Source organism: Pontibacter aquaedesilientis (genome assembly GCF_014773225.1).
Lineage (GTDB): Bacteria > Bacteroidota > Bacteroidia > Cytophagales > Hymenobacteraceae > Pontibacter > Pontibacter aquaedesilientis.
This window is the reverse complement of sequence record NZ_JACXAJ010000001.1, coordinates 57,428-172,770: the sequence shown is the minus strand read 5'-3', so window position 1 is coordinate 172,770 and position 115,343 is coordinate 57,428. Positions and strand designations below refer to the sequence as shown.

Genomic DNA, 115,343 nt, shown 5'->3' with positions numbered 1-115,343 from the left:
GGAAGGTCGCAACGTGTATGGTCTGCAGATGGCCCGCGCCAGCTACGAAGGTGCCCGCCAGCACATGCAGAACAAGCGTCCGTTTATCCTTTCTCGTGCCGGTTTTTCGGGTTCGCAGCGTTACTCCGCCATCTGGACCGGAGACAACCGCGCCGAAGACAGTCACATGATTTTAGGTATACGCCTGCTCAACAGCCTGGGCGTATCGGGTGTAGCCTTCTCGGCCATGGACATTGGCGGCTTCACCGGAAACGCGCCGGTGGGTCTGTTTGCCCGCTGGATTCAATTGGGGGCTTTCACGCCTTACTTCCGTAACCACACCGGCGTCAACACCCGCTCTGCGGAGCCCTGGGCCTTTGGCGAGGAGGTAACGGAAATTGCCCGTAACTTCATCAGTCTGCGGTATAAACTGATGCCCTACATCTACTCCAACATGTACGAGGCAACGCAGTCTGGCCAGCCGCTCATGCGCACCCTGGCCATCGATTATACCCACGACGACAAGGTATACAACGGCGAGTTCGAGTCGCAGTACCAATTCGGCAAGGCTTTCCTGATCATGCCTTTTGAGAGCACAAAGAATTATGGCAAGGTATACTTCCCGCAGGGCAAATGGTACGACCTCTGGACCGGTGAAGTAAAGCAGGGCAACCGCGAGGAGATGATTGGGGTGCAGTACAACAAACTGCCGATCTACGTGAAGGAAAGCAGCATCATCCCGATGCAGTCGCTGGTGCAGCACACCGGTGAGATGCCCACCGACACCCTGACCGTGCACGTGTACCGTGGCGATGTGGCCAACAGCTTTGTGTACTACGAGGACGACGGGGAAAGCTACGACTACCAGAAAGGCGGCTTTTACAAGCGCACCATCACCTACGACCCGCGCCGCAAATCCATTACCTTCGGCGATGCGGAAGGAAACTTCAAAACCAAGTTTAAGCACGTGAAAGTGATGCTGCACGGCTATGATGAGAAGGCCCGCTTTAAAGTTAACGGCAAAAAAGCCGATACAAAAGATGACTTCGCGTCCTTCATCGACCCGATTACCCGCTTCGATCCGCAGGGCACGGCCAACCCAAGAATCGGGTATAGCGTGCGCAGCCTGGTGGTGCGAAATGACAACGGTCGCTTTACCATCAACTTTTAGTCTGAATCAGGATTTATAGGATTAAATGAATTTTCAGGATTGAGTTACCTTTTTATGCACCGGACGCACTCACACAAGCTCCTTTGAAGATAAAAAAATGACCATAATGCCTACCCCCACTTCCCTGTCCTTAGGGGAGGGCTGGGTTGGGATAAACACTAACAAACATGAAAAAAAGAAACCTACACCATCTGTTGCTTATACCTGCGCTATACCTGGCCACAGGCTGCAGCACTCCTTCCCAGCTCGAATCGCAGCCAGAAGCCAAAGCCAGCGAATGGCCGCGCAGCGTTAGCTACGAGATCTTCGTGCAATCCTTCTGCGACTCCGACAACGATGGCATCGGCGATATCAAAGGCATGACCTCTAAGCTCGACTACCTCTCCGGACTAGGTATACAGGGGGTTTGGCTGATGCCGATGAGCCCCTCTCCTTCCTACCACAAGTATGACGTGACCGACTATTACGGCATCCACCCGGACTACGGCACCATGGCGGATTTCAAGGAGTTTGTGAACGAGGCCCACAAGCGCAACATCAAAGTCGTGATCGACCTGGTGCTCAACCACTCGGGCAGCGATCATCCTTGGTTTGTAGAGGCAGCCAAAAACGAGAAAAGTCCGTACCGCGACTATTATGTGTGGGCGCACAAAGACGACCCGCAAACCAAGGGCGAGGGCAAAACAACCGGCGACGACTCGCACAATGTCAAGCAATGGCATGAGGTAAAGGGCAGCGACTACAAATACTACGGCTTCTTCTGGGGTGGTATGCCCGACCTCAATTTCGATAACCCCAAGGTGCGCCAGGAAGCCTATAAGATTGGCCGCTACTGGCTGGAGGAAGTAGGTGTGGACGGATTCCGCCTGGATGCTGCCCGCCATATTTTCACAGATGACAGACAAGCCGACAACCACCAGTTCTGGGAAGAGTTCAGAGCCGAAATGCAGAAAGTGAAGCCAGACGTATACCTGGTGGGCGAGGTATGGGCCGAGGCCGATATAGTAGCTCCTTATACCAAAGGCCTGCCTGCCCTCTTCAACTTCGAGATGAGCTGGAAAATGCTGGAAGCCCTCAATAAAGGAACAGGCGACTCACTGGCTATTCACCACGACCGCATCATGGCGTTTTACAAAAACGTGAACCCCGATTTCATTGACGCCACCATTCTGAGCAACCACGACCAGAACCGCATCATGAGCGAAGTGAACGGCGACATGAACAAAGCCAAAATGGGCGCGGCCTTGCTGCTTACACTGCCGGGCTCTCCTTACATCTACTATGGCGAGGAAATTGGCATGAAAGGCAAGAAGCCGGATGAGCAGATCAGGGAGCCTTTCCTATGGGACGTGAAAGCGCAGGATGAATGCCGTACCTCTTGGGTAAAACCACAGTACAGCACCGAACAGACCGTGGCACCCGTAGCTGTGCAGGAAGCGGACAAAAACTCACTGCTGAACCACTACAAAAACTACATCAGGCTGCGCAACAACAGCCCGGCGCTTTCGCTTGGCGAACTGGAACCGGTGAACGTGAACAACCGGGCGATCAGCGCTTTCGTGCGGACGCATGGCGGTGAGTCGGTACTCGTGCTGCACAACCTGTCAGGCACTGCCGTCACTGTACCTATACCTGCCGACCTGAAGGAACACACGCAGGTCATGCATCAGCATAACGAAGCCAAACTGACAAAAGGCACCGCGCAGTTACCGGCTTACAGCTCCCTGATCCTGAAAAAGTAAGCTATACCTGACGGATCAATACCTATGAAGAAAGCAATACTTTGCCCTTCTCTGCTGGCCCTGGCTTTCTTCGGAAGCCTGGGTGCGGCAGGTCTGGCAGGCTGCTCCGGTCCCGAACAGCAAACGGAACAAACCGCAACTACCGCAGAATCGCCTATCTCAATGGAAATCGAAAAACAGCCCTTCGGCACTGCCCCTGACGGACAGGAATTACACCTTTATACCCTGTCCAACGCCAGCGGCATGACGGTGAAGATCACCAACTACGGTGCAATCGTGACATCGATCCAGACGCCCGACCGGGCGGGTAATATGGGCGAAATTGCCCTGGGTTTCGACAGCGTAGACGGCTATGTACCCAACGATCCGCATTTTGGTGGCATTGTGGGCCGTTACGCCAACCGTATTGCCAAAGGCAAGTTCACGCTCGATGGCAGGACCTATACCCTGGCCACCAACAACGCACCCAATCACCTGCACGGCGGCATCACCGGCTTCGACCGCGTGGTCTGGCAAGCGGAGGAAGTGCCGGCTGAGAATGCGATTCGGCTGACCTACCTGAGCAGAGACGGGGAAGAAGGCTACCCTGGCAATCTGAAGGCCGTTGTAACCTATACCCTGACCGACGACAACGGTCTGAAGATTGACTACGAGGCTACCACCGACAAAGCCACGCCGGTCAACCTGACCAACCACAGCTATTTCAACCTAAGCGCTGGCAAGGAAAAGGATATTCTCAATCATGTCGTGATGATTAATGCGGATCGGTTTACGGCCACCGACGAAACGCTTATACCTACCGGTGAGCTGAAATCTGTTGAAGGAACGCCTTATGATTTTACGAGCCCAACCCGTGTGGGTGACCGCATCGAAAATCTGCAGGGCTACGGCTACGACCTGAATTACGTAGTGCGGAACGAAGGCAAAAACCTGATACACGCAGCCACGGTGGCAGACCCAGGCACCGGACGAGTGATGGAGGTATACACCACGCAACCAGGTATACAATTCTATACCGCCTATCACCTTAATGGCACCCTAACCGGACACAGCAACACAACTTATAACCGTTACGCCGGCCTCTGCCTCGAAGCCCAGCACTTCCCAGACTCTCCAAACCAGGAAAGCTTTCCTTCGTCGATCATCCGGCCGGGTGAGAAGTACAGTGAGACGACGGTGTATAAGTTTGGGGTGAAGTAGAGATCGTCTGAATCTCTACATAGGGCCCCTACCCCAAGGATTTTCAGGATTAAAGGATTGGCAGGATTCTCGTACACGATTGTCATCCCCTTACCCTTCCGAATCATGTCCGGAATCTTCGACTTTAATGGGGGACTTTTTGTAGCTGCCAATCATTCTTTGCGATACCAAGCCTTGCCATCCCTGCCCCTCAGAGCTACGCTCGCTACTTTCGAGCTCGCGTGCTCAGTAGTCCAAGGAGGGGACTCTGTAGCTGCAAATTCATATGTATAAACTCTATAGCATACACCACCGGTACAGTACACATTAAAAGACTAACTTGCACGCATGCTATGAAATGAACGGCTTGAGCCAGGTGCACCAAAATGACTACCCACTGTTTGAGCGTTCAGCGAGTTTGGGGAGTCTTGATTTTTTTGCCTACTTTTTTTATCAAGAAAAAAAGTAGGGCCCGGCTGGCCAAGCCAAGCTATACAACATTAAAACTAACTATGACCAAATACAGCTACATACAAACAATCGGCATGGCAGCCTTAATGACTGCAACCGCCTGCAAAACGCAACAGCCTGACACAAGCACAACCGCTACAGCCGCCAGTACAGACAAAGCGATCTGGCAATCCGGTGCCTACGCCGTATACCCTGACCGGGTGGTACAGGGCGATCACGTAGCCAAGGCCCTCTCCCCGACTGAGATCACGTCGAGCTACCAAAGTCCGGCCAATGAGTTTCAGTCGCCGGAGATCATGTTAAAATTCAGCATCAACAGCAAGGACAATGAGATGCCGCCCGGTATGGACCACCAGTTCGTATGCCTGGCCGAAGAAGGCGGTAGCTGCGAGACGCCGGTCATTAAATTCGGACAGCAGCTCAAAGCCACGGCACCCGCACCTGCTAAAGCGTTTCTGCCACCCAACACCCCACTCACCGTCCGTTTGGACATGCGCGAGGTGCTGGCCGCTTTTCAGAAAGACGGATTCTACACCGCCTACAACGGCAGCAAGGTATACAAAGACGATTTTAAGGGTGTTTACATCGCTGGCAACTCCTCTCCACTCAGTTGGGATTTCGATAACCTCGCCAGCCGCGAAGGGATGGAATTGAAAGACCCGGATGGCGATGGCATCTATGAAGTGACGCTCAACATGAATGCCCACCGCGAGGAGAAGTTCACGGCATCGCACTGGAAACTGAGTCTGCCCATTGCCCGCTACCCGCAATACAAGTCTGACTATGTGCTCACCGACGCCCTGTATAATATGACCCTGGAAGAGGTGGTGAAGAACATCGAAGCCGACAGTACCTTCCGGACGGGCAAAGAATGGGCCGGCGTATGGACCCGCGACATCAGCTACAGTCTGATACTCGGCCTGGCCGCCATCGAGCCGGAGATAGCCCGCAAAAGCCTGATGCGCAAGGTGAAGAACAAGCGCATCATCCAGGACACGGGCACAGGCGGGGCGTATCCAGTGTCGACCGACCGTATTGTATGGGCCACGGCCGCCTGGGAAATCTACACGGTAACCGGTGACCAGAACTGGCTGCGTGAATCCTATGAGATTATCCGCAATTCCGTGGAAGATGACCTGCTCAACGCCTTCGATCAGAAGACAAACCTGATGCGCGGCGAGTCTTCTTTTCTGGACTGGCGCGAGCAAACCTACCCCAAGTGGATGCAGCCGGCCGATATCTACGCTTCTCAAAATTTGGGAACGAATGCTGTGCACTACCAGGCGAATATCATCCTAAGCAAAATGGCTGATTTGCTGGAGGATAAGCAAGCCGCCGACAGGTATAGCCAATTGGCAGCGCAACTCAAAAAAGGTATAAATGATAAGCTGTGGCAGGAAGAAAAAGGCTACTATGGGCAGTACCTGTATGGCCGCAATTACCTGTCGCTTTCACCCCGATCCGAGGCGCTGGGCGAGGCGCTCACTGTGCTGTTCGGTATAGCAGATGATGCGAAGGCGCAGAAAATTGTAGCTAGCACGCCCGTGTACGAGTTTGGTATTCCGAGCATTTTCCCGCAGATTCCGAACATCCCGCCTTACCATAACAATGGCATCTGGCCTTTTGTGCAGGCCTACTGGACGCTGGCCGCTGCCAAAACCGGGAACGAGTTGGCCACAGTCGAAAGCCTGAATGCCCTGTACCGCCCTGCCGCTTTGTTCCTAACGAATAAAGAGAACTTTGTGGCCAGCAACGGCGACTATGCCGGCACGCAGGTGAACTCTGACCGTCAGCTCTGGAGTGTGGCCGGCTACCTGGGCATGACCTACAAGTTGTTATTCGGGATGGATTTTCAGGCAGACAAACTGGTATTCCAGCCTTTTGTGCCGGAGAGCTACAAAGGCAACCGGCAACTCACCAATTTCAGGTATAGAAACGCGATCCTCGACATCGAGATGCAGGGTTTTGGCAACAAGATCAGCTCCATCACGCTGGATGGCCAGCCACTGGAAGTTGCTGCTATACCTGCCAGCCTCTCGGGTAACCACAAAGTGATGATCGTATTGGCTAATGAGATAAGTAACAAAGGCAAGCAGAACAAAGTGGCGCACCACGTTTCGCCGGTTGTGCCAACAGTAACTTTTGCCAATGGCAAACTTAGCTGGCAGCCAGTGGAAGGCGCTGTCAATTATACCGTGCTCAAAAACGGGAAGGCCACGCAGCAGACCACCGAGACAGGTATAGCCGTGCAGGCCGGCGACTTTGCAGAGTACCAGGTAATTGCCACCGACGCTGCCGGCTACGGTTCGTTTGCCAGTGAGCCGGTTGCGGTTTATGCCGCCGCGCTGGAACAGGTATACGAAGCTGAGAAAGTTGCTAAGCCAGCCAAGCAACCTTACAAAGGATTCACGGGCAAGGGCTTTGTGGAGCTGAGCAAAAAGGTGAACACCACTGTCAACTTCAAAGTAACTGCGCCGGAAACAGGTATGTATGCCATCGACTTCCGTTACGCCAACGGCAACGGCCCGATCAACACCGACAACAAAGCTGCCATTCGCACCCTCAAAAAAGGAACTGAACTGGCTGGCACCATCGTGCTGCCACAACGCGGTATTGGCGAATGGAGCGACTGGGGCTATACCAACAAGGTATGGGTTCGGTTGGAGAAAGGCATACACCAGCTGTCACTCACTTTCGAGCCTGCCAACGAGAACATGAACGGGGAAATCAACCAGGCCATGATCGACCACCTGCGACTGATCCGGGTGCAGTAAAAGCTATTGCTGACAGATTTAGAGACCGCCTCCCTGAAAAATGGGGGCGGTCTTTTTTGTGGCGGCGAATCTTACTTGCGCAAATGGAGTATAGCCTATACCTTAAAACACGAAAATGACACAACGCGAAGTAACCGACAACGACAACACTACCTGGACCTGCGTGCAGGCTTATGGTAACTTATCAAAGGAAAACGCAGACAAAGCTGCCGAGCTGACCGAAGACTCCAATGGCGAGGTGACCGTGGTTTGTACGCCCAGCGGAGGTGCCCAGACGGTGCGCCTGCAACTGGCCAAAGGCTGGATGGAAGCGGTATCGGATGAAGAACTGGTATCGCAGATAGGGTCATCACAAAGTTGATTTTCTTCGTGGCCTGACTTATAGGAACCACGGCACAATTTGCTATACTTGCAAAAACCCAATGACCAGGTATGCTCTCTCACCGGCACGAGATATTTATGGAAGTGGCGCGGCTGCTCAGTTTTACCAAGGCCAGTCAGACGCTGTTTATCAGCCAGTCGGCCATCAGCAAGCATGTGAAGGCGCTGGAAGAGTTCTACAAAACCGGTCTGTTTGAGCGCCTGGGCAACAGTGTGGTGCTGACACCTGCTGGCAAGCTGCTTTACGAAAAACTGCTGGCCGCCAAGCAGCTGCAGCATGAGCTGTATCAGGGCTTCAAACAATTGAGCGAGAACTTCTCGCCACAAGTCAACATGGTGCTCGGAGCCAGCACCACCATCTCGCTCTACATCCTGCCGCCGGTGCTTTCGGCTTACCTGCTCAAGAACCCCAATGTGCAGCTTGACCTCAAGAACCGCAACAGCGAGAACATCCTGAAGGCCCTGCTCGACCACGAGATTGACCTGGGTATTGTGGAGGGCATCAACAAGGTGAGCAACGTAACCTACACTCCTTTCCTGACCGATGAGGTGATTGCGGTATGCTCCTCCCGAAACCCGCTTAAAAAGCAGCAGTTGGAGTTGAAAGACCTGTACGAAATTCCGTTGGCGTTGCGTGAACGTGGCTCCGGTACGCTGGCCGTGCTGGAAGACGCCTTGGAAAAGAAGAAGATCAAACTAAGTGAACTGCCCATCAAGATCAGGCTGGGCGGAACGGAGGCCCTCAAAAACTTTGTGCGGGTAGATACCTGTCTCTCTTTCCTGCCACGGCAGGCGGTAGTCAAAGAGCTGCAATCCGGAGAGTTGGTGGAAGTTTCGATCAACGGACTGACCATCAAACGAAGCTTCAATTTCATTCAACGAAAGGGGACCGAGAACAATTTTCCCTACAAAAATTTCATCCAGTTCACCAAACGCCATTATTCCAAAAGCGCATAGCCTATTCCAAAAGGCTATTTTGTTTTGTCATATCAGATGGGGTATTTGCCGTAAATATCTGATATGAAAACCACTCTTCACCGCTCACTCAGCCACCTTAGTACCCTTACTTGCTCAAGTTGTGGCATTGCTTACGATGCCTTCGAACAGCAGACTGTTTCGGCCTGCTGCCATATGCCGCTGCTGGCCGGCTATATACCTGATAATTTCAAAAAAGAGTCACTGCAGCAGCGTGAGGGTACTATGTGGCGCTACCTCGAAATGCTGCCCGTGCTGCACGAACAGAACATCGTAAGCCTGGGCGAAGGCTATACCCCTATTCTGAAACTGACCAACCTGGCCAAGAAGTATGAGTTGAGCTCCCTCCAACTCAAAGATGAAGGCCAGAACCCAACCGGCTCCTTCAAGGCCCGCGGCCTGAGCATGGCTATCTCAAAGGCCAAGGAGCATGGTGTGGAGGGTTGCATTATACCTACCGCCGGCAACGCCGGGGTGGCCATGTCTGCCTACTGTGCCAAGGCAGGTATGCGGGCTGTCGTAGTGATGCCGCGCCACACGCCCAAAGCGTTCCGGGACGAGTGCTATTGGTATGGGGCCGAGGTGGTGCTGGTAGACGGCCTCATCAACGACTGCGCCGCCAAAGTAAAGGAACTCAACCGTTCCGGCGAACTGCTGGACGTGTCGACCTTGAAAGAACCGTACCGCCTGGAAGGTAAAAAAACCATGGGCTACGAGATAGCGGAACAGGGTAACTGGCAACTACCGGATGTGATCCTCTACCCGGCCGGAGGCGGCACAGGCCTGATCGGTATCTGGAAGGCGTTTAAGGAAATGCAGCAGCTGGGCTGGCTTGGCAAAGGTATAAAACTGCCCCGCATGGTGGCGGTGCAGGCTGCCAATTGCCAACCCCTGGTGGAGACCTTTTCTGGCAGGCAGGCCAACTGCCAGAACTATGTGGGCAAACCTACCATCGCCAACGGACTGGCTGTTCCGCGTCCGCTCGGCGAGCAGCTTATGCTACAGACTTTGCAAGAGTCCGGCGGTATAGCTACCAGCATCACGGAATCTGACATGCTAGTGGGGCTCAAGGAGTTGGGCGAAAATGAGGGATTATTTGTGGCTCCGGAGGGGGCGGCGGTCTGGATGGCAGCCCGCAAACTTTTGGATACAGGCTACATCATGCAGGACGAAAAAATCCTGTTGCTCAACACAGGCTCCGGCCAAAAGTACATGGAGAATTTGCCCGCTTTGTGATCCGGCTCGTCCATCTAAAATTTGTACCTCTAAACTCAACTTACAAGCCGCCCCTCAGGTATGGGGCGGTTTTTTTTTGCTTTATTTTTCTGTTAAGCACAGCAGTCATTCCGCTAAAAACCTTATCTTCACTTCAGTAAAGGCTCCATGCCGCCGTTGATCTCCATACCATTTCTCAAACCTTATGACAACTATCGCACTGATTGCCCACAACAACAAGAAAACCGAACTGCTGAACTGGGTAAAGGAAAACCAGGAGGCCCTGCGGCACTACAAACTGGTCGGCACCAGCAACACCTCCAAGCTCATCAACGAACTGCTGGACATGAACATCGAGCCCTACGGGCACGGTCCCAGCGGAGGCGACATTTTGCTGGCTGCCCGGCTGCTGCAGGGCCAGATCCAGAAAGTGATTTTCTTTATTGACGTGGAAACCCCACACGGCCACGAGCACGACATCCAAACGCTCATCCGCACCGCAGTGCTCAATAACATCCCGATCGCCCTGAACCGCGCCTCAGCTGATCTGATTGTGCTGCAGAGAAAAGACCAGGTATAAAGCAACAGATTAATCTATAGAGATAGTGCAGATAGTAGGAGTAGGTACTCCTACTATACAGTAGTTAGGTGGTAAATGAATTATGAAGAAAGCTTTAGAAACTACGTTCAGCATCTTTCTATTCTTCTTTGCTATAGTCGGTGTAGTTGCATCCGTTTTTGTTATAAAAGAATTTTATTACGATAGTGAGTACAGCGAACTATACGTTAAAAACTGCGAAAATGTGAAACCAGGGATGACACTTGAAGAAGCCAAAATTGTGATGGGCGGAAAAAACTATAGCGCCAATAAGAGAACCTATAAATACTGGACATCATTTGAAAAAGGGATTCCAAAACAATTCTCTATATACTACCCGACAAGTGGGGCTTCTTTTCATACGGCAATCCATTTTGACCCTAATACTGGAATAGTAACAGAAGTAGAATGTTCTGGTTTTTGAACGGATAAGTGTATAAAGAAAAATTCAACACCTAACCCTGCACATGCTCTATACTCGGCTACGCCTCGTCCGCAGCATGTACTAACCGTTATAGGTAACCTTCAGTATAGACAAATGGGAAGATGATGAACTTATTTATAAAGGCGATATTAGCTCTGTTTACGCTTGGACTAGCTCTCGTAATTGGTGTTTTTATTCTTTTTGGTATTGCCTTTGGCTCTTTTGGCAAAGATTATTCATTAGATGACCTGAAGCAAAACTTTGACTTGAAGAGAAATGAAATTTACCAAGCGAAAACCTACTTTAATTCCATTTTACCACCTGACACCAAAGTTGACATTGAATTTGAAAACGATAATGAGCTATTCTATTTCAACATAGTTAAGGGTAACGCTTATTATACCCTTACAGACCGAAATATTGAATCAAAACAGGTTGACAGCCTACTAAATATACTAGGTTGGACTAAAAACAATTTAGTTGAGTTAAAGAATAAGCTTGACAAAGCAAATTGTATTTCATTTGATAAAAGGGATGACTTCAAAATTGGTTTTCAGCGGAGTGGAATGGGGAAATACTACTTTCGCCTGTTAGATAAACCTATGAATGACTCAGTACGGTTAGCGATTAATCAAGAGTGTGTTTACATTCACAATGACAGTGTAATATTTGAATATGGTGGCGGTGCGATAGGAGAAGGTTGCTTATACAATCGTTAATTAAAATCAGTAATTAAAAGAAAGGCTACCTATAACACAATGTATACAAAACCCTTGCTTCGCTACAGGCTTTGCATACACGCGGCCCGTTATATGGCATGCTAATTAAAAAATGAAAAGAAACTTAAATTTCAAGTTTGATTGCTCCAATGAAGTTGCTTTACAAAAGGTAAAGGATTACTTCTTAAGCCAAGGTTTTAACCTACACAGCAACTACCAAGACCAATTAGTGTTCAAAAGGGGCAGCACACTATTGAATATGGTCACATTCAACCCACTCCAGTGGAAAAGCACCATAACTATTGCAATTGCTGATTCTGGGATAGAATCTGAATTTGATATTAATACCGATTTTCAAGCTGTAACATTGAAAGAAGAGCAGCTTTGGGAGAACTTTATTGATAACTTTAAAAAATCTATCATAGATAACTTAGACTACTCCACTATCAATAAAAAGTCCTTAGGGAGACGAAATACAATAGCTTGAAATATATTAAACCAGCATTAATAGGTGGACTGGCGGCAGGTATACCGGGTGGAATCATAGCATACTTCACAGGTGTGGGAAGTGTGGTTGCCATTGCATCTGCTGGCGGTGCAATGTCTTATGTGATGCATCAAATAGAGCAAGAGAAAAAGAAGAACAACGCCATATAACACTATACATAAATCAAGTTGTGGCTTTGCCTTACTCGCTTTATGTATTAACCGTTAGGCTGTATTTCAAAGAATTAAAAATCCACAAAACTTTTTTAGTATTAAACTTAGTGATTACTTTTGACGTTAGTAACGCTAAAAGTAAGTATGCTTATATCTTTTGGATCCAAGGAAACTGAAAAAATCTGGAATGGAGAAAGGGTTGCAAAGCTGCCTATGGAGATTCAGACGATTGGCAGACGTAAATTAAGAATGCTCCATAACTCTCAGGATATTGCTGACCTTCGGATTCCTCCTTCCAATAGATTAGAGAAGTTGGCTGGGAACCTGAGAGAGTTCTACAGCATCAGGATAAACAGCCAATGGAGAATCATCTTTCAATGGAATAACGGTCAAGCATCAGAAGTAGAAATTATTGATTACCACTAAGAAGAAATATAATGGAGCGACTTCCTAATATTCATCCAGGAGAAATACTGAAAGAAGAGTTTCTTGTTCCTCTAAACATCACAGCCTACAGGCTTTCAAAGGACATTGGTATACCTCAAACCAGAGTGTCTGAAATTTTGAAAGGAAACAGACGCATCACAGCAGACACAGCTTTAAGGCTAAGCTACTACTTTGGCAATTCCCCTAAGTTCTGGCTTGGTTTGCAAGATGATTACGATTTGGAAGAAGAGAAGGCTAACAAGCAGCATGAATTAGAATCCATAAAACGATTTGAGAAAAACGCAGCCTAACCCAGTGCAGTTGTAACCCCTCGCTAAGCTGCGGGCTTCGGCTGCAAGAGCACGTAGGGCACTAAAGCAGAAAAAACATAAAAGCGGAATCTTGATGATAGATAACGATGACGGCAGCGGAGTTCATTGACACCTTAAAAATAATTGGCCAAGATTATCCAAAAGGCATTCCGAAAAGGGAAATTTTCTCACTATCAAAAGAATTTCAGTACATGCCAGTGTCAGAGGTGATTAACCTGCTTAAAACTGAAGATGCTGATCACCGCCTTGGAGCAGTTTCAATATTAGACTGGAAAGCGCGAAATAAGAAAACGACAACTTGTGAGAAAAGTGAAATTTACAGCGCCTACATAGAAAACCATACCTATATCGATGATTGGGGAATGGTAGATAGAGCAGCCCCTTATGTAGTGGGCGGTTATCTGTACGACAAAGACAGAAAGCCACTTTATGAATTAGCAAAATCCACGGCACCAATGGAGCGTAGGACTGCTATTGTAAGCACTTATTATTTCATTAGAAAAAATGAAATTGATGACACATTCAAGATTGCGGAATTGCTGGTAAATGACACCGAACATTTCGTGCAAACCGCTGTAGGAAGTTGGCTACGAGAAGCGGGTAAAAGAGATGAAGACAGATTGAAAGCCTTTTTGAATAAGCATGCTGCCACTATGCCGAAAGTGACGTTAAGGTTTGCCATTGAAAAGTTCGCCCCTCAGTTGCGTAAACACTATCTAAGCATTGCCAAACAGAGTTAATAAGTAAAAACCTCTGCCAACAAGTTCGTGTATAGTGCATACCCTACTTAGTAGGCAACTTCCACCAATCCGCTCCATCAAATTTTAATCCCTAAAAGGCGCCCTGATTGACCTACGGGGAAATAATGAATTCTCCACCCAAGTTTTAAAAGGAACCCTATGAAATACTATAACTTCAGAAGCAGGAGCCTTTTTTCTGGCCCCCATCTATTGGGAGTTTTATTTATAGCTGCGGGTATAGTTGCGATAGCCGGTAACGCCATTTTTGAAGGTGATAGCTCCTTAGAAAAATCTATTTATATCGGGGTAGCAGCTATTTTGCTTGGTATCACCATAGTGTCTTCATACAACGGCACAAAAATAGAGTTCACCGAAAACAGGGTGAGAGATTATATTTCCATTTTGGGCTATCAATTCGGAGAATGGAAGGATTTGCCCAATGTCAAAAGAATAGCTGTTATGCCCGTAAAGCACAGGACTACCCATACGCCCAACGGAATTAGTCCGACATGGTCAGGAACAGTGCATGCATACAAAGTTTTCCTGTACTCGGATAACCCCACACCTGTCTATTCTTTTCTTTTTTCAGATAGAGAAAACGCATTAAAGACAGGCAAAATTTTATCAGAAAAGCTAAGCGCAGTATATGAGTTAAGAGAACCCTAATCCTACTTATTAGAAACGACTTTCCTGATAAGGAAGCAGCACAGAGGTGTCAGCATCTCAACAAAGAACAAGCTTACTGCACCATACCTAAACTCCAGCGGATAAAGCGTTCGCATTGTGCTGGGAGTAAAAGAAGTACCCCGTTTAATGCACATGGCAGGACGAAAATGATTGCCTACTTGCTCTTTCAATGACTATATTTGAGTATCCACCTTCAAGATGTATAACATGAACCCAATTCTAAGAAACATTTTAGCAGTTCTGGCAGGCCTTATCGTAGGCAGCGTCGTGAACATGGGCATTATCATGGTTAGCGAGTCTATCATTCCACCGCCCAACGGAGCGGATGTGACCACCATGGAAGGGCTTACCGCCTCCATGCACCTGTTCGAGCCAAAGCATTTTCTGATGCCTTTCCTGGCGCATGCGCTCGGGACTTTTGCCGGTGCTTTTCTGGCTGCCTTAATAGCTGCAAACCACAAAATGAAGTTTGCGCTGGGCATAGGCTTCTTTTTCCTGGCGGGTGGCATTACCAATGTTTTCCTGCTCCCCTCGCCTGTCTGGTTTGCCATAGTTGATCTGGGGTTGGCGTATATTCCCATGGCCTACATCGCCGGGAAACTGGCCACCGGCAAACAGTCGGCTTACCATACGCAAAACGCCTAGCCTCGCAAGTACCCCTTCCTCAACTGCCCATACTTCATAAAAGATCGAAATTGGTAGACGTATTGACAGAGATCGACATTAGCAGACCGCTCCACCAGGTGGCGGATTACGCTGCCAACCCGGACAACGCACAACCCCACTTTCAATGAAACCGGCAACTAATTTAGATCGCTTCTTAAACGCCCAGGAATCTGACTACCAGGTTGCCTTGTCGGAGATCAAAAACTGCAGAAAACGGAGCCACTGGATGTGGTATATCTTTCCGCAGATTGCCGGGCTTGGCTTTAGCGAAACATCCAAGTTCTACGCCATCCAAGACAAGGCAGAAGCAGCCGCATACCTGCAGCATCTCGTGCTGGGAAAACGACTGGTTGAGATTTCGGAGGCGCTCCTATACCTTAAGGAAAAAACGGCAAACCAGATTTTTGGCAGTCCCGACGATCTGAAGCTGAAATCCAGCATGACACTTTTTGCCGCACTGCCAGCCACGCATCCGGTCTTCCAAAAAGTGCTGGACAAATACTTTGGCGGCACCAAGGATCAAAAGACTTTGCAACTGATTGCCGGTGAATGAGTAGAACGGGTAAGCTATACCTTGCTTCGCACGCTAACGGATACAATCAAACGCTCATGGAAAAATTCTTCTTCGACAACTGGGAAAGCATCTTAAGGACCTTCACGATTACCATTCTGGCATACGTGGCCATGATCTTTCTGCTTCGGTCGTCTGGCAAACGAACGCTCTCCAAAATGAATGCCTTCGATTTTATTGTGACAGTGGCTTTAGGTTCGTCGCTTTCGGCGGTGGCACTTAACAAAAGCATTCCCTTGATCGATGGCGTTTTCGCTTTTTTCCTGCTGATTTTCCTGCAGTATGCCATTACCTGGCTCTCTGTCAGGTATAAGGCCGTCAAACATTTAATTACCAGCAAACCTACTTTGCTCTTGTACAAAGGAGAATTGCTGCACGATGCCCTTAAAAAAGAGCGCATCACAGTAGAGGAACTTTACATGGCCGCGCGTAAGAAAGGTATAACCGACCTGCGACACATCGATGTCATCGTACTCGAAACCACCGGCGACATGACCATTATGCCGGATGTGGAAGATGCGCAGGCAGAAACGCTCCAAAACGTCGGAAAGGTATAACCTATACCTTGGATTGATCGAAGACTTAGCAACAAAAATACCTTATGATTTCCTAACTTGCAGTTTCACTACATGCCTGACCGCTGCCAGCACCGAAACTTAGCTCGTTAGATGAACATCATTCGCAATCTCAAGATCAGGGATAAACTACTCCTGTTACTCTCCCTGCTGCTGTTTCCACTTGTATACTTTGTGACCAACATTGTGCAGCGCGAGCTCGCGGATAATGACAGACTGCAGGAAGAGGTCGTCCAACTCACCGAATCAGAGAAAATAGCCACACTGCTGCATGCTTTCCAACGGGAGCGGGCCCGCATCCTGCTGGCTGCGGCGAGCGACTCAGCGGCTTTGCAGGACGCCAGGGCACAGCGCAACCTCACCGATGTGGCCAGCCGCGACCTGAACAGTTTCCTGACAAGCTCCGGTCGTCCCTTCCCGAATGCCGCCCAACTCGGTGAGCTCAAAAAATACCGCGACGCACTGGATAATGGCCAGCTGGACGCCTTGGAGTTCAGGCAGTATTCAAAGGCGCTGATCTTCACTTTCCTTAACCGCATGGATGCCAACACGACCAGCATCAGTGATGAGGAGGTGACGCGCAGACTCAACAGTTTCCGTAACCTGACGGAGGCGAAATTCCAACTGGGGCGCATCCGCAGCCTGCTCATCAAGGTGATTCAGGACGGCGCTTTCACCTACCAGGACTATGCGCTGCTCATGACGCAGTACAACGATTACAACAATGCGCTTGAGACCTTCTACCGCTATGCCGACGAAGAGTTTGCCCAAGAGGTACAGGCGGTCATCGAGTCGGATGCTTACAAGCAATCCATCGCCACCATGCAGCTACTGGAGCGCGACCCGCAATTAGATCTTCGGACACTCAACGGCGTGGCACTCTATGCGCAATTTACCCAGAACATTGAGTTTTTGCGAAAAGTAGAGGTTGGCCTGATTGCCAGTATCCGGGCGCAAATGCTGGCTGAAAGCAGCGCCAAGCAGCGGAACCTGGCGGTGCTGCTCACCCTGCTGGTAATGGTGCTGGGCATCACAGGTTTCCTCGCCTACTACATCATCAACCTGATTTCGAACGCACTCTCTGCCCTCAAAACCGCCGCCGACCGCATCCGGCTGGGCGCCACGGATGTAAAACTAGCTATCGAGAGCAACGACGAGATTGGCAGCGTGGCGGCCTCTTTCAGGGGTGTGGTCAACAAAACCGTCTCGCTGTCGCAGGTGGCGCAGGCCATTGGCGAGGGCAGGTATGAGCTGGAGGTGGAGGTGCAAAGCGAGGAAGATGTGCTGAGCCACGCCATCCGCGACATGAAGGAAAACCTGAAAACCTTCACCACCGAAAACGCCAACCGCAACTGGGTCTTGACGGGCGTGGCCGAGCTCAGCAACCTGATGGGGGGCGAAACGACTTTGGAAAACGTGGCCGCCCGGGCCCTCTCCTATCTCTGCAACTACACCGACTCTGAGGCAGGTGTGCTATACCTGCACGGCAACAACGGCAAACTGGCGGCTGCTGCCAGCCATGGGGTGCAGTTTAGCCAGGAGCAGCTGCCGGTCTTTGAGATCGGCTCCGGCAAGGTAGGCCAGGCCGTCAGCGAAAACAAAGTCAAAGTTCTTTCCAACGTCTCAGACGAATACCTGCGCATCAGATCCGGCTTGTCAGACATAGGGCCGGCCACGGTGATCATCATCCCACTTTACTTTGGCAACACCATTGTGGGCGCACTGGAACTGGCCTCGCGCCAACCCTATACCGAGGTGCAGCGTCGCCTGCTCGACTCGGCGGCGGAGCGGATCTCGGTGCTCCTCCATACCCTGAAGGCACACCTGCAGACCCAGGAGCTGCTATACGAAACACAGAACCAAGCCGAGGAGCTGGAAACCCAGCAGGAGGAAATGCGCCAGCTCAACGCCGAGCTCAAAGCCTCGGAGGAGGAGCTGCGCGTGAACCAGGAAGAGTTGCAGGAGAAAAACGCCGAGTTGGAAGAAAAGGCCCAGCTACTGGAAGAGCAGTACGAAACGTTGGGTGCCAAAAACAAAGCACTGGAGGATGCCCGCGCAGCCATTGGACTCAAAATACAGCAGGTAGAGACGGTGAGCAAGTACAAAAGCGACTTCCTGGCCAACATGAGCCACGAGTTGCGCACCCCGCTCAACAGTATCCTCATCCTTTCCAGGCTGCTGGCCGACAACAACGAAAACACCCTGTCCACCAAGCAAGTTGACCACGCCCAGATCATCCACAAATCGGGCAACGACCTGCTCCGGCTTATCAATGAGATTCTGGACCTGTCCAAGATCGAGTCGGGTATGGTGAAACTGGAGACCGAGGAATTGAAACTGCAGGACATCTCGATGGAGCCCCTGTTCAAGGACATGGCCCACAAAAAGCAGATCCGTTTCCAGGAACGTCACCTTCCGGGCAGCTTCGACAGCATTAGTACAGACCGCTTCCGGTTGGAGCAGATTCTCAAGAATTTCATCGGCAATGCCATCAAGTTTACCGACGAGGGTGGCGAGGTAGAGTTCTCGGTTTACCCGGTCACGCAGCGGCCTAAGTTTGAATCGGAGCAGCTGCGCGACTCCCCGGACGTGGTGGCATTTGCTGTGCGCGACACAGGTATAGGCATACCGCAGGACAAGCAAACGGTTGTGTTCGAGGCATTCCAGCAGGCCGATACCTCCACGACCCGCCGGTACGGTGGCACGGGCCTGGGCCTGACCATCAGCAAAGAGCTGGCTACCCTGCTGGGTGGCGAACTTTCACTGGAAAGCGAACCAGGCAAAGGCAGCACCTTCACGCTATACCTGCCCCGCATACCGGCTGGGGCTGTATCAGGTGGACAACCGGATTCTGGCTCTTCGCCAGCCACTGTCGACAGGCCGGCACCCGCGCAGGCTATACCTGCCGCAGCCACCCCCGCCCATGAGAAGAGCAAGAGCGTAGGGCAGATGTTTGTGAACATGGAGCGCCAGAACAAGCAGGACATATCAGTGCTGATCGTAGAGGACGACAAAGGCTTCAGCGACATTCTGGCCGATTTTGCCGGTGCCAAAAACTTTCAGGTACACCAGGCCTTTACCGGCCAGGAGGGTCTGAGTCTGGCCCGTCTGACAAAACCGGACGCCATGCTGCTCGACATCCAACTGCCGGACATGACGGGCTGGGACGTGCTCCGGCAGGTGCGCGAGGACAAAGAGCTGCGCCACATGAACGTGCACGTGATGTCGGCCTACGACAAGGAGGTGATCGGCGAACATGCCGAAAACGAAGAGTACCTGCCCAAACCTGTCACGCTCGAGATGCTTAACAAAGCCTTCAGCTCCATTGCCGGCAAATCCGGCTCCACCATCGAGAACATCCTGATCGTGGAGGACAACGAGATCGAAAACAAAGCGGTGGCCGAGCTGCTGCTGTCGCATGGCCTCAAGTCAACCTCTGCCTACTCCGCCGAAGAAGCCGAGCAGGTACTGGCCAAACAGAAAGTGGACTGCATCATCCTCGACCTCAACCTGCCGGGCATGAAAGGCTTTGACTGGATGAAGAAAATCAAGTCGCAGACCGGCCTTTCGGATATTCCGATCATCATTTACTCCGGAAAGGACTTGAGCGAGGAGGAGGAGACGCAACTCAAGCAATTCGCCAACACGATCATCATTAAAAACGAATACTCCTACCTGCGCCTGCTCGACGAGGTACAGCTCTTCCTGCACAAAATAAACCAGAAGCTTCCGCCGGGCAACGAGTTCAAGATGAAGCTGCATGTGCCAGAGGAGGTGCTGCGCGGCAAAAAAGTACTGGTGGTAGACGACGACGTGCGCAACATTTACTCGCTCAGCAGCTTGCTGGAGCTGCACGGCATGCAGGTAGTCGCCGCCTACGACGGCAAGGAGGCCCTGCAGAAACTGGACGCTGAGACAGGTATAGACCTGGTGCTCATGGACGTGATGATGCCGGAAATGGACGGCATAGAAGCGACAAAACGAATTCGCGCTGATTTACGTTTTAAGCAGCTGCCAATTATTTCACTCACCGCAAAGGCCATGAAAGAAGACAGAGAAAAGTGCATAAAAGCCGGTGCCTCAGACTATATACCCAAACCCGTGGATACCGACAAGTTGCTTACCCTGATGCGGGTCTGGTTGTATGAGGCTTAAGGAGGAGGATTTGTTTGAGCTGGAGGCAGAGGCGCTCATCAAAGAAATAAAAGCCCAGTACGGGTACGATTTCAGCGGCTACGCACGGGCATCTGTGTACCGCCGCATCAAACGGTTTCTGGGACAGAAGCATTTGAACAGTATGGGCGAGCTGCGGCAATTCCTTTTCACGGATAGTTTTTTCTTTGAGAATTTTCTGCAGGAGATCACCGTGAATGTAACCGAAATGTTCCGCGACCCGACCTTTTACCTGTCGCTGCGCGAGAACGTGCTGCCGATCCTCTCCACCTACCCTTTCATCAAGATATGGGATGCGGGATGTTCTACCGGTGAGGAGCTTTTCTCGCTGGCCATTCTGCTGGAAGAGGAAGGATTGCTGGACCGCACGAAAATCTATGCCACTGACATCAACCAAAAGGTGCTGCGGCAGGCTAAGGAAGGTATATTTTCGGCCTCCAACATGGCGGCCTATACCTCCGCCTACTATGCGGCCGGCGGCAAGCGGGATTTTTCGGAGTACTACACAAGCAACTACGGCAACGTGAAGTTCAACTCGGCGCTGGTTCGCCAGGTAGTGTTCTATCCGCACAACCTGGCCACCGACACTTCGTTCAACGAATTTCATCTGATCGTTTGCCGCAACGTGCTCATTTACTTTAACCGGGAACTGCAGGAGCGGGTGTTCAGGCTGTTCGACGAAAGCCTGGTGAGCCTGGGCTACCTGGCACTTGGCAAGAAAGAGACGCTGGCCATGTCCGGCATCAGCGGAGATTATAACTTCGTGGACAAGAACAACCGGCTGTACCGTAAAACATCCTGATGGAAGACGTATCGAAACTGATCGTGATAGGCGGTTCGTGGGGAGGTATACAGGCCGCACTCTCGGTGCTGCAGCCTCTGCCTGCCAACTACAGCATACCCATCGTGCTTGTGCTGCATCGGCTGCGCAATCAGGAGGGTGGCCTGCAGGAACTGTTTGAAAGGAAACTGAACTTGAAAGCCTTGGAAATAGAAGAAAAGGAAAAGCCCGAACCAGGGCACGTATACCTGGCCCCGGCCAATTACCACGTCCTGCTCGAAAAGGACCATACCTTCTCGCTCGACGACTCCGAGCTGGAGAACTACTCGCGCCCCTCCATCGATGTGACCTTCACCAGCGCGGCCGATGTTTTTGGGGAAAATACAGTGGGGATTCTACTTAGTGGGGCCAGCAGGGACGGAAGTTCGGGATTAAAGTATATCTTTGAAAAACAAGGCTTGGTCATCGCACAGGACCCTGCCGAGGCAGAAGTCGCTACCATGCCACTGGCTGCCATCAACAGCATACCTGGCTGTAGTATAATGAATGTAGCACAAATACAATCATTCTTACTATCCTTACATGAACACTGACCACGATATCATGTCCCCTGTACTGGAAACCGCCCTGCAGCCTGTCAGAATCCTGTTGGTGGACGATAAGGAAGAGAACCTTGTCAGCCTCGCCAGCCTATTGTCTGAAGAAGGTGATGACGTTTCCTACCTGTTCGCCAACTCAGGCGAGGAGGCCCTGAAGGTAGCCCTCCAGGAAGAACTCGCCCTGATTCTGCTCGATGTGCAAATGCCGGGCATGAACGGCTACGAGGTAGCCCGCTACCTGCGTGACATCTCCAAAACACGGGACATTCCGATCATTTTCGTCACGGCCATCAGCCAGCAGGATGCCCACGTCATCGAGGGATTTGAGGCAGGGGCCGTGGATTTCCTGTTCAAACCGCTTCACCCTTACATCACCAAGGCCAAGGTGATGTCTTTTGTGCGGTACTATCAGCAGAAAAAGGAACTGGAGCGCGCCTACAGACTTGCCTTTGAAGTAAACAGAGAGCTCGAAGAGCGTGTAGCCGAGCGCACCCGTGAACTCACGCGCGTAAACAAAGACCTCGACAACTTTGTGTACACCGCCTCCCACGACCTCAAAGCCCCCATCAACAACATAGAGGGACTGGTAGTGGCGCTAAAGGAAACACTGCAGAGTGAGCAGCCCGACCAGGCAGAGCTTACCGCCATCATGGGCATGATTCAGCATGCGATCGGACGCTTTAAAAACACATTGATCGACCTGACGGAGGTGGCTAAGGTACAGTACGAAGAGGAAGCCCCCAAAGAAAGCGTGCAGTTCGAGGAGATTTTAAAAGACGTAAAACTCAACATCAAGGACCTGATCAACAGGTACGATGCCCGCATTCAGACTGACTTCACAGCGGCACCAAACATCGTCTTTTCCCGCAAAAACTTGCGCAGCATCGTCTACAACCTGGTTTCCAATGCCATCAAGTACAGCTCGCCGGAACGTATGCCCGAAATAGAGATCAGCTCATTCTATTCTGCCGGCTTTACCGTGTTCCGGGTAAGGGACAATGGTTTGGGCCTTCGGGAAGAAGACAAGCAAAAAGTATTCGGCATGTTCAAACGCCTGCACACCCATGTGGAAGGCACTGGTGTGGGTATGGCCATTGTGCAGCGGATTGTGGAGAACTATGACGGTAAGATTGAGCTTGACAGCGAACTGGGAAAAGGCACCGAGTTCAGGGTATACCTGCGGAGTTAGAGAGTTAGAAATTCATGATATGATGGGCACAGCGGAAGTGCCCATTTCTTTTTGGTACAGGCTATACCTGTATTGGCTTTTGAAAACCCGGAATGGGTGCTCCCGTTAAAGAACAGGAATTTATACCTGTGCCGCTTTGGCCAAACAAGGCCGGTACAGGTATACAAACCGATTCCTGTATGGCAAAAGAAGTCACCAACTGGTCAGGTAGTCTGTGCTTTACCCCAAAGCAGCTACTCTACCCCAAAAATGAAAAGGAGATTGCAAAGGCGGTCGCGAAGGCTGCCAAAGAAGGGCGCAATGCCCGCGTGACCGGAGCCCGTCACTCCTCCTCCCCGCTCATCGAAACCCAAGATACGCTTATCTCGCTGGACAAACTGCAGGGCCTCGTCTCGCATAACAAAGAGGCAGGCGAAGCCACTATTTACGCCGGCATGAAGGTACACGACGCCGGCCAGGCCCTCTACAAAGTGGGACTGGCGATGCACAATACCGGCGATGTGGATGTGCAGAACGTGTCGGGCGCCATCGGCACGGGCACGCACGGTACGGGCAAAAAGCTGCAGAACCTTTCCACCATGTTGATCGGGGCACGGCTTATCACGGCTTCCGGCGACATCATAGACAAGCACATTGAGGATGACCCGGAATTCATCAGGGCGCTGCGTACCTCCATGGGCATGCTGGGTATCTTCTCACAGATACGGCTCAAGCTGCAACCTGCCTTTAAGCTGCATCGCCGGGAGTGGTGTACCCATATTGAGCAGTGTATGGAGCATTTGGAAGACCTAAAGGAAAACAACCGCAATTTCGATTTTTACTGGTACCCGCGCAGCGACCTGGCCAAACTCCGCACCATGAACGAGCCGGATCAGGAAATAGGCGATCTACCTTATGCTACGCTCGTGAAGGATGAGGAAGGCTGGAGCCACGAGATTCTGCCCCGGGAACGCAGCCTGAAATTCGATGAGATGGAGTATGCGCTGCCTGCCGAAAATGGTCCGGCCTGCTTTGAGGCGGTGCGCCAGCGTGTGAAGGAAAAACACCGCAAACATGTGGGCTGGCGGGTGCTCTACCGTACCATCGCCCCCGACGATGCCTACCTCAGCCCCTACCACAGCGGCGACTCCGTTACCATCTCGCTGCACCACAATGCCGGGCTGCCTTTCTGGGATTACTTCAAAGACATCGAGCCGATCTTCCTGGAGCACGGTGGTCGGCCGCACTGGGGCAAAAAACACACCCTGACCGCCAAAGAACTGCAGCCGCTATACCCTGATTGGGAAAAATTTCAGAAAGTACGCCACGAGATGGACCCGAATGGTGTGTTCCTAACGCCTTACATGCGTCGCCTGATGGGTATAGAATAAGTTTTTAGCCAAAGAGAAAGCAAGTACCATGAAACCACAAAAGTTAGGCAACAAGCAATGGGTTATACCCGGTGGCCACATCCCATTCGGCAGCAACGGCAAAGAGCCCGAATTCACGAGCCACGACCGACTCAACATCCTCAACACATCCGGCAAGGAGGCCAATATTGAACTCACCATTTACTACAGCGACCGCGACCCCGATGGCCCTTACCCGATCTGTGTGGAGGCCCAACGGGTCAAGGAAGTGCGCTTCAACGACCTGATCGATCCGCTGGCTATACCTCTGGACACGCCTTTTGCCTGCGTTTTGCAGGCCAGTGTGCCGGTTGTGGTGCAGTTTACCCGCCAGGACACCCGACAAATCGCAAATGCCATTACCACTATGATGGCCTTTCCGGTAGTATAATCACCTAGGTATGGATAACCTTTCCGCAGCACTCACCATCCTTTCGGCGATGATTACGCCGGCTATTCTCATCATGGCCAGCGGCTCGCTCATCCTGACCACCTCGCAACGCCTGAGCCGCAGCATGGAGCGGGTTCGCAAACTGGCGGAACAGTACAGCGAACTCATCGAAAAAGGAGAACTTACGGCAGATGACCTGGGCGAGAAAAGCTTTTTGCTGGAATTGTTGCTACGGGCTACCCGCCGCTGCCGCCTGCTGCAACGCGCCATGACCAGTCTATACCTGACGCTGGGTGTGTTTGTCGCCACCAGCATTGCCATCGCCCTGTTCGATGTGCTGAACCTCCCTTTCGCCTGGGCCATTACGCTGCTCAGCCTGCTGGGTGCTGGTCTGCTGTTCTACGCCAGCCTCCTGCTTATTGTAGAGTCCAGGATTGCGCTGCAAGCAGTTGACCGGGAAATGGATTGGGTGATGCGGGTGAATAAGTAAGAGTGGTTGTTTTGGATACTGCTGTAGCAGCGGCTGTTGCAGGTATAGCAAGCTGAACTGCTTTGTAGCTTCGCCTGTGCGGCGGGCACTCACTTTTTTCTCCCGAATCAAGTTCGGGTTCTTCGACTTGATGAAAAAATCGAGGGCCCCTACCCCCAGTAAGCAAAAAAATCAAGACGCTCCAAACTCGCTGAACGCTCTTTGTCGAGGGCCCCTACCCCCAACACAAAATCGTCGGTTGTGCACTGGGCCAAAGCTATACCTTCGTAGCCGGCGTGCGAGTATATCCTGCAATGCTGCCAGTGGTATGTAACAATCACGACAGAGCTTATAACTGTAGAGTGGCAGTAGTCAAAGATTCCCCTCCTTGGACAAGGAGGGGCAGGGGTGGTTGGGCCCGGAATCTTCAAGAAAATTTTAATTAAAAAAATCCCCCTCCTGTTCTTAGGAGGGGGTTAGGGGGAGGTTAAGCCTTTGCAGGTATACGCTTCAACGTATCCAGCAGAAAATCCCAGTATTTCTGTACCGAACTGATCTGCACCTTCTCATCAGGGGAGTGTGCACCGCGAATGTTAGGGCCAAAAGAGATCATCTCCATCTCCGGGTAGTTCGCGCCGATGATGCCGCATTCCAGACCGGCGTGGCAGGCATTGACGTGGGCTTCTCCGTTATATTTTTCTCTGTACAGGTCGCTCATCAATTTCACGATGCCGGCACCCGGTTTTGGCATCCAGCCAGGGTATACGCCACTCAGGCTAACCGAAGCTCCTGCCAGTTCCAGCGCACTTTGAATTGCAGCCGCCAAGTCCATTTTTTCGCTATCCACCGAGCTGCGGGTAAGGCACTGAATCGTCATGCTGCCATCCTGCACCAGCACACGGGCCACGTTATTCGAGGTCTGCACCAAATGCTCAATGTCCGGGCTCATGCGGTAGATTCCGTTCGGACAAGCATACAAGGCTCGTAGCAGAGTAGCCTGAAAATCAAGTGGCAATACCTGAGACGGAGCATCGGTTTGCTCTAACTCCACCGCCAGGTTCGGGTCAGTGGTGGCGTGCTCGTTTTTCAGAATGGCAGTTAGCTCCTGCACAAATTTCTCAAAGTCTGCAGCCTGTCCTGCAGGTATAGCCACTGCGGATACGGACTCTCTTGGAATGGCATTACGCAATCCACCGCCATCGATAGAGCCTATACGCAAACCAAATGGCGCAGCAGCCTGGTGCAGCAAACGGTTCATCAGTTTGTTGGCATTGCCGCGACCTAGGTAGATGTCCATACCGGAATGGCCACCGGTTAATCCTTTGATGCTGATCTTATAACCTGTCATATCACCGGCTATACCTTCCGGCTGGTAAGTGCCACTGGCGTTGATGTCCACGCCGCCGGCACAGCCGATGGTCAGTTCGGTGTCATCCTCTGTGTCCAGGTTCAGCATGATCTCGGCGTCCAGCATACCGCCTTTTAGTCCGAGGGCACCGGTCATACCTGTTTCCTCATCCACCGTGAACAAGGCCTCAATGGCTGGGTGCTCGATGTCGGTAGAGGCCAGCAGCGCCATAATGGTGGCCACGCCGATGCCATTGTCCGCGCCTAGGGTCGTGCCTTTCGCTTTTACCCAGTCACCGTCCACATACATGTCTATACCTTGCGTGTTGAAGTCGAAATTGGTGTCGGCGTTCTTCTGGTGCACCATGTCCACATGGCTCTGGATGAGCACAGTCTTGCGATCTTCCATACCTGGTGTGGCGGGCTTCTTGATGATGATGTTGCCAATCTTATCCTGTAGGGTCTCCAGGCCAAGTTTCTGACCGAAGTCCATCATGAACTGTATAACGCGCTCTTCTTTTTTGGAAGGACGCGGGACAGCGTTCAGGTCAGCAAAATTATTCCAGAGGGCTTTCGGCTCGAGGGCTCTTACTTCAGTGCTCATGTATTTTTTGTCTATGTCTTTAAGGTTGATCTATACCTGTTTCGAAGGTCTAAATTTTATAAGTGCTAAGGTAATAAGATTATGGCAAAGCGCACGAAACAGGCCGTGTAATCCCTCACTTGCTCTATTGCTCCGATTATGAAGTTTTTGATAAAAAAATCCTTAGGGGTTGCGTCTTTGCAAATACCTCCCCGTCTTCCTTTTGAAATGAATCAAAACATAAAAAACCACTCTTCCTATGGAACCGATCTATCAATTCGCAACACCACAGTCAATTGAACAGCTGAAGGCTGAGCAGGAAGGTAAACCTGAAACGAAACACCCAAGCCACTACGACGCCCCACTCCAGCGAGACACACAGGGAACACACCCCTACCCCTGGCGGGCTGGTATGGCGTTCGCCCGGAAATTTGTGCAGGAGTTGATGAAAAGCCGAAAATTCCGGGCCGAGCTTTAAGCCATGAAAGCGAAAATCATACAGGTAAGCGTTACAGGCCAGCTTACTAGAAGGTAAAACGGCCTGCCTCAAGTTTCGCCCAAATTTTCCGGGAGGTTTGTAGAGCGAGAACCAAAAAGCTGTCGTACTATTGCAGCCTGAAAATTTTGATGATGGAATCTTGGTTAGGATATGCACTCATTGCCATGCTCACGGGGGGCGTGGCCATGGTGTTTGCGAAGATGGGAATGAACAACAATGCCAACGAGCACCTGGCTTTGGTTATACGCACTGGCGTTTTGTTCATGATGGTGCTGGGCAACGCCCTCTACGCCGGCGGCCTGAAGTCAGCCAGGATGATCGACAGCAAGACACTTACCTGGTTTGTTCTGGCCGGGGCCTGCACCGCCGTTTACTGGATTCTGTATTTCAAGGCCATCAAAACAGCCGATGTTTCGATCGTGGCCACCATCGACCGGGCAGGTATACTGGTCACTGTGGGGCTGTCTTATTTTCTGCTGAATGAACCGCTCACGCCGCGCCTGTTACTGGGTATGGGAGTGATTCTTTGCGGCACGCTGATTCTGATCTGGAAATAAAAGATGATGGAGATCATACCGATGCTACCGGAACATGCGGCCGATGTACTGCGCATCTATGGCGAAGGGCTTAAAACCGGCATGTCCACTTTCAATACCGAAGTGCCTTCGTGGGAGGACTGGGACCGGAACCACTTGCCTCATACCCGCTTGGTTGCTGTTGAAATGAACGAGGTGCTGGGTTGGGTGGCTTTGCTCCCAGTTTCGGCTCGGGCCTGCTACCGGGGAGTGGCGGAGTTCAGCATTTACATCGCTACCCGTCACCGTGGCCGAGGTATAGCCGACTTGCTCATGCAGGCTTTGGTTCAAGAGAGCGAGGCCAACGGCATCTGGACGCTGCAATCTTCCACCTTTGCCGACAACAAAACCAGCCTGCGCCTGCAGGAGCGGCATGGCTTCCGGCAAATCGGCTACCGCGACCGGGTGGCACAGCTGCACGGCGTCTGGCGCAACACCATCCTACTGGAGCGGCGAAGCGATAAGTTCTGAGCGGAGTAAGCAATAAGGCGACCTCAGCACCTCTCGCCATACCTGCTCCCCCTCCACAGCAATGGCCTTACCCAGGCACGCTTTTAATAAAAATCCAGTGCCGAGCTAAAGGTGTTCCCCGCTTTCACGTAAAAAGGGAAGTTGGCCGTCGCCACATTTCCCTGCCCGTCATACACATACGCGTATAGTCGGTAGGCCCCATCTCTTTGCGGGGCTTTCAAAGCAACTTTAGTGTCCTTTGACATGGCAAGCGCCCCTTCAACGGGGTGGGGCTTCGACTCCTTTATGGTATTGCCATCTTCGCTCACGGTTTCCGGCAGAATTTCCCACTTGACCTGTAGCCTGTCACCTTCCGGGTCTGTCGCATAAACAGCGGCTGTACAGTCTTCTCCTGGTTTAAGGTAAACATGGTCCGAAGGGAAAATATCCTTGATGGTCAGGTAGGCAATGTGGGGGGCTTTGTTGAAGTCAGTTTCGCCGGTCCAGATTTCGCGCATCGCCTGCACCAGTTCGGTTTCCTCGCCGGTCTCGGTCATCAGGCTGAACCAGGTGGGTGTGGTTTCATACTTATAGCCCCACATGAAAACGTAAGCCCCCAGGCAGCGGTCTTTGTCGGCCAGCACGGTGCGCTCATACTTGGCCCTGGCAAACTGCGCCTTTTCGGAACTGGTCTGCTCGATCGGGGCGTACCACCAGGTAGTGTAAGCCTCCCAATAGCCTCTGCCGCCAAATTCTGCAATTACGTAAGGTCCATCCCAATCTGTATCCCTGATCTCGCTGGCCAGGTTGTGCATCGCCCCGAAGGCGTTTATGGAGAGGATATCGATGGCCGGGCAGCGCCGCTTAATGAGGTTCACCACTTTCTGGGGCACGTTCATTACGGTGGTTGTGGTGGGGTGATCCGGGTCCAGCTCATGGATCATCTCGGCAACGCCGTTCACGGCATCCCATACCTTAATATTCGACCCTTCGGCGTACAGTTCGTTGCCCACCACCCACATCAGCAGCGCCGGGTGATCCTTATACTTCATCACTTCCTGCCGCAGTCGATCCTTCTGGGCTGCCACATCTTCCTTGTCGTAGTAGTTGAAACCTTCCCGCTCACGCTCCATCCAGAGGCCCAGCATCACGGTCAGGCCATTTGCCTGCGCCTCATCCAATATGCGCTGCGCATCATCCGTGTGCCATACCCGCACTGAGTTGCCGCCGTATTGTGCCACTTTGTCGAAGTGCTCGTAGCCCGCCGCTCCCTTGATGAAATAGGGTTTGCCGTCCTTGTACAGCGTGTACCGCTCCCCTTCCGCCACGATCTCCACCTTCCTTCCTTTCAGCCCATACCGCTGATTATCAACCCCTCTGGAAGAGCACGAAGCAAATACAGAAAACAGAGCCAGACAGATCGCACTCTTGAATATAACAGCAGGTAAAGAATGGGTGAACATGGAATCAGGTTTTGGAGTAGATATGTAAATATTAGCGGTGCGGAAAGAACTTTTGAGGCTAATACGAGTATAAACGCGAGATGTTATTGCATATAAATGACGATACCCTGCTCATAAGTTCATGCTGTGTTGCGGAGGCTGCTTTTCACCTTTACAAAGAATTCGAATATCCTTACTGATGTATACTTCTACCCGGCATCGAACTGACCATACTTCCACCATTCCCGGCATTACCCCCAAACCCAAGGACGTTCTGACTATCAGGGCCATGATCCTGATGGGCTTGGTAACAATGGGCTTGTTCCTGTACTGGTTTCTGGACAAAGACCATGTGGGCTACCTGCCGCTTTACATACTGCTCACCACAGCGCTGTTCTTCAAACTGCTGCGCACCCTGCATGAGTGGTACCACTACTTCGATGTGAGCGCACCCGTGAAGCCAGGACTGCGCACTGCGTTTAAGGTGGATATTCTCACCACGTTTTGTGCCGGCGAACCCTACGAGATGGTTGTCAACACGCTGGAGGCCATACAGCGCATACGCTACCCGCACACAGCTTATCTGTGCGACGAAGCCGATGACCCTTACCTGCGAGAGCAGTGCAAGCGCCTGGGGGTGATCCACGTGACCCGTACAGTGAAGGTAAACGCCAAGGCCGGTAACATTAACAATGCGCTGCAGCAGGCCACCGGAGACATTTGCCTGATACTCGACCCGGACCATGTACCCGTACCGGAGTTTCTGGATGAGGTGCTGCCATACTTTGAGGATCCGGAGATTGGCTACGTGCAGTGCGTGCAGGCCTACTACAACCAAAAGGAAAGCCTGGTAGCCTATGGCGCTGCCGAGCAGACCTATAGCTTTTACGGCCCGATGATGATGGGCATGAACAGCCACGGCACCGTGCAGGCCATCGGGGCCAACTGTGTTTTCCGACGCAGCGCCCTCGACAGCATTGGCGGCCATGCGCCCGGACTGGCCGAAGACATGCACACGGCCATGCAGTTGCACGCCAAAGGCTGGAAGTCGGTGTATGTGCCCAAGATCCTGAACCGCGGCCTGGTGCCCGGCACGCTGGCGGCTTACTACAAACAGCAGGTAAAGTGGAGCCGCGGTACCTTCGAGTTGCTGTTCACGGTGTACCCGAAGCTCTTCAACAAGTTTACCTGGCGGCAAAAGGTCCATTACCTCACCTTGCCCATGTACTACCTTTTCGGGCTCTTCAACCTATTCGATTTTCTTATACCTTCGCTCTCGCTGGTGCTGGCAGAGTTTCCGTGGTATGTGTCGCTGGGTGAGTTCCTGATCATGTTCACGCCTTTCTTCCTGATCTCGATCGCCATCCGGCAATACGCGCAGCGCTGGCTGCACGAGAAGAATGAGAAAGGCTTCCATATGTTCGGCGGTATACTCCGCACCGGCACCTGGTGGGTTTTTATGCTGGGTCTGATTTATTCTATTTTCCGGGTGAAAGTGCCCTATATCCCTACACCCAAGGACGACAAACCGAAAAATAACTGGCTGCTCAGCCTGCCCAACATCCTGGTGGTTGCCAGTATTCTGGGTGCGATCGCCTACTCGCAGTATATCTACGGCCACGTGTATACCAACCCTTATGTGCAGATGATGGTCATGTTCTCGCTGGTGAACGTCCTGATTCTGGGCAGCGTCGTGGTGATCGGGCAGGAGAAGTTCATTCAGTGGCTACGGTACAATGTTCTGCATGCCCGCATGCTGCAACCTGTATTAAAACCGCTTCGCCTGGCCATCTGGCGCACCCGCCACGGCTTTTACGACACCATTCGTTACGTAGCTATAGGGATTACGGTCCTGTCATTTGCTGTCTCCGCTGGTTTTCTGATGTTCGGTTACAAACCCTACCAGAAAAACTCATCGAAGCAAGACAGGCCGCTCGTGCAGAAACCGCCATCCAAGGTGAATGCCCCGGCGTTCCCTTTCATCAATTAATATTTCCGTCCCAAAAAGGTGGGAGGCCATGTGGCTTGTCTGGCCAAGATAGCTCAACCGATACCACAGCGCTTCGTTTATAATAAGGTATAATGTTATAAACGCAAAATAATTGAGCTATGAACAGATATTCATCAGACCGTGATTACGGACAGCACGAAAGCAGTTTCCATACCCATCGCTCTGAGCGTTACAGACACCCTGAGCGTGACTTCGGCCACCGCTTCGACGACTATGGTTCTCCTGTAAGGGGCGGCTATGGCAACCAAAGCGATCAGGGTACATGGGGCAACCAGGGCAACGAGATGGGAGGATCCCGCCGTTACGAAGACATACATGTAACACCCTATGACCGCTTTGAGCAATCCCATAATTACGGCAACATGGGCAGTTACGGCGGTGCGCAGGGCTTTGGCGATTCAAGAGGCGGCCACCACGATTCGGGGCATCCGTATGACAGTGGCACCGATTCATCCCGCAGGTATAGCGGGGAGCGCTCCAGACCGTCCGGCTACCGGGAAGAAGGGCGTCACTACGGCAGAAACGACCAACGACAGCATGATGCTGGTCGCCGTAGCTATGACGATTCTGACCGCGAAGACTTGTATGGGCATGAAACCTCCCGCCGTTTCCAGGGTAGCCGCGGGCAGGGCAGGTATGACTTTGAGCGGGACGACTACTACAGCTCCAACTACGGCGACGACCAGGGCAATTACATGGGAGGCGGCTACCACCGAACCTCCCGAGGCAAGTATAGCCCCGGTGACTATGGCTCTTCCGGTTTTTTAGATAAAGACCGCCAGGGAAGTCGGGAGGAGCGCAAGACGCACGAATTCAACACCGCTAAAAACAGATGGAACACAGACTGGTAGGGAGTTATAAGCTTATAAAAACAGGAAAGGCGCAGCTTAGAGTTGCGCCTTTCCTGTTTTAGCGGTTTCCTTAGGCTGCAGGCACAGCTTCCGGATTTCCTGCTTGGATCCATAAAAGATATTGCAATCCACCGGCCCTTTGATGCCCTCGATCACGCCTTTGTCGGTATGCTGCCAGAAGGAGAGCAAGGTTCGCTCAGTACGCTGTACTTGGAGTTCCTTCACGTTGTAGTGCGCAATCCAAAGGGTATACTCATCAAAGTAACCTTCCAGGTAATCCTTGTAAAAGCTATACCCTGTGTAGATGATCGGCTTCACGCCATAGGCTCGCTCCACCAGCACTAGCCACTCTTTCAGGTCGCCCCGGAAATGGTTAAGCGGTTGTTTGCCCCGTACCTCCACATCCAGCACAGGGGGCAGGTCGCCCACCTGCAGCGTAACGGTTTCGGTAAAATTCCGGGCCTGAATATCGGGCTTTACAGTGGGCAGATAGAAATGATAGGCCCCACGGATAATGCCTACCTCTTGGGTTTTTTCCCAATTGCGCTCAAAATGACTGTCTTTTAGCTTTTGACCCTCGGTGGCTTTAATGAAGGCGAAGGAAACGTCATTGTCCCGTACTTTCTCCCAGTTGATTTTACGCTGGTATTTCGACACATCAATCCCCAGGATGGTGTTGCCCAGTGGACTGTGCCCTTCCGGCCAGACCGGCTGTTTTTTCTCGGCGAAGAACTCCACGTAAAGCACTAACACACCGATGAATGACATCACACCCAGCCCGATCCAGAATGGCAGCTTCGATTGCTTTTTCTTAGGCTTTTTTCGTTTAGGCGCAGCTCTGAGCACCTTAGAAGCTGTTGCAGCCTTAGGCGTCCGGATGGCCTTCATTGGATGAGGTGTCTTGACTGTACTCATAGCTTCCTGCGGAGATTGGCAAAGATATACCTTTCGGGCAAATGCAAGGTATAGCTGCGCCCAAAAAAGATCGCCTAGCGGAAGGCTATACCGGAGAGGTGCTCCAGTTGCTTTCCGTCCAGCGTGACATAGCCCTTCATGAGGTCAGCGGTGAGGCAGGAATGGATAGGCAGTATGCCCATCAGGTCACCGATCTTATACTTGTCAAACAGCTCTTTGCTGGCTCTGACCGTACCATGTTCCTGCGAAAGCGACACCACCTCTATCCCTTCCAGCGGGGCAGGCCAGCCATTATCCGACAACTCAACCACGCGTCCGAAAATCACGGTTCCATCGGGTTGCGGCAGGCTGTCTTTCGAGAAATGCACGCTGCCGCCATGAACAATGAGCTCGTTGCGCTCCGGGTGTTTAGCGATGACCGGACAAGCCATACACACCGCTATTTGCTCAAAGGCACAGGAGCCAATATGCTGCTGCGTGAGGTCGTAGAAGACGTAATTGCCGGGCCGTATCTCATCTACTCCCGCGATGGTTTCAAGTATGCTGCAGGAAGGCGTGTCGCCGATGGACACCTGCAGTTCCGGGAAACGGGCCTTATACCTGTCGCGCACGAGGTGCAGCAGGAAGACTGTGGTATGGTGGATGGTCCGGATGGCGTCCTTGTCGGTCTGCTTGTAGGTATGGCCGTCGTGGGCCAGCACGCCGGTAAAGTGCAGTTTGTCGCTTTGCCCGATCAAGTCGACGATTAGATCCAATTCCTCGTGGCTATGGGGCAGGATGCCGGTGCGACGGTAACCAGTGTCTATTTTCAGCCAGATGTTCACCGGGTGCCGCAATTGCTGCGCCAAAGCCTCTACCGTTTCGATATTCACAGCGACCAAATGCAGCTTTATCCTGGCAGCCAGATCGTTGACCAGCTCCATTTCGCGGATGTTGACAGGTATAGCCACCATAATATCATTCCAGCCATGATCAGCAAAGTAGCGGGCCATGGTAAGTGACGATACTGTGATAGCTGTTGTGCCCGTTTCCCGGAACCACTCCCCCACCTGCGCCGACTGGTGCGTCTTGAAGTGCGGCCTTAGTCCGTTGTTGTTTCGGTTTGCCTTGTCCGCCATCATCCGGATGTTCCGGCGGCATTTCGTTTCGTCGAGTAAAAGTGTTGGTGTGGTTATATGATCGAGCATGGATTTAATTATTTAGTAAAAGTCCTTCCTTTGTTTTGTCAGGGCTGTCAGGTTCTAACTTGTATTATAAATTCATAGCAATGAATTTATAAATAACGTGAACTACATTATCCCCTTGAGGGGAGCTAGTGGGGTATTGCCATTTAGCAGGTGAACTTCCTACTGGCTTTACACCCCTATAATCCCCTCAAGGGTATAGTTATTCCTAGAAATCAATAGCCCTCCCCTCTGAAGGAGCATCACTGTTCAGATTAATCAAACTGAAATTTCAGAAAAAACAGCAGGACTGACAAATGTCATTTCTTAGCCTGAACCCGCAGTCTACTTATAAAGATGCCGCAGGTATGCCAGACTTTTGTTTTTAATTACCTTTGCAGAAACAGCACTCCCTCAGCCCATGAGCTTTTTCTACATCAAAGCCCTGCACATCATCTTCGTCGTTACCTGGTTTGCCGGATTGTTCTACATCGTGCGCCTGTTCATTTATTATGCAGAGGCAGCCGAGAAACCGGAGCCGGAGCGCAGTATCCTGCAGAATCAGTTCCGGATCATGCAGAAGCGACTTTGGTATGGCATTACCTGGCCCTCGGCGGTGCTCACGCTTATCTTCGGTCTCAGCATGCTATACCTGTACGGCGGTATACCTGGCTGGCTCGTCTGGAAGCTGGCCTTTGTGGTTGGTTTGTATATCTATCATTTTCTCTGCCACGGTATTTTCAAACAGCAGCAGCAGGGCATCATCAAATACAACTCTACCCAACTGCGCATCTGGAACGAGGTCGCCACTGTATTCCTGATCGCCATTGTGTTTCTGGTCGTGCTGAAAAACACCCTGAGCATGGTATGGGGCATTGTGGGGCTGCTCCTTTTTTCGGCTTTGCTCATGCTCGCTATCCGCATCTACAAGCGCCTGCGGGAATCCGGGAATAAGTAAAAGTCACTTGTCATCAGAACCAAGTCTGATTTGGGTTAGGCTTTTAGGTTACCAGATTTCAATTATTTAAAAAGCTGTTCTCATCATAAAACTTGGTGCAGGTATACAGGTTTTGTGACCTACGGCTTGATACCTACGGCCTGTTACTGGAAGAATTCGTGCTTTAATTCAGATTTTGTAACTTTGAACAAACACACGACACATGAAGCAACCTGCACTGAAGCCTAACGAGAGAGAACTGATCAAACTGATACGCTTTTTCAGTAAGCGTGCTGCGCGACTGATGGAGGAAGGAGAACTCAGCGCAGAACACTCGCAACTGACCACTGCCTGCGAAAACCTGGAGACGCAGCTCCTGACGCATGCCGCCAACCGTACCGCCATCATGGACAAGCGGGAGCGCCTGCTCAACATCATCGAAGACAATGCCCAATGCCCGAAATGCGGCAAAGCTGATATGCTGAAGCGCACCGGTGCCACTACCAACCAGCAGGGCTGGAAATGCAACACCTACAAGTGCCGCCGCTGCAACACAGCCTTTACCTGGAACCGCCCGAACAATCCCTGGGACATGGTGGAATTCCTGGAAATGTATATCGGCCAGCTGCAACTGGCTATGCAGGCTGAGCAGAGCCCGGAAGTAGTGGCACATACAGAAGACGCCGTCGCCCAAATGAACGAAAGCCTGAGCCGCCTGCGCCCGGTGCTGGAAACATCGGATGAAGAAGTGGATGCTCTGCAGCAGAAGGAAAAGGAAATGGACAAACTCATCCACCAGTTCAAGACTTACCTGCAGATCGAGAAGATAAAATTGAATGCCTACCCAGAAGAGGAGTCCGAATCAGAGGAGGAAGGAATTCAGTAAAATTTAGAAACAGTAAAGCCGGTGCACCAGGTATAGGTATAAGAACCTGCCTGATGCACCGGCTTTACTGTTTTATTGCGATCACCGCAGCATTAGCGTCTTTTTTTGCCGCCGCCCTTGGGTGCTGCATTCCGGCTGGCTCCCCTGGAACCGGTGTTGCTCTTAGGACCTGACTTCTTTGTACCTGCTCCTTTCGAAGCGCCGCGCTGCCCCCTGCTTCCTTTGGCATCGCTTGCCCCGAAGCTGCTTTTCTTTCCTGGGCCTCCCTCTTTCCGGGCGGGTCGGTTGCCAACCGGCGATTTTTTACGGGCAGGCTTGGTCGCCTGCGATTGGTTGGCGGCCGCTTTTTTCTTCCCCACAGAGCCTTCTTCGGTTTTCACGGAGTCGGCTACCAGGCTGTGCAGCATGGCAATCTCTGTCTCTGTCAGTTCGCGCCACTGGCCCAAAGGAATTTTGGTCAGCGTGATGTTCATGATGCGGATGCGTTGCAGGGTTTGTACCTCATAGCCCAGCGCCTCGCACATGCGCCTAATCTGGCGGTTCATGCCCTGTGTTAGGATAATGCGGAATTTATTTGGTCCCAGCTGCTCGACAAAGCATTTCTTGGTATTCACCCCAAGTATAGACACGCCATTGCTCATTTTCTCCACAAAATCTGGCGTAATGGGCTTGTCAACCGTCACAATGTACTCCTTCTCATGCTTGTTGCCCGCCCGGAGAATCTTGTTGACGATGTCGCCATCGTTGGTCAGAAAAATCAGCCCTTCGGAGTCTTTGTCGAGGCGGCCGATCGGGAAGATGCGCTCCGGGTAGTTCACAAAGCGGATGATGTTGTCTCTCTGAGAGAGGTCCGTGGTGGTTTCGATGCCGGCCGGTTTGTTCAACGCCAGGTATACGGGCTCTACCTGGTCGATGTGCAGCGTCTTGCCGTCTACCTGTATTTTGTCCTTGGCTTTCACCCTGGCTCCGACCTCCGGCAGTTTGCCGTTCACCATCACGCGCCCCTGCTCTATCAGTTTGTCGGCTTCCCGTCGGGAGCAAACGCCTGCGTCGCTGATGAATTTATTTAAGCGAATACCGTCGGATGTGTGCTGTGTCATATGCTAAAATGGCCGGAAATTTATGCCCCGACTATGTGTTTATACTTTGTAAAATAACGAGAAAACTTCAGGATTAGCTAATTCTATCCCTCACAGCCCCTGCACCAGCCAATACCAAAAAGCCAGCGTGATAAACGAAAGCGGGATACCGAAGCCTACCATCATGGAGGCCAGCCGGGGCTTAAGTCCGTAGGATATTGCTACTATGGAAGCCGTAATCATAGGCGCCATACCTGCCTCGAGGATGCTTACCTGCACCACCGGACCGTGCATACCCAGCACCACGGCATAGAGCACAAAAATCAGCAAAGGAGCCAGTATCAGCTGAAAGGCCAGGCCCAAGGCCAAAAATCGCCAATGCTTGCTCCGGCGCTCGATGCGCAACTGCATGCCCACACTCACCAGCGCCAGTGGCGTTACGGTGCTGCCCAGTCGGCTAAACACATCTTTCCAATCATCCGAAAAGTGCAGATTGGCCACGTTCATGGCAAAGGCGATCACGAAAACCAGGAAAGGCGGAAAAGTCAATATCTTGAGGCCGATGGACTTAAAATCCGGTTGGCCTTTGGAAAAATAAGCCGCCAAGGCTATCCCCAGCGTAGAAACCACCACAAAGGTACCAGGCAGGTCCACCAAAATCGCCGTCTGCAAACCCTGCTTGCCATACAGTGCCTCGATGATCGGGAAGCCCACGAAAGAGGTATTGCCCAAACCAGCTGTGAGAATAAGGCAGCCCACCAGTTTTTTGGACCAGCCATAGATTCGCCCCAAGGTATAGAAAAAGGCTGCTGCCGCCCCAAAACAGATCCAGGCCACGCCGACTGGCAGCAACACCGTGCTATCCAACTCCACTTCAGGTATAGCGTAGAGCGCCAGAGCCGGAAGCGAAATATGGATGATGAACTGGTTGAGAACAATCGGCGAGGTACTCGGGAAGGCAGGCACCCGGCGCAGCAGCACCCCCACGATCAGGCAAAGAAACAGCAAGATGATACTACTCATGCAGGGCGCAGAAAATTTGAACTTGCAAAGCTAGGTATACGGCGGATAAGTTAAAGCATAGGATCGTCGGAAAGTTGTTTCTCCGCCCTGAAAATCTCCGCGATCATACACCGGATACTGCCGCCGCCAATCTTTTCGATCATGTGAATCGGCAGGTAGAGCAGGTGCTCATTATGAGCCCTCAGCCGGTTCAATTGCTTCTCATTCAAACTCGCGTACGCCGCTTTCGACATAACCAATATGCGCTCACCTTTCTTATTCTCAATCTGGAGCATGTTACCGGCGAAGTGCTGGTGCGTTTGCGCCTTGCTGATCTCGATGATCTCTTTGCCGCTTCCAGTCAGGCTGGTATAAAGTCTATCCCGATCCTGCTCCTCCACCACGTCCATACCTACCACCGCAAAGGTATCGCCGATGCACATCATCACATTGGTATGGTAGATTAGCTCCCCGGTCGGACCGTAGGCCTCAAACGTAACCGCTTCGTAGCCCAGCTGGCCGCAGAAGTGTAGCAGTGGCTCGATAGCCGTGCGGGGCGAGGTGGCTGCATAGACGATCTTGTTTACCCGGTCAAGCACCAGGCTGCCAGTTCCTTCCAGGTATACGGGCGTCTCCCGGTCTTCATAAAACTCCAGCGCCACATGTTCGCCGCAATGGCAGGTTTCTTTGAGGTGCCGGATGATATCCGCCCGGCGCTCTCCCCTCCTGCTGGCCGGGGCCATTGGGTAGGTCACCAGTTTGCCTTCCGGGTGCGTCGAGAACCAGTTGTTGGGAAAGATGGAGTCGGGTGTGGCCGAGTTCTCGAGGTCCCGGAAAGTAATCACCTCCACACCAAGTTTCCGGAGTTCCTCCACCGCATTGCGAAACTCCAGCAAAGCGATATCCTGCACCTGCCCTTGCGTAAAATCGCTTAGGTGTTGCTGAAACGCATTGGTCTCGGCTGCGTCGGGGTTGAAGCCAAAGTTGGTCGGCTCGATCATGAGGATAGTGGAGGTAGTTTGCTTCATGGCGTTCTGAGCTAGTGGAATATTTTGTTCGAAGTAAATAAAAAAACCGGCTATACCCAATTCAAGGTATAGCCGGTTTTACCATCAACGATTAACGAACAACGAAATTATATCGCCTTGGCTTTGTTCCTGAGCCAGTTTAGTTCCTCCTCGTTCAGATACGGGCCGAGCTTGTCCACCACCAGTTGGTTGTAGTCATTCAGCCATTTGATCTGGCGCTCATCCAGCAGCTCTTTCTTCACCGGAGCGGTGTCAATCAGGGCTAGCGTGAGATGCTCGAAGGTATAGAACTCACCGAAGTCATTGCTTTCATCGGGCACAGTCAGCACGAGGTTTTCGATGCGGATACCGTACTGCTCCGGACGGTACAGACCTGGCTCTACCGAGGTAATCATACCCAGCTCTATGTCAACCGGCGTTGGCGACGGATTGAACACATGCGGCCCCTCATGCACATTCAGGAAAAACCCGACACCATGACCCGTGCCGTGGCCGTAGTTGCGGGCGTGGTCCCAGAGCGGCTTGCGGGTGATGGCGTCGATCTGGTAGCCACGTGTGCCTTTCGGGAAGCGGGCCGTGGCACCGTCGATCATTCCTTTGAGCACCAGGGTATAGTCTGTTTTTTCTTCCTCGGTCAGGTTGCCCAGCGATACCACGCGGGTAATGTCGGTGGTCCCTGTATTATACTGACCGCCGGAGTCAAGCAGGAACAAGCCATCGGCTTTAAGCTCCACATCGCTTTCCGGCGTGGCTTTGTAGTGTGGCAGGGCTCCGTGGGCTTTGTAACCGGCAATGGTGTCGAAGCTCTCGCCTACGAAGCCCTCCTGCTCTGCCCGAAAATCGAGTACCTTATCGGCAACCGAGAGCTCAGTGATTTTCGTTTTGCCCAGATTTTCCTCCAGCCATTTGAAGAAACGCGTTAAAGCTACACCGTCTTTCACCATGGTTTTGCGGGTGTTCTCTACTTCTACCTCGTTTTTGATGGCTTTAAAATAAGTCGTCGGGTTGGTGTCCTGAATCACGCGCACCTCTTTGGGTAATTGTTTATACAGGGCGTAGCAGTTGCGTTTCGGATCGATCAGTATAGAGGCGTGAACCGGCAACTCCGTCAATACCTGTTCGATTACCTCATATTCTTTCAGCTTCACATCGGCCCGGAACAATTCCTGCTTGTCGTAATCGCTGAGTTTATCGGCATCAATAAATAACATGGCCACTTCCTGGCTGATGAGCGCGAAGCTCAGCACCACGGGGTTGCACTTCACATCGGAGCCGCGCAGGTTAAAGAGCCAGGCCAGGTCGTCGAGCGACGAGATCAGGTGATAGTCGGCTCTGTGCTTTTTGAGCGCGGCACGCAGATCGGCCAGCTTCTCAGTGGTGACTTTGCCGGTCGTATCCTCTCCTACCAGAAAAGCGGGTTCTTTGGGTAGATCAGGTCTGTCCTGCCAGATCGGATCGAGGAAGTCGCGGTCGGTGGCCAGCTGTATACCTAGCGGTGAAAATTGTTGCTCCAGCAGTTGGGCCAGCCCCACCGAGATCAGCTTGGCGTCGAAGGCCACCACATCGCCCTGCTGCAATCGGTCCGACAGCCAACCAATGTATTCCGGCGCATGTTGCGTCTGCAGTTTCACCAGTTCGAAGCCGCTACCTGCCAGTTGTTCTTTGGCCTGCACAAAGTAGCGGGCATCGGTCCAGAGGCCGGCAAAGTCCTGCGTAATGACCAGCGTACCCGCCGAGCCGGTAAAGCCCGAGGCAAAGTAAATGCATTTGTAGCGGTCCGGCAGGTATTCGCTGATGTGCGGGTCAGCCGAGGGGATGATGTAGGCGCTCACGCCCTGTTCTTTCATCTGCTGGCGAATAGCTGCTAATCGTTCTGTATAGTTCATGCGGTTTTTTGCTTGTTGAAAGAGGCAAATTAAGGAAAGATGGGGTAAAATGCGTATGTTTTCTCTTATTTAGCTGAGAAGGCGTGTTGTTAAAAAGCGAATAAAATGCGTAGTAGCCATCTTAAAAATAGGATAAGGTGAAGGAAAATACCCACAGACGGCAGAAAGCTCAGGCGCTATAGGAAAAGATGGAAAGTATAGCGCTTTTTTTCCTGGCTCTTCAACTTCAGGAGGACATTAGTCAGGCACGAGTACAAAGCCGAGAGTTACCCGGCCTTCGTTCTGCTGGACTGCATGAAAATCATCATCAGGTATTTTTGAGATAGCTTTTAATATTCATCTTTAACCGGACTGCTAGATTTTTATAAATTCTGTTTAGCATCTTATTTAATCTTCAAAAAAATAGTCAAATTTGTAATCCTAATTTTTTATACTATCCCGTGTTTAATATCTTTTCAGGATCAAGCTCCCGAAATTTGAAGATCAAGATTTTAATAAGTCTTGGCCTGACGCTTGTGCTCGTTCTCCCTATACAACTCTATTCTCTTGAGTTAAGCAAAGATTTGCAGCAAACCCAAGACCTAGTGGCCCACACACACGAAGTCATGCTCCAGCTCGAAGACATTAACACCAAGCTTACCGTTTTGGAAAGCAATACACGGGGCTATGTCATTAGCAGAAACGACTCTTTTATCGCCAACTACGACGAACTGAGGCAAAGCATCAGGGCAGCCATAGCCAGTGTTCGGCAGCTGACTTCCGATAATCCCTTGCAGCAGCAAAGGATTTCTCAGATCATGCCATACATCGAAAAGAAGATAGCATTTACTGAAGCCACCGTATCGCATACTGCATCAGAAGGGATTGAATTGGTGAGCTCGGGAGATGGAAAACGGCTGATGGATACGATACGGGAGCAGCTGATCTCCATTAAAGAAACAGAAACTAGCCTGCTGCAACACCGGATGGCGGCAAGCAAAGAGCTATCTGATTATGTCTTTATGATCAACGTGATCATCACGCTGCTGATCGTACTGGTCATACTGGGTGCGGTGATGTTTATTTTCATGGACATCGACAAACGCGAGAGACTGGAAACGGAGGTACGGGAAAATGAATCCAGGTTAAAGCAGTTTTTTGAGGCGCTTCCGATGGGCATTACCGTCCGCGATGCCGCTGGTGACCTGTTTTTCACGAACAAGCAAGGCCGTGAAACCTTGCACAACATCTTCCCGGAAAGCTCTATACACAACCTCCAGTTACTGGTAAAAGACCAGAAGGTGCTGAAGGCAGGCACCGACGAAATTTATCCATTGGAGGAAATGCCCGTCATTCAAGCACTTTCGGGCCATAGCTCCTCCGTGGATAATATTGAGATTCGCAACCGAGACAAAAGCATTCTTCTTTCTGAAACAGCAAGCCCTGTCTACAATAGCAAACAGGAGATCGTGTATGCTATCGCAGCGTTTGATGATATCACGAACCGCAAGAGAGAAGAATTTGAATTAAAGCAGGCTAAACAGGCAGCAGAAGACTCCTCATTGGCAAAAGAGCGCTTTCTGGCCAATATGAGCCACGAGATCCGAACCCCCATGAATGCCATCCTGGGCTTTACAAACCTCCTTCACCGCTCCCCTCTCATTGCAGAACAGTTGCAGTTCGTAGACGCCATTCGTTCTTCGGGAGAAAATCTGCTTACCATCATCAACGACATTTTGGACGTCTCTAAGATACAAGCTGGTATGATGCAGTTGGAGACGATCCCGTTCGGTTTAAAACCACTTTTTGAGTCGCTGCAGGTGCTGCTTCGGAACAGTGCCCAGGAGAAAGGCTTGAAATTAACGATCGAGTGCCAGGACAATGTACCGTGGCTACTGATCGGAGATCCTGTCAGGCTTACCCAGATCATGTACAACCTGGTACAGAATGCCATCAAATTTACGGCAAAGGGTGAAATTGCTGTGAATGCGCGGGTCCAAAAACAGGAGCAGGACCAGTGTTGGATCGAAATAGCTGTTTCAGATACAGGCATTGGCATATCGCAGGACAAACTCGACAGTATTTTTGAACGCTTTAGCCAAGCCACCACGGCTACTACCCGCGAGTTTGGCGGTACAGGACTTGGCTTATCTATCGTAAAAAGCCTGGTGGAATTGCAGGGTGGGAAAATCAGTATAGCCTCTACCTTAGGGAAAGGCTCTGTGTTTTCTGTTTTGATTCCATATAAAAATGCTTCTGAGGAAGATATAAGCCTTTACAGCGAAAAATCTAACTTGGAGGAAGGCGTTATTCAACGACACCTGCATGTACTGGTGACCGAGGACAATGTGCTGAACCAAAAACTGGCCATTCGGGTTTTGAGCGATATGGGCTTTTCAGTGGAGGTTGCCTCAAACGGCAGCGAAGCAGTTCAATTGCTTCAGGCTGGCCAGCGTTTCGACATTATTCTGATGGACATACAGATGCCGGTGATGGACGGGTATGAAGCAACCAGAGTCATTCGGGAGGAGCTAAAGATCGACATTCCGATTATGGCCATGACTGCACACGCTATGAGTGGTGAGAAGGAAAGGTGTATTGCCTACGGTATGAATGACTATTTATCGAAACCATTCAAGGCCCGCGAACTGCAAAGCAAGATATACCTGCTGCTTGGCACAGATGCTCTTTCACCAGAAGCAGAGTTTAGTACAGCAGCAGCCACACCAACCGTTTACGACCTCTCATACCTCAGCAATATGGCGGGTGGAAACATTGGTTTCATGAAAGAAATGGTTGGCCTGTTTTTAACACATACCCCGTTGGAGTTGAAAAAACTGGAGCAGGCCGTCATGCAGGCACAGCTAACACAAGTCTCGGAAGTAGCACATAAATTGAAATCTTCGGTTGCGATGATGGGCATTGAGCGGATGGTGTACTTGCTAAAGGAACTCGAAAGTCAAGCACATGATGCTGCTAACCCGCACATTATGAAGACACTCCACGAAGAGATTGCCAAAATTGGAGAAACAGCCCTGCATGAGCTGGGAAAATGGGTAAAGACACAGGAGATAACTGTATCATCTTAGCCTTTTAGTCGGACTGTTAAAAAAATATCCAACAATATACACCTTGTTTAGTTATACGCTATAAGCTACAGAACTTACACATTATGATTTTGATAGTAGAGGATGATGAAATGATGCTGAGGGCGCTGGAATTCAGGCTAAAAAAGGATGGCCATGAAGTAACAGTTGCTAGAAACGGCAAAGAAGCAATGGAGTATCTAAAAGTCTCTTCGTTTAAACTGGTTATCACGGACCTGATGCTGCCCTTCGTTATGGGCATGGAGCTTATTTCTTATATCAAGGCCAATCATCCCCAGGTTTCAGTAATCGTACTCTCGGGTGCCGACGATGAGTCGACCGTGATAGAAGCCTTTAAACTGGGGGCCGACGATTTCATCACCAAACCCTTTAGCCCAGGTGAACTATCGCTGCGGGTAAGAAGATTTTTAGTGCGCCAGCCCTACATTGGATGAGACACATGCAGCGACTCAAATGGCTTGCTGCTCTGGTGCTGATATTGACTGCAGGCTCAGTAAGCGCTCAATCCACTATAGACTCAGATTCTCTTCTGCAACAGGCACAGGTGGCAGCGAGGCAAGGCAACTACAGCACCAGTCGCAAATTGGCCCGACAGGTGTTGCGCGTGGCACCTGCCTATACTGATGCGGCTATTCTGATTGGCAATACCTATACCTGGGAGCAAAAGTACGACTCTGCCAACTTTGTACTTCAGCCGCTTTTAAGCGCATCCACACCGACTGCCGACCTATACCTGGCGCTCATCCGGCTAGGTCTCCGCTCCAAAACCAGCCCTGAGCTTATACTGCATTATGCTGATCAGGGCCTGGTGATTGCGCCGCAATCGCAGGAACTGCTGGAGTATAAAATCCAGGCGCTGATTCAACAAAAGAAATACCTGGAAGCGGAAAAGGTGTTGGAGTCACTGCCTCAGCAAAACTCGTTTTACCAGCGCACCAAGACACAGCTACATGACCTGGCCAGTATCAACAGCCTGCATACGGAATACCAATACGCTACTTTCAGTACAGCTATCCCAAGCTGGCACCTGGCCTCTTTGGAGTATACCCGTTTGCTGGCACCCGGAAGCATAGGCGCCCGAGTGAACTACGCCAACCGCTTTGAGCAGCAGGCATTGCAAGGAGAGGTGGATTTTTGGCCGAGACTGGATGAAAAGACATACCTGTACCTCAATGCTGGCTTTTCTGACAGCAAGCTATTCCCAGACTACCGTGCTGGGCTTGAAGCATACCGAAAGCTGCCTCATAACCTGGAAGCATCTTTGGGAGTCCGCGCACTGATTTACTCTCAGGAGACTGTCTGGCTTTATACAGGTCATATCGGCAAGTACTGGGGAAAATACTGGGCAGGTATGAGGCCTTTCATTCAGCCGCAACAGGGTCAAGTACAGGCAACAGGTATACTGCAACTGAGAAGATTCCTGAAAGATGAGAACCAGCATTTGACCCTGACGCTATCTAAAGGAAGCACGCCCGATATGCAGGTCGGTCTTCAGGAAATCAACAGACAGGATGCCAATAAAATAGGCATAAGGAGCCAGTTCAGACTGGGAGCCAGTTTTTTTTGGGGAGCGGTGCTACAATTTGAGTATGAGGAGGTGAGTAAGGAAAGCTCTCGCAACCGCTACACCACTGGTTTGTCATTACAATATAAATTCAGGTGATGGAGCAGAATATACTTGACCTATTTCCTGCCGCCAGCACAGATCTGATCCGTTTCAACCTATACCTGTCAATCGGTTTCGTTGGCGTTACACTAGGAATCTTTTCTATCATACTTTTCAGCAGATGGCGTGACGGCGTACGCTATGCACGCCGCAGGAAAGTTGAGCAGGATATCCAAGGCTTTCTCACCTCCTACCTTTTCGATGATCAAACGGACAAGGAAGCCATTTTGGTTTTTACGGAGCAATTCACCCAAAAGCGCGTACAGCGCCATATCGTGCTCGAGAACCTTGTCTCGTTGCATAAAAATCTGATTGGAGAGTCAGCCGACAAACTCCGGAACCTGTACTGTCAGTCCGGACTGGAAAGTTATTCCAGGCAAAAGCTATACGCTAGTTCCTGGCACGAAATCGCACAGGGAATTAACGAACTGGCCAACATGGGTGTCAGGAAGTACAGCGAACTGATTCGTGCTTTCATCAACCACCCTCATCCCACTCTTCGCTCGGAAGCGCAGGTGGCGTTGCTGAAGCTGGAGACAAACGCTCCTTTCTCTTTTCTGGACGACCTAAGAGAGCCACTGTTGGATTGGCAACAGTTGCAATTGGCTCGCGCCACTTCTAAGTCAAAGTTCTTATCTATCCCGAACTTTGAGCGGTGGCTAGGCAAATCAGAAGAAAGCATTGTCATTTTCTGCCTCCGAATGATCGCTTCTTACGGACAGCACAGTGCTGCTGACGGCATTCTTAGTCTGCTGCAGCATCCGGCAGCCAAGATACGTGAAGAGGCGATTATCACACTGCGGCAACTGAATACCCACGAAGCTGTGCCGAGCCTGATCAATATGTTTACAAACGAAAGCACAGACATCCAGCTGGAGATTCTTAAGGCGGTTCCCGCAATCGGTGACCAACAGAGCATCCCATTCTTTGAGCAGGTGTTGGGTTTTGAGAACAGACGCCTGCAACTGGCAGCGGCAAGGGCCTTGTGCCAAAGCGGCCAGGAGGGTCAAAATAAAGTATTGGCCATTAAAAACGATCCAGAACACGCGTTGCAGCAATTGGCGGCAACCGCACTAAGCTACAAAGCATGATAACAGAATCAATGGGCCAGTTTATCAGCTACACGGCTGTTTTCTTCAACCACCTGATACTCGTTTATGCAATCGGCATCAGTGCCAGTTATGTTTTGCTGGCGGCTATGTCGGCCAGGGCCATGAAGCAGTATAAAGCACGCAATAGCTTTGTCGACTACCGTACCATACTCGCTTCGAAGTTTTCGCCTTCTGTTTCGCTCATAGCCCCCGCTTACAACGAGTCGATGACCATTGTGGACAATGTGCGTTCGCTGCTGGCGCTTCACTACAATAGCTATGAAGTAATCATCGTGAACGACGGCAGCAAAGACAACACGCTTGCACTGCTGATTGAGGCGTACGAACTGGAGAAAATAGACCTCCTGCCTGACAACCAGATCAAAACCAAGCCTGTGCGCGGTATTTACAAAGCCAAGAACCCAGCCTATCATAAGCTGGTAGTGGTCGATAAAGAGAACGGTGGCAAGGCTGATGCCCTAAACGTGGGAATAAATGTGTCGGAAAACAAGCTGATCGCGTGCATTGACGTGGACTGCGTGCTGGAATCGGACTCGCTGTTGAAGCTGGTAAAGCCGTTTATGGAAGAAAAAACACCAGTAATTGCCACTGGAGGTGTTATCCGAATCGCCAATTCCTGCGTGATAGAAGACGGTCGCCTGGTAAAAGTAGACGTACCGGAAAAATTTATCCCGCGAGTGCAAGTGCTGGAGTACTTTAGGGCTTTCTTGATGGGGCGTATGGCCTGGGCACACGTCAACGGTCTGCTCCTGATTTCAGGTGCCTTTGGTATGTTTGACAAAGCAACCGTAGTAAAGGCTGGTGGTTACAACCATAACACGGTGGGCGAAGACATGGAGCTGCTGGTGCGCATGCGCCGTATGCTCTACGAAGAAAAGAAGCCTTGCAAGGTAGCCTTTATACCTGACCCGCTTTGCTGGACAGAAGCTCCCCAAACCTGGGACATTCTAAATAAACAACGCAACCGCTGGACCCGTGGCACTGCCGAAACGCTACTGCTCCACCGCAAGATGATTTTGAACAAACGCTATGGTATACTTGGACTGGTTAGCTTGCCGATGTGGGTGCTCTTTGAGTGGCTTGCTCCGCTGATCGAGTTCTTCGGACTGCTTTTTTTCTGCATACTGGCCATACTGGGTTACGCCAACTGGCTCTACTTTTTCTCTTTCCTGGGGTTGGTATATTCCTTTGCCATTATGGTCTCGGTGTTTGCCATCTTGTTTGAAGAGCGGTCTTATCAGCAGTACAAACGACCGAAACACATGCTTAAATTGGTTTTCACTGCTCTACTGGAGCCCTTCGTATACCACCCGGTAACGGTATGGGCAGCTGTAAAAGGGAATTACGATTTACTAACTGGCAAGAAAAGCTGGGGCGAAATGACACGTGCCGGTTTTACTCAGAAGAAGAACTGAAACCAGTCTGTTAGCAAATACAAGCAAACCCAAGATAAAACACGGTCCTTACTCTTAATAGAAGGGCAAGGGCCGTGTTTCATAACTATCGTTGACCTCTTATCACGATCTCTACCCGTCTGTTCATGGCCCTGTTTTTTTCGGTGCTGTTATCCGTTTTCGGCTGGGTTTCACCAAAGCCACGGGTCGATATCCTTTCTGCGGCTATTCCACTGTTGGTCAGGTAGGCTTTTACAGCCTGTGCCCTGCGAATCGAAAGATTCATATTAGCCGCTTCTTCACCTACATTGTCGGTATGGCCCTGCACCTGCACCACTGCCTCCTGCTCGGCCATCAGGAAGGCCGACAGCGAATCGAGCATCGGGTAGGCAACGGCCAATATGTGGTGTTCGCCTGAGGAGAAGTTGACATCCTCCAGGGTGAGAGTCTTGCCAACCGAAAACGGCTCTCTCAGTATTTTGCCGCCGGTCTCCGCTATAGCCTGGTCAGTTGCTTCCGGTTCAGCCTCCGCCCGCGGCACAACACTGATGTTATCGTAACAGTAATAAGTGCCTTTCACCCTGCCGCCCTGCGGGTTTGCCTCCTCTTCCGGATTCATAGTTTCGAGGGCCTCCCTGTTTGCCCCGATAAAATTGCCGATAAGCAGGTAGCGCTCTCCACCGTTGGCTTTGTACACAGCACTTACTTTTGTCCATACCTCACGGGAACTGAGTGGATTTCCGGTATTCGGCCTGAGTGACAGATAGGGCAAGGCGAGCCCGGTAAGTGGGTGATCCTTGAGGCCGTATACCTGCCGGGTAGCAGGTATTGGCCTGGTTGTAAAGTGCACAGTCACTGCGCTGATGGGAGGTTCTATGGTAGAGGCCCTGATGGTATAGAGCGAGACCAGGTATTCTTTGTTCTTCTGCAGAGGACGGGTCAGCTCGGCCTGAGCCAATTCGCTGGCCCCAGAGCTGAACCACTGGCATAGGCATACCTCGCCAAAAGCGATGTTGGTTACCTGCCGTGATGGGGTTTCAGAGAGGTAGGCATTGAAGTAAGGCGGGTACATAACGACCTTATTAGCCACCGAGGCGATGTCGGGTGTACCGCTTATCCCTCTGAAGCCGACAATGCCTTTCTTCCTATCCTCCAGACTGGGGTTCCGGACCAGATTCTGCGCTACCCCTTGCACCAGGTATAAGCTGAAAAGAAGGTATAGCAGCGTGGCTTTCATGTCAGAGTTTACGGGGATGGCTGCGGGAAGGTATGAAGTGGAATCAGACTGAAATAACCGACAACCTGCTCAAGAAAGGCGCGTCACACAGGAAAGCGTAAAGCAGGCAGAGGTACGGGCTAAGCAGTCACCGCCTATAGACCTACTTTGCCAATGCGGGGCGCTTGCCAGAACCCTTCCATAAAGCTGGTGCAGGCAAAAGGCTGGAAAAGCTATACTTGCCTTGTTCAGATTTAGGAGCCTGATTGTCAGGTTTTGGCAGAACCTTTTGTAAAAAAATGCTATTTCCGAAACACCATCAATAGTATTAAATATATACGATTGACATCATTTGGCAATTATTGTATAACTTTTCAAATAATACCCTAAATTTTAATACGATTCTAACCTTCTGACTAGTTTTTTCGTAGCACCTGCATACAACCTATGTTATTAATCCCTATATTGGTTCTATCGTTAGTTTTTTTAAAGATGGAATACAACATAGTAGTAGCCCCAAACCTAGAGACACTGGCAACAGAAGTTGCCGTTTTATTTCCGCAAGGCTGGAAGCTGAAAGGCGGAATTATTGAACATACCGACGGCTTTTCGCAGCAACTTGTTCGTCAGACGGCAGACAAGTTTAAGAAACAGCGTCAGGCTCCTGTGGTTGCTACCAGGCAGCGCAGAACCAAATGGATCGAATAAACACCTTATACCCTGCCATAAAACCAAACAGACCACCTCTGTAGACTATCTGCCCAGTCTTCAGAGGTGGTTTGTTTTAGAGCGCCTCCCATCGTTTTTAACATCAGACAACCTGCCTTTCCTTCCCCCATGTTGCATCACTGGCTCAAGATTACCAGCACCTTTTTTAAAATTGTATTTTATCAATATTAAATACCATGCCGTCGATACCTAACCTAGCCTTACGCCATCTCACCCTGCCCAAGCCATTACAAATATAACATAGCCTTAAAACTGATAATCAGCAGATTAATCAACAAAACACAAGTAAACATGTATTAAAAATCTATAATATTTTGACAAACAAGAATCTTTTTTTGCCACTGGCAGTATATATGGCTGATACAATTTTTTGGGGTAATCACATGCCTTGAAAAGAGTAAACAGGTAAGCAATATCAATCAAAATAGCTACATCCTTAACAGTCAGTCTTTAAGACAAAGCATCCTTAAACAAAAAACATGAGAAGATTAGTATACTTCCTACTCCTACTGGTGAGTGCCTCTTCCTGCATAAGCAAGAAGGAACTGGTATACATGCAAAACAGCAATTTGAAAGAGACGGTACCAACCGCAATCCCTTCGAGCTACAAAGCCTATAAACTGCAAGCCAACGATGTGCTCTCCATCAAGGTGCAAAGCCTTGAGCCGGAGATCTCCAACATCTACAACATCATCCCCCCGTCCAGCGCCTTTGGCTTTGCCGACCCGGGCACCATGTTCCTCAGCGGCTATACCGTAGACGAGCAAGGTAACGTGAACCTGCCGAACGTAGGCAAGTTGAAGGTAGATGGCCTGACGGTTTCACAAACTCAGGACCTGATCCAGCGAAACGTGGACCGTTACATCACAAATGCAACAGTGGTTGTCAAGCTCATCAGCTTCCGGGTGAATGTGTTGGGAGAGGTGCAGCGCCCCGGCCAATACTTTATCTACAACGACCGCGCTACGGTACTCGAGGCACTGAGCATGGCCGGTGACCTGAGCAGAGGTGCCAACCGCGAAAACGTGAAACTGGTTCGCCAAACCCCAACCGGATCGGAGGTAGTGCTGATAGACCTGAAAGACCCGAACCTCGTACAGTCTCAATACTATTATGTGATGCCAAACGATGTGTTATACATAGAACCTAGCGAGGCCCTGGTGAAGAGAGACAACCTGGTTGGCCTAAACGTAGCGACACTTGCCTTATCTGTTGTATCAACCGCCGTGTTACTCCTAAATTATTTTAAGTAAGCCCAATGAAAAGAAAGAATACAGAACACGAAATAGATCTTAGAAGCTGGCTGTTTAAGTTCAGATCCAGATGGTATCTTTTCCTGGCATTTACATTGGTTTCACTGGCAGGGGCTTATGTGTTTGTTAAAAGCTCCACCCGCATATACGCTTTCAAATCCACGCTCCTACTCGGAGACCAGCATACAGGTTCCAAAAAAGCACAGGAACTGCTCAACCTGCTCGATGTGCAGAACAAAGGCATTAAGGTAGAGGATGAGATCGGTATCATCACTTCGACCGACATGGTCCGCACTACCCTCAAGCGACTGGACTTTTCAGTTTCCTACTTCAAAGTACCTAACCACTGGTTGAACACGGGTTTTGACCTGATCAAGGAGGAACAGTATGACAATGCTCCCTTTGTGGTGAAACTGGACACATCGTCGCTGCAACTGGTGGATGTGCCATTGGAGGTGCGTGTGCTCAACGACAAACAGTATGAACTGAAAGTAAAGGCTGACAATACCGTTCTTTATGACTTTAAGGAGCATTCTATCCAACAGCCGGTTTCCGACATAGAATACACCAAAGTGCTGGAGTTCGGCAAACCGTTTAAGGATAAATACCTGAGCCTGACGATTGAACGCGCCAACCCCGATGATAAAATAGACGCCAAGAAACATTACTTTGTCCTCAACAGCATGGAAAGCCAGGTAGGACAGTACTCCTCCAGTCTGCATGTAGCCCCAATTGAAAGGGATGCACGGGTATTGGAGCTCAGCACCAAAGGGGCCATACCAGCAAAGGAGATGCTTTTCCTGAATACCCTGATGGATACCTATGTGTCACGCGACCTGGAGGAGAAGAACCTCAATGGCCAAAAAACCCTGGAGTTCATCGATGGGCAGATTGCCAGCCTGACAGACTCGCTTCGCCAAAGCAAACAGGCGCTTTCTTCTTTCCGCTCTTCTAACAGAATTGCAAACCTGGATGTGCAGTCCAACATCAGCTATGAGAAACTTTCGCAGCTGGAGATGGAAAGATCCAAGCTCAGCACCGAGAAACAGTACTATGTAACTGTATTGGATCAGATAGAGGATAATCAGAGCTTTACGCAGGCGGTATCGCCGGCAGTGGCTGGCGTGCAGAACCCGAACCTGGCCAACCTGTTCAGCGAACTTTCCCGCCTGAACCAGCAGAAAGCCAAGTATAGCGTGAGTGCCACGCAGGATAACCCACAGATGCAGGTGATCGACAGCGAGATAAAAAGTACCCGAAACGCCATCGTTGCTAACATCAAAAACCTGATACGCTCTACCGATATTTCCATTAACAACATCAACTCCAGAATAGGGCAGCTAGAAAGCAGCATTGCCAAGGTGCCGGAGAACGAGCGCCGCATGATGGATTTGCAGAGCCAGGCTGACTTTGTGAGCAAAAAGTATGACTTCCTGCTGGAGAAGCGTGCAGAGGCGGCGATTGCCCTGGCCACCAACACCACCGACAAAAAGATTGTAGACAAGGCAGCGCAGTGGGGTACAGGACCTCAGAACGTGAAGCCCAACATGATCTTTATGCTTGCCATGATCATTGGCTTGATTATACCGGCGGCGCTCATCGTGCTGCTTGACAACGTGGACAACACCATACAGGGCAAGAACGACCTCAATAACGTGACCAACATTCCGTTTTTGGGCGTCATTGCCCATGGGTCTAAGACAGACAAACTGGCGGTGAAGAACAACCCCCGATCGGCCATTGCAGAGTCATTCCGTTCTATCCGCATCAACTTGCAGTACCTAATGTCCGACAAGCCATTCAAGGTAATAGGCGTAACCTCCTCTGTGTCAGGTGAAGGAAAAACATTCACGTCGGTTAACCTGAGCAGCGAACTGGCCATGTCCGGCAAACGTACCCTCTTGATCGAGTCGGATATGCGCAAGCCTACATTTGGCAAGTACTTCAACACGCACAATGCGGCGGGCCTCTCCTCCTACCTGGAGCAGGGAATGCCGCTGGAGGAAGTGATCCAGAAGACAGATATTGAGAACCTGGACATAATATCCTGCGGCCCTATACCTGAGAACGCGATCAAGCTGCTTGAGCAGAAAAAGATGAGCGATCTGATCGCCAAGTTGAGAGAACAATATGATTACATCGTGATCGATACGCCTCCGATCGGCTTTGTAGCCGAATACTTCATCCTGATGAAGCACATGGACACCAACTTGTATGTGGTGAAGCACAAGTACACCAGCAAAGACATGCTAACCCAGGTCAACGAGTTGTACGCGGCCAAGAAGCTCAAAAACATACACATGGTCATCAACGACCTGGATTACAACAACACGTACGAGTACGGGTATAAGAAAAAAGGCAGCTACTACTATGCGTAGCGCAGCTAATCTATACCTGCATTACATTAAATAAACAGGAAAGGTGCTGTGGGCAAAAGCTGTTCCCGCAGCACCTTTTTAACGCCAATTACCTGAGTCTAGGGAATGAGTAAAAATTTAGCGTCCAAAGCGGTCAGTGGTTTGAAGTGGAGTTCGGCCGGCACCATTGCCAATGCCGTCATGCAGATTGGCTATACCTCTGCCATGGCCCGCCTGCTTGCCCCTGAGGCTTTCGGACTAGTGGCTTTGTCGGCCGTCATTTTGCGTTTTGGCTATTACTTCGCTAACCTGGGTCTGAACCAGGCCATTGTTCAGAAAGAAGAACTTACCGCCGATCATATTCGGGCGGCTTTCACCTCTTCGGCGCTGCTGGGTACCGTTTTCACTATTCTGGCCTGGCTGCTGGCCCCTTTCGCCACCTTGATTTTCGACATGCCGGAGGTAGTGCCGATCGTTCGTGTGATGGCGCTCGCATTTGTGGTTGGTGGCTTTTCTGCCACGGCCACCAGCCTGCTGCAGCGCAACATGCGTTTCAAGGAACTGAGCATCGTCGAGACGCTATCTTATGTGGTCTCCTATTTGGGTGCGGGTATCGTGTTGGCATACCTGGGTTTCGGAGTGTGGAGCCTTGTGTACGCCTCGCTGCTGCAGGCGGCACTGGTTGCAGTGGGCGCCTACGTGATGGCACGGCACAGCGTTCTCCCGATTTTTGACTGGGCGGCGTACAGGCCCTTGTTTGCCTACGGCAGCAAAATGTCGATTATCAGCTTCCTGGAGTTTATCTACAACGATCTGGCTACCCTACTGATCGGACGTGTGCTGGGTGCCTACCGACTTGGTATCTACAACAGAGCCTTTATGCTCGTGAACCTTCCCATGTATAACCTCACACGCACGGTGTCACGGGTGGTATTCCCATCGTTTAGCAAGCTGCAATCCGAAACGGAGAAGCTGGCCCAGGTATACCTCTCAAGCACAACGCTACTGGCCACGCTCATCATACCTGTGTGCCTGGGCATTATGGTGGCCGCTCCGGAAATCGTGCACGTGGTGCTGGGCAGCCAATGGACCGACTCCATCCCTGTGCTTCAGGTACTGAGCCTGGCAATACCGCTGAGTTTTATCACTATGTTTGCAGGCATTGTTTGCGATGCGAAAGCCGTCTTGAACTGGAAAATAGTCATCACCGTAACCCTGATCGTGGTGATCAGCAGTTTGTTTTTCCTCCTGAAATCGTATGGACTCGTGGGCTTTGGTCTCGCCTTGCTGATCAGTGAGCTCATCCGAATCGGGATGTACCAGACTTTGATGAAGAAAATTTTACAGCTCTCTTACTGGAAACAGCTGCGGGTATACCTGCCTGGTGTTATGAACGGAGCCGTGGTTGCCATTACCGTATACCTGTTGAGCACCTTGTTGCGTAACATGGAACTGCCGCATTTGGTGATTCTCATCTCACAGATGATCACGGGTGGCTTCGTTTTTCTGGCAATGATCCTGCTCTTCCCGCACCAGGCACTGAAGGAGCAACTGCACATGATTTTCGCGAAGCTGGGTGTGCAGGACAATCCTTCCTCCTACTATGGCAGAATGCTGATGCGGTACAGAAAGAGTCTCGTAAAAGAAACTGAACGTGTATAAGAAAACTACGACCAAAGTTACACAGCCCTTGCTGGCTTAACGCATACGAATCAACCTTAGGAAAGAAACTAATGACTATAGGAGTAGCAGGCCCCGTAAATCTGCAAATACTGGATTGGGACCTTAAAGATACAAACTTACCCGCGACCAACTCGTTTCCTCTTACCTCGCATTTCATCAATGCCTTGCTTAAAAGAGGATTCAAGGTGATTGCCTATACCAATTCCACTGAAATAGAGGAACCCATGGTGTTGGAGCGTGGTAACCTCAAGGTTTGCATCAGCCGCCAGAAGCCGCAGCCTGGACGCCGTTTTTTCCTTTATGAGGTAGAAGACCTTCGGAAAATGATGGCAGCGCATCCGGCTGACTTTATCAGTGCTTTCTGGAGCTATGAGTTTGCCTGGGCAGCCTTAAAAACCGGGAAACCCACGGTGGTGAGCCTGCACGATGTGGCGTTCCAGATCTTGCGCAAAATTCCGGACATGTTTCGCCTGGTGCGCTGGATGATTAATTACATCGTTGTCAGCAAGGCGGATTTCCTACTGGCCAACTCCTCCTATACCTACAACCAGCTGGACCGAAAAACAAAATCCAAAACCAGAATCATCGACAACTTTTACCCAAGCACCCTGGAGCAACGCCTTTCTGCTAACGCCCAAAAAGGAAATTACATTATCACGGTGGCGCAGGGTTTTACGCATCGTAAAAATATAGAGACCGGCATTCAGGCATTTGCTATCCTACGCAAGCGGTTTCCAGACTTGGAGTATTACCTGGTGGGGGTTGACTCTGAGGAAGGGGGCCTGGCGCAACAATATGCTCAGAAACACAACCTGACGGATGGGATACGGTTTATTGGTCCGCTCCCATATGATGAGGTATTCAGGCTAATCCAGAACGCCCGTGTGCTTTTGCACCCTTCCAGGGAGGAATCATTTGGCATGGTGCTGTTGGAGGCGATGATAGCCCGCACGCCAGTGGTAGGCGGCAAAGACAGCGGCTATATTCCACATTTGCTTAACTATGGCAAAGCTGGGTTGCTGTGCGATGTCAACTCCCCCGACTCCATGGCTACCGAAGTAGGTCGCATCCTGTCGGATGAGGAGCTGTACCAATCGCTTGTCAAGGCAGGCTATACCTATGCTGAGGATAATTTCTCGGAAGATGTGATCGTAGACCAGCATCTGAAGTACTACGGCGAGATTTTGGGCAAACCGGTACAACCCGGCTTTCCGCTGCACGAACCTGAAGGCACGTTCCGCCGTAACACCATACCTACTGCCAAATAGCATTCAAAAGATAGGGACACCCCTTTAAAATGAAGATTAATTACTCTTTTCTGTTTATCATTCCTATGGCCCTGATCATGTTGATGGACAACATGTTCACGGAATTGGCCGCGCCCCATAACCTGGTGGCACAGGCCAACATGCTCAACCTTTTGCTAAAGGCGATGGCGGTGATCTCGTTTGGCTACAGCATGTTTTACTTTACCCGTATGTCGCCTGTTATGCGGGTAGCCTTCGGGCTTACAACACTGTATGTACTGGCTATGGTGTTCGAGTCGTATTACTTCTACAACACCCCCATGGTATACCCCCACGTGTTTCAGAAGCTGTTCCTTTTTTACTTTAGTTTCTTCGTCTATACTTATTACAAAGGCAACTTTCACCTTAAGTTTTCGCACGTGGTCTGGTTTATACTGGGTGGCTTCTGGATCAGTGTGGTCGTGGTGCACCCGGACAAACTGAGCCTGGGCGCCTTTACCTCGCATGAGCGGGGTGTTTACGCCTCCTCCGTGTACATGCTGGTCATCCCTTTCATTTACTTTCTGAGCAAATACATCTTTGAGAGCAGGCTGACAAGTTTATTCATGGCGTTTTTCATTTTGGTGTCTATTGTCTTTTTCCAGCACCGGACCGTATGGATATCCACCGGATTGTTGCTGGTTGTCTATTATCTGCTGATCCGGTTTAAATCAGGTTTGCCAATCAATTTGTTGAGTAAGTTCCTGCCTATTGGCATCGTTTTGCTGATTGCAGGCATAGCCAGCAGCGCTTTCCTGTTCTCGATCCACCCCGAGATCATTACCAAGATACAGGACAGTTTTTCAGATATCGAAAACTTCGATTCTCAAGGGACAGGAGGTTGGCGCTATATACAGTGGATGTCCTACCTACCATTCATACAGGAAAACTGGGTGTTTGGGATGCGCTTCGAAGGTTTTGAGTTGCCTATACAGTTTTGGCGCGACGATACCAACGAGCCTGTGTTCGACGACGGCCAGGGCCATCACTTCCACAGTTTCTATGTAGATATTCTATTTTATACCGGCTTTGTTGGGCTGGCCATTTACTCCATCATGCCGATTTACGCTATTGCAAAAGGCCTTCGTTCCAAAGCCATGACCGTAAACCAGATCATCCTGATCGCCTTTGTCAGCACAGGTTTTATCTATGGTTTCTCGTATGTACTACCGGTTTTTTATTACGCCATACTGGGCTGGGCAATCGTGTACATGGAAGAGGATGGCGTAGAGCGCATGAGTTACCTGCGTGATTTCGGCTCCCGCTGGAAGGCCAAAGCAATCGGACAAAACCGCAAGCTGACAAGCGCCTGATGGCAGCAACTTCTAGCGGTGATTTCAGTATATAAAAACAAACATATTGTTATACCTTAATATCATGAGTACTTCTATTCCTATGACACCTTTGCACACACCTGTGCTATTAATAATATTCAATAGAGCTCATACCACACAGCAAGTATTCGACCGCATTCGTCAGGTAAAACCGTCGCGACTTTATGTAGCCGCCGATGGACCAAGACCTGGCGTGGAGGCAGATATAGTTAAGTGCGCCGAAACACGGCGCATCGTAGAGCAAGTAGATTGGGACTGTGAGGTGAAGACCCTGTTTCAGGAGAAAAACTTGAAATGTGGTGTAGCGCCGGCCACGGCAATCAGCTGGTTTTTTGAGCATGAAGAGGCCGGCATCATACTGGAGGATGATTGTGTACCCTCCAGAAGCTTTTTCTGGTTTTGCCAGGAGCTTCTGGAAAAGTACAAGCACGACACGCGCATCATGCACATCAGTGGCAACAATTACCTCAATGGCTGGCGCAAAGACAATGACTACTCCTACTACTTTTCAAACAAAGTGAATGCATGGGGTTGGGCTACCTGGCGCAGGGCCTGGCAACTCTTTGATTTTAACCTCAAAGCGTACCCGGAGCTAAAGGAGAAAGGCTACCTTAAAGGCCTGTTTTTGAACAAGTTTGAAGAGACCTACCGCCTGAGCAAGCTCGAGGAGGCGTTTGCCAGCATCTCGAACGGCGATATATGGGATTATCAGTGGGAATTTACGGTATACAGCAACTCCGGGCTCTGCATAGTGCCAGAGATAAACCTTGTGCGCAACATCGGCTTTGGAGAGGATGCCACGCATACCTTCAACACCCACGATAACAAGGCACAGATCAAGGAAAACGAGATCGCTTTTCCATTGCGTCATCCGCGGTTTGTCGTTCGCGATATCGAGTCGGACACGAAGAACTTTAACCACTTGATTCGGGGCAAAGTAAGTTCAAAGCTGAAAAGCCTGCTGAGCTTTAATTTATAAAAATAGTCTTATTACAATCTCCTTTTTTTTCGTAGACAGCTTTGTTGGCAGTGCCTCGTTTCGCTAACACCACCATCGCATACACCGAAACAAAAGATTTATATTAGAACCACATGATTAGCATCGTTATACCTGTTTTTAACAGGAAGGAATACACGAGAGATTGCCTTCAGTCTTTGAGAAACCAAACAAATCAGCAGTACAAAGTAATTATAGTTGATGATGGCTCAACAGACGGCACCGAAAACATGCTGCGGGAAGAGTTTCCGGAAGTGGAAATCCTAAAGGGCAGTGGCAGCCTGTTCTGGACAGCTGGCGTGAACATGGGCATCAGACATGCGCTGAAGCAGGACGCTCAGCTCATTATGACCATGAACAATGACGTGATCACAGATAAGCATCTGCTGGAGAAAATGTATGAATGGCATGAGAAAAAGCCTGCGGCCCTGCTGGGTGCCCTCGAGCTGGATGCCAATACAAAACAGCCCATCTTCGGGGGAGAGCGGTTAAACTGGCTGCTAAACACCATCGACGAAGTGCTTCCTACGCTGTCGGAAGATGAGCAAAAAGGCCTGCATGCCGTGACGCACCTGCCTGGCAGAGGTTTGCTTATACCCCGGGTTGTGTTTGAAAAGATCGGACTCTTCGACCAGGACCGGTTCCCGCATTACATTGCGGACTACGACTATACCCATACTGCCAGAAGAGCAGGATTTGAGCTGTATGTAAACTATGACGCCAAACTGCTCACATATCCGGAAGAAAGCGGGGAACGGCAGATTAGAAGCGAAAAGAACTTCAAAAATTATTACAAGCACCTGTTCGACCTGAAGGGTGGCGGTAACCTCCGAGACTTTACCAGGTTTACGCTGAAGAACTGTCCGAAACCGTACATCCCGTTTCACCTGGCAAACGGTTATACACGCAGGCTGTTCGGTTATTTTTTAAGGTAACACCACCGAATGAACTAAGTTATTGACTTGAATAAAGTTTATCCATACCTCAAAACGCTAAGCATTGTTGTTACCCTCATGGTGGCAGCAATGCTTTTTGCTTACTATTACACACAGGGGCACCTGCCAGGCGCAAAAAGGAGCGCCAAAGCGACAACTCAGGGCTATGACGACCCCATTGTGATCAGAAAGGGAGGCACTTACTCCGGCAACTGGGAGTCAAAGGATTCCGAAGTGGCTGCCGTGGAAATCAGAACAGCTGAGCCAGTCGTTATTGAGAATTCCAATATCCGGGGAGCTGGTTACCTGATCAAAAGCTGGGGGCACGCCGCCCACATCACAGTGAGAAACACCAAGGGCTATGGCCTTCCCCCTACTCCCTGGATCTTGTATGAAAAACCACGGCGCTTCTTAATCGTGAATAATTTCAGACATGTGGTGGTGGAGAACTGCTACCTGGAGCAGACGGCCGGCATCTACATCGGAGACACTTACCTGGGCAACGGCAGTCCCGAGAATACCATTAAGATCCGTTACAATGTGGCTAGGAATATCGATGGGCGCATTCATGATGGCTGGTACCGGGCGCAGTTCGTGCAATTCAATTTCCGAAACCCGATCCAGCATGCCGAGATCGCCTGGAACGAGGTGATCAACGAGCCGGACAGTTCACTGGTGGAAGACAACATCAACCTATCCAATTCACGGGGTACTGCTGCCTCGCCCATCCGCATACACAACAACTACATCCAGGGAGCTTACCCTATACCTGCCGATAGCAAGGAGTACTCAGGCGGGGGAATCATCGCCGATTCCTGGTATGAGGACGGCATGGGCGAACCCAAAGAGGTTGCCACTGCTCATGTGCAGGTATACGACAACCAAACCGTTAATCTTGGTAACTACAACTATGCTATCGCAGGCGGCAATAACATTAAGATTTTTAACAACCGCGCCGTGAATGCCGCCCGATTTAAAAACGGGAAGAAGTTTAGGATGTGGACACAAGGGCTGTACGGCTACGATTACTATAACAAAAATGCAACATTTGATAACACCTTTCATAGCAACATGATCGGAGTTATGGGACAGGACGGTAGAAATGACAACCACTACTTCCCGGATGGAACTGTGCGAGAGCATAACAACGCTTTTATCGACGGTGAGATAACCATAGAAAGCGAAAAGGCCGAGTACCGTATCTGGAAATCCAAACTAGAGAAAAGAAACATTTTGGTTGGCCCTCGCCCAACCCTGCCTGCGAAGACGCCAAAAGACTCCACCCTTATGCCCTAACTTCAGGTACTTTAAGTAAGCACCTCTTAAAGTAGACGCCAATTACGACCTTATACCTTCATAATTTCATATAATCCCACCAGAATCACTTATCTCCCAGCGCTCATTCAGGCAGGTTTCGAAATCAGCACTTACCCATCAAAAGTAAATTACACAGCGTCAGCATATCAAATATATTACATTTAATATATATTAAAATAATTATGAAAATCACACCTCCAAGGGTTAGATCAGGCTTGAAAATGAGCTTATAAATTTAACTTTTGACCAGTAAACTCCAACTAATATTAATAAAACCATATTAATAATATTGTATTTTTTAAAAAAAGACAACTTTTTTACATATCCAAAAACAGTCAAAATATGCGTAATTAACCCCTAAAAGGGGTTTTATGCTCACATTCTTATAGCACTTAACAAAGCATGTATGACTTTATTAAGAAATACTCAAACAAAGATTAGTTTTTCTAAAATTTTCCTACTTATATTTGCAACAACTTATATATAAAACTTATAGCCAAACATCAGTTATCTAAAAAGTTTTATAAAACCCTTTAACTAAGTCACGTTGATTTTTAAAAGCTCCAGGGCTTATGAAGGAATATAAGTAATATTAGTTTTTTTAAATTTTTCAACTTTTAGCCAAAAAAGATGAATACAATCACCACTTATGAGAATAAGGGGGCAGGGAAGACTTTGTCTGCTTTCATTCTCACCCTTCTAGTATGGGTTCTGTTCTCAAGCCAAGTTCTAGCCCAGACCTATAGTGGACCACTCGTTATTACAAAAGGGGGAACTTACACCGGAAATTGGGAATCGAGAGATTCAGAAGTAGCCGCTGTTGATGTAAGAACATCGGAGCCCGTAGTAATACTTAACTCAAATATCAGAGGTGCCGGCTATCTGATCAAAAGCTGGGGCCATGCAGTAAACATCACAGTAAAAAATTCTAAAGGCTACGGCCTCACTCCTACCCCGTGGCGCGACTACAAGAAGCCACGTCGTTTCCTTACAGTAAACAATTTCAAGAATGTTGTGGTGGAGAACTGCTACATGGAAAGCACAGCCGGTATTTATGTTGGCACACGCTACGAAGGTGACGGTTCTACGAACAACACGGTAAAAATACGCTACAACAAGGCCAAGAACATTGATGGCCGCGTATACGGCAGCAGCGAGCACTCGCAGTTCACCCAGTTCAACTACAGAGGCAACCTGCCACACGCTGAAATCGCATGGAACGAGATCATCAACGAGCCAAACAGGTCGCTTGTGGAGGACAACATCAATCTATCCAACGCTCGCGGTACGTCAGGATCGCCAATCCGCATACACAACAACTACATCCAGGGAGCTTATCCGCTGCCTGCTACTGAGACGAAATACTCGGGTGGCGGTATCATTGCCGATTCCTGGTACCAGGATGGCATGGGCGACCCTGCTTCAATTGCCACTGCTTATGTGAAGGTATACGATAACCAAACTGTTAACCTTGGCAACTATAACTATGCTATCGCAGGAGGTAACAACATCGAAGTATTCAACAACCGCGGCGTTAACTCGGGCTTGTTCGATGATGGCACCCGCATGAACACGCATAACGTTGGCCTGTATGGCTACGATTACTACAAGAAAGGCGCTACTTTTAATGCAGTAATGCGCAATAACGTAACAGGTGTCATGAGCCAGGGCAACCTGTTTGACAAAAACTATTTCCCGGATGGCCTGGTTAAAAACGAGAACAATCCATATGTCGGAGGTAACGTAACCAAGCAGCAGGAAAAAGCTGAATACACGGTATGGCTAGCTAAACTGAGCACCAATGGAATCGTGCTCGGTCCGAATGGTTCTGCTCCTGTTACACAGCCAGCTCCAACTGAACCAACGCCAACACCAACACCTACACCCACATCGCCAACAACCAGTATTGCTACAAGCACTACAACGGGTACCGGCAAGATCACCCGCGAGTTATGGGGCAACGTGCACGGCTCCTCTGTGAGCGCGGTGCCGGTGAGCACCAAGCCAAACTCCACTACCGGGCTAACTATTTTTGAGGCCCCAGGCGGCCAGGGTAACAACTACGGCCAGCGCGTGCGCGGTTACGTGACAGCGCCGGTGAGCGGCCAGTACACTTTCTGGATCGCGGCCGACGACGCAGCCGAGCTGTACCTGAGCACCTCGGAGGACCCGGCCAAGAAGACCAAGATCGCCTTCTCCAGCACCTGGACCAACGCTCGCGAGTGGACCAAAAGCGCCAACCAGCAGTCTGCCAAGATCGCCCTGGAGGCCGGCAAGCGCTACTACATCGAGGCCCTGCACCTGCAAGGCGGCGGCGGCGACAACCTGGCTGTGGGCTGGCAGTTGCCAAACGGCGCCATGGAGCGCCCGATCGCCGGCAACAGACTGTCAGAGATGGGAAGCGCAGCTCCTGCACCGACGTTGGTTTCTGCACCTGTAGCTACTGTTACAGCGGCAGTGGGCAAGATCACCCGCGAGTTATGGGGCAACGTGCACGGCTCCTCTGTGAGCGCGGTGCCGGTAAGCACTAAACCTTCATCCTCTACTGAACTAACTATTTTTGAGGCCCCGGGCCGCCAGGGTAACAACTACGGCCAGCGCGTGCGCGGTTACGTGACAGCGCCGGTGAGCGGCCAGTACACTTTCTGGATCGCGGCCGACGACGCAGCCGAGCTATACCTGAGCACCTCGGAGGACCCGGCCAAGAAGACCAAGATTGCCTTCTCCAGCACCTGGACCAACGCCCGCGAGTGGACCAAAAGCGCCAGCCAGCAGTCTGCCAAGATTACCCTGGAGGCCGGCAAGCGCTACTACATCGAGGCCCTACACCTGCAAGGCGGCGGCGGCGACAACCTGGCCGTGGGCTGGCAGTTGCCGAACGGCGCCATGGAGCGCCCGATCGCCGGCAACAGACTGTCACCAATTGTAGAGCTGAGTGCATCAACAGCTGCTGCACTAACCACGCAAGACACAAACATTCAGTTTGAAAAAGTGACAGCTTATCCGAATCCGTTCAGAGATGTGGTTACATTGGATATGGGTGCCGAAGAAATTAAATTACAGGAAGTTGTAATTTTGAACCAGACAGGAAAAGTGGTTTACAAAGAAGAAAGCCTGAAATTGGATAACAATAAGCTTGTACTCAATTTGTCTGGTGCTGACTTGAATTCAGGTTTGTATTTCCTGAAGTATACCGATAGCAACGGCAAGAGTAACACAATTAAATTGATCAAAGAATAAATTTGGCTTGATTACAGTTACTGTCATTGAAACAGTGGCTGGAGAATCAGAACAGGCTTTTAATAAGCTTTTGTTAAACAAATAAAAAAGCGGTGTAAGGTTTCCCTTACACCGCTTTTTTATGGTGTACCACCTAACTATTCTGAAATTCTTTCAGCCTAGCAGGTCCGCATTTATCTTTTACGAATGAATTTCCAGGTATACACACCTACCTTGGATGTGGTTTTCTCTGATTCAGGTGCTTCCTCTGGATAGCCGGCCCATTGTTTTTCTTCTATCCAGGCCATTTCCGAATCCGTAACAGATTTCACAGTGTACTGTCCTGTTACAGAGCCCTGCTGTATTTCTATTTTGGTGGAGTCCTTAGGATCTGGAAATCTGTAGCTCATAACCTCTGGCTTCGTGCTTCCGGGCACTGTTACTGTCATGCGCTTGCCATCGAAACTGAATGTTGTCTGGTATTGAACCGAGTCAGTGTACATCACTTCATCGTTAATGGAGTAATAGACTCTTTTGATCAGTGTGTTTGTCCAATCGCCGCGCATTTTTGCATCAATTTCCGAAACCGGCGGCTCAAACGTCTCGCTATCATCATCACTACACGAAGTGAGAATAAGGGCAAAAAAGATAGGTATAAGGAATAACTTTTTCATAAAGAAATACAATATATAGGGGTAAAGGATTTTAAATAATCTGGGTGATAAGTTATTTGTATAACGCGCAATAGAGATGTTTTTCAAACTTATTACGAACTACAGCTTACGGAGGTTATCAAAAATTTCATAAATTCACTAAAATATAATAAAGCTATTGATATTCATGCTGTTAAATTATACTCCGCTTGCACTCCAGCCCGCATAAACTTGTTGCCCCTCATGCGCGGCTGCAGGTATAAGGCCGGCCCTCCCAACCATGGTTTGATCATCGGCCAAGGCCAGACTGGAGCATTCTGGATCTTATGTTACTTATCCGACTATCAGAACGAGGGTCATGCAATCAGTGGGCAACCACGAGCTTACGATTGAGAGTTTTGCTGCTGCTGGCCATTGTCAAATTATAGACACCAGGTTTAAGAGACGCTCCGACGGGCAGTGTTAGGTATAGCTCCCCAAATTCATTGGTCCTTACCAACTGGCGAAGCACCTGACGTCCGGAAACGTCCGTAACCAGGAATGTCACGTCTTCACTCTCCGGCAGGTTGGCCACCTCGATCGTAACCTCCGCTCCCATTGCAGTCGGGTTCGGGTATACCCTGAACGATGAGGCTATCGGGGCACGATCTTGCAGGAGTATGGTGTTGGAGTACGTAAAGGTGCCATCCTGCCTGACTAACCGGAGGCGGTAATATGCTTGTTCCTTCAGCGGCTCTTCGTCCGTGAATGTATAGTCGATGGCGGCCGTGGTGGTGCCAGAAGCTTTAACTTGGCCGATGGCCGTAAAATTGTTGCCGTCAGCGGACCGCTCTACCTCAAAATAGGCAGCCTCCAACTCGTAAAGCGTTCTCCATTCCAGTTGCGCGATTTTCTGCTTAAAGTCTTCCCCATAGGCATACCGGCCTTTAAAGCTCAAGAACTCTGTCAGACCATCGTATACCTCTACAAAGCGACTTTTAATTTCTTCCGGCGAAAGGGCTCTCCCAAAAAGCTTCAATTCGTCCATGTCGCCTTCATACTGGTAACTGTTTATCAAACTTGAGTTAAAGTACCCGATGGTAACAGGAGCCCGGCTTTTGAACTCATCATTATTCGTGAACCCGCGGGCCGCTACCTCCTCACCGTCCACATAGAGCCGCATAGCCTTGGCACGGCCATCCCGTACCACAACTAGTTGATGCCAGGATCCATCGTTAAGCTTTGGACCGTTAGAGCCGATAACAGTTTCTGTGTATTCAATATCATACATGACGAAGCGGGCTTTACGCTGCTGGTCTAAGCCTAGCCACCATTGTACCGGAGAATCCTTGGCATGTAGCCCAAGCATCACCTGGTTTTGGGCTTCGCTGCTCCCATCCTTGGTTTCCGTGCGAAGCCACAGCTCGATCGTGAAAGTTTCGTCTGCTTTCCAGGCGAAGTTAGGACTTCCGATCACCTCTAGTCCAGTGTCCCGACCGTTGAATCGCTGCCCCCCTCCTATCACGCCTCTCACGGGGGCAGGCCGGGTTCTGGCAGAGGCTACTGCGTCTATTGGCGTATACACGTCCTGGTAACGAGCCCCTGACGTTTCGTTCAACATCCAGTGGTGCAGCATGCCTATACCTTCCTGTGTGGCTGGTTTCACTTCAATTTGAAAAAGCTGCGGGGCGCTTTCCCCCTGACTGTTGGTCGCCTTCACCTCGACTGCAAACTTACCGGATGCCTGGGGCACCCAGTTGATCAGCCCTGAGCCAGCATCTATCGTCATTCCCTGTGGTCCAGAAACCAAGGTATAGCGAGGGGTAGGCTTGCCTGTGGCATTGACATCATACCTGTACGCCTGATTTACTGTGCCATAGAGCAAAGGAGTTGATACGATTTCTGGCCTGATTCCTTCGGGCCCACAGTAACTGCCTGCTCCCTGGTTATAGCGGGCGCGCATCTCCTGCTCTGATAAATTGCGCTTGTATACTAGCAATTCATCTACAACACCATCAAAAAAGAACTTTGTGCCAACGTCGAAGTATCCGATTGTGACGGGGCTAGCCGTTTCCAAGTTGGCCCGGTAAATTCTTTTTTCGGTTATCCTGTCATCTACCCTGAAGCCATCCACATACAGTTTTGTTATCTCATTCGTGCCATCACGCACTACGGCTAAATGATGCCATTTGCCATCAAACAAGTTCACAACTTTGAGATAATCCGTCATGTTGTGCGGCTCGCCGAAATTATCCTGCATGTCGAAAACGGCATATCCGTCCTGACTTACGCCCAGCCACCACGCCATCAGACCATCATTGGCTTTTCGGCCGACAATAACTTGATTGGTGGATTTTTTATTTACCTGCACCCATACCTCAATCGTGAAGCTACTGTTAGGCCCCCATTGAAAATTCTGTATTTCGTTGAACTGAAGACCGGTGCTGGAGCCATTGAAGCGCTGTCCGCCTGCAAACATACTGGCTGCAGGTGCTGGGCAGCCTGTGCAGGTGGCATTGGCGCCGCTAACGTAGTCGAGGTAGCTGCCGGAGGTTTTCTCATCAAACCCGAAATAGTGGGCCAGCCCAGGAAGGCAGCTCAAACCGGAAGTAGCTTGTGCCTGCAAAGAGGATTGGAAAACCAGCATCAAACAACAGGTAGCCCATACAAGGGTAAGTTGAGATCGGATGGAAGACCATGCTGTCCCAATCGTGTGACGAAAGCCTTTGTTCTGAGGTAAGGTGTCTGTTTCCCCTTGCATGAAGGATGAATCGCAGTATATATTTTTCATGTAATTCACTAAGTCATTGGCTCTTTAGGAAGAGCTGGTCGTAATATGCGCTGTGCTATTGCACTTTCAAAGGTTTCTAAAAAAACAGAGACTTTGCCGGATGTGTAATTTTTCGTTACTGCTTTGTTGGATTGTACGTGGAGTATTAGCTAGCTGTTGTATAAGAATACAATAATATTACGCCGATCATAACATGAGGTTTATGACCTTATGAGCCCCAGTAAAGCCTAAAGCCCTTTTTGAAAGCCTTGAATCGGAAAGCAATAAATACAACTAAATAAATCAATGTATTTTAGTGCAATAATTATAATAATCTTCTATTTGCTGAATACCCTCCTGTCAGGGTATCTTCAGAGATGTTTTGCATCTGTCGAAGGTCAGGTACGGCAATCTCATAAAAACAAGCCTAGCTATTTTAGCTGTGTTCCGTATAGTAGTCAGCATCATTTTTGTGATGGGCATATACTTTTGAAAAAATATATACAAAACCCTAACCTTTTAGGTGAACATCTAATATAATACTAGAAATCACTCGCTTTTGCTTCATCCGTTTTATGACACCATATCCGGAGGGCGGATCATTATAACATGAGACAGCACAGATCTCAGACACCCTTAACAGCGTGTAAATATGCTTTTTAACTCTACTGAATTCTTTCTGTTCTTTCCGGTAGTAGTAACCCTATACTTCTTGACGCCGCCTCACCGCAGGTGGCTTATCCTGCTATTGGCCAGTTATTATTTTTATGCCTCCTGGAAACCCGCCTATACCCTGATCCTGATCATCTCGACCATTGTGGACTATAGCTGCGGACGTGCCATGGGAAGGTATAGCGATGATGAAAAGACAAAGCGAAGACCTTTTCTATACCTTAGCCTCCTCTCAAACCTGGGCATTCTGCTGCTATTCAAGTATTACAACTTCTTCAATGACAGTGCCCGTGATCTGGCCCAAGCGCTGGATATGGGGTATGCCATGCCGGCCTTTGAGTTGCTGCTGCCTATGGGCATTTCCTTTTATACCTTCCAAACCATGAGTTACTCGATAGACGTGTACCAGGGGCGAATAAAACCGGAACGGCACTTGGGCGTATTTGCCCTGTTCGTTTCTTTTTTCCCGCAGCTGGTGGCAGGGCCTATTGAGCGTGCCGGCAACCTGCTGGGGCAACTCAAAGCTACCCATGGGTTTAGCTACAACCGAATTGTAGGCGGTCTTAAGCGCATGGGCTGGGGCTTTTTCAAAAAGATCATGATTGCGGACAACCTGGCGCTGATGGTGAACCAGGTATACAATAACCCCACTGACTACGAAGGCATCACCCTGATTATCGCGACTGTCTTCTTCGCCTTTCAGATTTATTGCGACTTCTCCGGTTACTCCGATATTGCCATTGGCGCAGCGCAGGTGATGGGCTTCAGGCTGATGGAAAACTTCCGCCGGCCCTACTTCTCCAAGAGTATCTCCGAATTCTGGAGTCGCTGGCACATCTCCCTCTCCTCCTGGTTCCGTGATTACCTCTACATCCCGCTGGGCGGCAACCGTGTGGTTAAGTGGCGTTGGTACTACAACCTGTTCATCACGTTTCTGGTGAGCGGCTTGTGGCACGGGGCCAATTGGACCTTTGTGGTATGGGGGGCACTCCATGGCTTTTATCTGGTGTTTGCCATCGTGACAGCAAAACAGCGCGATACCCTGGCAAAGGCCAGTGGGTTAACCAGTTGGCCTGTTCTCTATAAATGGGTACAGGTGCTGAGCGTGTTTGCGTTGGTGCTGTTCTCCTGGGTCTTCTTCCGGGCCAACAACATTGGGGAAGCCTTCTATATCATCCAAAGCAGTTTTACCGGGCTGGGCAACATCCGACTTTTGTTATCCGGCGTCGACCTTCAGCATATTCTGTTCATGGACCAGGGTTTCAAAGTCTTTGCCGTGTCGGTAGTCGCAATCCTGATCATGGAGACGGTGCACCTGATTCAGCGCCGGGGCAGTGTATCGCAGCTTATCAGTCGCAGGCCGGCTGTGGTGCGGTGGGCGATCTACTACGTGGCCATTATCGTGGTGCTGCTCTTTGGGCAATTTGGCCAACAGGAGTTCATTTATTTCCAATTCTAATCGTCAGAGCATATGAAAAACCATGACGTAAGAAAACTGCTGAAAAAACTAGCCCTGCTTACATTGCCTTTTGCCCTGTGGCCTGTGATGGAGGCAGTCGTGCTCCCCATGGATTTCTTTACCTTTAGGGTATGGGAAACAATCTCGGTGAACACCATGCGCATTATGTCTGGTCCGTTTTACCCGAACATGCACATGAAGATGGAAGAGGAAGGTGAACTTGCACCTCACACGGCCTTTGCCGAGAAAAAGGAAGTGGAATGGTACACCGATCCTTATGGCTACCGAAACCGTGACACTAAGGCAGAGGTGCTGCTCATCGGCGACTCTAACATCACCGGAGCCAAGCTTTCGCAGGAAGAAACACTGGCCGAAGTGCTGGAGCGCCAAATCGGAAAGGAAGTATATTCTTTCGCCCCGGCAACCGTGAACCGTTTTTTGGGCACCCGGCGATTTGAAGAGAACCCGCCCGAGGTGGTGGTGGTGTCCAGCATCGAGCGGCGTATACCTGAACTCACCCCTGTAGGCGCCAACGGGATGGCCTCCAAAGTGCGCGATATCACTGGCAGCGTCATCAATTCTTCACCGGTCCTGACCTGGTTGGCGATGACGGCTGACCGCGTCTCCAAACTAGCCTTGTACCGGCGCACGGTGGCTAACATAGAGCGTAGTTTCGGTCGCAAGGAGTACATCGTTTACCATAATGAGTTTTTTATAGAAGGAGAGTTTGCCAACCGACATTTCAGTGATGAGGAGATAAGTTACATGGCCGATATATTGGAAGGCTACAAACATGCACTGGCGGAACGTGGCATTGCCTTTGTATTCATGCCTATACCCAATAAAGAGAATATTTACCATCAACTGCTGCCGTCTCAGCAGAAGCCCGATTTTTTGGCACGGCTTATGCGCGAGCTTCAAAAGCGAGAAGTGGCCGTGGTCAATACCCAGCCTGTATTTGAGCGTCTGTATCTGAAGGAAAACAAACGCTTATACCCGACAGATGACGCGCATTGGAACAACACAGCTGTTAAAGCCGCTGCCGACTTATTAGCACAGCATCTTAACCCGGATCGGGATTCTGACAAGGACACCCGCCACTTGGTACAACACACAGATTGATGTTATAACGCAGCCAAAAAAAACGTACAAACGTATAGCTAATATTACCCACCTATATATATGAAACCAAAGGTATTTTACGATAAATCCACCAAACGCCTCAAGAAAATTCTGGGCCGATATATTCCCCATAACACACGCCTGAGGCCAATAGGCATATGCCAGATCGACCTGAATGATAATACCTCCTGTGCTGATTCGGAAGTGACGGTACACAGCATATACCCTAACCTGACCACTCCGCTTGAGATCTCTGAACACCTTTACAAGGCCTGCTCTGATTACTGGAAACCGAAGCGCAGCGTCACCACAGACTACGTGGTGGTGGAAGTACCGAATGGCCGCATCTACACAGACAATGAAAGCAGTGTAGCGATCGTGACCCAGGAAAACCGCCTCGTGGAGAATGTGTCGCTGAGTATGATCGATGGTAAGGTCGTGTCGCCTGAGCAGAACAATATATTTGAGCAAAGCTACTTCCAGGTTCCGACCCGCTTTAAGGGCACGGTGTTCAGTTTGCTGACGGGTGGTGCTGGCCTGAATAACATTGGCCATTGGTTCATGGACGTGCTTCCGCGTTTGCACCTACTGCGCGAAAGCGGCTTATATGATGAGGTAGACTGGTTCCTGGTTCCGAGCACACGCTACGGCTACCAGACGGAGACACTGGAATTGCTGGGTATCCCTTCTGAGAAAATAATCACCGGCGCGGAGTACCATCACCTGACAGCCGATCGGATTATTGCATCTACAGCCCCTCGCGGCAACCATACATTGGTACCACGCTGGCTGGGGCAATTCATCCGCGACTCCTTTCTCCCATTGGTGCAGGAAGAAGAAATGGCTGTCTCAGAAACAGCCCCTAATCTGTACATCAGCCGCAGCGATTCCGCTATACGCAATGTACTGAACGAGAAGGAACTGTTGGAGGCTTTGGAAACCTATAAGTTCAAATCGGTGATTTCGAGTAAGTACAGCATTCTGGAAAAGATCAAGATGTTCTCGCAGGCCAAGGTGGTAGTTTCGGCTACCGGGGCGGGCCTGATCAGCATGTTCTTCTGCAAGCCGGGTACCAAGATCATCGAGATATTTCATGAGGGTTTCGTCATAGAGCCTTTCTACGACATCGCCACCAAGATTGACCTAGACTACGATTACATTATATGTAAGGGTGACAAACCTGTGCACGACGCAGCTGAAGGCCAACGCCAGCACTTGTTTGTAGAAACCGACCAGGTAGTAGAGATCCTGGAGAAAATGCGGAAAAGCTCAGGCGTGAAGAGCAGCGTCGAGACTGTATAGAGCTAACCTAATAACTAAGATAAGCCTGCCCCTGCGACTTCGGTTGCGGGGGCATTTTGGCTTCTGGTCCCCATCGCGTCCTCGTAAATAGAAAGGAGCATGTGGTAGTTGGCTTCCGGGGTATACCTGGCTTCATAACTTTGGCGCGCTGCATTGCCTAACCTAAGCGCCAACTTCGGCTCCTGCACCAATTGTTGCACTTTATCGGCCAGTTCGGCTGCGTGGCCTGGTGTATAATGTAGCCCGTTGAGGCCATCTTCCACCAGTTGTTCGGCACCGCCAATTTTTGCGGCTATCACGGGCGTTCCAGTAGAAAATGCCTCTACTATGGTCATGCCGAATGTCTCCAGCCATTCAGAGGAAAAAATAAGTCCTTTGGCCTTTTTGAGCAGCGCCAATATTTGTGCCCTGTTCTGGAAACCGAGGTATTCAACCTCCGGGTTTTCCGCCGCATAGTTTTCCACTCGCTCCCGCAGCGGCCCATCGCCTGCTATTTTAAGCTTGAACGACTGCACTTCATGTGCGTTCAGCAAGGTTTCGATGCCTTTCTCTGGCGTCAGTCGGCCAACATAAAGCATATAATCTTCCCGCACCTCCTCTCCTATACCTAAATCTTCTGTAAAATTGGGCTTCACGGCCAGTTGCTCCGGACGGAGTTTCAGAGAGGAGTCTCTAAACATAGCGGCGGCACCGGGTGTGAGGGCAATGAACTTGTCTACTTTGTGCTGCCAGGTACCCAGGAGTTTGTGCATACCTGTCGTCAGCACTACCGATGCCGTTTGCACGGCAGAATTGCGGTATACTTTCTGGCGGATGGCACCCCATGGAAATGTCTTGTGCAGGTTTTCAAGCTGGACCCGACCCTTGTAGTATAGGAGGGCGCTCGGGCATACGAGTCTGTAGTTATGCAAGGTCATCACGATGGGGACCTGCAAGCGATGCGCCACATAAAACACGGCCGGTGAAAGCAAAGGGAAGAAATTGTGCACGTGAATGACATCTGGCTGAAAGGCTTTTATACGCTCCTCTACCCGCCTGGCACTATCCGGATTATACATGACACCCAACGCAGCCTTGAGCTTCTCAGTTAAGCTATTTACTTCTTTATTGGAAAAGGTAAGCTTCTCCACCTGATGCCCGTGCTGCTCCAGCAAGTCGGCCTCGGCATGAAAAACGGTATCTTCTCCGCCAGCCTGCTTGTAGTAATTGTGAATAGAAAGAATGCGCATGGATAAGTTGTGCTTTGCTGGTTATCAAGCGAAATCCCACCCCAGCCATACCTGGCCAAAGCGGGATTTTCACTCACACTGTTTCACTTTATCTTTCGCCAATCAGGCAATGGTCTCTTGTTGAAGTCCCTGGCCTCCATTTGATGTCGCAAGGGCCGCAGAAAAATACTGGCGCTGCTCTTCCCGCAGCTTGTCAATTGTTCTGCCCTCCGGCAATAACACGTCATCGTAGGTCAACACTTGGTCTTTCGGGATATCGCGCTTCAGCACGCAGCCTTCGGCGACACCAATCGGCAACAGGTTTTCACGTTCGGTTACGTCAGCATTCTCGCACAGGCCATAGGTCATGTAGTGCCCGATCCCGTCGATGGTCTCCCCTGCTTTCAGGTCCTTTTTAGCGGCAGTTACCACCTCTACATACGGTCGGTCAAGAGGCGTGAGGGCGGCGTCGTGGAAGAGCACAGCTCTGGCAATGGTGAGCGGCACTTCAAGGTGGCACAGGTGGTATGGCGTATAGAAACAGTATAGTGGCCCCTCTCCCATTTTATAATAGTTAAGGTAATGCTGCTGCGTCGGATTATCCTGTGTGGCAAGCACAAACACGCCACCTGCCGGCTCTGCTATACCTACCACATAGTCCACAATCCCCGGCCCTTGGGTGAGTTCTTCCAAGGGGAAGAGATTCACAGACTCCCGGATGTTCGCTCCCTGCGGAGCGTAAGGCCCCAGCATGCCCCGTTTGGCCACACGCATACCTGTGCCGTTGGCTACAATAGCCTGTTCAAAAGAGATTTTGGTTCCGTCGGCAAAGGAAGTTACCATGGCGGGATTCTGGCCCCAACGCTTCGCAAAGCCTTCCTGGGTGGTTGGGTTGCGATAAGGGTCATGCAAGCCTTTGATGTTGCCGCAAAGCACCGGCTTCATGCCGATGGACTTCACATAGCGGTACAGGTTCATGATCACCCCTGGCTGGTCGCCATCCACGTTCGTAAACACGACACCCGCCTTGTCGGCGTATACCTTCAGGATCGGGCCTACGGTGCCGTCTACCTCAGCGTCCATCATGATGGTATGCTTTCCGTTCCGGATTGCCTCCAAAGCTACCTGCGCCCCAAACTCCACAGCTCCGGTTACCTCCAGAATGGCGTCTATCCCTTCGGCACGACAAAGTAGCATAGGGTCGTTGGCGATGCTATACCTGCCAAGTCGGATGTTTTCCTGCAGTGCCTCCACAGAATCCACTTCTTCCACGTCAGCTATACCTGCCTCGTTGTAAGCTTCGCGAGCACGCGCGATGGTACGGTTCGAAATGGCCACCAACTCCATCCCCGGCACGTGGTTCTTGATCTGAAGTGCCACGCCCTTGGCCATAAATCCGGCTCCTACCATCCCTACACGAACAGGGCGGCCTTCGGCTTCACGTTTGGCTAATGCGGTATCTATAATGATCATTTTCTGTTTCTTTAAAAGGACGTTAGTATCAAGACATAAGACAGGAATAAGACCTAGTCTCTAAAACCTTGAATCTAAATAGTTGTTTGCTCAGGTATAGCCTCCAGCAACGGATGGTTCTGATCTTTCTCCGAAATGATCTGAGGCGCAATCGGCCACTGAATGTTGAAGGCCGGGTCATTCCAGCGGTGGCCTCGCTCTGCGCCGGCTGCATAAAAAGCCGTTACCTGGTACATCACATCAGCGTTGTCTTCCAGTGTGAGGTAGCCATGTGCAAAGCCTTCCGGCACATATAGCATGCGGTAATTGTCAGCGGTCAGTTCCACGCCAACCCATTGCTTATACGTCTCGGAGTCGGGACGAAGGTCCACAATCACATCGTAGATTGCGCCTCGGGTGCAGCGCACGAGTTTGGTCTCGGCGTACGGGGCCAACTGCATGTGCATGCCACGCAAGGTGCCTTTCTTGTAATTGTAGCTCACGTTGGCCTGCACCAGGTTAGTGTTCAAACCATATTGCTCAAACTCTTTCTGGCAGTATGCCCGGCCGAAAAAGCCGCGCTCGTCCTCCAACTTCTTAATGTCGATGATGTAAGCGCCTTTTAGTTTGGTTTCTGTGAAGATCATGTAGATTGGTATATATATAGCTACCCTATTGGTTAATTAGAAATGATGCTGTCTTATACCTTTGTTATGTCAATTCCAACAACAGGCATTTCTGGAATTTCACAGCAGAAGCTATGTTTATTAGTTCTGGACTTTAAACGTTTATCATTTCAAGTTCTTGTTTCCTGGACTGGAGCAATCCTACAGGTATACAGACTGCTTGTCTTCCAGGTACTCCGCTATCTGCTCCAAAGTGAAAGCCTTGATGTCCGTTATACCTTCGTGGTACGTTTTGTACCAGCCAATCGTGCGCTCGATGGCTTGCGCTGAGTTGTACTTCGGCGTCCAGCCAAGTTCTACCAGCGCCTTGCTGATATCGAGTTTGAGTAAACCGGCTTCATGAGGCTGATTTTTGAGCTCCGGCTTATCATAGCTCCCCGATCCCCATACCTGCAGGGCTTTTTGCACCAGATCTTCCACCGGACTGTTGTCGCCGGCCTGAGGACCGAAGTTCCAGGCACCGCCAAAGGCTTTTGGGTCTTCGGCCATCTTAGCGCCCAGCAATAGGTAACCACCCAGTGGTTCCAGCACGTGCTGCCACGGACGCACCGCATTGGGGTTTCGCACCGTCACCGGCTCGCCTACCCTAAGTGCCCGCACAATGTCTGGAATAATACGGTCTTTGGCCCAGTCGCCGCCGCCAATCACGTTACCTGCACGGGTGCTGGCTATCGCCTTGCGGTGCTGGTCATACACCTCCGTATGGAAAAACGAGCGGGTATAGGACGAGATCACCAACTCAGCACAGGCTTTGCTGGCGCTGTACGGGTCGTAGCCTCCTAGTTGGTCAGTTTCGCGGTAGGGGTAAACCCATTCCTTGTTCTCGTATACCTTGTCCGTGGTGATCAGTACCACTGCGCAGGGCTTTTCCAGTTTGCGCACTGCATCCAGCACATGGGCGGTTCCAATGGCGTTCACGGCAAAAGTCTCGGAAGGAAACTCATAGGAAAGACGCACCAACGGTTGAGCAGCCAGATGGAAAATAAAATCAGGTTGAAAACGCAGCACGGCCTCCTCTACCGCTTCTTTGTCGCGAATGTCAGCGATCACCGACTCGCACAGGGCATCCCCACCAACAAGGTGATACATATCCTCATCGGTTTCGGGAGCAAGGGCAAAACCCATTACATCAGCGCCAAGGGAATGCAGCATCTGCAACATCCAGGAACCTTTGAAACCCGTGTGGCCGGTCAGGAAAACTTTTTTGTTTTGATAAGTTTGCTGCAGAAATTCTCTCTTCATCAGCTTATAGATTGCTAAAAGGTCGGGTATAGGTTATGTTATACGGTGAAAGCAAACATGCTGCTATACCTGCTGCCATTTAGGCATTTACAGGTTGGTTGTTGATTAATTTATACCAAGGGGCTTTGCCTTGTTGGATCAACTCCTCGAGGTAGTGCTTGTCGCGTAGCGTATCCATTGGCTGCCAGAACCCGGTGTGCTTAAAAGCAGATAACTCTCCGGATTTGGCCAGGTACTCCATCGGCTCACGTTCCCAGGTTGTTTGGTCCCCTTCAATGTAATCGATCACGGCAGGCTCTAGCACGAAGAAACCACCGTTGATCCAAGGCTGGTCGCCCCCGTTTGGCTTTTCCTGAAAGTGCTTGATCTGGGTGGTGTCACCCGACAAGGTAAAAGCTCCGAAACGGCCTGGCTGCTGCACCGCGGTAAGCGTTGCCAACGTGCCTTGCTGCTTATGGAACTCAATAGCCCCGCTTATGTTCACATCGCTTACGCCATCACCATAAGTCATGCAGAAGGTCTCATTTCCCAGGTATTCACGCACGCGCTTTAGTCGGCCGCCAGTTAAAGTTCCCTCTCCGGTATCCACCAACGTTACTTTCCAGGACTCTGTGTTGTTTTGATGCACCTTCATGCTGTTGGTGCTCATATCAAAGGTCACATCCGAGTTATGCAGGAAGTAGTTAGCGAAATACTCTTTGATCATATGGCCTTTGTAACCACAGCAGATCACGAAATCATTGATGCCGTGAGCAGAGTATATTTTCATGATATGCCAGAGGATGGGCTTGCCGCCGATTTCCACCATGGGCTTGGGCCTGATGCCACTTTCTTCACTGATGCGGGTTCCGTAACCACCTGCTAGTATAACAGCTTTCATTAATATGTATGGTTTGGGTAAATATTCGGTTTTGAAATTTGTCTTCTATACGACAATCACTATATTTTGATTTTGATAATCTGAATTTTAATCGGAATCAATTTCGTAGCTTTTGACTGTCAGAACGTTGCATGTTATAACACACCTGATTCACACATTCTTTTACGCATTCTGTGATGCTTCGTCGGTTACTATGTTGTCCAGATGGAGTTTGTGCTTGGGGGATGGCAGTAAGGCTTGCTCACTGCAAGCAGCGTAAAAAATGTGCTGCGTAACGGGCTATGCCCACGCAGCACATTTTGGCTTTTCTTTATCCTACTGTTACAGAGGAGGCTTTTCTTTTGCCTTTTCCAGGCAGCAGCAAATCTTTGAGAGTCAGGTATACGAAGGTGCTGTTTGTTACCAGGTATCGTTTCCAGAGTCGCTTGGGCTCCTGGTAAAGCCGATAGGTCCATTCCAAGGACCAGTCACGGGCCCATTTTGGCAGGCGCTTCTCCAGGCCAGCAAAAGTCATGTACGCCTGTCCCACACCCAACATGCAGGCCTTCACGCGGCCTTTGTGCTCTGCCATCCAGCGCTCCTGCTTCGGACAGCCTAGGGCCACAAATACCAGATCCGGCTCCGTTGCATTGATCATCGCCACAATTGACTCATCCTCTTCCTGGGACAGTTTGCGGAATGGCGGCGAGTAGTGGCCCGCTATACGCAGCTCAGGATGCTTGGCTTTTGCGGTGGCCACCACGGCCTCCAGCACATCGTCCGTTGAGCCATAGAAGAAAACCGACTTGCCTCTGACAGCGGCTTCTTCCAGCAATCGTGGCATCAGGTCCATACCGGGTACGCGGTCTTGGTGCTGGCCATACTGCAGCTTCATCAGCTTTGAGAGCGGCCCTCCGTCCGGGGAGGCGATATCCGCCCCGTTCAGAATCTTGTTAAATTCGCTATCTTGGTAGGCCTCCACTAGCATGTGCACATTGGCAAAGCAAACATAGGAAGATTCTTTGTTGTCGGTCAGCCAGAAAACCTGCTCTACGAATTCGGCAAACCTGCCGGTTGTAATGTAAGACTTCAGCAATCTACGCTTCTGTTGCAAGGGTGCGGCAGTAAAGGTGGCAGAAGGCCTTTCAGTCATTGTATTAGTATGCATTTTTCTCACCTTTCACCATGTTCCAAACTGTCAGGAAGATAATTTTCATATCCATCATAAAGCTCCAGTTCTCCATGTACTTTACATCGTACTCCACTCTTTTCTCCATTAGGTGCACTTCCTTGGTTTCGCCTCTGAAGCCGCTTACCTGTGCGTAACCCGTGATACCCGGTGTTACAAAGTGGCGCATTTTATACTTATTGATCACCTTAGAGTAGTGGTCCAGCTGTGATACCAGGTTTGGACGCGGTCCTACAACCGACATATCTCCCAGCAACACGTTGAAGAATTGCGGCAACTCATCCAAGTTGGTCTTGCGCAGGAAGGCACCAACTCGGGTAATACGCGGATCGTTCTTGGTAGCTTGCAGCTCCGTGCTGTTGTTCACACGCATGGTTCTGAATTTGTAGCAAACAAACAGCCTATTCTTCTTGCCCGGACGTAGTTGCTTGAAGAAGATCGGTCCAGGTGAGCTGATCTTGATGGCCAGCGCAATGATAGGTATAACGATCGGGAACAAGAAAAGAATCACACCCATAGAGAAGGCAATATCGAAGGCACGCTTCATTACGCGGTTGGTCACCTGCTCGAGCGGCTCCTTGCGGATACTGATCATTGGGATGTTCTGGTAGAAGTACATGTTCACCTCACGCTGCACGATGGCGCTGAAATCAGGCACAATACGGAAGTAGATGAAGTTATCGTCCGCAAACTCAGTCAGTTCGTCGATCTGCTCTTTGTCATTCACCGGCAGGGTATAGTAAACCTCGTCGATGTTGTTTTGAAGGCAGTATTCCTGCAAATCAGCTACTTTGCCTTTTACCATGCTGCTGTACTGGCTCAGTTCATCGGCCTTATCCGTAAAGAAGCCCATGAATTTACGGCCTGGCGCTTCGTCGCTGTTGAAGGTCTGGTGCAGCGAGATGGCCGCCGGTCCCATACCCACGATCACGAACCTCGAGTACGCCATATCCGAATTGGAGAAGTACCGCTGTGCCAGGAAAAGCGCCAGGCGGCTGATACCGATCAGGAGTGCTGTGGACAGGTAGGTATACAACAGCAGCAGGCGCGAAAGCTGCTCCAAGTTGAATATCACGATGCAGCTCGACAGAATGATGGCGTGCACCGCAAAGGCATTGAGTAAATTACCGATCCTTCTGTCAACCGGGAAAAACCCATCGATTCGGAATACAAAGTGCTTGAACCCGGATACGATCCACCATACCAGTGCAAAGAGAACAAAGAATATGCTGTATTGGTGGGTAAGTTCTAATTCGCCGTATCTCCATAAGTTGGATAGCTTAAAAGCGAAAGCTATTAGTGTGATGTCTAGTATTAATAAGAGTATTCTATTAAAACTATTATAGTGTCTGTACTTTTGCATAACCTGATATTTGTACTTATTTAATCATAATTCCTTCTTTGCATTAATCGACTTCCTTTTCTACACGCTACCTTCTTCCTCGCCAATCTCAACAGTGACCTTCATCTTCTTTGAAATGATTTTTTGTGGTTAAGGCTCTTTAATTCCTTAAAAATATTCATAAACCTTAATATTTATATTTGGGCTTTCCGGCGGTCACAATTCCTAAACTTAGCGACTCCCTAGAAGTTAGATTGAAATACGACCTATTCTATATTAAGGTTTATTAATTTATCGCTAAAACAGCAATAAATTTAAAAGAGCTAATATTGTAATATTCCTATTTATAAATACTGATGATATTATTTTAGACATCTCAAAATAAAAATATAATTATTTTAATATTATACTGTTTGTTCGAGATAAAAACCCTTTCTTTAGATCATGCAAAATACCATGAACAAATCTTCGGAATGATTTTAAGACTGAGACTCGAAGCAGAGGATGATGTAAAACAAATAGGAGTATAATTTTTTATCTGAAATATATCCACAGAGCAGTATACCCAACATACAAAACATGAAATAATAACAACTCCTTCTTTCTTTTCAACCACATACTTTGTCACGCTTGCATCGCTGGATAAAGATGAAAAAGCGATGAATATTTACAACTGAGGGCATTTAGAGGGTTCTAACCAAAATGAATTTTGTTGGTTCGACAACCGCCCCTTTAAAATCTGCCAGCAGGCACATAAATACTTTACAATTCAATGAACTAACTATCAAAATAAAACATTTTGCACAATACGAACCGATTAAAAATTTGTTTGGTCTGAAAAGGTATATTTTTTTCGTTGCACCTGGCTTGAGATTGAGGATCAGCATATTGCGATATGTTTAAAAAAATACAAATAAGAGCAAGTCATAAGCAAGAGTGGGCAGCCTAGAGAGTTACATGAGAATTGAATTTTTCGAACAGCCCCTATTTTAACAAAAAAGTAATATTATATAGCAAACTTATACAATATTTTATGCAACCGCTTTTAAAATGCATCCTAATGGCTGTGGTCATGGTGCTATTCGTATTAGCCCCTAGTACAAATTCACTTGCACAAAGTTGCACACCGATTATTACTTTTTCAGGTCAGGCTTCCGTCTGCAAAAACGGCCAGCTCTTACTCACGGCCTCTGAAGCGGACAGCTACCTTTGGTCCACCGGAGCAACCACTCGCAGCATTGCCATCACATCATCAGGCAGTTACCATGTCACCACTACCACACAAGGGGGCTGCACGGCCACTTCCCAACCGGTTCAAATAGGCAGTTCCGAATCCGAGGGGACTACTTTAGCCCCCTTCGGTACCGTTTGCACTATAACCGAACCCTTCAAGCTTTCGGGTGGGCAGGCAGCAGGCGGCGTTTACAGCGGCACGGGCGTCAGCAACGGAATTTTTGATCCACAGGTAGCCGGTCCTGGCGAGCACATCATTACCTACACTGTTCCAAATGAGGGGCTATGCAGCAATTCTGCCGCTCAGATCATCCAGGTAGACCCGCAGCCTGACGCTAAAATCATAGACCCGCTCTATGACTTCACCTATTGCAGCTACACTGGCAGCGCCAATTCCTTTAAGCTGGAAGTGGAAAATGCATCGAAAACGGCAGCCACTAACACCGGTTATACCATTAGCTGGGGCGATGGCAAGTCGGACAACTATGGGAAGGACTTTGAGCGGGCCACCCATACCTACACCGCTGCTGGCTTGTATACTATTACGGTTACCGCCACTGACGCCAACGGCTGCGTAGGCACTTCAACAGAGCAGATGTTCATCGGCAGTAACCCAGGCCTAGGTATAACAAGCGACGGCAACAACATCGACTGCGCCCCTGTGTCCTATGGTTTCAAAATCACCGGAGTGGAGGGCAATTCTCCTCATACGGTCTATACCTTCCAGTTCGACGACGGTACGCCTGCTGTTACCTATAAGCACACAGAGCTGCCAGCTGACCGTATCCTGCGCCATGAGTTTCTGGAGTCCTCCAAAGACAAGCCCAACGGTTTTACACTGACCGGCACGGCTACCAACCAGTGTAACGTTTCTATCGCCACCTTCACAGGTATACGTATCTCCAAAGGCCCAATAGCCAATTTTGCCATAGGCAATGTGTGTCTGGGTGAGCCGGTGAAGTTTCAGGACAAGACAAAGAACGGATACGACGCCTCGGCCAGAACGGACCGCTACCGCGTAAAGTGGGAGATCTTCCCGGCCACAGGCTGGACCTTCTCCTCCGGAAACAGCGAGACGCTCTCTCCAAATGTGGTTTTCAATAAGCTGGGAGAGTACACGGTGCGCCTGACGTCCTATCCTTTGGACCCTAACTCGACATGTCTGCCGACTGTGATGGAGCAGACGATTGTGGTGAACGATGTGCCCAAAGCCGCCTTTGACTTAACCCATGACGGAGGGGTGTGTGCTCCTTCTATTTTCAGGGCTCAAAATAAATCAACCGGAACAGACCTGCGCTATACCTGGAGCGTATCGCCACAGGAGGGCTGGAGCTTTGCTGAGGGCACCGACGCCAACTCTGAAAACCCGGTTTTCAGCTTCGGCAAATCTGGCAGTTATACGGTTTCGCTGGTGGCCAGCAGCGTTTGTTCTGCTGTAAGCAAGCAGGAGTCTGAGGTTACTGTGATTCAGAAGCCGGTCGTCACTTTGCCGGAAGCCGCTACTTACTGTGGACCTCAGACAGTTTTCTTTTCAGAAAATAACCCAAAACATCTTCCGCTTTATGATGCGCAGGCCGGACAAATCAGTACGTATACCTGGGCAGTGAGTGGGCCGGGGGCCATTGCCTTCGAGGAGGGCAGCGATGCAAATTCGGCATACCCCACTATCCGGTTTACCGAGCCTGGCACCTATGAGGTACAAGTGACTGCCACAAACGAGTGCGGTGACTCTGAGGCCGCTACGCAACTTATTACCATCGATGCGATACCTGAACTGACTTTAAAAGCCGCCAAAGAAGTGGTTTGCCTCAACAGCGGGACAATGCAACTTGAAGCTTCGCCTACAGGCGGTGTTTGGAGCGGCTCTCCCTTGGTATCGGAAGAGGGTGTTTTCAATCCGGCCGAGGCAGGTACCTATACCTTAACTTATACCTATCGGGCAGGAAGCTGCGAGGTTTCCGAAGCGCTACAGGTAACAGTTAGCAGCCTCCCGGCCGCACCAATTGCAGAAGGGATTGCAACCACTCTTTGTCCGGGCAGCAGCGCCACACTACGTATCATTAACCCGGAAGGCGTTATTACCTGGTACGACCAGCCCACTGGCGGCCAGTTATTGCATGAAGGCGATAGCTATACGACCCAAGCCTTAAACGAAACATCTACTTTCTATGCTCAGACGACAGTTGAAGGCGGTTGCTCCAGTGTTAGGACGGCTGTGAAGGTAACGTTATACCCTCCAACCCCAGCTCCGGTAGTTGCTCCGTTGACCCTGTGTGGCGCTGGAAGCAGCGCTACTTTAGTGGCCGAGGGCAATGCCGGAGGTTATGAATGGTTTGCTGATGCAGCGGCGACACAACCTTTAGGCAATAACAAAAGCTATACTGCCACCAACCTGCCGGAAGGCATCAACACTTTTTATGTTCGCGCGGTAACCAACGGTTGCTACAGCCCCATCGTGTCGGCACAGATAACTGTTCTGCCAGCATTGGACAATAACAGACTCCATGAGGCTGCCACAGTGTGCGCAGGACAGTCCCCAGCCCTGCTTTCCGGAACCAGCCCGGCAGGCGGCAACAACAGCTATACCTACCGTTGGGAAGTAAGCGTAACCGGTGAAACTGATGGCTTTGAAGAAATTGCAGGTGCGACGGCGGCCACTTACCAGCCTGGTGCCCTGACTCGCAACACCTGGTTTAGAAGAGCTGTGCTTTCTGCCGGATGTTCCCATGTCTCAGCCCCTATTGAAGTCACGGTAACGCCAGTCGTGGAAAACAACATTATCACAGGTATAGCCCCGATCTGCGAAGGTGCTGAAGCTGCCACGCTGCAAGGAAGCCAGCCAACAGGTGGCACTGGCAGCTATACCTATATCTGGGAGTATTCAACTACAGGCAACACTGGCAGCTTCCGGGCGGCAAGCGGCAACAATACCGAACAGCACTACAACCCGGGCATACTCACCCAAACCACCTGGTTCCGCCGTAAGGCCAAATCAGGCACTTGCCAGGAGCACATAAGCGAAGCCGTGAAAGTGTCGGTGGTGAAGCCGATCACGATGAACTTTGTTTCGGTACAGCAAAATACCATTTGCAGTGGCAGCACACCAGCTGTTATCATTGGCAGTATGCCGCAGGGAGGCAACAGCCAGAAAACGTACCGCTGGGAAATGCGCAGCGAAGGAAGAGATTTTGTGCCGGCTGTGGGTAACAATACCGGGCTTAACTACACCCCGCAGATAAACGACAAAACAATGTGGTACCGCCGGGTAGTAACCGGTAGTCCTTGTGGCGAGAGCGTAAGTGGCGAAATAGCCATTACGGTACAGCCGGCCATAGCGGATAACAACATCAGCATAGCAGGTCAGCAGATAATCTGTGAAGGCACCGCTGCGGCTGTGCTTTCGGGAAGCATTCCGGTTGGCGGCAACAACAGCTATACCTATCGTTGGCTGTTCAACACGACTGGCCCGGATGCCACGTTTACCCCGGCACCCGGCGCCAACACTGGCCAGCACTATACCAGCCCGACAGCCCTGACGCAAACGACCTGGTATATGCGGGAAGTAATTTCCGGGGAATGTGTCCAAAACTCCGATGTGGTGGAGGTAACAGTTGTGAACCTGCCGACGGCACCGACTGTGGCCCCGGTAACTGTCTGCGAAGGCAGCTCTGCTACTCTCACCGTCAACAGCACCACGACCAATACTTTCCGCTGGTATGCCAGCGCTACAGCCGAGCGACACTTGTTCGAAGGCTACAGCTTTGAAACAGCTCCCCTCAACGAAACTACCATTTTCTATGTGGAAGCCGTGAACCCGAATGGCTGCGGTAGTAGTGAGCGCCGCCCGGTAACGGTTACGGTGAACAAGCGCATCGATCGCAACACACTGTCTGCGGCGGTAGCCCCGATTTGTGCCGGCCAGCGCCCTACTATTATTTCTGGTTCCGAGCCTACAGGCGGCAACGGCAGCTTTACCTACCGATGGGAGAAAAGCGAGCTGGGACCGGAAGAGGGATTTGGCACCGTTGAAGGAGCGACCAGTGCCTCTTATCATCCGGAAGCCCTGCAACAAAATACCTGGTTCAGAAGAGTGGTCATATCAGGGCCATGTGCCGCTCATACAAGTGCCGCCGTGAAAATATCCGTCCTGCCAGCCATCAGCAACAACAGCATTTCAACAGCAAAAGCAACCATCTGCGAAGGCGATGTGCTACAAACTATCAAAGGAACGGCACCGGCAGGTGGCAACGGAAGCTATACCTACCTGTGGGAAAGCAGCCGGGACGGTGTGAGCTTTACCTCTGCAGCCGGCACGAATCACCAAGCCGATTATACGGCCCCGACTCCGCTGACTGAGCGCACCTGGTTCAGAAGGATCGTTTACTCAGCCCCTTGCAGCCAGTCGGTGAGCGAAATGCTGGAAATTGTGGTGCAACCGGTTATCAGCAACAATACCATCACGACCAAAGAACATGCGGTGTGTGCCGGTGAAGCCCCGGCCGAACTCAAGGCTACGCGTCCGACAGGCGGAAATGAGCAGCCCGTATACCTATGGGAAAGCCGCACCGAAGGCCAAGACTTTGAGCCAGCGTCAGGTATAAACAACGGCATGCATTACCAGCCTGGCAAGCTCACGCAAACCACTTGGTTCCGCCGCAAGGTTGTAGCCGGGGAGTGCAGCCATGTATCTGAAACCGTACGGATACTGGTGAATGAGGTGATCGCCCACAATACCATTTCGGCGGATCAGGTCATCTGTACCGGCAGCGCCCCGGCTAAACTCAGGGGTTCGCAACCAACCGGTGGCGACGGCAGCTATACCTATTACTGGGAAGCAGCGGGTACCGATGGGGTGTTCCGTAGATTAAATGGCACGTCAGCCGACCTGAGTACCGGCCCTCTGACCAGCACAACGCTGTACCGCCGCGTGGTGGAGTCTGGCCCGTGTACCCATACCTCGAATACGGTGACGATCACGGTGTCCCCGAGCATCACCAATAACACCATTGGCCTGCAGCAGACTATTTTCAAAGGCCAGACACCCGCACCACTCTCGGGTTCTAATCCATCGGGTGGCGCAGGGGCCGGCTCCTATACCTATGTTTGGGAGAGCAGCGGCAGTCAGCACACCGGTTACCAGCTGGCGGCAGGCATAAACACTGGCCGGAATTACAGCCCGGGCGCCATGCAGGAATCGACCTGGTTCCGTCGCCGTGTGATTTCCGGTGGCTGCGAGACGGTTTCTGAACCTGTTTTGATTGAAGTGCACAAAGGCGTTGTTAACAACAACATCTACAGCGACCAGGTAATATGTGCCGGCAACAAACCAAGCCAGCTCAAAGGCTCCTTGCCGGCAGGGGGCGACGGCTCCTACCTATACCTGTGGCTGTCCAGCACCAAGAGCGCTAAAGCTGGTTTCGTAACGGCAGGAGGCAGCAGCACCGGGCAGGACTACAGCCCGGCTGCACTTACCCAATCGACCTGGTTCCGACGCGTAGTATTGTCCGGGCCAACCCCTGACACCAGTGCGGCGGTATTCATCAGTGTGCGTCCGCCTATGGCCAACAACCGTGTGAGCACCAGCCAGACCATTTGCCACGGCACGGCTCCTACCCCACTGGCAGGCACCCTGCCAACCGGCGGTAGCGGCGCCTATACCTACGTCTGGGAAAGCAGCACCAGCGGTCCGGACAAGGGCTATACAACGGCAACCGGCACCAACAATGGCAAAGACTATCAGCCTGCCGCCCTTACCCAAACGACCTGGTTCCGACGCATTGTCACCTCAGAGTCTTGCGAGCGGCTGGTTAGTGACCCGGTGATGATCACAGTGACGACACTCCCAGCCATGCCAATTGCCCAAGGGCAAACGATTTGCCACGGCTCCAAAACCACCCTGACTGCCACTGGCAAAGGCGGTCGACTGGAATGGTTTACCCAACCAAATGGCGGAGTTCCGGTCAAGGTAGGCGATAGCTTCACCACGCCTGTCCTCACCAGCACCACGACTTATTACGTGCAGGAAGTGGCTCTTTCTTGCGCAAGTGAGCGCCGACCGGTAACCGTAACAGTGCCTGCCCCGAGTGCCAATGCCGGGTCAGACCAGACCGTTGTCCTGGGTCGTACGGTGCAGCTGGCGGCAAGCGGCGGCAAGACCTATACCTGGTCGCCGGCCAAGGGCCTGAGTAACCCGAACATCGCCAACCCATACGCCAAACCGGAGGAAACCACGACCTACACTGTCACCGTGACCAACGAGGCCGGTTGCGTGTCCACAGACGAGGTGACCATCACAGTGCAACAGCTGGTTTACGTGCCGAATACCTTTACCCCGAACCGCGACGGCATCAACGATGTGTGGGAAATCCTCAACATAGAGCAGTACCCGAATTGTAAGGTGCAGGTGTTCAACCAGTGGGGCAATCTGGTATTCAGCTCTTTAGGATACAAACTGCCGTGGGATGGCAGCCAAAACGGGAAGGAATTGCCTTTGGCTACTTATTATTATGTCATCCAGCTGGATCAACATGAGAAACCACTTTCAGGAAGCGTAACAATTGTCAAATAACAGCCTATGAACAAACTTTTAGCTTTTGGATTTGTGCTACTGATGGCCAGCCAGGCAATGGCCCAACAGAAGCCGCAGTATACCCAGTATACCTTGAACAATTACCTGCTCAACCCCGCCATTGCAGGTATAGAGGACTACGCCGATGTGAAACTCGGCACGCGACACCAGTGGTCTGGTTTGGAGGGCGCGCCTGTTTCTTACTATGCGACTTTCCATACCCCGATCATGAAGGATGTGAACCCGTCCGCCAGGCTGCAGCGACCGGGAACTGTGCCAAAAGAAGCGACCACTAAAAAGCCAACGACCTACCGCCGTATTCGTCCGCACCATGGTCTCGGTGCTGTCGCGATGACAACTACCACAGGTCCGCTCAAGCGCAGCAGCTTCAACCTGAACTACGCCTACCACCAGCCGCTTACCCGCCATTTGCGTTTGGCCGCCGGGGTGGCACCAGGCGTACTGCAATATAGCCTGGACCCATCCGCCGTACGCGTCATCAACAAAAACGACCCGGCTCTGAACGATGGCCGCGTCAACGAAACGAAGTTAGACCTGAACATGGGGCTGTGGCTTTACTCCTACAATTTCTATCTGGGCCTGGCCGGTGCGCAATTGGTGCCCAGCAAGCGTGAACTCCTTACCACGGGCTCAGCCACTGACAACAGCGGCCGTTTGCAAAAGCACTATTTCCTGACCGGGGGCTACCGCGTTGACATATCGCCTGACCTGGCGCTTATACCTTCGGTGATGCTGAAAATGGCCCAACCAAGCCCGTTATCTGTTGATGCTACGCTCAAAGCGATGTACAGCGATCGTTTATGGGCTGCCGTATCGTACCGCCACAAAGAATCGGTGGCCGCTATGGCAGGAATAAACATCAGTTACCTACTGGATCTGAGCTACTCATACGACGCAAGCGTTTCGGCGCTGGGCCCTGCCAATGCCGGTGGCCATGAGGTGGTGCTAGGCATGAAGCTCCGTAACACGTCTAAGGTGCTGTGCCCGCAGTGGGCCTGGTAACTCAAACCGAAGAATTTGCAGGCGTTCACGGTAGTGTTTTGGCTGTTTATTTTTAGCTGCAAGATATACTTTTAAGGGATAACTTTTGCCCCCCTGAGAAGTATAGCTATGTAACAAAACATTGAGAACGATGACATTTAAACAAATACTCGCTATTTTATTAGGTTTGGGTTTTGTGGTGTTAACTGCCCTGCAGTACAGGCGCCCGGATGCCATCATTTGGATTACGGTTTACCTGACCGTGGCCATTTTCAGCTTCATGGTTTTTCTGGATAAAATAGGCCGTGCCCTGCTGCTCCTAGCCTTTGCGGCGTACACAGCCGCAGCCTTTTATTTCTGGCCCATCCAACAGGGAGAACCGGTCTTGGCTAGTATCGAAGTAATGCAGGCCAACGGAGTACCCGATGCTGGGAGCCTGGCGGTTGCAGGTATAGCCATGTTGGTGTTTGCGCTCCTCACCAAAAGGAAAATAGACCTTCACCCTCCTCACATACCTGGCAGGTTAAAAAAATGGGCAAACTGACATAACAGTTTGCCCATTTTATTATCAAATCTCTTCAGCACGCAAGCGTTGAAAAAATTTGGAAAGCGGTGCTCTCGATTTCTAGATTTGCTCTGCCTTAAATCCAGCCTTTTCAACTGTGCTTTTAATGGTCTGCGCATCCAGGCTATCAGAGCTTACCTCCAACACTTTGTCTGGATTGTCAGTGTCCACTTTCCACTCCTGCACTCCTTCCAGTTTATTGAGGTGTGGTGTCACAGCTCTGATGCAGCTTCCGCAATTAATCGTGGTTTTAAATTTATAGGTCTTCATATTTAACATAATTTACAAACTAAAATATTTTCAATTTAAATCTTTACTCCCCGCAGGCGCAGGCTGTTGCTGACTACCGACACCGAGCTCAGCGCCATGGCTGCCCCTGCGATCATGGGGTTCAGCAGAAATCCAGTAAACGGGTATAGCAAACCAGCGGCCACAGGTATACAGATCACATTATAGATAAAGGCCCAAAACAGGTTCTGCCGGATAGTGCGGACCGTGGCCCGCGACAGGTTAACAGCCGCTGCCACCTGCATGAGGTCAGAACGCATAAGCGTAATGCCCGCCACATCCATGGCCACGTCAGTACCGTGTCCCATCGCGATGCTCACATCAGCCGTGGCCAAGGCCTGAGCGTCGTTGATGCCGTCGCCCACCATGGCCACCACCTTGCCTTCTGCCTGCAGTTTCTTTACAAAAGAGGCCTTGTCGTCCGGCAGCAGTTCAGCTTCGAAATGCTCCACCCCGACCTGGCGTGCCACGGCTGCAGCCGTCTGTGCATTATCACCGGTGAGCATGTATACCTCCAGGCCTGCATCCTTCATTTGCTTTACCCCTTCCGCAGCGGCCGGCTTGATTGGGTCACTCACAGCAAACACGCCAAGTGCCTGTTGCTTGTCAGCAAAGAAAATTGCCGTCTTGGCATCCTGCTGTAGCTGTTGCGCGGCCTGCAGCAGGTGGTCCGCTATAGCTATACCTTCCTGCTTTAACAGTTTCTGGTTGCCCGCATAAAAACGTTCGCCGTCAAAGTCAGCTTCTATACCCATGCCCGTGATGCTGTTGAAATAGGCTGGTTCTTTGGCTTGCATGCCCTGCTCCTTGTAATAGGTATAGATGGCCTGCGCGATCGGGTGCTCAGACTTGCCCTCCATGGAGTAAAAAAGCTGCTCAAGTTCCTGCTGCCGGTCTATCCCTTGTGCCCACACCACATCCGTCACTGCGGGTTTGCCGGTTGTGATAGTTCCGGTCTTGTCGAGTAAGATGGCGTTGGCTTTGTAGGCGTGCTCCAGGCTTTCGGCGTCTTTAATCAGGATCCCCTGCTCAGCACCACGGCCAACCCCCACCATGATGGCAGTTGGTGTGGCAAGGCCAAGTGCACAGGGGCAGGCAATTACCAGTACCGAGATCATAGAGACGAGCGCCTGCGAGAGGAAAGCCTGCCCGCCCAGCACCAGCCATGCGGCAAAGGTCAGCAGGGCAATTACCAATACGACCGGCACAAATATGCCCGCTATTTTATCAACCAGCTTCTGCACGGGGGCTTTGCTACCCTGCGCTTCCTGCACCATTTTGATGATGTGGGCCAGCATGGTTTCCCCACCGGTTTTACGTGCTATTAGCTGCAAACTTCCTTTTTGGTTGATGGTGCCTGCAAAGAGCAAATCCCCCGTTTGCTTCTGAACGGGGAGCGGTTCTCCGCTTAGCATGCTCTCATCCACGTAAGAGGTACCGGACACCACTTCCCCGTCCACAGGTACACGGTCGCCTGGCAGCATCAGCACGCTGTCACCGACCCGCACTTCCTCTATCCTGATCTCGGCTTCCACGCCATTTCTGATTACCCGCACGGTTTTAGGCTGGAGGCCCATCAACTTTTTGATAGCAGCTGAACTCCTACTCTTAGCGCCTTCCTCCAGGTACTTGCCCATCAGAATAAAGGCAATAATTACAGCTACCGCCTCATAGTACACATGCGGTTCAAGTCCGCGGCTGAGGAAGAATTGCGGGTATACGGTGTTGAACACGCTGAATGCAAAGGCAATACCGGTGCTCAAGGCCACCAGGGTATCCATGTTGGCGCGTAGGTACTTGGCCTGCCCCCAGGCGTTCACGAAGAAGTGCCGCCCGGCCCAGAGCAATACCGGTGCGGTGAAGGCGAGCATGGCCCAGTTGCCCCAACTAAAGGCATTGTGGAAGAACATACCCAGCACAAACACCGGAAATGCCAACAAAGCGGCTACTATGGTCTTTGTCTTCAGGGAAGCCAACGCTGCGGCCTGCCTGCTTTCCAACTCTTCCTCCGTGTGCTGCTCAATCAGCAGGTCAAAACCTATCTCATGCAAAGTATCGCGCAGTAGACCCGGGTTAACCTGCTTTGGCGCATAGGCCACCTGCACCATCTTTCCGGCAAAATTGACATTGGCCTCTTCTACTCCCTCCACCGTGCGCAGCATACTCTCGATACTTGAGGCGCAGGATGCGCAGGTCATCCCCTCCACAGGGAAAGTCTCTTTCTTATATTGATCCGCTGTTGCTGTCTTCATTGGCCAGTTTCACTTAGTTGCTTGAAAATCTAACATAACAAAGGTACGCACAGTTAAAGGCCAGCGCTTTATATAATCCTGCATAAGATTTACAGATTTAGGTTACGCCGTTCCAGGGCGGCCTTCAACCCATGCTACTTTTTGTATACCTGATTGTATACCTGACCAAACATTGGATTCTTTGAATGTATACCAGCGGTAATTGTTGCTATTATAGAACGGATTTAGTAAAGTTGTATAGCAATACGGCGGCTTGCTTACCCTTCAGTCTATCGATGCATAGGCTATTTACCGCATTTTCACTGTGTTGCGCCACGCCAAACGACCCATGCTGAAAACAAACAACTTACCTTTTACACCGCAATCCTTGCGCACAATACATTATGTGTTGCTGGCGTTTTCGGGGTTGCTCCTGACACTACTCATCATTATCTCCTATACCTTTTTCCAGGCCCGAGACATACAGGAAAACCAAGAGGCATACGTATCGAGAATGTTGCTCGATCTGGAACTAATAGATAAGCTTCAAGACAACGAAAACACCATACATAAGGCTATACTGCTGCATCTTACTACTTCTTCCGATGTTGACAAGCAGGAATATGAGTTTGAGATTATAAATACCCAAGCTCAGAACAAAAAAATTATTGCCCGATTAAATAAACTCTTTGTAGACAAGGGTCGGCTAGCTATTCTCCGGAGGTTTGAGCAGGAAACTTCTGTGCACGACACCCTGATCGTCCACTTATTGGAACTGAGCCGAGCGGGAGACAGGCAGGCAGCTATATCTTTCAATCACAATATTTTAACCCCTGAGTACCGGCAGCACCAGAACCTGCTAAACCAGTTGAGCGACAATATCCACAATGCCACCCGCCAAAGCGGGCAGAAAGCCACCGGCTCTGTCACGCACTTTGTCAGAATCCACAGAATGCTGCTGGGGCTGGCGCTTTTGGTGACAATCATCGCCATTGTGCTGGTGCGCAGCATTATCCAACGGTTGCGGAGAGACAATGCCCTGCTCAACGCCCAGATTACCGGGAGGCAGCAGTTGGAAAAAGCTTTGCTGGAGAGTCAGAACCAGTACAAAATGCTGTTTGATCGCAATCCGATGCCAATGTGGGTATATGATCAGCATACCTTACAGTTTCTGCAAGTGAACGAAGCCGCGCTCAAAGAGTATGGCTACACCAGGGCTGAATTTCTGGCTAAAACCATCTTCCATATACGTCCTGAAATAGACGTGCCACTGCTGAAGTACAAACTGAACAAGCAGGATAAGCTAGAGTCTCAGTCCAGCAGGGCACGCCACATGCGCAAGGATGGCAGCGTGTTCGACGTGGAGGTAAAATCACACGCCTTGTCTGTGTCCGGCCCTCACGTGCCTCGGCTGGTGGTGGCCATGAACGTGGATGAAAGGCAAAAGATGATCGAAAAACTGCAGAAGAGCGAGAAGCAGCTGCTTGAGATCAGTTCCAGCATACCTGGCGCGGTCTTTCAGCTTCAGATGAGCAGTGACACCGACTATTCGTTCACGTTTGTGAGTGCCGGCATTGAACCCCTTTTCCAGATCAACCCTGCGGATTTGTATGCCGACCCCTCCGCCTTGTACCATCACATAAAACGGAGCGATACGCCAAAAGTGCAGCAGGCACTGCTAAACTCCTACCGCACCCTGGAGCCGCTGGTGGTGGTGTTCAGGATATGGCAACAACACACAGAAAACTGGAAGTGGGTGCAGGCCCACGGACTTCCCACCTTAAAAGGCGCCGGCCAAGTGATCTGGAACGGCACCATGATCGACCTGACTGACCAGAAAGTGGCCCAGCAACAGCTTGTCAAAAGCGAGGCCAACCTGCGGGCTTTGCTTGACAGTTCGCCACAGGCGATATACCTGCTAGATCAGTCCCTTCACATTATCATGTTCAATGCCGTGGCGAAGCAGGATGTCCGCGCCATGCTCCTGCAGGACCTTCAGGCCGGGCAGAATATTCTCCACCTCGTGGATAAAAGCATGGCCGGTCAGTTAAAGGCCAATCACGCCAAAGTCTTGCAGGGACAGACCGTGATCTACGAAACCGGCCATGGGGCATTCTGGCATGAAATAGCGCTGCGGCCTGTATTAGACCCTCAAAACAATGTATTGGCCGTATCGTTGAGCATCCTCAATATCTCGGAACGCAAGCTGGCCATGGAGACGATCAAGCGCAACGAAGAACAGTTGGCCAGGGCGCAGCACCTGGCGCATCTGGGGAACTGGGAACTCGACTTTGATCGGGAAATCCTTACTTGGTCTGACAGTGTTTATGATATTTACGGCGTGTCTAAAATGGCCTTTCAGCCGACTTTGCAAAATGTATTGCGTTTCGTGCCCGAGCAAGAGCGCGAATTGATTGTGCAGGCCTATAAAGCTGCAGCCAAGAGCAGGGAGATCTTTTCGTTTGAGCACAGTATTGTGCGCCCGGACGGCAGCACGCGCATATTAATTGAGATTGGCGAACCTGAATTTGATGAAGCCGGCAAACTCACCAGGTTCCATGGCTCCGTGCAGGATATAACGGACCGCAAGAACACAGAGCAGGAAGTGCTCAGGGCCAAAAATCTGCTGCAGTCAACGCTCGAGAACATACCAGAGGTGATTTTCTCAGCCGACACCAACCTCAACCTCATTTATGTCAGTCCGCAATCCGTGGAACTGACAGGCTATGCTGAAGAGGAATTTCTTGGAAACCCGTCCCTTTGGCTGCATACCGTACACGAGCAGGACAGGACATACCTACAGGAGCAGGTTATACCGAAGCTTTTGGCCGGAGAAAGACAGCACTGCGAACTTCGCATCTGGACGCGCAAGCAGGAACTGAAATGGTTCATGCTGCGGATATCCCCTAAAATCAACGAGTCGGGTCAGGTATACCGCCTCGATGGCTCTGCCTCAGACATGACGCAGTATAAATTGGCCGAGGAGAAACGCAACGAGCTCACAGACCAGTTGCTGAAGCAAAATCAAAACCTGCAGCAGTTTGCCTACATCGTATCTCACAACCTCCGCGCCCCCATCGCCAACATCCTGGGGCTCACCACCATCTATAACAAAAGCAAGCCCGACACCCCCATGAACTCCCGCATTATCGACAACCTGTTTAAATCTGCCAAGTTGTTGGATGCCACTATTCGTGACCTGAACGATATTCTGACCATTCGCAGCGAGTTAAACAAAGTGCGAGAAGAGGTGAACTTTGGCGAAATACTTGAGGATGTGGTGGGTAGCTTACCGGAAGAAGTGATGGACGAGCATGCCAACATTGTGACCAACTTCAGCGAGGCCCCGAGCGTGGTCGCAGTGCGGAGTTATGTGCATAGCATCATGCATAATCTTGTAACCAATGCCTTTAAATACAAATCTCCTGACAGAATTTTGCAGCTACAGATTAAAACTTCCATAATTCCTAATTATATTTGTCTGAGTGTGTCCGATAATGGGCTTGGAATTAACCTCCATAAGGAAAAAGATAAGGTCTTTGGACTTTACAAACGATTCCACCCGCACACAGAAGGCAGGGGTCTGGGCCTTCATCTTGTAAAAACACAGGCCGAACTACTCGGCGGGAAAGTGGAAGTTGACAGCAAGGTGGGAATGGGCACCACCTTTAGTATATATTTTAGATACAACGTGTAGTAATGAATTTATTGAAAAGAGTAGTTTTGATTGATGACGATGAAGTGAACAACTTCGTTTGCGAGAGTATCATACGAAATGAAAGCTTTGCAGAAGAGGTGATTAGTTTTCAGGGTGCTGAAGAAGCCCTGAATTTTCTCAAAACCACCGCTACACCTTCAGGAGATGCTTTCCCGGACCTTATTTTTCTGGACATAAACATGCCGGGAATGGATGGCTGGAACTTTATTGAGGAGTACGGCAAGTTGCCGAAAGATGCCCTGCAGAAGTGTAACCTGTTCATGCTTTCGTCGGCCGTGGACCGCAAAGACATTCAGTGTGCCAGAAGCCACAAGGAAGTGAAAGAGTTCTTCTCCAAACCGCTTTCCCCTGAGATTCTGGATTTCATCAGAGAAGAGTTTATCATACCGGAAAACCGGCCTCCCTTCCACTCTTAGTTCGGGGGCTGGCCGGGTTCAATGGATATTCTGTAAATGCCTCCCTTAATCCTTGCCTCCCACCTGGTCGAGGGGCTTGCGGAAACGGGAGGCATTCTTTTTATACTCGCTCGGCGACATACCCGTCACCTGCCTGAACTGGCCCGAGAGGTGCGCCACGCTGCTGTAGCCAAGCTGGTAGCTGATCTGACTCAGGCTCAACTCATTGTATGCCAATAGTTCCTTGGCCCGCTCCACCTTCTGCAAAACCACATATCGGGCGATCGTAACGCCCTCCTCCGACGAAAAAAGGCCACTGAGGTAGTGGTAGTCGCGCCCCAGGGCCTCTGCCAGGTAATCCGATATGTTCGTGCTCAGATTCTCGACTTCGCCTGAACGGATCAGTCCGATAATGGCCAGTTTAACCTTCTCGACCATCTCCGCCTTTTTGTCTTCGAGCAGCTCGAAGCCGTTCTGTAAAAGCACCTGCCTGAGCTGCTCCAGCTGTTCTGTACTGGGCTCTCCCGCCAACTGCACCTCCCCAAGCCGAACCTCCACCGGTTGTAACTGTAGTTTCTCCAATTCTTCAGTCACCACATTGATGCAGCGGGGGCAGACCATATTACGGATATGAATGGTGTAGAAGTTGGGCATGGCATAGTTTAAAGGGTTACCTGTTGATTTTAACACGCTCCTGCACCGAAAAGTTGTCGGCTCGTAGCGCCCACAAATCTAACAAAACATTTTGCTTGCGAGCGATATCCGGTCAAGCGCTGTGCTAGTGGGTTCTATTTGGTGTGGTTTGAATTATTGTACCTTCGCGCCTGTTGTACCCCTGACTGACAAAACAAGCAGGCTTATAACGCCGGAAGTGGTTGTCAGCAAATAAATCAAAGCAAGCCGATTTATAAACTTACCTTTGCAGCTTGCAATAAACAATCATACATGACATTTAGCGAATTACAATTAGTTGAACCTATCCTGAAGGCGCTTCAGGCGGAAGGCTACACTCAGCCAACGCCTATACAGGAACAGGCTATCCCTCACCTTTTGGCAGGCAACGACCTGCTTGGCTGCGCCCAGACAGGCACAGGCAAGACGGCGGCTTTCGCCATCCCTATATTGCAGCTCCTGCACAACCAGAAAGACAGATCATCCAATTCCATAAAAACACTTATTCTGACCCCTACGCGCGAACTGGCTATCCAGATCAACGACAGCTTTGCAGCCTATGGCAAGAATACCAACATCAGACACACTGTGATATTTGGTGGCGTGTCGCAGCATGCCCAGGTACAGACCCTCAAGCGCGGCGTGGACGTGCTGATTGCCACACCGGGCCGTCTGCTCGACCTGATCGGGCAGGGTTTCATCAACCTGAAGAAAGTCGAGTTCTTTGTGCTGGATGAGGCAGACCGCATGCTGGACATGGGCTTTATCCATGACATTAAGCGCATTATACCGATGCTGCCGCAGCAGCGCCAGTCATTATTCTTCTCGGCTACCATGCCCCCCGTTATCCAAAAGCTGGCTGACACCATCTTGGTGAATCCAGTGAAAGTGGAGGTAACCCCGGTTTCGTCTACTGCCGAGAAGGTGGAGCAGGCGCTATACCTGGTGGAGAAGAACGATAAGCGCCATCTGCTGAAACATATTCTCGATGATAGCGACATTGAGCGTGTGCTGGTGTTTACTCGCACCAAACACGGCGCCGATCGCGTGGTGAAGGACCTCAACAAAGCTAACATACAGGCCGAGGCCATTCATGGTAACAAGTCACAGAATGCGCGTCAGCGTGCTTTGGGTAACTTTAAGGCTGGCACTACCCGCGTGCTGGTAGCCACCGACATAGCGGCCCGCGGCATTGACGTGGAAGAACTGTCGCATGTGATCAACTATGAGCTGCCAAACGAGCCGGAGACCTATGTGCACCGCATTGGCCGTACTGGTCGTGCGGGAAATAACGGCGTTGCCCTGTCATTCTGCGATACAGAGGAGCGTGCTTACCTGCGCGACATCCAAAAGCTCATCAACAAACAGTTGACTGTAAAAGCAGACCATCCGTTTGCATTGCCTTCTCACCTGGCCCTGAACCTGGAATCTGCAAAAGCTCCGAAAGGCCCTAAGCCGGGCGGCAACCGTGGTGGTAGAAATCGTAACGGTGAAAACCGAAATGCTGGAAGCCGAAATGCTGAAAACCGCACTGGTGGCAGCAGCACTGGAGGCAACCGCCCCAACGCGAACAGTTCTGCAGGCAGCCGTACAAGTGGCGGAGGCCGCAGTGGCTCTTGGCGCAACAAGAATTCCAGAGGCAACAGCCAAGGCAGGACTTCTTCGGTGAGAGAAGCTTAACAGCTTCGCCCATACCTATAAAAAAGCCCCGCCACATTCCTGTGGCGGGGCTTTTGCATTGATAGCCATTTGGCTATACCCTAGATTCGGCTCGGGTCGCTGTCCGTTGACTCGGTGTCTTTGCTGCCGAGCGGTTGTGGTTTACTTCTGATGCCGTTCACGTCATCGTCCATAGCGGTGTCGCTTCCTTCGTACTCAAAGCCAGGGCCTTGGGCAAACTCCTCGGTGCTGTTCGGGTCATTAGCGCCATAGCCTGTGGCCTCGTTGCCTTCAATGTGCAGGTTCTCCAGGCTATCTTTTTGGTCGGCACGCTCCATGGCCCCACCGTACCCGATGTTTCGCTTAGCCGATGGGTCTGGATTGTTTCCCATGGTTTGGCCTTTGCGATGCTCGTCATTTACATTCTTGGGGCTGTTCGGTGTCTTATTTTTATCTTCTGCTGACATGTCATTTCGATTTGGTTTCCCTCTGTATACGCTGCCTTGTAGCTACAGTTAGTAAAGCCCAATATATTTAACATAAAAATACAACCATTGGCATAAGGCAGCTTTCAGGCCCTTGGCACTAACCATGCCTAATCCAGCTTCTTTCTGCTATCTTTGCGGGATAATTCTGAAGCAGTGGCACCACTGTCACCCAAAAAGCGTTACAGAAAATAACCTTTAACCGAAGCGGCACATGAAATTATCCAAGATATACGACCCACGGGAGATGAACTCGTACCAGTTTGTAGCGGCAACAGGCCTGGTGATGACCATCGTGGCAAACCTGATCCTGCTGTTCATCGGCAAGACGGTGGAAAACTTTTCGGCGCTATACCTGTGCTGGTTCGTCTTTTTCGGGGCGGGCACCGTGGTTAACCTCAACAGTAAACCCAGCGACCACGACCACCACCATCATCACTAAGCCTATACCTGAAATGACCATTTCAGAAAAGCCAGCAGCGCACTACTCCATTACCCGGACGCATCCCGGCGTGGGATAAGTCCCCCACTGGCTTACGCTACCACTCGATTGGCATTACTGCACCAACAGCTTTTTGGTATGGTACCGGCCATTTTGGGCCACCTGCAGAAAGTACAGACCGGAGCCGAATGAGGAGATGTCAATCTGGCGGCTATACTCCCCGCTAAGCTTTTCCACTGTATCCACAAATACTTCTCTGCCTTTGTCATCCATGATCCGGACTACAGTGGTGCCTTTGTTTTTGAGTGTAAAACTGAGGTTGAAGCGGCCGTTGTTCGGGTTTGGGTGGTAATTGATTTCCTCTACCTTGAGTTCTTCCCTGGATTTTGTTTCCACGGGTGCGCCAGTGGCCTTCAATTGTTCTTTTTCATGAGCGGTAATATCTTCCACCCTTGCTTTGCGAACAATGAAAATAGCCCGTCTGTCCGGTTTGGCTATACCTAGTCCGACGTCCTCTCCCTTCACTTCCACCTCTTTCCCGTCTGCCTCGATACGGAATATCTTATGATCCCCGGTTTCTGCTTCGGTTATGATCTTGATGAAAGAATTTCCCTCTTTGCGCATCATCGAGTCTGATTTCGAGTGACCAGGTATACGCTTCACTACCACGCGCTCTCCTTCGCCGGGGCTGATCGCCATAGTGTGCTTTCCTTCTTTTATCGTAAAGGCGCGGCCAGAATCCTTTTCGGTCCAGGTATGCAGCCCAGGATGGCCTTTGAGCGACATACTTTCCCCATCGATCTTGATGATCTCGATGTGACGCTCCCCTTTCCCAGCCAGGCTGTCGGCAACGATCACCCGCATGTGCACATCAGCCAGGCTACGCAGCCTGGCTGTGTCGATGGCCATTCCTTTTAACCTGCCACGGCCTTCCGCATCCAAGGTATACGCTCTGAGCATTGGGAAATGAGCCGTATCCAGGTTGGCCGCTTTGATCGCTTTGATCAGCTCCTCGTGGCTGGCGGCAGAAAAGGTTGTGTCTATTACCACTGTTTTGCCATCGGCTGTGCGTTTCAGTTTAAGGTGAATTTCAAGTGATTCTTTTTGAGCTTTTTGGGCCAGCACCTGGTGCAGCGGCAGTAGCGCCAGCAGCAGTAAGACCAGCTTAACGGCAAAACGGGGTATCGTGATCATGTTCATAGTGTGAGAGTTATGGGTTTGAAGATCGTTTTCACAAATGTACGCAGCCACCAAACCGGTAAGCGTTAAAGCCAGGTTAAAGTCTGTTAATGAAAAGTTAAATGCGTGCACAAGCCATCTGAAAAACGTAGATTTGTTATGTGAGCAAACTGACTATCATAGGGGTTATCGTGCTGATGAGCATCTCGCTGCTGGGCGTGGTGGGCTTGCAACTGTACTGGATTTCGGACGCGGTGCGTGTCAAGCAAGAGCAGTTCGACCGCAGTGTGCATGAGGCCTTGGCCAAAGTGGTCGAAAAGCTGGAGACCCAGGAGGCCGTGTCGGCTGTGGCGAGCGGCATGGCGACACTGCAGGATAGTGATGCGGATGTTTTGCCTGCGGCCGGGTTTATACCTGCCGCCCCCCCCATTCCGCTAACTCCCACGTTTTATCCGCCTGTGGCCGGAACATCAGCTGTAGCTGAGCCAAAACGGTCAATTCCCCAAACCGCTTCAACTGCAAAGGTTTCTATAGCCCGACAGAAGGCCAAACCAGACATCGGCGGCAACTACGTCCACATCAACTTCGCTTCCAGGGATTCAGCCATTTGGGCCAAAGCCTATACCGAGGCGGCCATTAGTTTACCTGCCGCTTCTCTGGCGCAATTGGAGCGCCTCAACAACATGCATGCCTTTACTTACCGGGACTCCTCGCGCACTTTACAGCTTCATGCAGGTAATGCCGTACGAATCGAGCGGATCAATGACAGCGTGCGCACCTACGTACGTCAGGCCAATGGCAAGTCTATCCGGATCTCGGTGGACACGCTACAGTACATTGCCCTGCACATGGACAGCATCTGGCGGCAACAGAGGCCTAACAGCAAATTGAAGCCAGAGGAGATCGCCGCGCTCAACCTCCTGCGGGACAGTGTTTTCGTTCTGAAAAAAAGTAGCGCAGGCGATTACCAGATGCAACGTGCCGCTCACCCCAAGCTATCTGCCACCACCCCGCATCAGAGCGTCAGGCCACCTCATGGAGGCCTCACGCTAACGGATAAACCCGGCAAGGCCCGTCACATCACGCGTGAAAAGCAACTATTCACCCATACCATTGTTTCTGTGCCAAACATGGCTCGCGGCCTGTCCCTGAACCCGCCTAGCCCGTTGGCTATACCTGAAACACCCACGCAGCCCGATCCAGCCAAGCTGGAGGCCAAGAAAGAAAAGCTCAACGACGTAGTGGAGAAAATGGTGGTGGAGTATGTCTCGAAGGAAGTGCCTCTGCAGGAGCGCCTTAGTCTGACCGACCTGAAAGGCATGCTGCAGGCCGAGTTGCAAAGCAAGGGCATCGCGCTGGATTTTGGCTACTGGGTACTCTCAGGCAAACAGGACACCGTGGTGGCCAGCCACATAGCTGACACAGCTGCTGACGCCTTCACGACTTACAAGGCTAGCCTGTTCCCGAACGACATCTTCGATAAACCCGATTACCTGGCCGTTTACTTTCCCGATAGCCAGGCCTACGCCCTGAAATCACTGTGGGTAATGCTGCTGTTCTCAGCCATCTTTACGTTGGTCATCATGGCTACATTCGGCACGACGATCCATATCATATTCAAGCAGAAGAAATTGTCTGAGATGAAGAACGATTTCATCAACAACATGACGCACGAATTCAAGACGCCGATTGCCACCATCTCGCTTGCGACAGATTCCATTGCCAACCCAAAGATTTACAGTAACCCCGAAAAAATCAAGTACTACACCAACATCATCCGGCAGGAAAATAAGCGCATGAACGTGCAGGTGGAGAACGTGCTGCAGATCGCGCAACTGGAGAAAAACGATTACCGCATGAACCTGCAGCCTGTTGACCTGCACGCCCTGATCGAAAAAGCTATAGACAGCATTCGGCTGCAGGTAGAAGAGCGCCTTGGCCAGATCACAACGCAACTGTGCGCTTTTGAGCATGAACTGAAACTTGACGAGGTACACGTTTACAACATCATCTGCAACCTGCTCGACAATGCCAACAAGTACTCCACTGAAAGCCCTGACATTGTGCTGATGACGCAGAATGTGGAGGGCGGCGTGCTGCTTGCCGTGGAAGATAAAGGGGTAGGCATGACCCGGGACACGCAGTTGCGGGTGTTCGACAAGTTTTACCGGGTGCCTACCGGCAACCTGCACAATATAAAAGGATTTGGTCTGGGGCTAAGCTATGTAAAGGCTATCGTAAAGGCGCACAACGGCCACATCCGGCTACAGAGCGAACCTGGCAAAGGAAGCAGATTTGAGATTTTCTTACCTTTCACTGTTTGATTTAGGAGGCTAAATGCAGCCTTCCGGTTCCAATTGCTCTCTATACTATATATTCCATACTCTAAGCAAAACGGCATATGGCTGAAAACGGACTGAACATACTATTGGCTGAGGATGACCCAAACTTTGGCATTGTGCTCAAAGATTACCTGGAGCTGCACGACTACCAGGTAACCCTGTGCCCGGACGGCATGCAGGCCATTTCAGCATTCAGTAAGGGTAAGTTTGACCTTTGCATACTGGATGTGATGATGCCCGGCAAGGATGGTTTCACGCTGGCTCGCGAGATTAAAAAGCTGAACGCTGACATGCCCTTGATATTTCTGACCGCTAAGTCCATGAAAGAGGACATGCTGGAAGGTTTCCGGATTGGGGCCGACGATTACATCACCAAGCCATTCGACTCGGAAGTACTGCTCTACAAAATCAAGGCGATCATGCACCGAAAAGGTGCCTCGGCTACAGATAAGCCGGAAGTGACGGAGTATCACATAGGTCAGTATAAGTTTCAGTACAAACTGCGATTGCTACACTACCACGGCGAAATAAGCAAGTTGTCCCCGAAAGAAACCGAACTGCTCCGATTGCTCTGCCAGCACCTGAACGATGTGATGCCACGCGAGGAAGCATTGCTCCGGATTTGGCATGAGGACAGTTACTTCACTGCCCGCAGCATGGACGTATACATCGCCAAACTCCGCAAATACCTCCGCGATGACCCTTCCGTGGAGATCATCAACATACACGGCCAGGGTTACCGGCTGTGTGCCCAAAATGGAGTAACACTGTAAATCAAAACAGGCCGCTACCAATGATAGCGGCCTGTGTCACACAAACACTTTAACAAACAATAGCTTTAGAAAGTAAAACCAACCGAAGCCTTGATTACCCGATTGAAGGTATCGAAGTTGCGGTTGCTGTCCACGGTGGTCAGCCCGTAATCGTAGCCGGCGCTCACATTGAAGCCGCTGGCAAAGCGATAGCCTACACCTCCGGTTGCGGCCACATCCAGCTCACGGAAGCCGTTTTTGATGTCCCACTCCTGGTTAAGGGCATTAAACCCAAGTGCACCCGCCTGCACCTGCACCTTGTTCGACAGCAGGTAAGAGAACTGCGGACCTGCGAATATATGGAATCCCTCCCCGATAAATACTTTGGCCAGAATCGGCATGTCGATGTACTCTGACTTGTTGGTAACTGTTACGCCGGCGTTCAGAAAATCAAACTGTTCCATCGGGATCTTGCCGGTCAGGCGCATACCTTTCTGAGAGTATAGTAAACCCGGCTCAATCTCGAAACCCGGCACGATAGGTATAGAAACTACCCCACCTACATGAAAGCCTTCACGCATCTGGCGGTTCAGCGCACCGTTGGTCATTTCCATCAGATCCTGGGCGGTGTTTATGGTTTCGCCCTGCCACTCGGCCAGGTTCACACCTGCCTTTATACCAATCCGCACAGGTTGTTTTTGCTGCGCATTCGCTTGGGTAACCGCCATTCCCAGAACGACGGCCAATAGTAGAAATATCTTTTTCATCTCACCTATCCTTAAAATTTGAAAACCTAAAACTAAAAGCTGCGCGGCTTGCTAGGGTTGATGTAAGAATCGTGCCAAATTCAGATGAAGTAAATTAATAAGGCCCAGGATTAATTCATAAATTATTTAAAATCAATCAATTAACTATGTAAAATAAATTTACCAGTTTGAAAGCACCTCAAAATAGCACTTTATAATTTGAGTTTCTTATTTGTCCGGCGCCTTGCTTGCCCCTACCTTTGCAGCCCCACAGGCTGGCAAAGCGGCCAGGTATAAACTCTAGCAAATGAATGACAAAAGACAGGTGCGCCTGAACAGGTTGGCGGTACATCGGGTAGGCAACAAGGCAAAAGACGAAGGGGTGATCATCTCCAAAGAACTGGTTGACCTACGAGATGAACAGTTAAGCGATTTGTTGACCAATTACTTTCTGGCCCCCTTTAAGCAGGAGGAGTTTTTTCGATTCACCCATACCTCCGATATCGCCCTGAACGAGATGTTCGCTTACTCGGCCTTGATGTTTACAGAGCCGGCCAAGTTCCTCGAGTACTCGGTGCATGTACTTAACCACCTGTACGAGCAGTCGGACCACCCGAAGGTGAAGAGCGGAGAGCTATACGTGGTGCATTTGTCGGGTTGTGTGATGGAAGATGACATTGTGGACGCGATCGGCATTTTCAAGTCTGAGAACAAGGATACTTTCCTGACCTTTCAGGAGGAGAACGATGACCTGAGCATGAACTACCACTTCGGGGTGAACATCAAAAGTGTGGACAAAGGCTGCCTGATCTTCAACACAGAGGCTGAGGATGGTTTCCGGGTGAAATTGGTGGATGCCAACAGTACCGATGCCGTGTTTTGGAAAGAGGACTTCCTGCATGTGACGGAGCTCAAGGACACCAACTTCAACACCAAAACAGCCCTGAATCTCTGTAAGGATTTCTCGGAAGAGGTGTTTGCCCAGACGGACAGTAAAAAAGCGCAGGTCGACTTCATTAGCCGTTCTGTAGACTACTTCTCCAAGAGTGAGACCTTTGACCTGGAGGAATTTACAAGCAGCGTGATAGACGAACCGGAGACGGCCGAGCGATTTAAGAACTATACCCAGGCCTTTGCCGAAGAACGCGACATTGAGGGCTTCACCGATTTTGCCATCAACAAGAACACGGTGAAGAACATGAAGCGAAAGTTCCGCAACTTCATCAAGCTGGATACCCAGATCGAGATCAAGTTCAGTGGGTATAACCCGGAGCAAAGTGAGCAGTATGTGGAGCGAGGGTTTGATCAGGAGCGCGGCATGCACTTCTACAAGGTATACTTTCACTCCGAGTCCTGACGTTAGCATACAGCAACCTGCCTCAGAAACTATACCTGGGCGGGCTTTGTTGCACCAAGATCAGCGCTGAAATACCGGAACAGTTTTTGATTAAGAAGCAGTAACAACGACTAGCGATACAAAAGTTATGAAGAAAGCAGCCCTTGCCGCCTTGTTTTTTGCCTTTACAGCCACCGCTGTACTTGCTCAATCCCCTGCTCCACAAAAACAGACTCAGAATGCTCCCAAAACCGTGGAGCAACGGGCAGATGAGATTACCGCAGGTATGGTAAAGAACTTGCGCCTTGTGCCTCAACAGGTAGCCAAACTAAAAGAGGTGAACCGCAATAGCATGCGCCAAGCCGAAGAGGCTCGGTCAAGGTATAAGTCCGACCCGCGCAAACTGGCAGAGCAGATGGATATCATCAGCCAGACCCGTCTCTCACTTATCAAGGATATTTTGACGGAGCAGCAGTTTGCTCAGTACCAATCGCGCCGCGAGGAAAAGATGGGGGTGCCACGCGAGGCGCAAAGTAATCCGGCTTCCAGGCAGGGCGGCTATCAGGATAATAACTAAGCAGTGAAACAGCACAAAAAAAGCATGGCGATCGCCATGCTTTTTTTGTGCTAGCCTACTTGCCTGTTGTCAACTGTCTGTAACTCTTCATTGTCTTCCTGCTCAACAGGCAATGCTGGTGCTACCTGCAGCGCCGGCAATATGTCAATCTGACCCTGATCTTGGGCAAACAGTGCTTCTTGCTCCCGTTGATAGGCAGTCACGACGGCCCCGGGCGGCTTGAACAACAGATCCCATACCTCCCGCCACAACCTGACATGCCGCAGATCCTGCCAGATGTCGACCCACTCGTGAAAAACCAGGTAAATGGGATTGTAGGAGGTAACGGGCTTCGTAATGCCATAGGTTGGTCGTTCCTCTTCTACCTGAAACGTATTGAATAGCCTATCCCAGATGATGAGGGTGGACCCGTAATTCTTGTCAATATACTTGGGGTTGGAGCCATGATGTACCCGATGGTGCGATGGGGTCACAAAAACATACTCCAGCGGGGCAGGCAGTTTTCCGATTAGCTCGGTGTGTACCCAAAACTGGTAAAGCACTGCGAGCTGATGGCAGATAAAAAAGGTGAAAGGGTCGAAGCCGAGGAAAGGCACCGGCAGAAAGAAAATGAACTTGATGTGCTGTGTCCAGCCGGTGCGGAAAGAGACGGAGAAATTCATTTTCCGGGATGAGTGATGGGTTACGTGCGTCGCCCACCAAAAGCGCTGCTCATGCGAGATACGGTGCGCCCAGTACCGGCAGAAGTCCACCAGCAGAAAAGCCAGTACAAACCCCCACCAAGACCTGGGTATGGCCCAAGGGACGGCATTGTAAATCACCAGGGTTATGTAAAAAATCGTCACCTTGAGCAGCGCTCCCAATATGACGCTGCCAACCCCAATTGCTACGGCCGCCATAAAGTCGCGCTTGTCATAGTAATCCCGCTTTTTCCGCACACCCACTAGCCACTCAATCAGTACGGAAGCTACTATAACGGGAGCAGCAAAATGCATGATGGTCATATTATCCAGCTCACTGATCTGCTCCATCGTAAAAATTTCTTTCTCCATAAGCTTCACCGGTTAGTCAGGGTATAGCTTATAAAACGGGGGCTCTCACAAAGGGTTAGTCAAATAATTATAAACATTATCCTACAGCAACCTTCGAACAGCACCACTTGCAATGCGCTTGTAGAGCGTTAAAAGCAGCACCCTGGAAATTGATTTTGTGGAAAAGCATGCGTAATCTTGCCTAAAGCTCAACTTACATGAACATCAGAAAGAAAATAAAAGCCAACATACCTGCCGGTAGCAACCGATATGCTGCCATCGAAATCTTTGTGAAAGCCGCCGAAAAGGAGAATTGGACCGAACAGGAGATACAATGGGTAATAGACGAAGTGGTGGAAGCCGATGACAATGCCAAAGGGATTGAGGCGCTGCAGTACTACCTCGGCTAATGAAAAACCTCCGTGCCAGGTATAGCTATACCTGGCACGGAGGTTTTTAAATCATGAACACCATCAGGCTTTGGCGCCTTCGACTGGTTCCAGCTGTAGCTCAACTTGGTGTTGTTGCAATACATTTATGATGAAGCTGATGTGCTCTTTCAGGTCCACCCCAAAGAGCTCTGCGCCAATGCGCACTTCCTCCCGGTCAACTGATGCCGCAAAACTCTTCGTGTTCAGCTTTTTGATCACAGACTTTGCCTCCAGTCCTTCAAGGCGCTGAGGCCGGACCTAGGCGCAGGCCACTACAAAACCCGTCAGTTCGTCACAGGCAAGCAAGGCTTTATCCAGCGTCGACTCGTAGGGCACTCCCCAATGGGTATAGTGTGCAGAGATGGCATGGGCGATGGGCTCTTCCCCTTTTTCACGTAGTAGATTCACGATCACGTTTGGGTGCTGATCAGGGTAGGCCTGGTAATCAGCGTCGTGTAACAGACCGGTTATGGCCCATTCTTCCTTGTTCTCTCCCAGCTTTTCGGCGTAGGCTTCCATTACCAGTTCTACGGTGCGGGCATGCCTAAGGAGGCTTTCGCTGGTGGTCATGTGCTGCAATATGGTCAGTGCTTCTTGTCTCGTCATGTCTTTGCTGCTAGTCGTTTTCCTAAAATAAGCAAAAAAACAAAACCCAAGCCTAATGTTAACCTGCACCAGCTTGTTCAAAGCAGCGCTATACCTAATGGCTCATGGCCAGACTGTAATAGCTTGGCTTAAAATCCAACCGCTCCTTTTTCTCTTCTTTGAACTCGGCTTTAGCGATTTCTACATCGTCCCAGCGGCCATAAATTTTGTCTCTGCGTCCAACCAGGATATCGATACGGTTTCGGAAGCGGCGGTTCATGGTGTCGCGCACAATGTACATGCCATCCATCTTCTTTGATATGCCCCGTACCCATACTGTATCGCCATATTGTATGTCGCCGCCCCAACGGGCTAGCATATCGCGCGACAGGGCGATCCATCGGTGCTTTTTAGGGTTTTTAGGGTTGATGCGGGAGCCATCGGCGGTGATGAGCGGGTTTTGGTCGGTTTGGCCTTTCTCAGGGTAGTAGACAGTGGCCGTGACAGAGTAAGTTTCGGATGGCTTGGGGAAATTTTGTACTTTCTTTATCTCTCTGGGGGTAATCATTCCAGGTATAGAATTCTCATTTGGTGGGCTGGTATCTTCTGGCTTTAACAATGCCAGCTCGTCGACAAAAGCTACAAAAATGGAAATCACAACAGTGAGTAATTTAACCCTTAACATAAGCAATCCATTTCGTGAAACATCATTTTAAAAGCAATAACACGCTTAAACGGCTACTACAAAAAATAGGTTTTACAAAATGGATTGATTTAACCTGAAGGGCACTTTTAATAAAATTTACATACTCTTATTTTTATTAAAATATTACTTAAAAACATGCAAACAATTCAAGTTCTATAAAATCGACATAATCCTATACCAGTTCAATATACTCATATTTTAATGCAAAAAATATGTAAAGAAATTTTAGTCTCTGAAACAACCGATTATCAAGGTTGTTTCTTCTAAAATTTCACTTAACAAAGACTTCAACTAATGCTTAAACAAAGCACTAGCGACTATCAGGCGATTGTTTCTTGAAGTACTTGTCATACACCACATATCCGATAAATACAGTCAGACTTACACCTCCTACCCAAATCAATCCGTTGACCAACCGATCCTTCTCTTCCCCAAGCCAGGCCAACAGAATGGTGAGTGGCGTAATGCCGGCTAGTGTGGCTAAAATAAACCTGATATAGCCCATCTTGGTAATGCCAGCGACAAAACTGACCGCATCGTTAGAAAGGAAAGGAGAAATGCGGGCTATGATCACAGCCCAGGTGCCGTAGTCAGCCACGAAGCCCGACACCTTTTCCTCCGCCTTGTGACCGATGATCTTTTGTACCCCTGCTTCTCCCAATCCCCTGCCAATCATATACCCTATGCTTGAGGCCACCAGCACAGCAGTAATTGCGATAAGGGAGCCCCACACGGGCCCGTAAGCGACTATAGCCACCAGCATAAGCGCCACCACATTGATAACCAGCAAAAACATCTGCGCCACCATTGCTAGGACTATAAAGAAGGGTCCCCAGAAGCCGAACTGCTCGACCCAAACCGAGATTTTCTTTTCATCGCCGCTACTGAGTACAGCCCATCCCTCGTTTATGTGCGCCTGAAAACCCGATGAAACAAAGTAAGCCAACACCAATGCCGCTAAGATACCCCCTGTAATAAGCAATGGCCATTTGCTCTGCTTTGTTTCTTCTGGTTGTTTCTGAGTAGTCTGGTTCATAAAGCGTCGATATTACTTGCTTGTAGACGAATATTTTGTCGGGTGGGTTAGCGCCTCCGCCATCCCCGTTCTGGGGTTTACGCGACAGGCAAACTCATGCTTGGCTTCCGGCTGACCGGTCGCAATGGTATAGCGCCAGGTATAGGGTCCTTGGGCTAGGGTGCTGCTTTGGTGTCGCTGCTGGAGTGAGATTGCATGCTGAGCGTCTGGTGTTTGTTCCGGCAGTAGTGCTTCCTTCTTGCTCTCCACATGCTCCCCATAGACCACGGCGGCAACCAGCCCGGCTATTAAACCACCCAGATGCCCCTCCCAGGAAATACGCTCCTCTGAGGGGAACAAGCCATAGAACAGCCCGCCGTAGAGGAACAAGACAGCCAGCGACACGGCCAGTCCGGCCCGGTCACGCCGCATAATGCCGTTGAACAACAGGAACCCAGCCAGTCCATATACCACGCCACTGGCCCCCACATGGTAGGCATCCCGGCCAATAAACCAGGTGAACAGCCCGCTCAGCACGTAAACCAATACAACAACCCGCAGCGCCACAGGCCTGTGCAGGAAAAGGATAAAGCCCGAAAGCAGCACCAGCGGAAAGGAGTTGGACAGCAGGTGATTCAAACCGGAATGGATCAGCGGGCCGGCCACCACGCCAATCAATCCAAAAAATTCGCGGGGGCGTATACCTAGCCAGCTCAGTTCCACGCCGGTCAGGTATACCAGCAGCGCAATCAGCCAGATAAGCGCGATAAAGAGCGTACCGGGCAGAAAGCTGTAAGCAAAGCGCTCATTTTCAGCCTGTAGGTCTGTCAAAGCAATTTCGGAGGAGGATGACGCCATAGATAATAGGTTCACAGAATAAGCGGGGCAGGCTTTCGTTTATCGGTTTAAGGAACAGCAGGTTTTCAGCCGCAGCTTTTTACAGGCTATACGCACATCTGCAAAGGCCGGTGGGGGCAGCTTTGTAGTCTTGCGAGTTGCCACAAGTTACAGGTATAACATAAAATACGGGCAGCTGTTGCCTACTTTTAAAACCAATTGACGTATCACTCCCCTTTCGGTCTGCTATTTTTGCACACATTTTAAGTCAAAAGGCCTACCGAGAACTAAATTAATAATTGTACAGTAATAACAGGTGGTAGGCCACCACAACACCATGCACGCAACCTTACATCGCTCTAAAGTCTTCTGGTCAGGTATAGTTTCTCCTATTTGGCCTGTCTGTCTGATTTTATTGCTGCTGACGGGTTGCGAGGGTACTGATACAAGAAAACCGGTATATGCCAAGGAAGATACACGCGAGTTTTTACCGGAAGAGACTACTCCCTATACCCGCCCCTCCTCCCTGCTGGAGGCCATCGAAAAGCCTTCTCCCTGGGTAGACTCCGTTTTCAAAACCCTGAGCCCGGATGAACGCATTGCCCAGTTGATCATTATAGAGGCATTCTCCAACAAAAACGCGAAATACGAGGCTGATGTCATGAACCTGGTCACCAGGTATAAGATAGGCGGCATCATTTACTTCCAGGGTGGCCCCATGCGGCAGGCCAAGCTCAACAATCGCCTGCAGGCAGCCTCCAAAGTGCCCCTGCTGATCTCGATGGACGCCGAAACGGGCGTGGGCATGCGACTTGACAGCACGGTGCAATATCCCTTCCAGATGATGATGGGCGCCATCGAGGACAATGGTTTGATCTACCGTATGGGTGCCGAGGTGGCCGAGGAGTTCAAACGACTGGGCATGCACGTCAACTTTGCGCCCGTAGCCGACATCAACAACAATACGGCCAACCCAATTATCAGCTACCGAGCCTTCGGGGAGGATAAACTGGATGTTACCGCTAAGAGCCTGGCCTATATGCGCGGTATGCAGGACAATGGTATTATTGCCGTTGCCAAGCATTTTCCGGGACATGGAGACACTGATGTTGACTCACACTACGACCTGCCTGTTATACCTCACGACCGGGCCCGGCTTGACTCGCTGGAACTATACCCTTTCCGGGAACTCATTAAACAAGGTATAGGCGGCATCATGGTAGCCCATATGCACATGCCCCAACTCGATACGACACAAAATTTGCCTTCCACCCTGTCCAAACCCATTGTGACCAGCCTGCTCAAAAATCAGTTGGAGTTTAAGGGACTGGTTTTTACGGATGCCATGGTAATGAAAGGCGTGACGAAATACTTCCCGCCAGGAGAGGCCGAGGCGCGGGCTATTATGGCGGGCAACGACGTGCTGGAACGGCTCAACAGCGTGCCGAAGGCCATACAGGCAATCAAGCTCGCTATTGCCAAAGGGTACATCTTGCAGGAAGAGATCGATGCGCGCTGCAAAAAAATGCTCGCCGCCAAGCAATGGGTAGGCCTTGACAGGTATAAGCCGATTGAACTGGAGAACCTTTACGAAGACCTGAACCCAACTATTGCCGACAGCACCAACCATGCCTTGGCAGAGGCTGCCATGACATTGCTCAACAACCGTAAAAATTTCCTGCCCATTCGCCAGAAGAAGCGCCACAAAATCGCCACGCTCTCTTTTGGGTTGGTGCGCCCGAGTTTATTCCAACGGGAAGTTGGTAGGTATGCACGCAGTACGACAGATTATGTGATATCGAGAAAAGCTGATGCCAAAGAGGTCCGGAAGATGAAACAGCGCCTACGTGGCTACGACTATGTTATCGTAGGACTCTATGGCCCGAGCGTGACACCCAGCAACCGGCTCGGTTACTCCAAAGAAGCCACAGCCTTTGTGACCGAACTGGCCCGGTCTGACAAAGCAATTATCACACTGTTTGACAATCCTTATACCATAAACCAGTTTCCGGAACTACACAAGAGTAAGGTACTGCTGCTGGCTTACCAGGCTCATGCCCATGCACAGATCGCGGCGCCCAAATTGCTCTTTGGTAAGATTCCGGCAAGAGGCAAACTTCCCGTCTCCGTAAACAGCCATTACCGTTACGGACACGGCATCAGCAAAGACAAACCGCTTCTGGCAGTAGGCTCGTAGTATCCTGTACCGACTCTTTGCGTAAGTAAGGCAAAAGGCAGGTATAAACACTGTACCCCAAACTTTAATCAAAACATGAAAGATAAAATCTGTAACGCATCGAGATATGCGGTCATGCTGTTCCTGGGCTTGTTCCTGTGGAGCTGCGAAGGCAATCGAACCGCCGAAAACACCGAAGAGATAACCGTAGACGTGCCCGAACAAACGGACACTGCCCGCGTGGAGCGTACCGGTCGCACCGTTGACGAACGCCTGGAATCGTTGCGTGGCTGGATGAATGAAAAGGTTGAGAAGGGAGACACAGCCATAAAACGCGAAATGCCCGAGATAAAGGAGGACTTCCGCCGCAGGAGCGCTGAAATAGAGCAGAACCTGGATAGCCTGTCCGCTGACTCTAAAGCAGAGTATGCCCGCCTGAGGCAACGCTACGAACGCTGGGAAAGCCGACAGGAACGTCGCCAGAATACACCGCTCGACGCAGCGGAACTGCGCCAGTGGCGGGAGCTGTTGCTGCGCGAGTTCAATGAGGTAGAAGCGATTTCTCCACAGAACGTGCGCGAAGCGTACCTCACCTTTATGGGTGTCGTGCGGGCCAAGCGGCAGAACTGGACGCAAAGCGACTGGGATTACGTGGACAATGTGTATGGGCAGTTGAACCAACGTCGCCGGCAGATCGAAGGGCAGATGTCCAACAGCGACAAACTCAAGGTAAGGGCCCTGCAAGCCGAGTACCTGACACTGGAAGGCGCAGCCGATACCCGCAGCCTGCTGCAAAACATGCGAAACTGAGCAGGTTAATTCCATGGTGGCTACAACAATTAGCCTGCAAATCAGTTTAAGCCTTATACCTTTGTGCAGACAGCCCTCCTGTATACCTGATGGTTTAAGGGCAAAGAACTACGA

Annotated in this window: 96 protein-coding genes (1 of these 96 cut by a window edge); 65 read left to right on the top strand and 31 right to left on the bottom strand. The window is 50.6% G+C overall.

The window, feature by feature from the left end; genetic code table 11:
- The 26 genes from H9Q13_RS00740 to H9Q13_RS00615 form a co-directional block, all read left to right on the top strand.
- Positions 1–1,150: the final stretch of a glycoside hydrolase family 31 protein gene (locus tag H9Q13_RS00740; RefSeq protein ID WP_191181845.1), read on the top strand. 1,319 nt of this gene lie to the left of the window's left edge; the window shows 1,150 of its 2,469 coding nt (coding positions 1,320–2,469); its start codon lies beyond the left edge, outside the window; the stop codon is at positions 1,148–1,150.
- Positions 1,151–1,317: 167 nt separating this feature from the next.
- Positions 1,318–2,892, top strand: a complete 1,575-nt coding sequence (locus H9Q13_RS00735; RefSeq protein WP_191181844.1) for an alpha-amylase family glycosyl hydrolase — start codon at positions 1,318–1,320, stop codon at positions 2,890–2,892.
- Between the two features lie 24 nt (positions 2,893–2,916).
- Positions 2,917–4,092, top strand: a complete 1,176-nt coding sequence (locus H9Q13_RS00730; RefSeq protein WP_191181843.1) for an aldose epimerase family protein — start codon at positions 2,917–2,919, stop codon at positions 4,090–4,092.
- Between the two features lie 491 nt (positions 4,093–4,583).
- Positions 4,584–7,316: an alpha-L-rhamnosidase-related protein gene (locus tag H9Q13_RS00725; RefSeq protein WP_191181842.1), complete on the top strand. Its 2,733-nt coding sequence runs from the start codon at positions 4,584–4,586 to the stop codon at positions 7,314–7,316.
- Between the two features lie 115 nt (positions 7,317–7,431).
- Positions 7,432–7,677, top strand: coding sequence for a hypothetical protein (locus tag H9Q13_RS00720; RefSeq protein WP_191181841.1), 246 nt, complete (start codon positions 7,432–7,434; stop codon positions 7,675–7,677).
- Between the two features lie 71 nt (positions 7,678–7,748).
- Complete coding sequence (locus H9Q13_RS00715; protein WP_191181840.1) at positions 7,749–8,654, top strand: LysR family transcriptional regulator; 906 nt, start codon at positions 7,749–7,751, stop codon at positions 8,652–8,654.
- Positions 8,655–8,717: 63 nt separating this feature from the next.
- A complete protein-coding gene (locus H9Q13_RS00710; protein WP_191181839.1) occupies positions 8,718–9,908 on the top strand; it encodes a threonine synthase in 1,191 nt (396 codons plus the stop codon).
- Positions 9,909–10,092: 184 nt separating this feature from the next.
- On the top strand, positions 10,093–10,467 hold the full coding sequence (locus tag H9Q13_RS00705) for a methylglyoxal synthase (RefSeq protein WP_191181838.1): 375 nt from the start codon (positions 10,093–10,095) through the stop codon (positions 10,465–10,467).
- 82 nt (positions 10,468–10,549) lie between these two features.
- Positions 10,550–10,909 carry a hypothetical protein gene (locus tag H9Q13_RS00700; RefSeq protein ID WP_191181837.1) on the top strand — a complete coding sequence of 120 codons (360 nt, stop codon included), beginning with the start codon at positions 10,550–10,552 and terminating at the stop codon, positions 10,907–10,909.
- Positions 10,910–11,031: 122 nt separating this feature from the next.
- Positions 11,032–11,628: a hypothetical protein gene (locus H9Q13_RS00695; protein WP_191181836.1), complete on the top strand. Its 597-nt coding sequence runs from the start codon at positions 11,032–11,034 to the stop codon at positions 11,626–11,628.
- Positions 11,629–11,740: 112 nt separating this feature from the next.
- Positions 11,741–12,115, top strand: a complete 375-nt coding sequence (locus H9Q13_RS00690) for a hypothetical protein (protein WP_191181835.1) — start codon at positions 11,741–11,743, stop codon at positions 12,113–12,115.
- A complete protein-coding gene (locus H9Q13_RS00685) occupies positions 12,112–12,285 on the top strand; it encodes a hypothetical protein (protein WP_191181834.1) in 174 nt (57 codons plus the stop codon). Before H9Q13_RS00690 ends, H9Q13_RS00685 begins: the two co-directional genes overlap by 4 nt.
- Before the next feature lie 147 nt (positions 12,286–12,432).
- Positions 12,433–12,714 (top strand): type II toxin-antitoxin system RelE/ParE family toxin, encoded by a 282-nt coding sequence (locus H9Q13_RS00680; RefSeq protein WP_191182632.1) that lies wholly within the window; start codon positions 12,433–12,435, stop codon positions 12,712–12,714.
- A gap of 11 nt (positions 12,715–12,725) precedes the next feature.
- Positions 12,726–13,025: a HigA family addiction module antitoxin gene (locus tag H9Q13_RS00675; protein WP_191181833.1), complete on the top strand. Its 300-nt coding sequence runs from the start codon at positions 12,726–12,728 to the stop codon at positions 13,023–13,025.
- Between the two features lie 107 nt (positions 13,026–13,132).
- Positions 13,133–13,786 (top strand): DNA alkylation repair protein, encoded by a 654-nt coding sequence (locus H9Q13_RS00670; protein WP_191181832.1) that lies wholly within the window; start codon positions 13,133–13,135, stop codon positions 13,784–13,786.
- A 159-nt stretch (positions 13,787–13,945) separates the two neighbouring features.
- Positions 13,946–14,452 carry a hypothetical protein gene (locus H9Q13_RS00665; RefSeq protein WP_191181831.1) on the top strand — a complete coding sequence of 169 codons (507 nt, stop codon included), beginning with the start codon at positions 13,946–13,948 and terminating at the stop codon, positions 14,450–14,452.
- A 228-nt stretch (positions 14,453–14,680) separates the two neighbouring features.
- Positions 14,681–15,118 carry a hypothetical protein gene (locus H9Q13_RS00660; protein ID WP_191181830.1) on the top strand — a complete coding sequence of 146 codons (438 nt, stop codon included), beginning with the start codon at positions 14,681–14,683 and terminating at the stop codon, positions 15,116–15,118.
- Positions 15,119–15,263: 145 nt separating this feature from the next.
- Positions 15,264–15,692: a DUF1810 domain-containing protein gene (locus H9Q13_RS00655; protein ID WP_191181829.1), complete on the top strand. Its 429-nt coding sequence runs from the start codon at positions 15,264–15,266 to the stop codon at positions 15,690–15,692.
- The gene (locus H9Q13_RS00650) at positions 15,689–16,267 is read left to right on the top strand and encodes a DUF421 domain-containing protein (protein WP_224743986.1); all 579 of its coding nucleotides are present in this window, start codon (positions 15,689–15,691) and stop codon (positions 16,265–16,267) included. The genes H9Q13_RS00655 and H9Q13_RS00650 overlap by 4 nt, the downstream gene beginning before the upstream one ends.
- A gap of 111 nt (positions 16,268–16,378) precedes the next feature.
- Positions 16,379–20,440, top strand: a complete 4,062-nt coding sequence (locus H9Q13_RS00645) for a response regulator (RefSeq protein ID WP_191181827.1) — start codon at positions 16,379–16,381, stop codon at positions 20,438–20,440.
- Positions 20,430–21,260: a CheR family methyltransferase gene (locus tag H9Q13_RS00640; protein ID WP_191181826.1), complete on the top strand. Its 831-nt coding sequence runs from the start codon at positions 20,430–20,432 to the stop codon at positions 21,258–21,260. Before H9Q13_RS00645 ends, H9Q13_RS00640 begins: the two co-directional genes overlap by 11 nt.
- On the top strand, positions 21,260–21,832 hold the full coding sequence (locus tag H9Q13_RS00635) for a chemotaxis protein CheB (RefSeq protein ID WP_191181825.1): 573 nt from the start codon (positions 21,260–21,262) through the stop codon (positions 21,830–21,832). Before H9Q13_RS00640 ends, H9Q13_RS00635 begins: the two co-directional genes overlap by 1 nt.
- Positions 21,822–23,027 carry a sensor histidine kinase gene (locus H9Q13_RS00630; protein WP_191181824.1) on the top strand — a complete coding sequence of 402 codons (1,206 nt, stop codon included), beginning with the start codon at positions 21,822–21,824 and terminating at the stop codon, positions 23,025–23,027. The genes H9Q13_RS00635 and H9Q13_RS00630 overlap by 11 nt, the downstream gene beginning before the upstream one ends.
- Positions 23,028–23,119: 92 nt before the next feature.
- On the top strand, positions 23,120–24,397 hold the full coding sequence (locus H9Q13_RS00625; protein WP_224743985.1) for a D-arabinono-1,4-lactone oxidase: 1,278 nt from the start codon (positions 23,120–23,122) through the stop codon (positions 24,395–24,397).
- Between the two features lie 28 nt (positions 24,398–24,425).
- On the top strand, positions 24,426–24,806 hold the full coding sequence (locus H9Q13_RS00620) for a sensory rhodopsin transducer (protein WP_191181823.1): 381 nt from the start codon (positions 24,426–24,428) through the stop codon (positions 24,804–24,806).
- 10 nt (positions 24,807–24,816) lie between these two features.
- Positions 24,817–25,296: a DUF2721 domain-containing protein gene (locus H9Q13_RS00615; RefSeq protein WP_191181822.1), complete on the top strand. Its 480-nt coding sequence runs from the start codon at positions 24,817–24,819 to the stop codon at positions 25,294–25,296.
- A gap of 149 nt (positions 25,297–25,445) precedes the next feature.
- Here the strand turns inward: H9Q13_RS00615 and H9Q13_RS00610 are convergent, their stop codons facing one another.
- Together H9Q13_RS00610 and H9Q13_RS00605 are read right to left on the bottom strand one after the other, a co-directional pair.
- Positions 25,446–25,616 carry a hypothetical protein gene (locus tag H9Q13_RS00610; protein ID WP_191181821.1) on the bottom strand — a complete coding sequence of 57 codons (171 nt, stop codon included), beginning with the start codon at positions 25,614–25,616 and terminating at the stop codon, positions 25,446–25,448.
- 146 nt (positions 25,617–25,762) lie between these two features.
- Positions 25,763–27,226 (bottom strand): aminoacyl-histidine dipeptidase, encoded by a 1,464-nt coding sequence (locus tag H9Q13_RS00605; RefSeq protein WP_191181820.1) that lies wholly within the window; start codon positions 27,224–27,226, stop codon positions 25,763–25,765.
- A gap of 238 nt (positions 27,227–27,464) precedes the next feature.
- Here H9Q13_RS00605 and H9Q13_RS00600 point away from each other — a divergent pair, with 238 nt between their 5' ends.
- The 3 genes from H9Q13_RS00600 (at position 27,465) to H9Q13_RS00590 (ending at position 28,750) form a co-directional block, all read left to right on the top strand.
- Positions 27,465–27,683 (top strand): hypothetical protein, encoded by a 219-nt coding sequence (locus H9Q13_RS00600; RefSeq protein ID WP_191181819.1) that lies wholly within the window; start codon positions 27,465–27,467, stop codon positions 27,681–27,683.
- Positions 27,684–27,832: 149 nt separating this feature from the next.
- A complete protein-coding gene (locus H9Q13_RS00595; RefSeq protein WP_224743984.1) occupies positions 27,833–28,261 on the top strand; it encodes an EamA family transporter in 429 nt (142 codons plus the stop codon).
- 3 nt (positions 28,262–28,264) lie between these two features.
- Positions 28,265–28,750 carry a GNAT family N-acetyltransferase gene (locus H9Q13_RS00590; protein ID WP_191181818.1) on the top strand — a complete coding sequence of 162 codons (486 nt, stop codon included), beginning with the start codon at positions 28,265–28,267 and terminating at the stop codon, positions 28,748–28,750.
- 83 nt (positions 28,751–28,833) lie between these two features.
- Here the strand turns inward: H9Q13_RS00590 and H9Q13_RS00585 are convergent, their stop codons facing one another.
- Positions 28,834–30,192: a glycoside hydrolase family 2 TIM barrel-domain containing protein gene (locus tag H9Q13_RS00585; protein WP_191181817.1), complete on the bottom strand. Its 1,359-nt coding sequence runs from the start codon at positions 30,190–30,192 to the stop codon at positions 28,834–28,836.
- Between the two features lie 178 nt (positions 30,193–30,370).
- Between H9Q13_RS00585 and H9Q13_RS00580 the strand changes: the two genes are divergently transcribed.
- Positions 30,371–32,161 (top strand): glycosyltransferase family 2 protein, encoded by a 1,791-nt coding sequence (locus H9Q13_RS00580; RefSeq protein ID WP_191181816.1) that lies wholly within the window; start codon positions 30,371–30,373, stop codon positions 32,159–32,161.
- Positions 32,162–32,280: 119 nt separating this feature from the next.
- A complete protein-coding gene (locus H9Q13_RS00575; protein WP_191181815.1) occupies positions 32,281–33,033 on the top strand; it encodes a hypothetical protein in 753 nt (250 codons plus the stop codon).
- A 36-nt stretch (positions 33,034–33,069) separates the two neighbouring features.
- On the opposite strand, the gene H9Q13_RS00570 is transcribed toward H9Q13_RS00575, so the two are convergent.
- Complete coding sequence (locus H9Q13_RS00570) at positions 33,070–33,948, bottom strand: glycoside hydrolase family 25 protein (RefSeq protein ID WP_191181814.1); 879 nt, start codon at positions 33,946–33,948, stop codon at positions 33,070–33,072.
- A gap of 74 nt (positions 33,949–34,022) precedes the next feature.
- Complete coding sequence (locus H9Q13_RS00565; RefSeq protein ID WP_191181813.1) at positions 34,023–35,135, bottom strand: alanine racemase; 1,113 nt, start codon at positions 35,133–35,135, stop codon at positions 34,023–34,025.
- Positions 35,136–35,532: 397 nt separating this feature from the next.
- On the opposite strand from H9Q13_RS00565, the gene H9Q13_RS00560 reads away from it, so the two are divergent.
- Both H9Q13_RS00560 and H9Q13_RS00555 read left to right on the top strand, forming a co-directional pair.
- Complete coding sequence (locus tag H9Q13_RS00560; RefSeq protein WP_191181812.1) at positions 35,533–36,069, top strand: CopD family protein; 537 nt, start codon at positions 35,533–35,535, stop codon at positions 36,067–36,069.
- 202 nt (positions 36,070–36,271) lie between these two features.
- Positions 36,272–36,934: a hypothetical protein gene (locus tag H9Q13_RS00555; protein ID WP_191181811.1), complete on the top strand. Its 663-nt coding sequence runs from the start codon at positions 36,272–36,274 to the stop codon at positions 36,932–36,934.
- Between the two features lie 92 nt (positions 36,935–37,026).
- Here the strand turns inward: H9Q13_RS00555 and rluF are convergent, their stop codons facing one another.
- From rluF to H9Q13_RS00535, 4 genes are all read right to left on the bottom strand, one after another.
- A complete protein-coding gene (gene rluF / locus H9Q13_RS00550) occupies positions 37,027–38,034 on the bottom strand; it encodes a 23S rRNA pseudouridine(2604) synthase RluF (protein WP_191181810.1) in 1,008 nt (335 codons plus the stop codon).
- 90 nt (positions 38,035–38,124) lie between these two features.
- Positions 38,125–39,036 carry an AEC family transporter gene (locus H9Q13_RS00545; protein WP_191181809.1) on the bottom strand — a complete coding sequence of 304 codons (912 nt, stop codon included), beginning with the start codon at positions 39,034–39,036 and terminating at the stop codon, positions 38,125–38,127.
- A 50-nt stretch (positions 39,037–39,086) separates the two neighbouring features.
- Positions 39,087–40,043: a citrulline utilization hydrolase CtlX gene (ctlX, locus tag H9Q13_RS00540; protein WP_191181808.1), complete on the bottom strand. Its 957-nt coding sequence runs from the start codon at positions 40,041–40,043 to the stop codon at positions 39,087–39,089.
- Between the two features lie 107 nt (positions 40,044–40,150).
- Positions 40,151–41,929 carry an aminopeptidase P family protein gene (locus tag H9Q13_RS00535; RefSeq protein ID WP_191181807.1) on the bottom strand — a complete coding sequence of 593 codons (1,779 nt, stop codon included), beginning with the start codon at positions 41,927–41,929 and terminating at the stop codon, positions 40,151–40,153.
- Positions 41,930–42,492: 563 nt separating this feature from the next.
- Here H9Q13_RS00535 and H9Q13_RS00530 point away from each other — a divergent pair.
- The 5 genes from H9Q13_RS00530 (at position 42,493) to H9Q13_RS00510 (ending at position 49,208) form a co-directional block, all read left to right on the top strand.
- Positions 42,493–44,997: a hybrid sensor histidine kinase/response regulator gene (locus H9Q13_RS00530; RefSeq protein WP_224743983.1), complete on the top strand. Its 2,505-nt coding sequence runs from the start codon at positions 42,493–42,495 to the stop codon at positions 44,995–44,997.
- Positions 44,998–45,080: 83 nt separating this feature from the next.
- A complete protein-coding gene (locus H9Q13_RS00525; protein ID WP_191181805.1) occupies positions 45,081–45,449 on the top strand; it encodes a response regulator transcription factor in 369 nt (122 codons plus the stop codon).
- A 5-nt stretch (positions 45,450–45,454) separates the two neighbouring features.
- Positions 45,455–46,678 (top strand): YaiO family outer membrane beta-barrel protein, encoded by a 1,224-nt coding sequence (locus H9Q13_RS00520; protein ID WP_191181804.1) that lies wholly within the window; start codon positions 45,455–45,457, stop codon positions 46,676–46,678.
- The gene (locus H9Q13_RS00515; RefSeq protein ID WP_191181803.1) at positions 46,678–47,772 is read left to right on the top strand and encodes a HEAT repeat domain-containing protein; all 1,095 of its coding nucleotides are present in this window, start codon (positions 46,678–46,680) and stop codon (positions 47,770–47,772) included. The genes H9Q13_RS00520 and H9Q13_RS00515 overlap by 1 nt, the downstream gene beginning before the upstream one ends.
- Complete coding sequence (locus H9Q13_RS00510; RefSeq protein WP_224743982.1) at positions 47,769–49,208, top strand: glycosyltransferase family 2 protein; 1,440 nt, start codon at positions 47,769–47,771, stop codon at positions 49,206–49,208. Before H9Q13_RS00515 ends, H9Q13_RS00510 begins: the two co-directional genes overlap by 4 nt.
- 85 nt (positions 49,209–49,293) lie before the next feature.
- Here H9Q13_RS00510 and H9Q13_RS00505 read toward each other — a convergent pair whose 3' ends face one another.
- Positions 49,294–50,424 (bottom strand): OmpA family protein, encoded by a 1,131-nt coding sequence (locus H9Q13_RS00505; RefSeq protein WP_191181802.1) that lies wholly within the window; start codon positions 50,422–50,424, stop codon positions 49,294–49,296.
- Between the two features lie 471 nt (positions 50,425–50,895).
- Here H9Q13_RS00505 and H9Q13_RS00500 point away from each other — a divergent pair, with 471 nt between their 5' ends.
- The 10 genes from H9Q13_RS00500 to H9Q13_RS00455 all read left to right on the top strand — a co-directional run bounded on the left by H9Q13_RS00500 (position 50,896) and on the right by H9Q13_RS00455 (position 65,534).
- Complete coding sequence (locus H9Q13_RS00500; protein ID WP_191181801.1) at positions 50,896–51,111, top strand: hypothetical protein; 216 nt, start codon at positions 50,896–50,898, stop codon at positions 51,109–51,111.
- A 500-nt stretch (positions 51,112–51,611) separates the two neighbouring features.
- Positions 51,612–52,385, top strand: a complete 774-nt coding sequence (locus H9Q13_RS00495) for a polysaccharide biosynthesis/export family protein (RefSeq protein WP_191181800.1) — start codon at positions 51,612–51,614, stop codon at positions 52,383–52,385.
- Positions 52,386–52,390: 5 nt separating this feature from the next.
- Entirely contained in the window at positions 52,391–54,763 is a 2,373-nt protein-coding gene (locus H9Q13_RS00490; RefSeq protein WP_191181799.1) for a GumC family protein, read from the top strand.
- A gap of 105 nt (positions 54,764–54,868) precedes the next feature.
- Positions 54,869–56,404, top strand: a complete 1,536-nt coding sequence (locus H9Q13_RS00485; RefSeq protein ID WP_191181798.1) for a lipopolysaccharide biosynthesis protein — start codon at positions 54,869–54,871, stop codon at positions 56,402–56,404.
- Positions 56,405–56,475: 71 nt separating this feature from the next.
- Complete coding sequence (locus H9Q13_RS00480) at positions 56,476–57,693, top strand: glycosyltransferase family 4 protein (RefSeq protein WP_191181797.1); 1,218 nt, start codon at positions 56,476–56,478, stop codon at positions 57,691–57,693.
- 29 nt (positions 57,694–57,722) lie between these two features.
- Positions 57,723–59,024: an O-antigen ligase family protein gene (locus H9Q13_RS00475; RefSeq protein WP_191181796.1), complete on the top strand. Its 1,302-nt coding sequence runs from the start codon at positions 57,723–57,725 to the stop codon at positions 59,022–59,024.
- A 103-nt stretch (positions 59,025–59,127) separates the two neighbouring features.
- Positions 59,128–60,024: a nucleotide-diphospho-sugar transferase gene (locus tag H9Q13_RS00470; RefSeq protein ID WP_317173860.1), complete on the top strand. Its 897-nt coding sequence runs from the start codon at positions 59,128–59,130 to the stop codon at positions 60,022–60,024.
- Between the two features lie 113 nt (positions 60,025–60,137).
- Positions 60,138–60,977 (top strand): glycosyltransferase family 2 protein, encoded by an 840-nt coding sequence (locus H9Q13_RS00465; RefSeq protein ID WP_191181794.1) that lies wholly within the window; start codon positions 60,138–60,140, stop codon positions 60,975–60,977.
- A gap of 27 nt (positions 60,978–61,004) precedes the next feature.
- Entirely contained in the window at positions 61,005–62,273 is a 1,269-nt protein-coding gene (locus H9Q13_RS00460; RefSeq protein ID WP_224743981.1) for a right-handed parallel beta-helix repeat-containing protein, read from the top strand.
- Positions 62,274–62,924: 651 nt separating this feature from the next.
- Positions 62,925–65,534 carry a PA14 domain-containing protein gene (locus H9Q13_RS00455; protein ID WP_191181793.1) on the top strand — a complete coding sequence of 870 codons (2,610 nt, stop codon included), beginning with the start codon at positions 62,925–62,927 and terminating at the stop codon, positions 65,532–65,534.
- A gap of 173 nt (positions 65,535–65,707) precedes the next feature.
- Here H9Q13_RS00455 and H9Q13_RS00450 read toward each other — a convergent pair whose 3' ends face one another.
- Positions 65,708–66,187 (bottom strand): hypothetical protein, encoded by a 480-nt coding sequence (locus H9Q13_RS00450; RefSeq protein ID WP_191181792.1) that lies wholly within the window; start codon positions 66,185–66,187, stop codon positions 65,708–65,710.
- A 343-nt stretch (positions 66,188–66,530) separates the two neighbouring features.
- On the bottom strand, positions 66,531–68,792 hold the full coding sequence (locus H9Q13_RS00445; protein WP_191181791.1) for a LamG-like jellyroll fold domain-containing protein: 2,262 nt from the start codon (positions 68,790–68,792) through the stop codon (positions 66,531–66,533).
- A 775-nt stretch (positions 68,793–69,567) separates the two neighbouring features.
- Here H9Q13_RS00445 and H9Q13_RS00440 point away from each other — a divergent pair.
- From H9Q13_RS00440 to H9Q13_RS00430, 3 genes are read left to right on the top strand one after another with little or no spacing between them, the layout of a single operon-like run.
- Positions 69,568–71,046, top strand: coding sequence for an MBOAT family O-acyltransferase (locus H9Q13_RS00440; RefSeq protein WP_191181790.1), 1,479 nt, complete (start codon positions 69,568–69,570; stop codon positions 71,044–71,046).
- Between the two features lie 12 nt (positions 71,047–71,058).
- Positions 71,059–72,168: an alginate O-acetyltransferase AlgX-related protein gene (locus tag H9Q13_RS00435; protein WP_191181789.1), complete on the top strand. Its 1,110-nt coding sequence runs from the start codon at positions 71,059–71,061 to the stop codon at positions 72,166–72,168.
- A gap of 60 nt (positions 72,169–72,228) precedes the next feature.
- A complete protein-coding gene (locus tag H9Q13_RS00430) occupies positions 72,229–73,470 on the top strand; it encodes a glycosyltransferase family 61 protein (RefSeq protein WP_191181788.1) in 1,242 nt (413 codons plus the stop codon).
- 14 nt (positions 73,471–73,484) lie between these two features.
- Here the strand turns inward: H9Q13_RS00430 and H9Q13_RS00425 are convergent, their stop codons facing one another.
- The 7 genes from H9Q13_RS00425 to H9Q13_RS00395 all read right to left on the bottom strand — a co-directional run bounded on the left by H9Q13_RS00425 (position 73,485) and on the right by H9Q13_RS00395 (position 81,469).
- Positions 73,485–74,699, bottom strand: coding sequence for a glycosyltransferase family 4 protein (locus tag H9Q13_RS00425; protein WP_191181787.1), 1,215 nt, complete (start codon positions 74,697–74,699; stop codon positions 73,485–73,487).
- Positions 74,700–74,801: 102 nt separating this feature from the next.
- Complete coding sequence (locus H9Q13_RS00420) at positions 74,802–76,151, bottom strand: NAD(P)H-dependent oxidoreductase (RefSeq protein WP_191181786.1); 1,350 nt, start codon at positions 76,149–76,151, stop codon at positions 74,802–74,804.
- A gap of 74 nt (positions 76,152–76,225) precedes the next feature.
- The gene (gene rfbC / locus H9Q13_RS00415) at positions 76,226–76,777 is read right to left on the bottom strand and encodes a dTDP-4-dehydrorhamnose 3,5-epimerase (protein ID WP_191181785.1); all 552 of its coding nucleotides are present in this window, start codon (positions 76,775–76,777) and stop codon (positions 76,226–76,228) included.
- A 180-nt stretch (positions 76,778–76,957) separates the two neighbouring features.
- The gene (gene rfbG, locus H9Q13_RS00410) at positions 76,958–78,058 is read right to left on the bottom strand and encodes a CDP-glucose 4,6-dehydratase (RefSeq protein WP_191181784.1); all 1,101 of its coding nucleotides are present in this window, start codon (positions 78,056–78,058) and stop codon (positions 76,958–76,960) included.
- Between the two features lie 79 nt (positions 78,059–78,137).
- Positions 78,138–78,938 (bottom strand): glucose-1-phosphate cytidylyltransferase, encoded by an 801-nt coding sequence (gene rfbF, locus H9Q13_RS00405; RefSeq protein ID WP_191181783.1) that lies wholly within the window; start codon positions 78,936–78,938, stop codon positions 78,138–78,140.
- A 310-nt stretch (positions 78,939–79,248) separates the two neighbouring features.
- Positions 79,249–80,085, bottom strand: a complete 837-nt coding sequence (locus H9Q13_RS00400) for a WecB/TagA/CpsF family glycosyltransferase (RefSeq protein WP_224743980.1) — start codon at positions 80,083–80,085, stop codon at positions 79,249–79,251.
- Positions 80,075–81,469, bottom strand: a complete 1,395-nt coding sequence (locus H9Q13_RS00395) for an undecaprenyl-phosphate glucose phosphotransferase (protein ID WP_224743979.1) — start codon at positions 81,467–81,469, stop codon at positions 80,075–80,077. The genes H9Q13_RS00400 and H9Q13_RS00395 overlap by 11 nt, the downstream gene beginning before the upstream one ends.
- A gap of 1,012 nt (positions 81,470–82,481) precedes the next feature.
- On the opposite strand from H9Q13_RS00395, the gene H9Q13_RS00390 reads away from it, so the two are divergent.
- From H9Q13_RS00390 to H9Q13_RS00380, 3 genes are all read left to right on the top strand, one after another.
- Positions 82,482–89,249, top strand: a complete 6,768-nt coding sequence (locus H9Q13_RS00390; protein ID WP_191181781.1) for an Ig-like domain-containing protein — start codon at positions 82,482–82,484, stop codon at positions 89,247–89,249.
- Positions 89,250–89,255: 6 nt separating this feature from the next.
- Complete coding sequence (locus H9Q13_RS00385; protein ID WP_191181780.1) at positions 89,256–90,272, top strand: PorP/SprF family type IX secretion system membrane protein; 1,017 nt, start codon at positions 89,256–89,258, stop codon at positions 90,270–90,272.
- A 130-nt stretch (positions 90,273–90,402) separates the two neighbouring features.
- Positions 90,403–90,795: a hypothetical protein gene (locus H9Q13_RS00380; RefSeq protein WP_191181779.1), complete on the top strand. Its 393-nt coding sequence runs from the start codon at positions 90,403–90,405 to the stop codon at positions 90,793–90,795.
- 81 nt (positions 90,796–90,876) lie between these two features.
- On the opposite strand, the gene H9Q13_RS00375 is transcribed toward H9Q13_RS00380, so the two are convergent.
- Both H9Q13_RS00375 and H9Q13_RS00370 read right to left on the bottom strand, forming a co-directional pair.
- Complete coding sequence (locus H9Q13_RS00375; protein ID WP_191181778.1) at positions 90,877–91,086, bottom strand: heavy-metal-associated domain-containing protein; 210 nt, start codon at positions 91,084–91,086, stop codon at positions 90,877–90,879.
- 35 nt (positions 91,087–91,121) lie between these two features.
- A complete protein-coding gene (locus H9Q13_RS00370) occupies positions 91,122–93,356 on the bottom strand; it encodes a heavy metal translocating P-type ATPase (protein WP_191181777.1) in 2,235 nt (744 codons plus the stop codon).
- Positions 93,357–93,723: 367 nt separating this feature from the next.
- On the opposite strand from H9Q13_RS00370, the gene H9Q13_RS00365 reads away from it, so the two are divergent.
- The gene (locus H9Q13_RS00365) at positions 93,724–97,032 is read left to right on the top strand and encodes a PAS domain S-box protein (RefSeq protein WP_191181776.1); all 3,309 of its coding nucleotides are present in this window, start codon (positions 93,724–93,726) and stop codon (positions 97,030–97,032) included.
- Between the two features lie 2 nt (positions 97,033–97,034).
- Positions 97,035–97,469 (top strand): response regulator, encoded by a 435-nt coding sequence (locus H9Q13_RS00360; protein ID WP_191181775.1) that lies wholly within the window; start codon positions 97,035–97,037, stop codon positions 97,467–97,469.
- Positions 97,470–97,514: 45 nt separating this feature from the next.
- On the opposite strand, the gene H9Q13_RS00355 is transcribed toward H9Q13_RS00360, so the two are convergent.
- Entirely contained in the window at positions 97,515–98,102 is a 588-nt protein-coding gene (locus tag H9Q13_RS00355) for a helix-turn-helix domain-containing protein (protein WP_191181774.1), read from the bottom strand.
- A 291-nt stretch (positions 98,103–98,393) separates the two neighbouring features.
- On the opposite strand from H9Q13_RS00355, the gene H9Q13_RS00350 reads away from it, so the two are divergent.
- A complete protein-coding gene (locus H9Q13_RS00350) occupies positions 98,394–99,800 on the top strand; it encodes a DEAD/DEAH box helicase (RefSeq protein ID WP_191181773.1) in 1,407 nt (468 codons plus the stop codon).
- 80 nt (positions 99,801–99,880) lie between these two features.
- Here H9Q13_RS00350 and H9Q13_RS00345 read toward each other — a convergent pair whose 3' ends face one another.
- Positions 99,881–100,246, bottom strand: coding sequence for a hypothetical protein (locus tag H9Q13_RS00345; protein WP_191181772.1), 366 nt, complete (start codon positions 100,244–100,246; stop codon positions 99,881–99,883).
- Positions 100,247–100,478: 232 nt separating this feature from the next.
- Between H9Q13_RS00345 and H9Q13_RS00340 the strand changes: the two genes are divergently transcribed.
- Positions 100,479–100,706, top strand: coding sequence for a hypothetical protein (locus tag H9Q13_RS00340; RefSeq protein ID WP_191181771.1), 228 nt, complete (start codon positions 100,479–100,481; stop codon positions 100,704–100,706).
- A 114-nt stretch (positions 100,707–100,820) separates the two neighbouring features.
- Here the strand turns inward: H9Q13_RS00340 and H9Q13_RS00335 are convergent, their stop codons facing one another.
- On the bottom strand, positions 100,821–101,906 hold the full coding sequence (locus H9Q13_RS00335) for a T9SS type A sorting domain-containing protein (protein ID WP_191181770.1): 1,086 nt from the start codon (positions 101,904–101,906) through the stop codon (positions 100,821–100,823).
- Positions 101,907–102,046: 140 nt separating this feature from the next.
- Here H9Q13_RS00335 and H9Q13_RS00330 point away from each other — a divergent pair, with 140 nt between their 5' ends.
- Together H9Q13_RS00330 and H9Q13_RS00325 are read left to right on the top strand one after the other, a co-directional pair.
- Positions 102,047–104,209 (top strand): sensor histidine kinase, encoded by a 2,163-nt coding sequence (locus H9Q13_RS00330; protein ID WP_191181769.1) that lies wholly within the window; start codon positions 102,047–102,049, stop codon positions 104,207–104,209.
- Between the two features lie 77 nt (positions 104,210–104,286).
- A complete protein-coding gene (locus H9Q13_RS00325) occupies positions 104,287–105,000 on the top strand; it encodes a response regulator transcription factor (protein ID WP_191181768.1) in 714 nt (237 codons plus the stop codon).
- Between the two features lie 65 nt (positions 105,001–105,065).
- Here H9Q13_RS00325 and H9Q13_RS00320 read toward each other — a convergent pair whose 3' ends face one another.
- Positions 105,066–105,746 (bottom strand): porin family protein, encoded by a 681-nt coding sequence (locus H9Q13_RS00320; protein WP_191181767.1) that lies wholly within the window; start codon positions 105,744–105,746, stop codon positions 105,066–105,068.
- A 286-nt stretch (positions 105,747–106,032) separates the two neighbouring features.
- Here H9Q13_RS00320 and H9Q13_RS00315 point away from each other — a divergent pair, with 286 nt between their 5' ends.
- Positions 106,033–107,082, top strand: a complete 1,050-nt coding sequence (locus H9Q13_RS00315; RefSeq protein ID WP_191181766.1) for a nucleoid-associated protein — start codon at positions 106,033–106,035, stop codon at positions 107,080–107,082.
- 127 nt (positions 107,083–107,209) lie between these two features.
- Positions 107,210–107,638 (top strand): hypothetical protein, encoded by a 429-nt coding sequence (locus H9Q13_RS00310; RefSeq protein WP_191181765.1) that lies wholly within the window; start codon positions 107,210–107,212, stop codon positions 107,636–107,638.
- A 50-nt stretch (positions 107,639–107,688) separates the two neighbouring features.
- Here H9Q13_RS00310 and H9Q13_RS00305 read toward each other — a convergent pair whose 3' ends face one another.
- Complete coding sequence (locus H9Q13_RS00305) at positions 107,689–108,690, bottom strand: sterol desaturase family protein (protein ID WP_191181764.1); 1,002 nt, start codon at positions 108,688–108,690, stop codon at positions 107,689–107,691.
- Positions 108,691–108,887: 197 nt separating this feature from the next.
- Here H9Q13_RS00305 and H9Q13_RS00300 point away from each other — a divergent pair, with 197 nt between their 5' ends.
- Entirely contained in the window at positions 108,888–109,079 is a 192-nt protein-coding gene (locus H9Q13_RS00300) for a hypothetical protein (protein WP_191181763.1), read from the top strand.
- A 63-nt stretch (positions 109,080–109,142) separates the two neighbouring features.
- Here H9Q13_RS00300 and H9Q13_RS17930 read toward each other — a convergent pair whose 3' ends face one another.
- From H9Q13_RS17930 to H9Q13_RS00280, 5 genes are all read right to left on the bottom strand, one after another.
- Entirely contained in the window at positions 109,143–109,319 is a 177-nt protein-coding gene (locus tag H9Q13_RS17930; RefSeq protein ID WP_224743978.1) for a hypothetical protein, read from the bottom strand.
- Positions 109,320–109,358: 39 nt separating this feature from the next.
- Entirely contained in the window at positions 109,359–109,706 is a 348-nt protein-coding gene (locus tag H9Q13_RS17925; RefSeq protein ID WP_224743977.1) for an HD domain-containing protein, read from the bottom strand.
- Positions 109,707–109,800: 94 nt separating this feature from the next.
- Positions 109,801–110,253, bottom strand: coding sequence for an RlpA-like double-psi beta-barrel domain-containing protein (locus H9Q13_RS00290; protein WP_224743976.1), 453 nt, complete (start codon positions 110,251–110,253; stop codon positions 109,801–109,803).
- Positions 110,254–110,701: 448 nt separating this feature from the next.
- On the bottom strand, positions 110,702–111,427 hold the full coding sequence (locus H9Q13_RS00285; RefSeq protein WP_191181762.1) for a TVP38/TMEM64 family protein: 726 nt from the start codon (positions 111,425–111,427) through the stop codon (positions 110,702–110,704).
- A gap of 12 nt (positions 111,428–111,439) precedes the next feature.
- On the bottom strand, positions 111,440–112,264 hold the full coding sequence (locus tag H9Q13_RS00280; RefSeq protein WP_191181761.1) for a rhomboid family intramembrane serine protease: 825 nt from the start codon (positions 112,262–112,264) through the stop codon (positions 111,440–111,442).
- Between the two features lie 316 nt (positions 112,265–112,580).
- Here H9Q13_RS00280 and H9Q13_RS00275 point away from each other — a divergent pair, with 316 nt between their 5' ends.
- Positions 112,581–114,440, top strand: a complete 1,860-nt coding sequence (locus H9Q13_RS00275) for a glycoside hydrolase family 3 protein (RefSeq protein ID WP_191181760.1) — start codon at positions 112,581–112,583, stop codon at positions 114,438–114,440.
- A 75-nt stretch (positions 114,441–114,515) separates the two neighbouring features.
- Positions 114,516–115,229 (top strand): DUF6565 domain-containing protein, encoded by a 714-nt coding sequence (locus H9Q13_RS00270; protein ID WP_224743975.1) that lies wholly within the window; start codon positions 114,516–114,518, stop codon positions 115,227–115,229.
- Positions 115,230–115,343: the final 114 nt, after the last annotated feature.

Bases quoted from the DNA above. Each gene is read 5' to 3' on its own strand.
- H9Q13_RS00735 (WP_191181844.1), top strand. From the start codon at position 1,318: ATGAAAAAAAGAAACCTACACCATCTGTTGCTTATACCTGCGCTATAC.
- H9Q13_RS00730 (WP_191181843.1), top strand. From the start codon at position 2,917: ATGAAGAAAGCAATACTTTGCCCTTCTCTGCTGGCCCTGGCTTTCTTC.
- H9Q13_RS00725 (WP_191181842.1), top strand. From the start codon at position 4,584: ATGACCAAATACAGCTACATACAAACAATCGGCATGGCAGCCTTAATG.
- H9Q13_RS00720 (WP_191181841.1), top strand. From the start codon at position 7,432: ATGACACAACGCGAAGTAACCGACAACGACAACACTACCTGGACCTGC.
- H9Q13_RS00715 (WP_191181840.1), top strand. From the start codon at position 7,749: ATGCTCTCTCACCGGCACGAGATATTTATGGAAGTGGCGCGGCTGCTC.
- H9Q13_RS00710 (WP_191181839.1), top strand. From the start codon at position 8,718: ATGAAAACCACTCTTCACCGCTCACTCAGCCACCTTAGTACCCTTACT.
- H9Q13_RS00705 (WP_191181838.1), top strand. From the start codon at position 10,093: ATGACAACTATCGCACTGATTGCCCACAACAACAAGAAAACCGAACTG.
- H9Q13_RS00700 (WP_191181837.1), top strand. From the start codon at position 10,550: ATGAAGAAAGCTTTAGAAACTACGTTCAGCATCTTTCTATTCTTCTTT.
- H9Q13_RS00695 (WP_191181836.1), top strand. From the start codon at position 11,032: ATGATGAACTTATTTATAAAGGCGATATTAGCTCTGTTTACGCTTGGA.
- H9Q13_RS00690 (WP_191181835.1), top strand. From the start codon at position 11,741: ATGAAAAGAAACTTAAATTTCAAGTTTGATTGCTCCAATGAAGTTGCT.
- H9Q13_RS00680 (WP_191182632.1), top strand. From the start codon at position 12,433: ATGCTTATATCTTTTGGATCCAAGGAAACTGAAAAAATCTGGAATGGA.
- H9Q13_RS00675 (WP_191181833.1), top strand. From the start codon at position 12,726: ATGGAGCGACTTCCTAATATTCATCCAGGAGAAATACTGAAAGAAGAG.
- H9Q13_RS00670 (WP_191181832.1), top strand. From the start codon at position 13,133: ATGACGGCAGCGGAGTTCATTGACACCTTAAAAATAATTGGCCAAGAT.
- H9Q13_RS00665 (WP_191181831.1), top strand. From the start codon at position 13,946: ATGAAATACTATAACTTCAGAAGCAGGAGCCTTTTTTCTGGCCCCCAT.
- H9Q13_RS00660 (WP_191181830.1), top strand. From the start codon at position 14,681: ATGAACCCAATTCTAAGAAACATTTTAGCAGTTCTGGCAGGCCTTATC.
- H9Q13_RS00655 (WP_191181829.1), top strand. From the start codon at position 15,264: ATGAAACCGGCAACTAATTTAGATCGCTTCTTAAACGCCCAGGAATCT.
- H9Q13_RS00650 (WP_224743986.1), top strand. From the start codon at position 15,689: ATGAGTAGAACGGGTAAGCTATACCTTGCTTCGCACGCTAACGGATAC.
- H9Q13_RS00645 (WP_191181827.1), top strand. From the start codon at position 16,379: ATGAACATCATTCGCAATCTCAAGATCAGGGATAAACTACTCCTGTTA.
- H9Q13_RS00640 (WP_191181826.1), top strand. From the start codon at position 20,430: ATGAGGCTTAAGGAGGAGGATTTGTTTGAGCTGGAGGCAGAGGCGCTC.
- H9Q13_RS00635 (WP_191181825.1), top strand. From the start codon at position 21,260: ATGGAAGACGTATCGAAACTGATCGTGATAGGCGGTTCGTGGGGAGGT.
- H9Q13_RS00630 (WP_191181824.1), top strand. From the start codon at position 21,822: ATGAACACTGACCACGATATCATGTCCCCTGTACTGGAAACCGCCCTG.
- H9Q13_RS00625 (WP_224743985.1), top strand. From the start codon at position 23,120: ATGGGTGCTCCCGTTAAAGAACAGGAATTTATACCTGTGCCGCTTTGG.
- H9Q13_RS00620 (WP_191181823.1), top strand. From the start codon at position 24,426: ATGAAACCACAAAAGTTAGGCAACAAGCAATGGGTTATACCCGGTGGC.
- H9Q13_RS00615 (WP_191181822.1), top strand. From the start codon at position 24,817: ATGGATAACCTTTCCGCAGCACTCACCATCCTTTCGGCGATGATTACG.
- H9Q13_RS00605 (WP_191181820.1), bottom strand. From the start codon at position 27,226: ATGAGCACTGAAGTAAGAGCCCTCGAGCCGAAAGCCCTCTGGAATAAT.
- H9Q13_RS00600 (WP_191181819.1), top strand. From the start codon at position 27,465: ATGGAACCGATCTATCAATTCGCAACACCACAGTCAATTGAACAGCTG.
- H9Q13_RS00595 (WP_224743984.1), top strand. From the start codon at position 27,833: ATGATGGAATCTTGGTTAGGATATGCACTCATTGCCATGCTCACGGGG.
- H9Q13_RS00590 (WP_191181818.1), top strand. From the start codon at position 28,265: ATGATGGAGATCATACCGATGCTACCGGAACATGCGGCCGATGTACTG.
- H9Q13_RS00585 (WP_191181817.1), bottom strand. From the start codon at position 30,192: ATGTTCACCCATTCTTTACCTGCTGTTATATTCAAGAGTGCGATCTGT.
- H9Q13_RS00580 (WP_191181816.1), top strand. From the start codon at position 30,371: ATGTATACTTCTACCCGGCATCGAACTGACCATACTTCCACCATTCCC.
- H9Q13_RS00575 (WP_191181815.1), top strand. From the start codon at position 32,281: ATGAACAGATATTCATCAGACCGTGATTACGGACAGCACGAAAGCAGT.
- H9Q13_RS00570 (WP_191181814.1), bottom strand. From the start codon at position 33,948: ATGAGTACAGTCAAGACACCTCATCCAATGAAGGCCATCCGGACGCCT.
- H9Q13_RS00565 (WP_191181813.1), bottom strand. From the start codon at position 35,135: ATGCTCGATCATATAACCACACCAACACTTTTACTCGACGAAACGAAA.
- H9Q13_RS00560 (WP_191181812.1), top strand. From the start codon at position 35,533: ATGAGCTTTTTCTACATCAAAGCCCTGCACATCATCTTCGTCGTTACC.
- H9Q13_RS00555 (WP_191181811.1), top strand. From the start codon at position 36,272: ATGAAGCAACCTGCACTGAAGCCTAACGAGAGAGAACTGATCAAACTG.
- rluF (WP_191181810.1), bottom strand. From the start codon at position 38,034: ATGACACAGCACACATCCGACGGTATTCGCTTAAATAAATTCATCAGC.
- H9Q13_RS00545 (WP_191181809.1), bottom strand. From the start codon at position 39,036: ATGAGTAGTATCATCTTGCTGTTTCTTTGCCTGATCGTGGGGGTGCTG.
- ctlX (WP_191181808.1), bottom strand. From the start codon at position 40,043: ATGAAGCAAACTACCTCCACTATCCTCATGATCGAGCCGACCAACTTT.
- H9Q13_RS00535 (WP_191181807.1), bottom strand. From the start codon at position 41,929: ATGAACTATACAGAACGATTAGCAGCTATTCGCCAGCAGATGAAAGAA.
- H9Q13_RS00525 (WP_191181805.1), top strand. From the start codon at position 45,081: ATGATTTTGATAGTAGAGGATGATGAAATGATGCTGAGGGCGCTGGAA.
- H9Q13_RS00520 (WP_191181804.1), top strand. From the start codon at position 45,455: ATGCAGCGACTCAAATGGCTTGCTGCTCTGGTGCTGATATTGACTGCA.
- H9Q13_RS00515 (WP_191181803.1), top strand. From the start codon at position 46,678: ATGGAGCAGAATATACTTGACCTATTTCCTGCCGCCAGCACAGATCTG.
- H9Q13_RS00510 (WP_224743982.1), top strand. From the start codon at position 47,769: ATGATAACAGAATCAATGGGCCAGTTTATCAGCTACACGGCTGTTTTC.
- H9Q13_RS00505 (WP_191181802.1), bottom strand. From the start codon at position 50,424: ATGAAAGCCACGCTGCTATACCTTCTTTTCAGCTTATACCTGGTGCAA.
- H9Q13_RS00500 (WP_191181801.1), top strand. From the start codon at position 50,896: ATGGAATACAACATAGTAGTAGCCCCAAACCTAGAGACACTGGCAACA.
- H9Q13_RS00495 (WP_191181800.1), top strand. From the start codon at position 51,612: ATGAGAAGATTAGTATACTTCCTACTCCTACTGGTGAGTGCCTCTTCC.
- H9Q13_RS00490 (WP_191181799.1), top strand. From the start codon at position 52,391: ATGAAAAGAAAGAATACAGAACACGAAATAGATCTTAGAAGCTGGCTG.
- H9Q13_RS00485 (WP_191181798.1), top strand. From the start codon at position 54,869: ATGAGTAAAAATTTAGCGTCCAAAGCGGTCAGTGGTTTGAAGTGGAGT.
- H9Q13_RS00480 (WP_191181797.1), top strand. From the start codon at position 56,476: ATGACTATAGGAGTAGCAGGCCCCGTAAATCTGCAAATACTGGATTGG.
- H9Q13_RS00475 (WP_191181796.1), top strand. From the start codon at position 57,723: ATGAAGATTAATTACTCTTTTCTGTTTATCATTCCTATGGCCCTGATC.
- H9Q13_RS00465 (WP_191181794.1), top strand. From the start codon at position 60,138: ATGATTAGCATCGTTATACCTGTTTTTAACAGGAAGGAATACACGAGA.
- H9Q13_RS00455 (WP_191181793.1), top strand. From the start codon at position 62,925: ATGAATACAATCACCACTTATGAGAATAAGGGGGCAGGGAAGACTTTG.
- H9Q13_RS00450 (WP_191181792.1), bottom strand. From the start codon at position 66,187: ATGAAAAAGTTATTCCTTATACCTATCTTTTTTGCCCTTATTCTCACT.
- H9Q13_RS00445 (WP_191181791.1), bottom strand. From the start codon at position 68,792: ATGCTGGTTTTCCAATCCTCTTTGCAGGCACAAGCTACTTCCGGTTTG.
- H9Q13_RS00440 (WP_191181790.1), top strand. From the start codon at position 69,568: ATGCTTTTTAACTCTACTGAATTCTTTCTGTTCTTTCCGGTAGTAGTA.
- H9Q13_RS00435 (WP_191181789.1), top strand. From the start codon at position 71,059: ATGAAAAACCATGACGTAAGAAAACTGCTGAAAAAACTAGCCCTGCTT.
- H9Q13_RS00430 (WP_191181788.1), top strand. From the start codon at position 72,229: ATGAAACCAAAGGTATTTTACGATAAATCCACCAAACGCCTCAAGAAA.
- H9Q13_RS00425 (WP_191181787.1), bottom strand. From the start codon at position 74,699: ATGCGCATTCTTTCTATTCACAATTACTACAAGCAGGCTGGCGGAGAA.
- H9Q13_RS00420 (WP_191181786.1), bottom strand. From the start codon at position 76,151: ATGATCATTATAGATACCGCATTAGCCAAACGTGAAGCCGAAGGCCGC.
- rfbC (WP_191181785.1), bottom strand. From the start codon at position 76,777: ATGATCTTCACAGAAACCAAACTAAAAGGCGCTTACATCATCGACATT.
- rfbG (WP_191181784.1), bottom strand. From the start codon at position 78,058: ATGAAGAGAGAATTTCTGCAGCAAACTTATCAAAACAAAAAAGTTTTC.
- rfbF (WP_191181783.1), bottom strand. From the start codon at position 78,938: ATGAAAGCTGTTATACTAGCAGGTGGTTACGGAACCCGCATCAGTGAA.
- H9Q13_RS00400 (WP_224743980.1), bottom strand. From the start codon at position 80,085: ATGCATACTAATACAATGACTGAAAGGCCTTCTGCCACCTTTACTGCC.
- H9Q13_RS00395 (WP_224743979.1), bottom strand. From the start codon at position 81,469: ATGCAAAAGTACAGACACTATAATAGTTTTAATAGAATACTCTTATTA.
- H9Q13_RS00390 (WP_191181781.1), top strand. From the start codon at position 82,482: ATGCAACCGCTTTTAAAATGCATCCTAATGGCTGTGGTCATGGTGCTA.
- H9Q13_RS00385 (WP_191181780.1), top strand. From the start codon at position 89,256: ATGAACAAACTTTTAGCTTTTGGATTTGTGCTACTGATGGCCAGCCAG.
- H9Q13_RS00380 (WP_191181779.1), top strand. From the start codon at position 90,403: ATGACATTTAAACAAATACTCGCTATTTTATTAGGTTTGGGTTTTGTG.
- H9Q13_RS00375 (WP_191181778.1), bottom strand. From the start codon at position 91,086: ATGAAGACCTATAAATTTAAAACCACGATTAATTGCGGAAGCTGCATC.
- H9Q13_RS00370 (WP_191181777.1), bottom strand. From the start codon at position 93,356: ATGAAGACAGCAACAGCGGATCAATATAAGAAAGAGACTTTCCCTGTG.
- H9Q13_RS00360 (WP_191181775.1), top strand. From the start codon at position 97,035: ATGAATTTATTGAAAAGAGTAGTTTTGATTGATGACGATGAAGTGAAC.
- H9Q13_RS00355 (WP_191181774.1), bottom strand. From the start codon at position 98,102: ATGCCCAACTTCTACACCATTCATATCCGTAATATGGTCTGCCCCCGC.
- H9Q13_RS00350 (WP_191181773.1), top strand. From the start codon at position 98,394: ATGACATTTAGCGAATTACAATTAGTTGAACCTATCCTGAAGGCGCTT.
- H9Q13_RS00345 (WP_191181772.1), bottom strand. From the start codon at position 100,246: ATGTCAGCAGAAGATAAAAATAAGACACCGAACAGCCCCAAGAATGTA.
- H9Q13_RS00340 (WP_191181771.1), top strand. From the start codon at position 100,479: ATGAAATTATCCAAGATATACGACCCACGGGAGATGAACTCGTACCAG.
- H9Q13_RS00335 (WP_191181770.1), bottom strand. From the start codon at position 101,906: ATGAACATGATCACGATACCCCGTTTTGCCGTTAAGCTGGTCTTACTG.
- H9Q13_RS00325 (WP_191181768.1), top strand. From the start codon at position 104,287: ATGGCTGAAAACGGACTGAACATACTATTGGCTGAGGATGACCCAAAC.
- H9Q13_RS00320 (WP_191181767.1), bottom strand. From the start codon at position 105,746: ATGAAAAAGATATTTCTACTATTGGCCGTCGTTCTGGGAATGGCGGTT.
- H9Q13_RS00315 (WP_191181766.1), top strand. From the start codon at position 106,033: ATGAATGACAAAAGACAGGTGCGCCTGAACAGGTTGGCGGTACATCGG.
- H9Q13_RS00310 (WP_191181765.1), top strand. From the start codon at position 107,210: ATGAAGAAAGCAGCCCTTGCCGCCTTGTTTTTTGCCTTTACAGCCACC.
- H9Q13_RS00305 (WP_191181764.1), bottom strand. From the start codon at position 108,690: ATGGAGAAAGAAATTTTTACGATGGAGCAGATCAGTGAGCTGGATAAT.
- H9Q13_RS00300 (WP_191181763.1), top strand. From the start codon at position 108,888: ATGAACATCAGAAAGAAAATAAAAGCCAACATACCTGCCGGTAGCAAC.
- H9Q13_RS17925 (WP_224743977.1), bottom strand. From the start codon at position 109,706: ATGACGAGACAAGAAGCACTGACCATATTGCAGCACATGACCACCAGC.
- H9Q13_RS00290 (WP_224743976.1), bottom strand. From the start codon at position 110,253: ATGATTACCCCCAGAGAGATAAAGAAAGTACAAAATTTCCCCAAGCCA.
- H9Q13_RS00285 (WP_191181762.1), bottom strand. From the start codon at position 111,427: ATGAACCAGACTACTCAGAAACAACCAGAAGAAACAAAGCAGAGCAAA.
- H9Q13_RS00280 (WP_191181761.1), bottom strand. From the start codon at position 112,264: ATGGCGTCATCCTCCTCCGAAATTGCTTTGACAGACCTACAGGCTGAA.
- H9Q13_RS00275 (WP_191181760.1), top strand. From the start codon at position 112,581: ATGCACGCAACCTTACATCGCTCTAAAGTCTTCTGGTCAGGTATAGTT.
- H9Q13_RS00270 (WP_224743975.1), top strand. From the start codon at position 114,516: ATGAAAGATAAAATCTGTAACGCATCGAGATATGCGGTCATGCTGTTC.